This is a genomic window from Bradyrhizobium tropiciagri (assembly GCF_018130505.1).
Lineage (GTDB): Bacteria > Pseudomonadota > Alphaproteobacteria > Rhizobiales > Xanthobacteraceae > Bradyrhizobium > Bradyrhizobium tropiciagri_B.
Genome location: NZ_JAFCKH010000004.1, coordinates 221,830 through 337,172, shown reverse-complemented (window position 1 = coordinate 337,172; position 115,343 = coordinate 221,830). Strand labels below are relative to the sequence as shown.

Below are 115,343 nucleotides of genomic sequence, written 5' to 3'. Positions count from 1 at the left end.
AGAGTTTTCCGGTCAGCGACCGCGTCACGCCGAGGAACGCCTGCGGCGTCTCGACGGGTATTACGGATGCGTGCAGCGTCATGATCCCTACCAAATCAGGCAGGAATCGTAACGTTTCAACGACTCGCGGGCCAGTCCTAGCAGCCCAGCCGGGTGGCTATTTCCCCGAAATCCTTGGCGACGATGTCCCAGTCGCCCTTGGCCTCGAAATCGTATTTCTGCAGCGGGCCGTATTCGGTCGGGCGCGCCACGAAGGCGGTCTTCAGGCCCAGCTTCTGGGCGGCCTTGAGATCGTGGTTGTGTGCGGCGACCATCATCACCTGCTCCGGCGGCAGGCAGAGCAGCTTTGCGGCGCCGAGATAGGCTTCCGGATCGGGCTTGTAGTGCTCGAACAGCTCGGCCGACATCACGAGGTCCCACGGCAGGCCGGCGAACTTCGCCATGTTGGTAAGCAGCGCGACGTTGCCGTTCGACAGCGGCGAGATGATGTACTTCGTCTTCAGCCGGGTCAGGCCGGCGACGCTGTCCGGCCAGCCGTGAAGGCGATGCCAGCCGAGCGTCAGATGCTGCAGGTCGGCTTCGGTCAGTCCCTTGATGTCGAGCTGCGCGACCAGCTTGTCCAGCGAGCGGCGGTGCAGCACGTCGAGGATCACGTAGCCGTTCTGCGGGTTCTTGCGGACCTCGTCCATCGAGGCGGCATAGACCGCGCGCCAGCCGTCGACCAGCGCAGTCCAGTCGGCCTTGATGCCGCGCGTCTCACCCCATTTCGTGAAGTCGTTGATCAGGCTGGTACGCCAGTCGACGACGGTGCCGAACACGTCGAACACCAGTGCCTTGACTGCGGAAAGATCGGACATGCTCGGGCTCCCTTTTGTTGTTCTTGTTCTTGCACCGTCGTTCCGGGATGGTGCGCGAGCACCAGACCCGGAACCTCGAGGTTCCGGGTCGCATCTGCGATACGCCCGAAACGACACAGCCTTAGTCGAGGTGGAATTTCTCCAGCTGCCGGTGCTCGGCCTTGATGTAGCGCACGGTGCCGGTGACCGAGCGCATCACCACGGTCTCGGTCTCGATCACGTCCTTCTTGAACTTCACGCCCGACAGCAGCGAGCCGGTGGTGACGCCGGTGGCGGCGAACAGACAGTCGCCCTTGGCCATGTCCTCGATGCCGTAGATCATGTTCGGGTCGGTGACGCCCATCTTGTGGGCGCGCTCGCGCTTCTCCTCGCTGTCGAGGATCAGGCGGCACTGCATCTGGCCGCCGATGCAGCGCAGCGCAACTGCGGCCAGCACGCCTTCCGGCGCGCCGCCGGTGCCGATATACATGTCGACGCCGGTCTCATCGGGCTTGGCGCAGTGAATGACGCCGGCGACGTCGCCGTCGGTGATCAGCTGCACGGCCGCACCGGTCGAGCGCACGCTGTTGATGATGTCGGCATGGCGCGGACGGTCGAGCACCAGCACGTTGATGGCGGTGGGATCGACGCCCTTGGCCTTGGCAAGCCGGCGGACGTTGTCGGCCGGCGGCGCGTCGAGCTCGACCACGCCCTTGGCATAGCCCGGACCGATCGCGAGCTTTTGCATGTAGACGTCGGGCGCGTGCAGCAGCGTGCCGCCGTCGGCCATCGCCATGGTGGCGATCGAGCCCGGCATGTTCTTGGCGCACAGCGTGGTGCCTTCGAGCGGGTCGACCGCGATGTCGACCTTGGGGCCGGCATTGAGTCCGACCTTCTCGCCGATGAACAGCATCGGCGCCTCGTCGCGCTCGCCCTCGCCGATCACGATGGTGCCTTCGATCGGCAGCCTGTTGAGCTCGCGCCGCATCGCGTCGACCGCGGCCTTGTCGGCGGCCTTCTCCTGGCCGTGGCCGCGCAGCCGCGCGGCCGAAACCGCCGCGCGCTCCGTCACCCGCACGATTTCGAGCGTCAGGATGCGCTCGAGCAGCATCTGCGGCGGAACGGAAATATGGGTCGACATCGGCGTACTCCTTAGGCCTCTAGTTCTTCTCGATCCGGATCACCTGCGGCCGGCCGCTGATGACCTTATCGCGCTGCACTGCAGCCAGCGCGCGATGCACGGCATCCTCGCTGGTCGCATAGGTAATCAGAATGACCGGGACCGGTGAAGGTTTTTTGGCCGCACCGTTCACATCGACGCCATCCGGATGCCGCTGCACGATCGACTCCAGGGATATCTTCTGTTCCGCCAGGCGGGTGGCGATTGTTGCGGCAGTGCCTGCCAGATCGCGCGCCATCAGGCGGATATAATAGCCACCTTCATGGCGTTCCATCGGCGCCTTGCTGGTGTCGCGCAACCGTTCCACCGGACGGCCGAACGGATTGGCGCGGATGCCGCGGGCAATGTCGGCGATGTCGGCGACCACGGCCGAGGCCGTCGCGCCGCCGCCCGCGCCCGGGCCGACCAGCGTGATCGGCGGAATGCCCTCGCCGTCGATCGTCACGGCATTGGTGACGCCCATCACCTGTGCGATCGACGACGATTTCGGCACCATGGTCGGGTGCACGCGCTGCTCAATGCCCTTTGCCGTGCGTACGGCGACGCCGAGCAGCTTGACCCGGTAGCCGAGTTCGGCGGCGGCCTTGAGATCCTCCGGCGTGATCGAGGAGATGCCTTCGACATAAACAGCGCTTTCGGCGACCTTGGTGCCGAAGGCAAGGCTCGCCAGGATCGCGAGCTTCTGCGCGGTGTCGTGGCCGTCGACGTCGAACGACGGATCGGCTTCGGCATAGCCGAGGCGCTGGGCGTCCTTCAGGCAGGCTTCGAACGACAGCCCCTCCTGCTCCATCCGCGTCAGGACGTAATTGCAGGTGCCGTTGAGGATGCCGTAGATGCGGTTGACGCTGGTGCCGGCAAGGCCCTCACGCAGTGTCTTGATGACCGGGATCGCGGCACCGACCGCGGCCTCGAAATTCAATGCGCCGCCGTGCTTCTCGGCGGCCGCGGCCAGCCGCAGGCCGTGCTTGGCGATCAGCGCCTTGTTGGCGGTGACGACCGACTTGCCGGACTTCAGCGCGGTTTCGATCGCCGACAGCGCGGGCTCGCCGGCGCCGCCCATCAACTCCACGAAGCAGTCGATCTCGGGATGCTCGGCCAGCGCCTGCGGGCTCTTCGCCCATTCGACGCCGCGCAGATCGACGCCGCGCTTCTTGGCTTTCGAACGCGCCGTGACGGCAACAACGCGCACACCGCGGCCGGTGCGCTCGGTGAGCAGGCGTCCCTGCTCTTCGATGAGGCGGACAACGTCGGCACCGACGGTGCCGAGCCCCGCTATGCCCACTCTGAGGGGTGCAACCATGATATTCGGGAACCTGGAGGGATCAGCGTCGGTTGGCGAGAGGAACCACGTTGTGCAACGTTTCGATGCCGCTTTCAAGGAAGCGGCGCACGCCGCGCGCAGCCTGCCGGATGCGCTGCTCGTTCTCGACCATCGCGATACGGACATAGCCTTCGCCGTGCTCGCCGAAGGCAACGCCGGGCGACACCACGACGCCGGATTTCTCCACCATCAGGGTTGCGAACTGCATGCTGCCGACCGCCTCGAACGCCTTGGGTAGCGGCGCCCAGGCGAACATCGAGGCCTGCGGCGGCGGAATGTCCCAGCCGGCGCGGCCAAACGACTCGACCAGCGCATCGCGCCGCTTGCGGTAGGTATCGCGCATCTCGCGGATGCAGTCGTCGGGTCCGTTCAGTGCGGCGGTCGCGGCGACCTGCACCGGCGTGAAGGCGCCGTAGTCGAGATAGGATTTCACCCGCGCCAGCGCGGCGATGATGCGCTCATTGCCGACCGCAAAGCCCATGCGCCAGCCGGCCATCGAGAACGTCTTCGACATCGAGGTGAACTCGACGGTGACGTCGATCGCACCCGGCACCTGCAGCACCGACGGCGGCGGATTGTTCTCGTCGAAATAGACCTCGGCGTAGGCAAGATCGGACAGGATGAAGATGTCGTGCTTCTTCGCGAAGGCGACGAGATCCTTGTAGAAATCGAGGTCCGCGACATAGGCGGTCGGGTTCGACGGATAGCAGACGATCAGCGCGATCGGCTTCGGGATCGAATGGACGATCGCCCGCTCGACCGCCTCGAAGAATTGCGGCGTCGGCTCCGAGGGCACAGAACGGATCACGCCACCGGCCATCAGGAAGCCGAAAGCATGGATCGGGTAGCTCGGGTTCGGGCACAGCACGACATCGCCCGGCGCGGTGATCGCCTGGGCGACGTTGGCAAACCCCTCCTTCGAGCCGAGCGTGGCGACGACCTGGGTGTCCGGATTGAGCTTCACGCCGAAACGGCGCGCGTAATAGCCGGCCTGGGCCTTGCGCAGGCCGTTGATACCCCGCGAAGCGGAGTAGCGGTCGGTTCGCGGCTTGCCGAGGGTCTCCTTGAGCTTCTCGATCACATGCGGCGGGGTCGGCAGATCCGGGTTCCCCATGCCCATGTCGATGATGTCGGCCCCGGCGTTGCGCGCGGCCGCCTTGGCCTGGTTGACCTTCTCGAAGACGTAAGGCGGCAGACGGCGAATGCGGTAAAAATCTTCCATGGGACCCTTGCTCCGACAACCGGCATGCCAGAATCGACGACCCCTTGATCGGTTGTCGAAGCCGGGCTCGGCCTCATCCAGAAATCGCACTTAATCAACGGCTTAGAGCGAATTCAGGCGCACGATCTGAGGGCGACGGCCGGATATGCGGTTGAATTGACTTTCTTTTAGCACGGACGCTCCGGAGCGCCAGCGCCGATCGGCCTTTTCAGGCCCTACCTCCCGGGCGCGGCGGTCGCGGCAGCCACGTCGCCCGCCGCCGCGGCGTTCTGGGCCGCCGCCGTCGCCTGATGCTCCCGCGCCGCCTTGAGCTCGGCCTCGAGCTTGGCCTGATCGGAGGGCTTCATCGTCTGTTCGCTGCGATCGGGCGGAAGGTCGTGCACCGGCAGGTACCCGCTCGCATCCTTGGTCCGCGCCGGGGAATCGGCCGGCAAGGCATAATCGGCAATCGTGCTCGAACAGCCGCCGAGCGCCAGCATCGACACCAACAGCGCTGCGGCCGCAAGGCCGGTTATCATCCGATCGATCGGCATGGGCCGAGATGTCCCCAACAAGCTAGCGCGTACGTCGCACGTCGCCGACACGGGTCGCACTGGTACGAGCCTTGCAGCACCAAGGCTGCGTCAATTCCCGCCCTGACCGTTCAAACCATTGTCGCCCGAAACGATTAAAGCGTGAACAACAAATGCGACCCCTGAGGCCTCAATATGACGGAACAAAGATTTTTTATCGCAGTGCAACAGAACAAAACATTGAAATTTGACTGATTATCATTGCCGCACCGCGCGATGACGGCCCCCTAACGACACGATAATGTCCTCAGAATGAGCAACGTCAGTACTGAAACCCAAGCCGCCCCCAAATTCAACGCCGAAGCCTTCGCGATGAATATCGCGCGCGCCATGGAGAGCAGCGGCCAGGCGCTGGCCGCCTATCTCAAGCCGCGGCAGACCGGCGAGGTCCAGGACAAGCCCCCGAACGAGCTCGGCGAGGTCATCAAGACCTTCAGCGTGGTCGCCGAATACTGGCTGTCCGACAAGGAGCGCGCCTCCGAGTTGCAGATGCGGCTCGGCAAGGATTACCTCAATCTGTGGGGCGCCGCAGTGCGCCGCATGGCCGGCGAAGCCGACGCCGAGCCGGCGATCCAGCCGGCACCGCGCGACAAGCGCTTCCAGGATCCGGAGTGGAAGTCGAACCAGTTCTTCGACTTCATCCTGCAACTCTATCTGCTGACCTCGAAATGGGCGCAGGCGCTGGTCCGCGATGCCGAGGGCCTCGACCCGCACACCCGCAAGAAGGCCGAATTCTACGTGCAGCAGATCGCCAATGCGTTCGCGCCGTCGAATTTCGTGCTGACCAATCCGGAGGTGCTGCGCGCCACCGTCGAGAGCAACGGCGACAATCTCGTGCGCGGCATGAAGATGCTGGCGGAGGATATCGAGGCCGGTCACGGCACGCTGCGCATCCGCCAGTCCGATCCGACCAACCTGCAGGTCGGCGTCAACATGGCGACGACCCCCGGCAAGGTGATCTTCCAGAACGACCTGATGCAGCTGATCCAGTATTCGCCGTCAACGGAGAACGTGCTGCGCACGCCGCTGTTGATCGTGCCGCCCTGGATCAACAAGTTCTACATCCTCGATCTGCGGCCCGAGAAATCCTACGTCAAATGGTGCGTCGACCAGGGCATCACCGTGTTCGTGATCTCCTGGGTCAACCCGGACAAGGAGCTCGGCAAGAAGACCTGGGCCGACTACATGACCGAGGGCCCGCTCACGGCGATGGACGTGATCGAGAAGGCCACCGGCGAGATGAAGGTGCACACCGCAGGCTACTGCGTCGGCGGCACCCTGCTCGCCTCGACGCTGGCCTATCTCGCCGAGAAGCGCCGCCAGCGCGTGACCTCGGCGACGTTCTTCGCCGCGCAGGTCGACTTCACCCACGCCGGCGACCTTCTCGTGTTCGTCGACGAGGATCAGATCTCGGCGCTGGAGCGCGACATGCAGGCCTCGGGCGTGCTCGAGGGCAGCAAGATGGCGATGGCCTTCAACATGCTGCGCTCGAACGACCTGATCTGGTCCTATGTCGTGAACAATTATCTGAAGGGCCAGGCTCCCTCCGCCTTCGACCTGCTGCACTGGAATTCCGACGCCACGCGGATGCCGTCGTCGAACCACTCCTACTACTTGCGCAACTGCTATCTGGAGAACCGGCTGTCGACCGGCACCATGGTGCTCGACAACACGCTGCTCGATCTCTCCAAGGTCAAGGTCCCGGTCTACAACCTCGCCACCCGCGAGGATCACATCGCACCGGCGGAATCGGTACTGTACGGCTCGCAGTTCTTCGGCGGCCCGGTGAAATATGTGCTGTCCGGCTCCGGCCATATCGCCGGCGTGGTCAATCCACCCGCGTCGAACAAGTACCAGTACTGGACCAACGACAACATCAAGGACATCAAGCTGACCGACTGGCTCAAGGGTGCCGAGGAGCACAAGGGCTCGTGGTGGCCCGACTGGCGCGGCTGGCTGGAAGGCCACGATCCGGAGACGGTGCCGGCGCGCGCGGTCGGCTCGGCCGGGATGCCGCCGCTCGAGGAAGCGCCCGGCAGCTATGTCCGGGTCCGCGCGTAGCGAAAGGTCCTCCGCTCAGCTATAAACAGCCGGTCCCGGCGGTCGGGAATCGAAATCATTCGAGGGGGATGCGATGACGCGCGAACTGTTCTGGCTGTCGCTGACGGTGATCCTGACCGGGCTGTTGTGGGTCCCCTACATCATCAACCGCTGTCAGGTCCGCGGCCTCACCGGCGCCATGGGCAATCCCTCGCGCAACGACAAGCCGCACGCCGAATGGGCCAACCGGCTGATGTTCGCCCACGACAACGCGGTCGAGAACCTCGTGATCTTCGCGCCGCTGGTGTTGATCCTCAATGCCGCCGACTATTCGACCAAATGGACCGTGCTGGCCTGCGCGGTCTATTTCTGGGCCCGCGTCGCGCATCTGATCGTCTACACGCTCGGTCTTCCGGTGTTCCGCACGCTGGCCTTCACGATCGGCTTCCTTGCCCAGGCCGTGCTGGCGCTTGCGATCTTCAAGATTCTCTGATCACCCGTTCCCGCCCAAGGTGGCGTACTGGATCGCCCGGCAAGCCGGGCGATGAAGCGGTGGGAGGGGCGCACCGTCAAAATGACGAAAACAACCCCATGCAAAGTAGCCGGCGGCTGCCGGCCTTCGACACGGGCGACTTGACACGTCGGGCAACTCAGCCGTATTCTTCCATTATTCCGAATTCAGGCAACCACCCTCGCCCGGGCAGTCGCTCAGCCTTTGCGCACGACGATATGCAGCATCGTCGCAGGCGCCTCATCAAAACTCTTGATCTCGCTGGTATCGGACGAGACCTGCGTCCACGTCCCTGATGCGGCGTAGGTCGCGTCGAGCCAGTCCGCCGACGGGTAATTGTAGTAGCGGCCGATGCTGTCGCGGCCGTCGTCATGGCCGATCTTGAAGCTCGCGTAGAACAGGCCGCCGGGCTTCAGCGCGCGGTGGATGCGGGCGAGGATGCCGGCCAACTCGTCGCGTGGCACGTGCAGCAGACAGGCGCTGGCCCAGACGCCGTCATAGGCCTCGCGATCCTCGAGCTCGTCGAACCGCATCACCTCGACCGGGTGATCGATGCGGCGCGCCGCGATCTCGGCGAGTTCAGGCGAACCGTCGGTGGCGCGCAGCACAAAACCTTGTGCGAGCATCACCGCCGCATGATTGCCGGCGCCGCAGCCGAGTTCGAGGACGGCGCCGCCTCGCGGCAACAGGCCGAGGAAGGCCGTCAACCGGGTGGACGGTGCTTTCGCCCACCCGGCATAGGCCTCGGCATTGCGCCGATAGAATTGCAGCGTGGCGTCGTCCACGATGCACCGCGACGTCAGGCGTCGGCCAGCCCGAGCATCAGCCGCATGTTCTGCACGGCTGCGCCCGAGGCGCCCTTGCCGAGATTATCCAGCCGCGCGACCAGCACCGCCTGGCGATGCTTGTCGCTGGCGAAGACATAGAGCTCGAGCTGGTTGGTCTCGTTGAGCGCCTCCGGCTCGATCTTGCCGCCCTTGCCGGCTTCGTTCAGCGGCATCGCCGAGACGTATTTGCTGCCGGCATAGCGTTTCGCCAGCACGTCCTGAAGATCCGCGCCGGTGGGCTTGCCCGGCAACGCGTCGAGCTGCAACGGCACCGAGACCAGCATGCCCTGCCGGTAGTTGCCGACCGACGGAATGAAGATCGGCCGCCGCGTCAGGTGCGAGTAGAGCTGCATCTCCGGCACGTGCTTGTGCTCGAAGCCGAGGCCGTAAAGCTCGAAGGCCGGCGCCGAGCCGTCCTCGAAGCTTGCGATCATCGACTTGCCGCCGCCCGAATAGCCGCTCACCGCGTTGATCGTGACCGGATAGTCCTGCGGCAGCAGCCCGGCATCGACGATCGGCCGCAGCAGCGCGATGGCGCCGGTCGGATAGCAGCCCGGATTCGAGACCTTCGGCATGGTCCTGATCTTGTCGGCCTGGTCGGGCGCGAGCTCGGCGAAGCCGTAGGCCCAGTCCGGCGCGACGCGATAGGCGGTCGATGCGTCGAGCACCTTCGGCGCGGCGTTGCCCATCGTGTCGATGACAGCCACGGTCTCCTTCGCGGCATCGTCCGGCAGGCAGAGGATCACGAGATCCACCTCCTCCATCAGCGCGCGTTTCGCCGCGGGATCCTTCCGCTTGTCCTCGGCGATCTGCTTGACCGCGACGTCGCCGATCAGGCGCAGCCGCTCCTGGATGCCGAGCCCGGTCGTGCCGGAGGCGCCGTCGACGAACACGGTCTTGGTCGCGCCGCCCTTGGTGGCCGGCTTGTTGGTTTCGGTGAGGGTCATGGCACGCTCCTTTCGAGTTCGTTCGTAGTGATAGCAAAGACGTCCGGCCGCGCCTGCCGCATCAGATGCGCGATCACTTGCGCGCCGGCATCCGCCTGCGCCGCGAGGTGACCTGCGACCGCCGCAAAGTCGGTCTCGGATTTGTGCTGGTTCAGCTTGAAGCTGCCCTCCACCTCTTCCACCGTCATCTCGAGGCCCACGATCGCCTTCTTCATCGCATCCAGCCGCGGGGCTGTCATCTTGCCTGACGTCCACGGCTTCTTCGGCAGCAGCCGGCTCTCGAACTTGGCGCCCAACGCGTCGATCTGAACGGCGAGTTCCTCACCCGACATGGTCCGCACCGGTCCGGTCAGATGCACGGCCTGATAGAGCCAGGTCGGCACCTGGTCCGGCGACACGTACCAGTCGGCCGACACATAGGCATCCGCCCCGGTGACGGCCAGCAGCCACGGGTCGCCATCGGCCAGCTTTACCAGCGGATTGTGACGGGCGACATGAAACAGCGCTCGTGGCGTGCCGTCGGCGGCATAGCTCAGATAGAACGGCAGCGCCGAGGCGATCGGCTTGCCGCCGTCCCATGCGCAGGCGATGCCGAAACCGCGCGCTTCCGCGAAGCCGAGGCTTGCGGCGCGGTCAGGCTTGAAGACGGGTGGCGTATACATGGTTCTCGGGCTCCTGGGCGATGAAGGGAGCCGCCAGATCGAACCGCGTGTCTTTTTCGAGGGAAGAGCGCCGCGGGACAGGATCCGGCGGCAGGGGCGATGATCTAAACGCGAACAACCGCCCATACCGCGATGGTGCGGCGGCGGCGAGCAATGATGATGGTCGCGGCGTTGATCATGGGCGCGGCTATAAGGCCGCGCCCGCCTGACGTCAAGGTCCTGGTTCCGTCGTTCCGGGGTCGCGCTGTCGCGCGCCCCGGAATGACGGCTGGGTCAGATCGTCGGATTCCACGCCGCCGGCACGACGCGGTAGCCGTTGCCGTCCTTGACGATGTTGCCGACGCCCGGGAACGGATAGTGGAAGCCCTGCACCTGCAGCTTCTCCGCAACCAGCATGTCATAGACGCGGCGACGGGTCGCCTCCGCCACGGCGCCGTCCTGGTCGAAGAACGCGTGCCAGCCGGGATTGGTCGCGAACAGGTTCGGGTTGTTGGTGACGTCGGACTGGATGAAGACCTTCTCGGAGCCGGACGCCAGCACATAGGAGGTGTGGCCCGGCGTGTGGCCGACGGTCTCGACCGAGGTCAGGCCCGGTGCGATCTCCTTGCCCCACTCATACGGCGTGACCTTCTTCTTCAGGCCGGCATCGAAGATGTTGCGATTGTTCTTGAACAGGCCCTGCATGCGGCCGGCGGGCGCGCGGCTCATCTCGCCGTCGTCCATCCAGAATTTCCACTCGGTGGCCGGCACCAGCACCTCGGCGTTCGGGAACGCGGGCGTGCCGTCGGCAGTCAAGAGTCCGTTCACGTGGTCGCCATGGAAGTGCGAGATCACGACCATGTCGACGTTCTTCGGGTCGAACCCGGCCGCGACGAAATTGTCCGCGAACAGGCCGTTGGCGCCCTTGCTGCTGGCCTTCGCCAGCGCGCCGTTGCCGGTGTCGATCACGACCAGCTTGCCGCCGGTGTTGAGCACGAGCGGCGCGAAATAGATCGTCATCATGTCGCGCGGCATGAACGCCTTCTCCAGCGTCGCGTTCACGTCGTCCCGCTTCGCATTGGTGATGAAGGAGTCTTCCAGCTTGAAGACGTTCTTGCCGTCGGAGACCACGGTGACCTGGATGTCGCCGACCTTGTAGCGATAGAAGCTCGGCGCCTGCTTGTCGGCCATCGGCGCTGTCGCATTGGCAGAAACAGACGGCAACAATGGCGCGGCAGCGAGGCCAGCGGCGCCGGCAAGAGCGTGACGTCGTGTCAGTTCCATGTAAGTCCTCCCGGTGAGATGGTGACGGCGAACGACAGTTTTGTTGGGCGAGGTTCTAGCAACGTTTCGGTGCTGGCGCGATGACAGCGATGTTGCCCCGCTCACCCCGGCTAACCCCTGGGTTGTGACCTTATTCCAGGCCTCACGCCGCCCGCCAGATCCATTCGACGGCGTGCGCGAGGACGTCGCCGAACAGCAGCAGCACGGCCGACCAGACCAGCGCGGAGACGAAATTGGCGATCTGGAACGGCCAGTACGACATCTCGAAAATGCCGGCGGCGAGCGGCACCGAGGCGCGCAGCGGACCGAAGAAGCGGCCGATGAAGATGCTCGGCACGCCCCACTTCTTCACGAAGGCCTCGCCGCGCGGCAGGATCTCGGGATAGCGCGACAGCGGCCACATCTGCGCGACCTGCTCCTTGTAGCGATAGCCGAACCAGTAGGAGACCCAGTCGCCGAGCGCGGCACCGATGCCGCCGGCGATCCAGACCGGCCAGAAACTGATGCCGCTGACGCCGATCAGCGCGCCGATCGCGACCAGCGCGCCCCAGGCGGGGACCAACAGCGAGATGAAGGCGAGCGATTCACCGAACGCCAGCAGCATGACGATCGGCGCGGCCCAAGCCTGGTGATGGCGCACGAATTCAGCCAGGGCGTGCGCAAAATCTTCCATCTCGTCGAGTGCCTTCCGCTCCGTTGGCGTTCTGATTGAACCTTTCTACCGGCCCTTCGCCTAAGAACAGGTAAGCCAGCACATTGCGTGACATCAAGTCACAAAGGCGGGGGATCGATCGTGATTTCCCTTGGGGGGCCGTCAAGGCCCCTGCCGCTGCGGCTGGCGGACATCTCCCTCACAAGAAAAAGGATTCAATGGATGATCGGATCACTGATGATGTGCGTGAGCGTTGTCGTTCTGCTGTTCGGAATGCTCGCGGGCATCGCCATGGGTATCCAGCATGACTTCACACTCGGCCCGGCACATGCGCATCTCAATCTCGTCGGCGGCGTGCTGCTCTTCCTGTTCGGCCTGTACTACCGCCTCGTGCCCGCCGCCGGCAGCATGCTGCTGGCAAAGATCCAGGGCTCGCTGCACATCGCAGGCGGCATCCTGTTTCCGGTCGGGGTGGCGATGGTGCTGCTGAAAGGCCCCTCGCTGGAGGCTGCTGCGATCACCGGGGCGCTGATGGTGATCGTGGCCATGGCCCTGTTCGCGATCGTTGTATTCCGCACCTCGCGGGCGTAATTGACACTGCCTATCTGAAGGGGACGGCCGGGCCCTGCTGCCGTCGGCCGTCCCCATTGGCAGCCTATCCGTGGCATAGTCAAAGCAACCGATTCGCCGCGCCAGAACTGGCGCGCCACTTGAAGAACCATGTCCAAGCCTCAGAAATCAAACGCCAAATCTAAATCAGCCGACGATCTGTTCGGAACCCCGGAAGCCAAGGGCCGCGCACCGCTGAAGGTCGCCGCCCGGTCCGCAGGGGGCGCCGAGGACGGCTATACGGCGGCTGATATCGAGGTTCTGGAGGGTCTGGAACCGGTCCGCCGCCGGCCGGGCATGTATATCGGCGGTACCGACGAGAAGGCGCTGCACCATCTGTTCGCCGAGGTGATCGACAACTCGATGGACGAGGCGCTTGCCGGCCACGCCACTTTCATCGACGTGGAGCTCACCGGCGACGGCTTCCTCACCGTCACCGACAATGGCCGCGGCATTCCGATCGATCCGCATCCGAAATTCCCGAAGAAGTCGGCGCTCGAAGTCATCATGTGCACGCTGCATTCGGGCGGCAAGTTCGACTCCAAGGTCTATGAGACCTCGGGCGGCCTGCACGGCGTCGGCGTCTCCGTGGTCAACGCCCTCTCCTCGCGCCTCGAGGTCGAGGTGGCACGCAGCCAGAAGCTCTATCGCATGATCTTCGAGCGCGGCCATCCCAAGGGCAAGATCGAGGACCTCGGCAAGATCAACAACCGCCGCGGCACCCGCATCCGCTTCAAGCCGGACACCGACATCTTCGGCGCCAAGGCGGCGTTCAAGCCGCAGCGCCTGTTCAAGATGACGCGATCGAAGGCCTATCTGTTCGGCGGCGTCGAGATCCGTTGGCGCTGCGATCCGGAATTGCTGAAGGGCGTCGAGGATGTGCCGCCCGAGGCGACCTTCCATTTCCCCGGCGGCCTGAAGGACTATCTCGCCGCGGCGATCCACGCCGACACGCTGGTGCATCAGGATATCTTCTCCGGCAAGTCCGGACGCAGCGGCGCGCACGGCGCCTGCGAATGGGCGGTGGCCTGGACCGCCGATGCCGACGGATTCCTGTCGTCCTACACCAACACGGTGCCGACGCCGGACGGCGGCACGCATGAATCAGGCTTGCGCAGCGCGCTGCTGCGCGGCCTGAAGGACCATGCCGAGCGCGCTGGCCAGGGCAAGCGCGCGGCCTCCATCACTTCGGAAGACGTGATGGTCGGCGCCGCCGTGATGCTCTCGGTGTTCGTGCGCGAGCCCGAATTCCAGGGCCAGACCAAGGACCGCCTCGCCACCGCTGAAGCGCAGCGCATCGTCGAGCAGGCGATGAAGGATCCATTCGACCACTGGCTCTCGGGCAATCCGAACCAGGCCAACCGGCTGCTCGATTTCGTGATCGATCGCGCCGAGGAGCGGCTGCGCCGCCGCCAGGAAAAGGAAACCGCGCGCAAGACCGCCGGCAAGAAGCTGCGCCTCCCCGGCAAGCTCGCCGATTGCATCGACACCGGCACGACGAATTCAGAACTCTTCATTGTCGAAGGCGACTCGGCCGGCGGCAGCGCCAAGCAGGCGCGCGATCGCCAGAACCAGGCCGTGCTGCCGCTGCGCGGCAAGATCCTCAACGTCGCATCCGCGGGCAAGGACAAGCTGACCGCCAACGCACAGCTCTCCGATCTCGTGCAGGCGATCGGCTGCGGCACGCTCGCGCATTACCGCGAAGAGGATCTGCGCTATCAGCGCATCATCATCATGACCGACGCCGACGTCGACGGCGCGCATATCGCCTCGCTGCTGATCACGTTCTTCTACCGGCAGATGCCGCGGCTGATCGACGAAGGGCACCTCTACCTGGCCGTGCCGCCGCTCTACAAGCTCACGCACAACACCAAGTCGGTCTATGCCCGCGACGATCTGGACAAGGACCGTCTGCTGAAGAGCGAGTTCAACGCCAACGCCAAGGTCGAGGTGAACCGCTTCAAGGGCCTCGGCGAGATGAACCCGACGCAGCTCAAGGAAACCACCATGGATCCCGCCAAGCGGACCCTGCTGCGCGTGGTGCTGCTCGCCGACGACCGCGAGGGCACCGCCGATTCCGTCGAGCGGCTGATGGGCACCAAGGCCGAAGCGCGATTTGCGTTTATTTCTGACAAGGCCGAATTCGCCAGTGACGACCTGCTCGACGTCTAGGTCACTGGCCGACGTCACAACCGACTGATTCAGAATGATTTTTCGGCCGCCACCCGATCCGGGGGCGGCCGTTCTCTTTGCCGGTCCGGACAGCGTCGCCCACCTCGTTTTCGGCCGGTTGTGTCTCACCCGCAACAGCATTTCCGGCGGAACTGCGTATAGTCCCGAACATGAGTTTCGGGAATCGGCGGTGAACGCCCCCGTCAGCGACCCGCTGGAACGCTAAAGTCGAGGATTTGAAGATGAAGAAGATTTTGCTCGCTCTGACCGCGGTTGCTGCGATGACGGCATCGGCGTCGGCTGCCGACCTGGCCGCCCGCCCCTACACCAAGGCCCCCGCTCCGCTCCCGATGGCGCCGAGCTGGACCGGCTTCTACATCTTCGGCGGTGGCGGCGGCGGCATCTGGGATGCTGACACCGGCATCCAGTCGACCACCACGGGCCTGCCGATCCGCGGCTTCAACCAGCGCCAGGGTGGCGATGGCTGGTTCGGCACCGTCGGCGCCGGCTATGACTGGCAGACCGCCAACAGCTGGGTGATCGGCGTGTTCGCTGACGGCCAGTTCGGCAGCCTGAAGGGCACCATCCAGGACCAGGGCCTGGGCATCGCCGGCAACATCAAGAACGACTACAGCTGGGCCGCCGGTGCGCGCCTCGGCTATCTGGTTGCCCCGAACGTGCTGTCCTACGTCAACGCCGGTTACAGCAATTCGCACTGGAAGGGCACGACCCTGTTCGACACCGTCACCGCTCTCCCGGTCGGTGGCCACACCAACGGCTTCGACCGCAACGGCTGGTTCGTCGGCGGCGGCGTCGAGAACAACCTGAACATCTTCGGAATCAGCGCGCCGGGCTGGTTCATGAAGACCGAATATCGCGCGGCCTACTACGAGAACCGCAACATCTCCGAGCTGGTCGACGGCACCAACCTCTCGAACGGCCGCGACATCACCTTCAAGCCCTTCGTGCAGACCATCAGCACGTCGCTGGTCTACCGCTTCAACTGGAGCGGCCCGGTTGTCGCCAAGTACTGAGCGACCTACTGATTTCTGCTGATCTGGCAGACGAAAAGCCCCGGTTTCCCCGGGGCTTTTTTGTTGGCCGGATGCCGGCTGAAAGACCGCATCGTGTGCGGCCATCGGCTGCACGCGGGTCCGCCCCGCCCGATGCCGATCTGGTCACGGCGCCATTGATCGGGCAGTCTCGGCGCAGCCTCAAAACCACAGCGGATAACAACAATGAAGAACGGACTGTTTGATTTGTCGGGCAAGGTCGCCATCGTCACCGGCGGCAATGGCGGCATCGGGCTCGGCATGGCCCGCGGCCTCGCCGATGCCGGCGCTGCGATCGCCGTCGTCGGCCGCAACGAGACCAAGTCGAACGCGGCCGTCGAGGATCTCCGGCAGCGCGGCGTCAAGGCCATCGCCGTCAGGACCGACGTCACTGACACGGCAGCCGTCGACGCCATGATCGCGCGCGTCACCAGCGAGCTCGGCCGGATCGACATCCTCGTCAACAATGCGGGCATGAGCATCCGCAAGCCGCCGCACGAGCTCGAGCTCGACGAGTGGAGCAAGGTGATCGACACCAACCTGACCAGCGCGTTCGTCTGCTCGAAGGCGGCGTATCCGGCGCTGAACGCGTCCGGCGCCGGCAAGATCATCAACATCGGTTCGATGATGTCGATCTTCGGCGCGAGCTTCGCGGCGGCCTATGCGGCGAGCAAGGGCGGCATCGTGCAGTACACCCGCGCCTGCGCCAATGCCTGGGCACCGGACAACATCCAGGTCAACGCCATCCTGCCCGGCTGGATCGACACCGACCTGACGCGCGGCGCGCGCCAGCAGGTGTCCGGCCTGCACGAGCGCGTGCTGGCGCGGACGCCGGCGGCGCGTTGGGGCGCGATCGACGATTTTGCCGGGATCGCGGTGTTCCTGTCATCGCCGGCATCCGACTTCGTCACCGGCACAGCCATCCCGGTCGACGGCGGCTATTCGGTGATGGTCTGATCGACGCGGGATCATGATGCGATGACTTTCATCGCATCATGATCCAAAGCGCGGCGCGATCGGTCTGGAGCGCGATGAGTTTTGGTCGAATCGTCATCGCGCTCTGGCTCTTTGTTTGAGCATGATCTTTTCGGAAAACCGCTTCACACTTTTCCGGATCATGCTCTAGTGCGCGCCGAACATCGTCTTCACATACTCGATGCCGACGCCGAAGGCGCCGCCGTATTTCTTGGCGATGCTCGTGGTGACCTCGTAGGTCTCCTGACGCGCCCAATCGCGCTGCAATTCGGAGAGATAGCCGAGCGCCGTGATCGGGCGGGCACCGGCCTGGATCATGCGCTCGACGGCGCGCTCATGCGCCTCGGCCGAGCAGTCACCGCAGGCATCGGTCACGACATAGACCTCAAACCCCTGCTCCAGCGCCGACAGTACCGGCCCCATGCAGCAGACCGAGGTCCACAGGCCGCAGACGACCAGGCGATCCCTGCCGACGGCATTGATGCGACGGATCAGGTTCTCGTCCTCAAAGCCGTTCAACGTCGTGCGGTCGGTGACCTCCGCATCGGGAAACACCTCGGTGATTTCCTCGAACAGCGGTCCCGCAAAGGTATCCCGCGAGATCGTCGTGAGGATGGTAGGCACCTTGAAGCCCTTGGCCGTGTGCGCGAGGATCGCGACGTTGGTGCGCAGATTGGTGATGTCGATCGACTTGGTGTTGAACGCCATCTGCGACTGATGATCGATCAGGATCATGGTGTGATCCTGGGGGCTCAGAAGCGTTTTTGCCGGTTTGGCGATCGCCTTGATGCTCACGTCGGTTCCTTTCCAGAGCGCTGAAACTTCTTGATCTTGGGTAGCCGCTGCGCCGCCTTCAGGCGGACGGCCGCAGCGCGCAGCGGAGTTACGACGAAGCCTTGCATGGCGCGAGCAGCATTTGTGCCGAAGCATTTCCGCAAAACTGCAGCTGCCGCCGCAGATCACGTGCAGCGCGGATGCGCAGCGAACAGGCGACGGCTATTGCGTGCCCTGCGGCCGCTCGTCGGGCCGTCGTCCCTCGATCAGCGCGCGTTGCCGGGCGATCGCTTCCATGCAATGCGTCATGAACGCACTCACACGCGCCGACTTCCGGATATCCGGGTGGGTCAGGATCCAGAGTTCGTCGCTGATATCGGGCTCGATCGGTCCGATGCGCATGAGACCGGCGATGCCGTCTCCGTGCATGCAGGGCAGCAAGCCGATCCCGATTCCCGCCGCGATCGCGGTCGCCATCCCGGCAACGGAGTCGCTTCGGAACACGATCCGCTCGGCGGGTACGCGCTGCTCAACGAAGCCGTGCGCCTTCAGGCCGGACAGGTTCTTTCCGTAGGATAGCCAGCGGCGCTGATAGATCTCATCGAGCCGCGGCCGACCGTCCGCGAAATCGCTTTCGCGCCCGTAGGCGGCCCAGGCAATGGTGGCCGCCTTCCGGCCGAACAGATTGTCTGGCGGCGTGCCCGTCACGGCGCGGAACGCGATGTCGGTTTCCCCGCGGGCGAGATTGAGCAGGCAATTGCCGACGACCACGTCGATCGTCACGGACGGATTGGCGGACTGGAAGTCCGCAATGATGGGCGTGAGGAAATCCAGCATCAGCGCGTCGCTGGTCGTCACGCGCAACTCGCCGGCGTGGTCCTCGGCCTTGCCGGATACCCGTCGCGCCACGCTGACGACATCGAGCTCGACCCGCTCGGCGAGCGCGATCAGTTCGAGACCGGGAGCCGTCGGCGCATACCCGCTGCGCCGCCGGTCAAACAGCACGATGCCGAGGGCTTCCTCGACATGCTCGAGCCGGCGGGACACCGTCGATGTGTTGATGCCAAGCGCTGTCGCTGCAAGCGCGAGAGACCCGCTCTCACCAATCGCCTTGATGATGCGCAGATCGTCCCAAGACAGCTTGTCCAGGGGACCGGTCATGGTGATGTTTCGATCGCTGTGAAGTTTGCCACTACACCCACCTATCAAGATGTCGCAGATCCTTGTAGCCGGGCGCGGATCAATTATTCGCTGGTTGGCAGGCGTCCGATCGAAAAGCAAAAGCCCCGGACGATGCCGGGGCTTTGGTGATCGCGGCCGCGAGGAAGCTCAGTAGCGCGCGATGACCGGCGCGTCGAACTTGTAGTTCAGACGGACCACCGCCCACTGGATATCGCGCGGCTTGGCGTCGAACGTGTAGGTCCCGGCCGCGGTGCCGGCGAGCTGATAGGTGGCGCGCTCGAAGGCGGCGTAATTGTACTCGACGCCGACGGTCCAGTTGCGGGTGATGCCGTATTCCCAGCCGCCGCCGACGGTCCAGCCGCTGGCCCAGTGGGTCTGGCTGCCCGAGCCGGTCGACGGGTTGGCGACGTTGTCGACCACGGCGAGGCGGTTGTTCACGCCGGCATAGCCGCCCTTGATGTAGAGCAGGTTGTTGTTGATGGCGAGGCCGGCGCGGCCGACGATCGTCGCCATGAAGTTCGCACGCCAGCTGAACTGATCGTCGAGGCCGCCGAACAGCGTGTTGTTGAGGCGGCCGGAATTGTCGAGCCCGGAGAACGTGCCCTCGACGCCGAACACGAAATTGTTGGCCTGCCAGTTGTAGCCGATCTGGCCGCCGCCCATGAAGCCGGAGCCGCGCTGACGGAAGCCCTGGCCCGGCGCGAGGTCGCCGAACGCCGTGGTGTTGGCGCTGTTGACCCACTGCTCGTTGGTCCAGGCGCCGCCGAGATGGCCGCCGATATAGAAGCCGGACCAGTTGTAGAGCGACTCAACGTAGGCCGGTGCCTTGGTGTAGGGCCGCGCCCCGAGGTCGGCAGCCGACGCTGCCGTCGCGCCAAATGCGGTGGTGACGATCAACGCAGCAACGAATTTGGTCCGAAACATGATGGCACCCGAAGGTTGTCTCAAGGGTTGTCTGATGGGTGCCAGCTTTCCCAGACAGACCCTTACCAAAAGAAAACCGCAGCCGGCGGCTGCGCCGAATCCACGTTCGCCGATTTCGAATCCGGCGCGCCTGTTGCAGTCGCGCAACTTTTTTGGGCTAGCTTAACCCGATGTTATCCTTGACGAAATCCTGCGTCGCCATTCGGCCGTTCGATCAGCCTTGGGCCGGCGAATGGACATGCTCGGGGCGCACGCCGATGCCGACGAGATGCGCGGTCAGCCCTTGGAGCCAGGGCATCGCCGTGATCAGCCGGAGCGCGAACGGCACGCCCTGATTGCCCGATCTGAGCGCCGCGGTGATGATGTTGTTCTGCGCTACCACCTGCATGCGCTGCGTCACGCGCACCGGAAATTCGCGCCGACGCCTGACGGCATCGAGCTCGTCCTCCGACGGGCACCCCTGCACGAGCCTTGCCGCCAGGATGTTCGCGGTTGCGACCGCATCCTGCACCGCGAGGTTGACGCCGACACCGCCGATCGGCGACATCGCATGCGCCGCATCGCCGATGCACAGCAGCCCGGGGCGGCTCCAGCGCGACAGCCGGTTGATCGCCACCGTGAGCAGCTTGACGTCGTCGAAGCTCTTCACGTCGGCAATGCCGCCCTTCAGGATCGGCGCCAGCCGCAGCACGTCGTCGAGCAGCGCCGGCAGTCCCCTCGCCCTGACCGCCTCATACTGCCCCTTGGCGATCACATAGGCGCACTGCCAATAGTCGCCGCGGTCGAACGTCACCATCATCTTGCCGTTCTCGACCCGGGCAAACAGGTTCTCGGTCTCGTCGGGCCGCCGCCCGACGCGAAACCACAGCACGTCCATCGGCGCGCCGATCTCCTCGACCGCGAACCCGGCGCGCTCGCGAACAGTCGAATGGCGGCCGTCGCAGGCAATGGTGAGATCGGCCTCGATCTCGATCGGGCCGTCAGGCGTCGTCGCGCGAACGCCGGTCACGGTATCGCCGCGCCGGAGCAGATCGGTGGCCTCGGTGCTCATCAGCACCTTCAACGACGCGAAGCGCTTGCCGCTCTCGCGCAGGAAGTTGAGGAAGTCCCACTGCGGCATCATCGCGATGAACGGATATTTGACCTTGAGGCGGCTGAGGTCGGCGATCCGCACCGACCTGCCGGCGAAGATGCCGTCCATCTTCTGGATCTCCTGATGCGGCAGCTTCAGAAAGCCGTCGATCAGCCCGAGCTCATTCATCACCTGCAGCGTCGAGGGATGCACCGTGTCGCCGCGGAAATCGCGGAAGAAGTCGGCATGCTTCTCCAGCACCACGACGTCGATCCCGGCCCGTCCCAACAAATAGCCCAGCATCATGCCGGCCGGCCCGCCGCCGACAACGCAGCAGCGGACCTTCAACTTGCGCACGCCGGGCTGTTCGGGACTGCCTGCATCCATGGCGTCATCCTATCTCTGATCCGACAGGCCTAGCGCCGGAAGGTCTTGATCTCGGACACGCTGCCGTCGCGATACGTCAGCTCGACCGACACCGCCTTGGTCTGCGGCCCGAGCTTCATGTAGGGCTGCGCGTCGGACGGGATCGCGCTCGGATCGCGCGGGTTGCAGGCCGGCATCTTCAGCACCTTGTCGGGCACCGCACTATCGATGCCGATGCGCACCTCGCGGATCGCGCAGCGGTACGACATCAGATGCGTGTAGTAGACGAGCAGGCCGTTGAACTCGCGGAACGACAGCCAGCTCGTCGCCGTCATGTCGAGAATCTTGCGCTGGTCGCGGATCAGCGCGGCGTCGGGATCGAACCTGATCGGGAACGGCCCCTGCATCTCGCCCTGGGTATCGACATAGCGCAGCTCGATCGTACCGGCCGGCGCATCCGCCGGCAGCTCGATCGAGGGGTTGGGCATCCGCTTGCGGGTGCGCGGATCGAGCGTGTCGATGAATCCGGTCTCGCGGAAATCGCCGGCATCGCCCATCCGCCAGGAGATGCCGAGCGTCGGATCGGCGATCGAGAACACCACGGTCCAGCCGCCATTGTGCCGCGAGAAGCTGGCGATCGGCGCGTTGACGGAATCCTCCTTCGGCAGCTTCGGCACCGCCACCGGCGGCAACGCCGCGACCTGCTGCGGCGGCGCCGAGGGCTTGACCGCCTCGGCCTGCCCCTTCGCCGCGCCGCTCAGGAACACGTCGTCGACCATTTGGTCGAAATAGACCGGAATCTGCTTGTGCTTCACGCTCTCGGCGGCCTCGCTGACGAGGCGCCGCGTGCGCTGGGCGACCTGCACCAGGTTCTCGCCGGGCTGCAGCAGTTCCCTGGCAAAGGTCCGCGTGAATACCGAATTGGGATTGGCGTCGTCGTTCGACAGCCGGTCGAGCGCGGTCTGCCGCGGCCCTGCCGAGAACACCGAGAACACGCCTTCCGGCAGCTGCGTCATCGGCGCCAGCCCGCCGCCGCCGGCGACGGCGCGGGTGCCGGCGCGCTCGAACGGATTGTTGCGGCAGGCATCGAACACCAGGATCGAGGTCCGCGCCTTCTTGTTCTGGAGCCGCTCGACGATACGGTCGGCGAGCACCGAGGCGTCGCGCACCAGTTCCTCCTGCCCTTCGGTCGCGGCCGGAACGTCGGTCGGCAGCAGGAAGTTCTGGCCCATGATCTCGAAGCCGTGGCCGGCGTAGAAGAAGAACGCGGTGTCGCCGGGCTCGACCGAGCGGTCAAAGGCCAGCAGGGTCTCGGAGAACGCCTGGCGGTTCAGGTTCTCGGCCACCATGACAGAAAAGCCAAGCTGTTTCAGCGTGTCACCCATGGTACGGGCGTCGTTGACCGCCTTCTGCAGCTTCGGCACGTTCTTATAGTCATTGTTGCCGATGACAAGCGCAACGCGCTTTGCGGCCTGCGCCGGCCCGGCAAATGCCAACAGAGCGAGCACGACGCCGGCCAGTGCTGCAAGTCCCGAAAGCCGTCTCGTCATTCGCGCATCCGTCCGTGTCTCAAGCCGAGGGGCGCCCGCAGGGCCTGAACTGCAGTGTACGGATGCCTCAGGTCGGTTCAATGACCGCGCAGCATCTGCATGGGCCATCGTGTCACGTCTTCATGAGCGCCGAACGGGTCAGTTGGCTCCGGAGATACCAGCCTGCCCTGCGCGCACCTCCGAGGGAGAGGCGCCATACTGGCCGCGGAAACTGCGGTTGAAATACGGCTGGTTGCCGAACCCGACCTCGAGCGCAATGGCGCTGATCGGCAGATCGGCGAACCGCCGGTCGGTCAGCAGGCTGTAGGCCCGGGCCAGCCGCCGGCCGAGCACGTATTCGGTGAAGCTGGCGCCTTCGGCCTCGAACAGCCGCTGGACATAGCGAACGGGCAACCGATGACGAGCGGCGATCGCGCCCACCGAAATTTCCTCGCGGCCGATGGCCCGCTCGATATCTGCCTTGATCTCGCGCAGCCGCGCCGCGCGGCCGCCGCCGAGCCTGGCAGTCACGGTCGCATCACGCGTTGCACCAAGCGCGAGCGTGAGCAGTTCCTGCGCGTGCCGGACGGACGCGGCTTGCAGCTCCGATACGGCCGAAACGTCGGGATCTTCGAGGACACCGACATAGCGGGTCAACATCTGCAACGCAGGGTTCGCCGCCGGAATCACCCGGCCATACATCGCGTCGAGCCCCGGGACCGCCGACGCGATCATCGAACATGGCACCGACAGCGTCAGCACGCGGCACTCGCCGGGGGAGACGATGCTGACCAGCGGCTCGGCTCCCGTGCCAACGAACGCATCGCCGGTCTGCATGAACGCCTCGCGGCCGAGCTGCCGCGCTGCGAACGTGCCGGCCAGCGTGATCGTCACGAACAGATTGTCGCTGTCGACCTGGGATTTCCGGCGCGTGTAGGTCGCCTCGAACCGGCTGCCCTTCATGGTGATGAGACCCGGCAACTGCCGGATCACGACATCGGCCAGCAAATCGCTTTCGCCGGCCGGCTCGATGTCCTGCCTGCACATGGCCTTTCCGTAGACCTCGCACCAGGCTGCAAGGCGGTCCTTGCGGGCGTAGTCCACGGTGGAAAATCGCGTGACGGACGTCTCCGTCCGCGTTGAGCCTGCATTCGCAGGAAAGCCGTCCCCGGCCATCGACCTGCACCCCAGAGTTGCGCCTGAATTCATTAGTCGTCGAAAGTTCGCTTTGGTTCAAACCGAAAGGAAGCCGAAAATTGTCGCTCCAGGATTGCTCGCCCGTCGCCCCAGTGTAAGGCGCCGCGGGCGGGCCGGAGACCAAACGTCGAACGCGCATCGACACCCGGGGACGGCTCCGCGGATCGGGCGCGCCCTGACCGACGGAGCACCCCCATGGCCACCTATCGTCACTTCGAAGTCTATCCGAACGCTTCCACCATCCCTACCAGTTGGGAGCAACAGATGGGCTCGTCCTACTACAGCGCCAACGGCACCACCATCACCATCAAGAACAACGATAAGGACGGCAGCTACACATACCTGCACGGCTCGTTCAACGTCATCGGCAATACCATCTTGAGCGGCACGATCACGTCGTTCGATCACCGCGACTACCAGGGCAACCTTATCGAGGAGATCACGGGCGTCTCGCTCGATGTCAGTCAATTCCTGGCAGCGACGCCATCGGACAAGTTCGCCATGGCCCTGTCCGGCATGGACGATATGACCGGCTACGGCGGCATGGACTTTCTCAACGGCTATGGCGGCCAGGACCATATGGCAGGCGGGGACGGTTTCGACGTCTACTTCGTCGATTCCTTGTCGGACGTCGTGATCGAGAATCCGAATGAGGGTACTGACCGCGTTGAAACAAGCCTGTCCACCTACACGCTGGGATTAAACGTCGAGAACCTCCAGTTCAACGGCTCGGGCGCCCACACCGGTTACGGCAACAGCCTCGACAACGGCCTGTGGGGCGGCAGCGGTTCCGACAAGCTCTACGGACTGGGTGGCAATGATTACCTCGGCGGCGGAGACGGCGATACGCTCCTCGGCGGCAAAGGCAACGACTTCTACGAGGTGACCGGGAACGCTGAGGTCGACGAGAGCGTCAACGAGGGTATCGATACGGTCTCTACCGGCGTTGCCGGCTATACGCTCCGTGCCTTCGTCGAAAACCTCTCGGTTGAGAAATCCGGCGTCACAATGTCCGGCAACGGTCTCGACAATACGATCAAGGCAGAAGGCAATTTTCATGATCTGACGCTCTACGGGCTGGGCGGCAACGATCTGATGACCGCATCCGGCAGCAACAACACATTGATTGGCGGCGACGGCAACGACAAGCTCATCGTGAGCGGCACTGGCGACCAGTCAATGACGGGAGGCAGCGGTGACGATATCTTCGTCATCAACGGCTCCGGTCACTACGTCATCACCGATTTCACGGCTGGAGCCGGGCTGCACGACAAGATCGATCTTCAAGCCTTCAGGCCGGGCGGCTCGCTCGCCGGTCAGAACCCGTTGCAGAGCTTCTCCGACGTGCTCGCACACGCAATGCCGAGCGGCGCCGACACGGTGATCGACCTCGGCGGCGGCAATTCGCTGACGCTTCAGAACGTCCAGAAGTCTGCGCTCGCCGCCGATGACTTCATCTGGTCGCAGGCGACCCGGGATTTCAACGGCAACAATCACAGCGACTCGCTCTGGGTCAACGACAATGGCGCGGTGTCGACTTGGGACAATGGCCAGATCGGCGGAGCGCATATCCTTGCCTCGGCCGGCACGGTTGCCGGCGGCTGGCATATCGCCGGCACCGGCGATTTCGACGGCAACAACGAGGCCGACATTCTCTGGCACAATGACAACGGCTCGACGTCGATCTGGGATAACGGCCAGCTCGGAGGCGCGCATATCATTGCCTCCGCGGGCCAGGTCCCGAACAGCTGGCATATCGCCGGCACCGGCGACTTCGACGGCAACAACAAGACTGACATCCTCTGGGTCAACGACAACGGCTCGGTGTCGATCTGGGATGACGGCACGATCAGCGGCGCGCACGGCGTCGCCGACGCCGGCACCGTCGCCAACAATGGCTGGCACTTTGCCGGCACCGGGGATTTCGACGCCAACAACCACGACGATGTTCTCTGGGTCAACGACAATGGCGCGGTGTCGATCTGGGACAACGCCCTGCCCGGCAACGGCCACTTCATTGCCAGTGCCGGCACCGTCGGCTCCGGGTGGCACGTCGCCGGCGTCGGTAACTTCTACGGCGGGGACGCTGACGATATCCTCTGGCACAACGACAACGGAGCCGTGTCGATCTGGACTGACGGCAATCTTTTCGGGGCGCATTTCGTAGCCTCGGCCGGCACGGTCGACTCCAGCTGGCATATCGCCGGCGTTGGCGATTACGACGGCAACGGCCGCGACGACATCCTCTGGAACAAGGACAGCGGGACGGTGTCGGTCTGGGACAACGGCGACATCAATACCGCGCATGCCGTCGGTAGCGGCGTCGATGCGAGCTGGCATATCGTGTGAGCAACGGCCGGGCGGCCGCACCGCCGTCCGGCGCGTTAAATCCCCACCGTGCACCCTGCCCGGCGGTTCGGCGCAACGTCGAACCTGCGCGACTGATCGCGAAGACATTCGCTTCGGGTTCTGAACGAAAAGATTTCGAACAATTTGTCGTCCAGGGGTTGCTCGCTGTCGCTCCAGGGCAAGGTCCAGCCTCCGGCCAGAGACAAACCGTTTGAACGCGCATCGATTACCCCGGGGACGGCTCCGTGGATCGGGCGTGCCCTAGCCAACGGAGCATCCCATGGCCACCTATCGTCACTTCGAAGCTGTTCCCCCTTTGCAACCGGGCGAGTTGCCCGGCCTCCCGCCTGAGCCGTGGACGGATGTGATGGGCTCGAACTACACCGCACACGCCAGCTATATCCATATCGACAACAACGACGGCACCTTCACCATCGCGTACGGCTCATTCAACGTGGTCGGCAATACCGTCATGAGCGGCACGATCACATCGCTCGACCACCGGGGCACCGACGGCACCGTTTACGAGCAGATCACCGGCACCTCGATCAATGCCAATGCGTTTCTTGCGGCGGCGTCGGAAGCCAAACTCGCCCTCGCATTCACCGGTTCGGACGACCTGACCGGCTTTTCCGGCACCGATTTTCTCGATGGCTATGCCGGAGTAAATCAGCTGACCGGTGGGCTCGGCGACGATTACTACACTGTCCATTCCTTGACCGATCACGTCATCGAACTGCCGAACCAGGGATTGGACACGGTCCTTACGAATGTGACGAGCTATACTCTCGACGCAAATGTCGAGGGCCTGTCCTATACGGGTGGAGGATGGCAGACCGGCAAGGGCAACGGCCTCGACAACTGGTTCGAAGGAGATACCGTCCAAAACATTTCCTATGGTTACGGCGGCAATGACCACTTCATCGTTCGGGGCGGCTACAACACGTATTACGGCGGCACCGGTAACGACAGCTACGAGGTCCACGTCGGCGACAAGGTGATGGAGGGGCAGAACGAGGGCGTGGATACCGTCCTCGTTTTTGATCTACGGCCGGATTATGTTCTGCCGACCAACGTCGAAAATCTCGTCATTGCCGGGACCGGCACTGCGTCCGGCAACGAGTCGGACAACTGGATCCACACAAATGGCGGATCGGTCACGACGCTCTACGGCCTCGGCGGCAACGACCGGATCGAAGACGCATTGAACAACACCACGGCCAACGGCGGCGACGGCGACGATACGCTCGTCACCCGCGCCGACCACATCACGATGACGGGTGGAGCCGGCGACGACTACTTCGTCATCACCGATGTCGGCACTGAGGTCATCACCGATTTCACGGCCGGCGCGGGAGTGCACGACCGCATCGATCTCCAGGGTTTCAGGTCCTACGGGTCGCTCGTCAATGGACATTACTTCCACAATCTTGGGGACGTGCTTGCCCATGCGGTGCAGATCGGAGCCGACACCTTCATCGATCTCGGCGCCGGCAGTTCACTGACATTGCAGAACGTGCAGACATCCGCGCTGACGGCCGACGATTTCATCTGGTCGGACGCGAAGGGGGACTTCAACGGCGATGATCACAGCGACGCGTTGCTGATCAACAAGGATGGCCAGGCGTTGGTCTTCGACAACGGGTACGAAAACTACTCCCACGCGATCGCCAATCCCGGCACCATTGGCAGTGGTTGGCATTTTGCCAGTACGGGCGACTTCGACGGCAACGGTCAGAAGGACATCCTGTGGGTCAACGACAACGGCGCGGCCTCGATCTGGGACAATGGCCAGGTCGCCGGCGCCCACATCATCGCCAGCGCCGGCACCGTTCCCGGCAGCTGGCATCTTGCCGGCGCCGGTGACTTCGACGGCAATCACAAGAGCGACATCCTCTGGGTCAACGACAACGGCGCGGTGTCGGTCTGGGACAACGGCCAGATGGCCAACGCCCATATCGTCGCCCCGGCCGGCACCCTCGCGAACACCGGCTGGCACTTTGCCGGCACCGGCGACTTCGACGGCAACGGCCACAGCGACATCCTGTGGGTCAACGACAATGGTGCAGTGTCGGCCTGGGACAACGGCCAGCTCGGCAACGCCCACATCATCGCCTCTGCCGGCACTCTCGCAAACACCGGCTGGCATTTTGCCGGCACCGGCGATTTCGGCGGAAACGGCGCCGACGATATCCTCTGGCACAATGACAATGGTGCGGTGTCGATCTGGAATGACGGCGCGCTCGACCAGGCGCATATCATCGCTTCCGCGGGCAAAGTCCCCGCCAGCTGGAATATCGCCAGCGTCGGCGATTACGACGGCAACGGCCACGACGATATCCTCTGGCACAACGACAATGGATCGATGTCGATCTGGGACAACGCCAACATCGATACCGCACACCTCGTCGGCCTCGGCGTCGATGCGAATTGGCAAATCGTGTGAAGCAACGACCGGGCGGCCACGCGGGTCGCCCGACGTCTCAAATCTCCTCAGCGCGCCCTGCCCCGCAGTTCAGTGCAACGTCGAACCTGCACGACTGATCGAAGACATTCGCTTCGGACTCTGAACGAACGAGCTCCGAACAATTGTCGCTCCAGGGTTGCTCGCCGGTCGCGCCAGCGTAAGCCGCCACCGGCGGCCGGAGACAAACCTGTCGAGCACGCATCAGCACCTCGGGGACGGCTCCGCGGATTGGGTGCGTTGAACCGATGGAGCATCCCATGGCCAACTATAAGCACTACGAATCTTTTCCCGTTACTTACGAAGGCTACTCAATCACGCCGTGGCAATACGTGATGAGTGACGACTACAGCGCGCACGCCACCTATCTGACCATCGATAATACCGACGGCAGCTTCACCATCGCGTACGGCTCGTTCAACGTATACGGCAATACCGTATTGAGCGGCACGATCACATCGCTCGACCGTATGGGACTCGATGGCACCGTTACCGAAGCGATCACCGGCACCTCGATCAATGCCCAACAATTCCTGTCGGCGGCACCGCAAGACAAGCTCGCCACTGCGTTCACCGGATCAGACAATCTGCAGGGCTTTTCCGGTGACGATCTTCTCGACGGCTACGCCGGCGCGGACCATATGGTCGGCGGGCTTGGCAACGATACCTATTACGTCAATTCGTTGCTCGATACTGTGATCGAGCAACCGAATGAGGGATCCGACACTATCTTCACTACCCTTACCAGCTACACGCTAGACGTGAATTTCGAGAGGCTGTTCTTCACCGGTGGAGGATCGCATGCCGGCTACGGCAACGGCCTCGACAACGACCTCGAAGGCAGTACCGGCCGCGATACCCTCTACGGATACGCCGGCAACGACACTTTCCGCAGCGGAGGCGGCGGCGATCATTTTGTCGGCGGCACCGGAAACGACACCTACTTCGTTGACGTCGGCGATTCCGTGGCGGAGCGGCCGAACGAAGGCATCGACACCGTCGAGGTTTTTACGCCGCTCGCAAACTATGTTCTGCCTACCTACGTCGAAAATCTCGTCATCACCGGATCCGGCGCGGCGTACGGCAACGAGCTGGACAATTGGCTACGCTCGAATGGCGGATCGGTCACGACGTATTACGGCCTCGGCGGCAACGACCGGATCACCGACTTTGTCATCAACACAACGGAGAACGGTGGCGACGGTGACGACACGCTCGAAAGCCATGGCGACCATATCACGATGACGGGCGGGTCTGGTGACGATGTCTTCGTCATCGCCGGTGCCGGCAACGACGTCATCACCGACTTTACCCCCGGCGCGGGCGTGCACGACCGGATCGACCTCCAGGCGTTCAGGACCATCGGACATCTTCCCGGCGCAAATCCCTTTCACAATCTTGTGGACGTGTTTACCCACGCGACGCAGACTGGCGCCGACACCGTCATCGATCTCGGCGGCGGAAGTTCACTGACATTGCAGAACGTCCAGAAGTTCGCGTTGACGAGCGACGATTTCATCTGGTCCGATGCAGCGCGGGACTTCAACGGCGACGATCACAGCGACGCACTGCTGATCGGCAACGATGGCCAGGCGGTGGTCTGGGACAACGCGAACCCCGGCGGCGCTCACCAGATCGCCGGTGCCGGCACCATTGCCAATGGCTGGCATTTTGCCAGCACTGCCGACTTCGACGGCAACGGTCAGAAGGACATCCTGTGGGTCAATGACAACGGCGCGGTGTCGATCTGGGACAACGGCCAGGTCGCTAGCGCCCACATCATCGCCAGTGCCGGCACCGTTTCCAGCAGCTGGCATCTTGCCGGCACCGGTGACTTCGACGGCAACAACAAGGGCGACATCCTCTGGGTCAACGACAACGGCGCGGTGTCGATCTGGGACAACGGCCAGATGGCCAGCGCCCACATCGTTGCCCCCTCTGGCACCCTCGCGAACACCGGCTGGCATTTTGCCGGCACCGGCGACTTCGACGGCAACGGCCACAGCGACATTCTCTGGGTCAACGACAATGGCGCGGTGTCGGCCTGGGACAACGGCCAGCTCGGCAACGCCCACATCATCGCCCCTGCCGGCACCCTCGCAAACTCCGGCTGGCATTTTGCCGGTACCGGAGATTTCACCGGAAGCGGCGCTGACGATGTCCTCTGGCACAATGACAATGGTGCGGTGTCGATCTGGTATGCCGGCAGGCTCGACCAGGCGAATATCGTCGCCTCCGCGGGCAAAGTACCCACCGACTGGCACATCGCCGGCGTCGGCGATTACGACGGCAGCGGGACCGGCGATATCCTCTGGCATAACGACAATGGATCGGTGTCGGTCTGGGACAACGGCAATATTGCCTCCGCGCACATCGTCGGCTCCGGCGTCGATGCGAGCTGGCATATCGTGTGAAGCAACGACCGGGCGGCCACGCGGGTCGCCCGGTGTCTCAAATCTCCGCAGTGCGCCCTGCCCCGCAGCTCGATGCAAAAGCCGAACCTGCACACTGATCGCGAAGACATTCGCTTCGGATTCTGAACGAAAGAGTTCCGAACAATTGTCGCGCCAGGGTTGCTCGCCCGTCGCGCCAGCGTAAGGCGCCCCGGGCGGACCAGAGACCAAACGTCGAACGCGCATCGATACCCGGGGACGGCTCCGCGGATCGGGCGGGCCCTAACCGACGGAGCATCCCATGGCCACCTATCATCACTTCGAAGTCATGCCCGACCCCGGACCCTTCCTCTGGCCCTTGCCTTGGGCGGACTTGATGACGTCGAGCTACAGCGCGAGCAGCACGTCGATTACGATCACCAACACCGACGGCAGCTTCACCGTCGCGCACGGCTCGTTCTCCGTCGTCGGCAATACCGTGCAGAGCGGTACGATCACATCGCTCGACCACCGCGGCTTTAGCGGCACCATCTACGAAGAGATCACAAACACCTCGGTCGATGCCCACCAGTTCCTGACGACGGCGCCGGCGGACAGGATGTCCATCGTGTTCGCAGGGTCGGACGATCTGACCGGCTATGTACTCGACGACACACTCAATGGCTATGGCGGCGCGGACAATATGACCGGCGGGCTCGGTAACGACGACTACTACGTCGATTCCACGCTCGACACAGTGAACGAGCTTGCGCACGAGGGCATCGATACGATCACGACAGGTCTCGCCTCCTACCAACTCGGCGCAAATGTCGAGGGTCTGACCTTCACAGGTGGGTCGCAGCATACCGGTTTCGGCAATCAACTCGACAACGTCATGCGTGCCAGCGACGGCGGCGATCACTTTCTTGGCTTCGGCGGAAACGACACCTTCTATAGCGGCGGCGGCAGCGACACCTTTTTCGGTGGTACCGGCAACGACACCTACAACGTTGACGCTGGCGATGCCGTGCACGAGGACCCGAACGAGGGCCTCGACACCATCTACACGTCACAGCCGGTCTTTTTCATGCCCGGCGATGTCGAAAATCTCGTGATGACCGGGCTGGGTGGCCCGATCAGGAGTCCCGGGTCCGGTGGTGCCGGCGCCGGCAACGATCTGGACAATACGATCCGGACAAATGGCGTGACCGGAAAGGTGCTCTACGGCGAAGGCGGCAACGACTTGATGATCTCGATCGATAGCAACAACCAGCTTGTCGGCGACCAGGGTGACGATACGCTCGTCGCGCGGGGAGACAACACCGCGATGATCGGCGGAGATGGCGACGATCTATTCGCCATCAACTGGACCGGCAATCACCTGATTACCGACTTCTCCGCCGGCGCAGGCGTGCACGACAGGATCGATCTCCAGGCCTTCAGGGCCGGCGGTCTGTTCGCCGGCAAAACCCACTGCACAATTTTTCGGACGTGCTGACGCACGCGACGCAGATTGGCGCCGATACGGCGATAAACCTGGGCACCGGCAATTCCCTGACGCTGCAGAATGTCCAGAAGTCCGCACTGGCGGCCGACGATTTCATCTGGTCGGACGCGACGCGGGACTTCAACGGCGACGATCACAGCGATGTGCTCTGGTACAGCGACAGCGGCTCCGTGTCGGCCTGGGATAGCGGCCAGATCGGCAGTGGTCACCTTCTTGCCACGGGCTCGATCGCCAACACCTGGCACATTGCAGGGACCGGCGATTTCGACGGCAACGGCCAGCACGACATCCTCTGGCACAACGACGACGGCTCGGTGTCGATCTGGGATAACGGCAAGGCCAATACCGCGCATACCACGGGCTCAGCAGGGGTCGCCGCGGATGGCTGGCATATTGCCGGCACCGGCGACTTCGACGGCAACAACAGGGACGACATTCTCTGGGTCAACGACAACGGCGCGGTATCGATCTGGGACAACGGCCAGGTCGCCAACGCCCACATCATCGCCCCTGCCGGCACCCTTGCAAACACCGGATGGCATTTTGCCGGCACCGGCGATTTCGACGCCAACAACCACAGCGACATTCTCTGGGTCAACGATAATGGCAAGGTGTCGATCTGGGACAACGGCAAGCTCGGCAATGCTCACATCATTGCCGATGCCGGGACCATCACCCCTGACTGGCACTTCGCCGGAACGGGCGATTTCAGAGCATACGGCGCTGACGACATCCTTTGGCACAACGACAATGGCGCCATATCGATCTGGAATAGCGGTCAGCGGAATGGTGCCCATATCGCAGTCTCTGCCGGTGTAGTCCCCGACAGTTGGCATATCGCGGGCGTCGGCGATTACGACGGCAACGGCAGCGGCGATATCCTCTGGCACAACGACAACGGCTCGGTGTCGGTCTGGAACGGAGGCGACATCCATGCCGCACACATCGTCGCCGCCGGTGTCGATGCGAGCTGGCACATCGTGTAAGCAACGGCGGGCGGCCGCGCGATGCGGCGGCCGCCCGCGATCCTCAGCAAGAAACCAATCGGCCCTTCGCGCGCAGCCAAAAGTTGATGGCTCCGCCCCTTTCCTTCGCGCATCCGCGTGATAGTTTGAGGGCTTGGAAGTCCGCGCAAGGTCCCCCGTGTACACTTGGTCCACCGAACAAATCGATCCGCGCGATCGCTTTGACTATTGGCGCGAGGTGCGCGCCAAGGGCCTGTTCGGCGTCACCGCGGAACTCGAGCCCGAGCGGCGGCGGGATTTCTTCGGCAAATTCTCGCTGCGCAAGCTTGGTCAGGCCGGCCTGATCGAGATGCACGCATCGCCCTATCGCGTCGAGCGCCGCAACCGCGACATCGCCGACGCGCGGAGCGACAGTCTCTGCATCTATCAGCAGCTTGGCGGAGGCGGCTGGTTCAGCGGTATCAGACAGGGCGACTTTGCGGTTCGCAACGGCATGTTCGCCACCAGCTATGCGGACCTGCCGTACCGGACCGTGCCGCTCCAGGACGACGGCTTCCACCTGCGCATCCTCAAGATCCCGGCGGCTGATATCCCCGAACCGCGCCGCGGCAGGCTCGATGAGCTCGTGCCGAGGCCGGTGCAGGACGAGACCGCGCTTCGGCCGCTACTGGAATCCTGCTTCCGCGACCTGCTCGAGGGCGATGACACGTCTACGGCGACGGACGCCGCGCCGCTGATCACGGCGCTGGCCCACATCGCGCTCATCGAGCGCGGCGTGCTTCGTCCCGGCGGCCGGCTCGCGCAGCAGGCACTACGCACCGGCCGCCTGTCGCTGGCCCGCCGCCTGATCGACAAGCATCTCCTGAAGTCGGCGCTGTCGCCGTCCCTGATTGCCGACCTGCTCGGCATCTCGGTTCGTCACCTGCACATCCTGTTCGAGGCGGGAGAGATCAGCTTCTCCGCGACCGTCACCGCGCTCCGCCTCGAGCGAAGCCGCCGCCTGCTCCGCGAGCGGCCGGACTGGACGATCACCCAGATCGCCTTTGCCTGCGGCTTCGACAGCCTCGCGACGTTCTACCGGCTGTTCAATGCGGCCGAGCAGATGACGCCGGGCGATTATCGGGCCCGGCCGGCTTGAAACCCTCACGGCCCGGCCGGCGAGCCGGCCCGTGATCCCCTTCGCCGAATTCATCGGCGTGCGCGCAATGAGAAGACGCCCTGCGACCGCTGCGCCAAGACTGCGCCGGCGGCAGCGACGCGCGGGGCGGGCTCATGGCAAGATTCGGTGGACGAACCGGCGACAGGCAACTGACGGGCTGCGGCGCGTCGCCCGGTGCACCATGCGCCGATACCGGCAACGACTTGGTGCGCAATGCGTGCTGAGCGCGACCCGGATCCCGCGGTGCCGTCCACCACGCCTGGTTCACCGGCGGCCCCGGTGCGATTCGATCCGCGCACCGGACAGGATCAAACGCCGGCGTCCGCGGCGCCGCTGCGGGAGGCCTGCGCGGCCGACCTCAAGGAGGCGATGGAAGCCGACGACGCCGACAGAATTGCCGCCCTGCTCCGGGCCGTGTCGGACTTCGCGCTGATCGAGCGCGGCGTGCTCAAGCCGGGCAGCCGGCGCGCGCAGCAGGCGCTTCGCGTCGCCCGGCTGAGCCTCGCGCAGCGGCTGATCGCGCGCCATCTGTCGAAGCCGTCGCTGTCGCCGGCCATGGTCGCCGACCTGCTCGGCGTCTCGGTGCGATACCTGCACGTCCTGTTCGAAACGACCGGTACGAGCTTCTCGCAGACGGTCACCACGCAGCGCCTGCACGAAAGCCGCCGGCTGCTGCGCGAGAAGCCGCAGCGGCCGATCGCCGACATCGCCCTCGCCTGCGGCTTCGGAAGCCTCGCGACGTTCTACCGGATCTTCAGCGCATCCGAGGGCGTGACACCGGGCGAGTACCGGGCTGCTGGGCTCCAGGACTCGATCGCCGCTGAAATCAGGCTGCAAAACAGCGCGGTTGCCGTCGCCGGGACGCCGCCCGGAACGAGTCATTTGACCGTAAAATGACGGAAAAGACGCATATTTGGGCGAAAATATTAAGCTTTTTCGGCCATTTGGCCGGCTCAAAGATTGACTTTGCCGGTTTCCCGCCTATGTTCCGGCTGAACGCGGCACTCGGATCGAACCACGATTCGTCAGGCTTGCCGCCCGTCAGCGTCCTTTAGCAGCCCCCGAGCTTTTTTGAGAAGCGAGCCGTTTCGGGGCCGAACGCGACAGCCTTTTACTTTCGATCCCGAACGGCGGTATCGACCAGAGGCTCAATGTCCTTTTCCAATCTCGGCCTGTCCGACAAGGTTCTCACCGCAGTTGCGGGCGCAGGTTACACCACCCCCACCCCCATTCAGGAACAGGCGATCCCGCACGTTCTGGCCCGCCGCGACGTCCTCGGCATCGCCCAGACCGGTACCGGCAAGACCGCCGCCTTCGTGCTGCCGATGCTCACGATCCTCGAGAAGGGCCGCGCCCGGGCACGGATGCCGCGCACCCTGATCCTCGAGCCGACCCGCGAGCTCGCCGCCCAGGTGAAGGAAAACTTCGACAAATACGGCGCCGGCCAGAAGCTCAACGTCGCGCTCCTGATCGGCGGCGTCTCGTTCGGCGACCAGGACTCCAAGCTGACGCGCGGCGTCGACGTCCTGATCGCAACGCCCGGCCGCCTGCTCGACCACACCGAACGCGGCGGACTGCTGCTCACCGGCGTCGAGCTCCTGGTGATCGACGAAGCCGACCGCATGCTCGACATGGGCTTCATCCCCGACATCGAGCGCGTCTGCAAGCTGGTCCCCTTCACGCGGCAGACCCTGTTCTTCACCGCGACGATGCCGCCGGAAATCAGCCGCATCACCGAGCAATTCCTGCACAACCCGGCCAAGGTCGAAGTCTCCAAGCCAGCGACCACGGCGGTGACCGTGACCCAGGCCCAGGTGCCCGCCGGCCGCGAACCCCACGAGAAGCGCGAGATCCTGCGCCGCCTGCTGCGCGACGCCAAGGATCTCAACAACGCGATTATCTTCTGCAATCGCAAACGCGAAGTCGCGATCCTTCACAAATCGCTGCAGAAGCACGGCTTCAGCGTCGGAGCCCTCCATGGCGACATGGACCAGAGCGCGCGCATGGCCGCGCTGGATCAATTCCGCAAGGGCGAGCTGCCGCTGCTGGTCGCCTCCGACGTCGCCGCCCGCGGCCTCGATATCCCCGCCGTCAGCCACGTCTTCAATTTCGATGTGCCGCATCATCCCGATGACTACGTGCACCGTATCGGCCGCACCGGGCGCGCCGGTCGCACCGGCACCGCCATCTCGATCGTCACGCCGCTCGACAACAAGTCGATGGCTGCGATCGAAAAACTGATCGGCCAGCAGATTCCGCGCGCCGAGGGCGATTACACCGTGCACGGCGATGCGTCCGACGAGTCCGAGGCTCCGCGCCGGTCGCGCAGCCGCGATGGCTCGCGCGAGGGCAGAAGCGGTGGCCGCAGGCCGCGCCGCGAACGCGAGCCGCGCCAGGACCGCGAGCCCCGGCAAGAGCGCGAAGCACGCCAGGAACAGGAGCCGCGTCAGGAGCGCGAACCGCGTCAGGACCGCGAGCCCCGCAAGGAGCGTGAACCGCGCCATGGCCGCAACACAACGCCGCAGCCAGCCACCTCGCACGTGCCGTCGATCGGCCGGGCCGAGCCGCGGCGGCCGCAGCGCGAAGTCGACCACGAGCCAGCCGACCATTCGCACCTGCCCGCCTTCCTGCTACGGCCCGTGCGCGCACGCGCGTAACATCAGGAATTACCGACGGATTTCGCGGGGCAACAATTTGCCAGGCGAACCGTCGAAAGCGATCCAGTGAAAGCGGCGCCCGATTGGTATCATCGCGCGTCGCAAACTGTGATCACGGCCAGCGTCCCCGTAGTTCCACTGTTTACCTTGCCTTCATCCTCGTCCCGTACCTTCGCGCCGATAGTTTAGTTATTGCAGCTGGACGATAACCAGCAACCGCGCGCATTGGGGACGTAACAGTGGTCAAACTGCTGGACGAACACGAACGTACATTGGCCTTTGCCGAAGTCGCACTTGGCCAGATTCGTTCGCTTCGCCAGACCGCCATCCCCCGCAACTACGAAATCTGGTACGTCTACGCGACCGGCTACAACGCCGCGCTCAACAAGATCATCAACGAGACGCTGGCGCGCAGCGGCAAGCTGAGCGAATCCGATCTCGAGCAGATCTACGAAACCTACCTCTCACACATCAAGACGTCCGACCGCATCGACAAGGTCGGCGCCCGCGTGATCGGCGAGATCGATGCCGTCATGCGGCTGATCACCGATGCACTCGGCGTGTCCGCGACCTACGACGCGAGCCTTGCCGGCGCCAGCGACAAGCTCGCGACCGCCACGACCCGCGATCAGATCAAGACGATCGTCGAAAGCCTGGCCCGATCGACGCGCGACATGCGCGAGACCAACCAGGCGCTGGAGGACCGGCTCGCACTGTCGAAGTCAGAGATCAGCGAGTTGCAGCACAGCCTGGAAGCGATCCGCGCCGAGAGCCTGACTGATCCGCTCACCGGCCTCGGCAACCGCAAATATTTCGACCGCTCGATCGACCTGACCGTGCACAGCGCGCTGTTGAGCGGCGAGCCGCTGTCGCTCTTGATGTTCGACATCGATCACTTCAAGTCGTTCAACGACTCCTACGGCCATCTCACGGGCGACCAGGTGCTGCGGCTGGTGGCGCAGTCGCTGAAGCAGAACATCAAGGGCCAGGACATCACCGCACGCTACGGCGGCGAGGAGTTCGCGGTGGTGCTGCCCAACACCGCGCTGCGCCAGGCGCTGACGGTCGCCGACCACATCCGCCGCGCGGTGATGGCCAAGGAATTGAAGAAGAAGTCGACCGGCGAGATCCTCGGCCGCGTCACGATCTCGGTCGGCGTCTCCATGCTGAAGCCGACCGACGACACCGATTCCCTGATCGAGCGCGCCGACGCCTGCCTCTACGCCGCCAAGCGCGCCGGCCGCAACCGCGTGATCTGCGAGGCCGATCCGGAATACAGCGCCGAGGCGCAGACACGCGTCGCGTGATCTAGTCCCGTCTCTCCGCCGTCATTGCGAGCATCTTAGGGTGGGCAAAGGCGGAAAGCGCCGTGCCCACCATTCTAGCGCCGTCGAGTCGGGTGGGCACGCTTCGCTTTGCCCACCCTACGGTTCTTCTTCGCCGCAGGCTTCTTCGTGGTGGCCTTCGCGCCCGCAGGCTTCTTCGCAGGCCCCTCCACCTTGCGCGCCCCGGCCGCTTTCCGTGGCCGCTTGCGCAGTGCGGCGCGCTGGGCGGCGGCGAGTGCCGAACGCGCCCAGACCGCAAGCTCCTCAGAATCGTCGAACAAGCGCGCCGGCAACTGCCAGTACGAGTTGACCATCACCGTCTTCGATCGCGTCTGGTACTGGAACGGCTTGGAGCCCTCCGCCTCGAACTGCGGAATGGTCTGATCGTCGGCACGGAAATACAGCCCGGCCCGCAGGGCCAGCGCGAAATTGGTGCCGTCGGCGGAGATGCCGTAGCCGGAAAACATCCGGCGCAGCGTCACCGGGCCGAAATCGGCGAACAGGTCGGTCAGGAATTCGCGGTCCATCGACATCCCCCACCCTGCATCGTTCATCGCGGGGCTTGATTGATGCCCGGCTTTTTCCGCGTCATTGCGAGCGAAGCGAAGCAATCCATGGGCCCGCATATGCGGATGGATGGATTGCTTCGCTTCGCTCGCAATGACGGGGAGAGCAACGGATGCTCGCCCCTCGGAGGTCGTTTGCGGTGGACGTCTAAACCGTGGCCGGCTTGAGCTGCACCGACTCGCCGCAGCCGCAGGCGGAGACCTGGTTCGGGTTGTTGAACACGAACTGGGCCTGCATCTTGTCGGCCTTGTAGTCCATCTCGGTGCCGAGCAGGAACAGCACGGCCTTGGGGTCGACCAGGATCTTCACGCCCTTGTCCTCGACCACTTCGTCGGTCGGGCGGATCTCGTGGGCGTATTCGACCGTGTAGGACTGTCCGGCGCAGCCGCCGTTCTTGATGCCGACGCGCAGGCCGACGATCTCCGAATCGGCGCGCTGGGTCAGTTCCGTGATGCGGCCCGCGGCGGCATCGGTCAGTTTCATGACCTGCGGGCGCGGCCGCTTCGGCTTGGCGGAAGCAGCCTTAGCTGGATCGGGTGCAGCGTGTGTCATGTCACTCATGTGGTCAGTCCCGGCGGCAAATCAATTGCCGATCTTTGCTAGAGCCTAAGCCGTGTTCCCTAACGCATCACCACATATTCAGGACGAGGCGCGCCTCGTCCGACATGCGATCCGGCGACCAAGCCGGATCCCACACCAGGTTGACGTTGACGACGCCGACGCCGGGCACGCTCGCCACCGCGTTCTCGACCATCGTCGGCAATTCGCCGGCGGCCGGGCAGTTCGGCGTGGTCAGCGTCATCAGGATATCGACGGCGCGATCGTCCTTGAGGTCGACCTTGTAGATCAGGCCGAGCTCATAGATGTCGGCCGGAATTTCCGGGTCGAACACGGTCTTCAGCGCCGCGACAATCTCGCCGCTCAGACGCTCGGTCTCCTCCGCGGGCAGCGCCGAGGTGGTCTCCATGGAGGCCGGTTTGGCTTCGACAGTATCGGTCATGCGAACAAATCCCGCGCCTTGAGCAGCGCCTGCGCCAGATGGTCGACTTCTTCCCTGGTATTATACATCCCGAACGAGGCACGGCAGGTGGCCGTGACGTTGAACCGCTCTAAAAGCGGCATCACGCAATGGGTGCCGGCGCGCACCGCGATGCCCTGACGGTCGATCACGGTCGCGACGTCATGGGCATGGGCGCCCTTCATCTCGAACGAGATGATCGGGCCCTTGTTGCGGGCGGTGCCGATCAGCCGCAGCGAGTTGATCTCGCGCAGCCGTTCCTGGGCATAGGTGACGAGATCGTGCTCGTGCGCGGCGATGCGCTCCTTGCCGATCGAATTGACGTAGTCGATCGCGGCGCCGAGCCCGATCGCCTCGACGATCGGCGGCGTGCCGGCCTCGAATTTGTGCGGCGGGTCGCCATAGGTGACCCAGTCCTGCGCGACCTCGCGGATCATCTCGCCGCCGCCATTGAACGGGCGCATCGCGACCAGGTGCTCGTGCTTGGCATAGAGCGCGCCGATGCCGGTCGGCCCGTACACCTTGTGGCCGGTGAAGGCGTAGAAATCGCAGTCGAGGTCCTGCACGTCGACCGGCAGATGCACCGCGCCCTGCGCGCCGTCGACCAGCACCGGAATGCCGCGGGCATGGGCGAGCCGGATCACTTCCTTGACCGGCACCATGGTGCCGAGCGCATTCGACATCTGGGTGATCGCAACGATCCGCGTGCGCGGCGTCAGGAGCTTCTCGAACTCCTCGATCAGGAAGTTGCCCTCGTCGTCGACCGGCGCCCATTTCAGCACCGCGCCCTGCCGTTCCCTCAGGAAGTGCCACGGCACGATGTTGGAGTGGTGCTCCATGATCGAGAGGACGATCTCGTCGCCCTCCTTGATGTTCGGGCCGCCGAACGACGACGCCACGAGGTTGATCGCCTCGGTGACGTTGCGCGTGAAGATGATCTCCTCGCTGCGGCGCGCATTGATGAATTGCGCCACCTTGCCGCGGGCGCCCTCATAAGCCTCCGTCGCCGCATTGGCGAGGTAATGCAGGCCGCGATGCACGTTGGCGTATTCGCTCTTGTAGGCGTCCGTCATGCGGCCGAGCACCGCATTCGGCTTCTGCGCCGAGGCGGCGTTGTCGAGATACACCAGCGGTTTGCCATAGACCTGCATGGCCAGCGCCGGAAAATCCTGCCGCACGCGGGCGACGTCGTAGGCTCCGTTGGAGACTGCCGGATGCGTGCTCATGCCCTCGCCTCCAGCCAGCGCCGCGCCGTCGCAATCGCGACCTCGCGCAGCGCATCACTTGCAATGGTTTCGATCGCCTCGCCGACGAAGGCCTGGATCAAGAGCGCCTGCGCTTCCTTCTCGGGCAGACCGCGGGCGCGCATGTAGAACAGCAGGCTCTCGTCGAGCGCGCCGGTGGTCGCGCCATGGCCGCAGGTGACGTCGTCGGCAAAGATCTCGAGCTCCGGCTTGTTGTCGGCCTCGGCATCGTCGGACAGCAGCAGCGCGCGGGTCATCATCTTGGCGTCGGTCTTCTGCGCGTCCGGACGGACGATGATGCGGCCCTGGAACACCGAATGGGCGCGGTCGTCGACCACGGCGCGGAAGATCTCGCGGCTGGCGCAGTTCGGCACCGCGTGGTCCATGAACAGCGTGGTGTCGGCGTGCTGCTTGCCGTTGATCAGGTTGACGCCGTTGGTCTCGACCTTGGAATGCTCGCCGGCGCACGCCACCGTCAGCTCATAGCGGCTGACATGGCCGCCGGTGGTCATTCCGAACGTGTTGAAATGCGCGTGTGCGCCGAGCGTCACGGTCGCCGAGGAAATATTGAAGGCGTCCACGGTGTCTTCGACGAAGCGGACGTGGTCGAGCCGCGCATTGTCGCCGATCGCGACGACCAGCCCGTCATGCGCCTGGTAGGCCTTGGCGCCCTCGGCGGCGAGGTAGCTCTCCACCAGCGTGGCGCCGGTATCGCGGCCGAGCCGCAGCAGCGAGCGCGTGAACATCGCAACCGGTGCCGCGCCGGACGCGACGTGGACGACGTGCAGCGGCTTGCCCAGCACCGTTCCGTTAGCGACCTCGATCACGACGCCGTCGGTCGCCATCGCGCTGTTCAGCGCGATCATCGGATTGGTTGTGTCCGACGTGAAGGCCTGCTCGGAGAGCGCGCCGTCGCCGCCATCGAGCACCTCGCGCAGCGCGCGGATGCTGAGGCCCTTCTCGAGCTTGCCGAGGTCGGAAAGATCAGGCGCGAACGCGCCATCGACCAGCACCAGCCGGACGGCATCGTCGATCCCATGTGCCTTGACGGCGGCCGCGGCGCGGCTCAGCGCAGCGACATCCGGCGCCGGCGCGAGCGGCAGCACCTCGCGCATCAGCACGCGCAGGTCGGTATATTTCCAATCCTCGATCCGGCGATGCGGCAGGCCTGCGCGTTCATAGGCTTCGAACGCCGCGCGGCGCTGATCGGCGATCTTTCCCTTGCCCGGCAGACGGTCGCGCACGACGGCGAAAGCATCGCCCAGCGCGCGCCCGGTCTCGGTCTTTGCAACTACGTTCATCTCAAAACCTGTCCAGGATCAGGCGGCGTCCTCGAACTGCGCGTAGCCGGACTCTTCCAGCTCCAGCGCCAGTTCCTTGCCGCCGCTCTTCACGACGCGGCCCTTCGACATCACGTGCACGACGTCGGGCACGATGTAGTTGAGCAGCCGCTGATAGTGGGTGATCACGACCATCGCGCGCTCCGGCGAGCGCAGCGCGTTGACGCCGTCGGCGGCGATCCGCAGCGCGTCGATGTCGAGGCCGGAATCCATCTCGTCGAGGATACAGACGGCCGGCTCGAACAGCGCCATCTGCAGGATCTCGTTGCGCTTCTTCTCGCCGCCGGAGAAGCCGACATTGACGCCGCGCTTCAGCATGTCCTGCGGGATGTTCAGCGATTTTGCCACTTCGCGGACCTTCTTCAGGAACGCCGGCGATGAAATCTCCTCTTCACCGCGCGCCTTGCGCTGCGCGTTGAGTGCCGCATGCAGGAAGTTCCAGGTGGTGACACCGGGAATCTCGACCGGATACTGGAACGCCAGGAACACGCCCCTCGCGGCGCGCTCGTTCGGCTCCATCTCCAGCAGGTCCTCGCCCTTGAACAGGATCTGTCCGCCGGTCACCTCATAGCCGGGCTTGCCGGCGATGACGTGCGACAGCGTCGACTTGCCGGAGCCGTTCGGCCCCATGATGGCATGCACCTGGCCCGGGTTCACGGTGAGCGACAGCCCGTGGAGGATCTCACGCTCCTCGACACGAACCTGCAGATCTTTCACTTCAAGCAGAGACATCAGATTTTTTCCTGAGCGTCATCCCGGCGCGCATTCGCAACCTTGCGGGATGGGATTTAACCGACCGAACCTTCGAGGCTGATCGAGATCAGCTTCTGCGCTTCCACCGCGAACTCCATCGGCAGTTGCTGCAGCACGTCCTTGACGAAACCGTTGACCACGAGGCCGACGGCTTCCTCCTGGCTGAGCCCGCGCTGGATGCAGTAGAACAGCACGTCCTCGGAGATCTTCGACGTCGTCGCTTCGTGCTCGAACGTCGCCGAGGAATTCTTGGCCTCGACATAGGGCACGGTGTGCGCACCGCACTTGTCGCCGATCAGCAGCGAATCGCAGGCCGTGTAGTTGCGCGCGCCGGTCGCCTTGCGATGGGCGCTGACGAGGCCGCGATAGGTGTTCTGCGACTTGCCGGCGGCGATGCCCTTGGAGATGATCCGGCTCGACGTGTTCTTGCCGAGATGGATCATCTTGGTGCCGCTATCGACCTGTTGGAAACCGTTCGAGATCGCGATCGAGTAGAACTCGCCGCTCGAATTGTCGCCGCGCAGGATGCAGCTCGGATACTTCCAGGTGATCGCCGAACCGGTCTCGACCTGGGTCCACGAGATCTTCGAGTTGCGGCCGCGGCAGTCGCCACGCTTGGTGACGAAATTGTAGATGCCGCCCTTGCCCTCGGAGTTGCCGGGGTACCAGTTCTGCACCGTCGAATACTTGATCTCGGCGTCATCGAGCGCGACCAGCTCGACCACCGCGGCGTGCAGCTGGTTCTCGTCGCGCTGCGGCGCGGTGCAGCCTTCCAGATAGGAGACGTAGGAGCCCTTGTCGGCGATGATCAGCGTGCGCTCGAACTGGCCGGTGTTGCGCTCGTTGATGCGGAAGTAGGTCGACAGCTCCATCGGGCAACGCACGCCCGGCGGCACGTAGACGAACGAGCCGTCGGAGAACACCGCCGAATTCAGCGTCGCGAAGTAGTTGTCCGAGGTCGGCACCACGGTGCCGAGATATTTCTGCACCAGTTCGGGATGCTCGCGGATCGCCTCCGAGATCGGCATGAAGATCACGCCGGCCTTCTTCAGCTCTGCCTTGAAGGTGGTCGCCACCGAAACCGAATCGAACACGGCGTCGACCGCGATCTTGCGGCTCGGCGTCTGCTCGCCGCCTGCCGGCGGCTCGACGCCCTCGAGGATAGCGACCTCGCGCAAGGGAATGCCGAGCTTCTCGTAGGTCTTGAGGATCACCGGATCGATCTCGTCGATCGACGACAGCGTCTTCTTCGGCTTCGGCGCCGCGTAGTAATAGAGATCCTGATAGTCGATCTTCGGATAGTTGACGCGCGCCCAGGTCGGCTCGGTCATGGTCAGCCAGCGGCGGAACGCCTCCAGGCGCCACTCCAGCATCCAGGCCGGCTCGTCCTTCTTGGCGGAGATGAAGCGGACGGTGTCTTCCGACAGCCCCTTCGGGGCCTTGTCGGACTCGATGACCGTCTCGAACCCATATCGATACTGGTCGACGTCGATGCGCCGGACGCGCTCGACCGTCTCTTGTACAGCAGGCATTCAATCCTCCGCTCGCGGTTTCAAGGACCGCGGTGGATCACAGTTCCGAAAGTCTCTTACGATGCTTTGAAGACGAAATCATCCGCTTAGAACAGTTCAAGCTGTGTTTCGTCGCTCTCTCTTAACTAGGGTATCGGCGAGCTTTCGCCAAGCCTTCAGCGTCAAATCCACGTCTGTTGCGGTGGTAGACCAGCCAAGACTGAGCCGCACCGCTCCCTGGGTCAGCTCTGAACGGTACCCCATTGCCTCCAACACATGAGACGGCTGGACCTTGCCCGACGAGCAGGCGGAACCCGAGGACACCGCCACCCCGGCGAGATCGAAGGCGATCACCGCGGTTTCAGCCTTCATCCCGGGCGCCGTGAAAAGAACGGTATTCGGCAACCGCTTAACCTCGTCCGAGAACACGACGAGCTCTGGCGTCTGCCTGAGCCCGTGCTCAAGGTGGTCCCGAAGCTCCCGCACCCGCGCCGCGTCCGTCTTCAGCGCCGCTATCGCCGCCTTCACGGCAGCCCCGAAACCGGCGATCCCTACGACGTTCTCCGTCCCGGCCCGGCGCCCGAGCTCCTGGCCACCGCCGCGCAACAGCGCCTCGAATCCCTCGACGCCCTCGGCCAGCACCAGCGCGCCGGCGCCTTTCGGCCCGCCGATCTTGTGCGCGGACAGCGTCACGACGTCGGCCCGCGTCGAGGCCAGATCGAACGGAATTTTCCCGAGCGCCTGGATGGCGTCGACATGCAACAGCCCGCCGGCCGCATGGACGATCTCGGCAATCTCGGCCACCGGCTGAATTGCGCCGGTCTCGTTGTTCGCCAGCATCGCCGACACCAGTGCCGGCGGGCCATCGGCCAGCACCGCGCCCAGATGCTGCAGATCGACCACGCCGCCGCGCGTGACATTAATTGTGCTGATCGCGTCCTGCGGAAACCGCCCACCGGCGAGCACCGAGGCGTGCTCGATCGCCGACACCACGAGCCGCGCAACCGGCCCGGTCGCGCCGCGACGGAGTTGCGGCGTGAGCGCGAGCGCGTTGGCTTCGGTGCCGCCGGACACGAACACGACATCCTGCGCGCGCGCGCCGACCGCAGCCGCCACCGCGCCGCGGGCATCCTCGACGAGCCGCCGCGCCTTGCGGCCCTCGCTGTGGACGGAGGACGGATTGCCGCTCAGCTCCCACGCCGCGGCCATCGCCGCCTTCGCCTCGGGGCGAAGCGGCGTGGTGGCGTTCCAGTCGAGATAGACGCGGTCGAACATGCCTACAATATTACCTACATCAGCTCCGGCGATTCGCGTCGCGAATAAGCGGCACGCTCCGAGGGTCTTATCGCAAGTGGGGATCGCGCCGTCGCGTGCAATCGCATGTCCACCGCGAGACCGGGCTGCCGCGGATGCTCAAGATGCTTGCTTTTTGCCCCTTGCCTCATGTTAGAAGCGGGCCTCAAAAGTTCACGGAAGCGTCGTCCGCGCGACCGCCACGACGCCGATCACCCCTTCGAGTGAGGCGCTTTGTCTGCCAGCAGCCGATGAAGTCAGCCCTATCCCGTTGATACGGTTGGACCAATCGAAGGATCAAGCAAGAGATCACGATGCCTGAAGTCATTTTCACCGGCCCTGCTGGCCGCCTCGAAGGCCGCTATCACCCGGCCAAGCAGAAGAACGCGCCGATCGCGATGATCCTGCATCCGCATCCGCAGTTTCACGGCACGATGAATCACCAGATCGTCTACCAGTGCTACTACGCGTTCGCGCATCGTGGCTTCTCGGTGCTGCGCTTCAACTTCCGCGGCGTCGGCCGCAGCCAGGGCTCCTTTGATCACGGCACCGGCGAATTGTCCGACGCGGCGAGCGCGCTCGACTGGGCGCAGGCGATCAATCCCGAGGCGCGCGCCTGCTGGGTTGCCGGCTTCTCGTTCGGCGCCTGGATCGGCATGCAGCTCTTGATGCGCCGCCCCGAGGTCGAGGGCTTCATCTCGATCGCGCCGCCCGCCAATCTCTACGACTTCTCGTTCCTCGCGCCCTGCCCGTCGTCGGGCCTGATCGTGCATGGCGACAAGGATGCTGTGGTGCCGGCCAAGGACGTCAATGCGCTGGTCGAGAAGCTGAAGACGCAGAAGGGCATCGTGATCGATCAGCAGGTCATCCCCGGCGCCAACCATTTCTTCGACGGCAAGCTCGAGCCGTTGATGGAGACGGTGACCGGCTATCTCGACATGCGCCTCGCCAACGTGCGGTAAGGTCGCGGCCGTAGCCTTGTAGCGGACGCCTTGTAGCCCGGATGGAGCGCAGCGAAATCCGGGACAGCTCTCACCTGCGGCAATAGCGGCCCCGGATTTCGCTTCGCTTCATCCGGGCTACGAAGCCCCGTCTATTCCGGCGCAAACTTCAGCGCGGCTATCCCCACCAGCACCAGCGCGATGCCGGCGACCTTCATCGGGTTCAGCGCCTCGTTGAACAACAGCACGCCCATCGTCAGCGTACCGACGGCGCCGATGCCGGTCCACACCGTGTAGGCGACGCCGACGCCGAGCACCTGCAGCGCGCGGCCGAGCAGGAACACGAAGGCGCCAAGCAGCACCAGCGAGACCAAGGTCCAGCCGAGCCGCGTATAGCCCTCGGCATATTTCATCGAGATCGCCCAGCCGACGTCGAGAAGGCCGGCGACCACGAGCGCGATCCAGGCAAGCGAATGCGACATGGTGGGTTACGCGGCGAGCTTCAGCATGTGCGCGCGGTGGCCGACCAGGAACGCGTGCAGCAGCGCCGGATAATCCGGCGACACCGCGCTGCGCACGCTCGGCCGCTGCGCCAGCGCGCTGCGCCAGGCACGCAGCTTCGGCGTATGCGTGAACACCGCAAGATCAGTCAGTTGGTCGAACAGGTCGAAATAGCGGAACACCGGCGCGAACACCGCATCGACCAGGCTGAAGCGCTCGCCGGCGAAGAACGGCCCTTCGCCCAGCGCCACCTCGACGCGCGCGAATTTCGCGACGACGGCCTTGCGCTTGCTCTCGAACGTCGCCGCATCGCTCGCGGTCTCGAGCCCCCAGAGATCGCCGAGGATCGCCGAGCCGAACTCCATCCAGGCACGATGCTCGGCACGAGCGAGCGCGTCCTGCGGATGCAGTCTGCCGCCGCCTTGCGTCTCCTCGATGTACTCGCAGATCACGTTGCTCTCGAACAGCGCGACCTCGCGGTCGTCATCGCCAGTCACGACCAGCACCGGCACCTTGCCGAGCGGCGAGATCTTCAAAAACCAGTCCGGCTTGTTGGCGAGATCGATATCGATCCGCTCGAACGGAACGCCCTTCTCGCGCAGCGCGATCACCGCGCGTTGCACATAGGGGCAGAGCTTGTGGCTGATCAGTTTCAGGACGGCCATGGCACGGGACCTCGCGTTCAATGCAGATGCATGAAATTAGATGCATCGGCATGGAACTGTCAAGGTAGATGCATTTGCATCTAAATCACGGTCGCGCGATGATGCCTCCGGTCATCGGCAGCGGCACGCCTGTCGTGGCGGGATAGCTGAGCGGCAGGCCCTTCAGGCCGCGCGCGGCGAGGAAGCCGAAGGCCTGGGCCTCGATCGCATCGGACGCCCAGCCCAGCGACTCGGCGGCGTCGACGGTCGCCGGCGCCAGCCGCTCGCGCAGCATCCGCAGCATCGTGAGGTTGGAGGCCCCGCCGCCGGCGACGATCCAGTTCCTCGGCCGTTTCGGCAGCAGCGGCACGATCCGGGCGATTGCCGCCGCGGTGAACGCGGTCAGTGTCGCCGCCCCGTCGGCCGGCGCCACGCCACCGAGCCTGAGCGAGGCAAAATCATTGCGGTCGAGCGATTTCGGCGGCGGCGCCGAGAAGAACGGCAGCTTCAAGGCTTGCGCGATCCAGGCCTCGTCGGGCCTGCCCTGGGCGGCGAAGCGGCCCTCGGTGTCGAACGGCTGATGCATCTCGCGATACATGAAGTCGTCGAGCAGCGCATTGCCGGGCCCGGTATCGCAGGCGATCAGCGTGTCGGCGCCGTCGATATAGGTGATGTTGGAGACGCCGCCGATATTGACCACGACGATCGGCCCCTCGCGGTTCAGCGACTGCGCCAGCGCACGGTGATAGACCGGGACGAACGGCGCGCCCTGCCCGCCGGCCTCGACGTCGGCGGCGCGGAAGTCATGCATGACGGGGATATGGATCGCCTTGGCGAGCGCGGCGGCATCGCCGATCTGCACAGTCATCCGGCGCTCCGGGCGGTGCAGCACGGTCTGGCCATGGAACCCGACGATGTCGACGTCCTGGCAGGAGATCCGGTGCTGGGCGATAAAGGCGGCCACTGCCTCGGCATGGGCGATGGTGACGACCTGCTCGGCCTGCCGCAGAATGCCCGGCCGGGCATCGCGCTGCGGCAGATTCACCGCCGCGATCAGCGCCTGCCGTAGCAGGCTCCGCTCTCCATCGGTATATGGCCGGTAGCCCGAGGGCCCGAACGACTTGATCTGGCGGCCGTCGGTCTCGATCAAGGCCACATCGACCCCGTCGAGCGAGGTACCGCTCATGAGACCGAGTGCCGTCAGCATCATCTTGGTAGCGCCCCAACCGGGAACCCCCGGCTTGTCTCAAATAACTACATCCTATAATGCCACAGCGCGTCCGGCAGCGGCAGCCTTAGCGCCAAGGTTCCGCAAATAGATGCAAAAACCGTAAAACAAGAATGATCTGAGTCGTAGACAAATGACCGCATTTAAATCGGATTTCCTGAACACTTTACAGGAACGCGGCTTCATCCACCAGTGCTCCGATTTCGAGGGCCTCGACGCGCTTGCCGCCAAGGGCGAGGCCATCGCCTATGTCGGCTATGACTGCACCGCGCCGTCGCTGCACATCGGCAACTTCCTCAGCATGATGATGCTGTACTGGCTGCAGCAGAGCGGCAACAAGCCGATCACGCTGATGGGCGGCGGCACCACCATGGTCGGCGACCCCTCCGGCAAGGACGAGACGCGCGCCATCCGCACCATCGCGGAGATCGAGGCCAACAAGACCTCGATCCGCGGCGTGTTCGCCAAAGTGCTGCGCTACGGCGACGGCCATTCCGACGCCATCATGCTCGACAACGCCGAGTGGCTGACGAAACTGAACTGGATCGAGATGCTGCGCGACATCGGCCGGCACTTCTCGGTCAACCGCATGCTGACGATGGACTCGGTGCGGCTCCGGCTCGAGCGCGAGCAGGAGATGAGCTTCATCGAGTTCAACTACATGGTCTGCCAGGCCTACGACTTCGTCGAGCTGTCGCGCCGTGCCGGCTGCCGGCTGCAGATGGGCGGCTCCGATCAGTGGGGCAATATCGTCAACGGCGTCGATCTCGGCCGGCGCATGGGCACGCCGCAACTGTTCGCGCTGACCACCCCGCTGCTCACTACCGCCTCCGGCGACAAGATGGGCAAGACCGCGAAGGGCGCGGTGTGGCTCAACGCCGACCAGTTCTCGCCGTACGATTTCTGGCAGTACTGGCGCAACGTGGAAGATGCCGACGTCGTCAAGTTCCTCAAGCTGTTCACGGTCATGCCGATGAGCGAGATCAACAAGCTTGCGGCGCTCGGCGGCAGCGAGATCAACGAGGCCAAGAAGGTGCTGGCGACGGAAGCCACCGCCCTGCTGCACGGCCGCGAGGCCGCCAACGAGGCGGCCGAGACCGCGCGCCGCACTTTTGAAGAAGGCGCGCTGGCAGAGACGTTGCCGACGGTCGAAATTCCGCGCGGCGAATTTGAAGCCGGCGTCGGCGTGCTCGCCGCCTTCGTCAAGGCCGAGCTCGTCGCTTCCAACGGCGAAGCCCGCCGCCAGATCAAGGGCGGCGGACTGCGCGTCAACGACGCCGCCGTGACCGACGAGAAGATGCAGCTGACTGCAGCCAATCTCACGCCGGAAGGCGTGGTGAAACTTTCGCTCGGCAAGAAGCGCCACGTCCTGCTCAAGCCCGCATAGGCGCATTCGCATTTGTCGGTTGTCGGGAGCGGCGAAAGCGCGCTCCCTGCAACCGATGGATCAGAACACGCCGCGGGATGAAACGCTTGCAACGCCGCACAAGGCGCGCACCGCGCTGAATGTGCTCGCGCTCTGCTTCGTGCTCTCGGTGCTCGGCCGCGGCCTCAGCGACAGCTTTACGGTGTTCCTGAAACCGATCTCGGAAAGCTTCGGCTGGGATCGCGCCTCGGTGGTGTCGGTCTATTCGCTGACCTGGCTCGCCGCCGGTCTCACCGCGCCGCTGGTCGGCCGCCTGTTCGACCGCTCGGGCCCGCGCGTGGTCTATTCGATCGGCCTGTCGCTGCTCGGCTGCGCGTTTCTCGTCGCCGCGCACGCGCAAGCGCTCTGGCAATTCCAGCTCAGTGTCGGCCTCTGCGTCGGTTTCGGCACCGCGCTGATCGGCAACGTCTCGAACTCGATCCTGCTCGGGCGCTGGTTCGGGCCGCGGCTGCCGACCGCGATGGCGGTGATGTATTCGGCGACCGGCGCGGGCCTGCTGTTGCTGTTGCCGTTGTCGCAGGTGCTGATCGACCGGATCGGCTGGCGCACCGCGTATCAGGCGTTCGGCATAACGGCACTGTGCCTGGTCGTGCCGCTGATGTTGCTGCCGTGGCGCCTGCTCGCCGGCGGCTCGCCGCACGTGGTCAGGAAGGCCGAGACGCTGGTCGACGAGGGCTGGACGCTGCTCCGCGCAATGCGCCATCACGCCTTCTGGGCGCTGTTCTCGACCTTCTTCTTCACGGCGATTGCGATGTACGCGCTCACCGCGCAGATCGTCGCCTATCTGATCGACGTCGGCTTCCCGCCGCTGCAGGCCGCGACCGCCTGGGGATTCTCCGGCGTCGCACTGTTCGTCGGCATGCTCGGCGTGTCCACGCTCGACGGCATCATCGGCCGCCGCCCGTCGGTGCTGTTCAGCTACGGCGTTTCGATCCTCGGCATCATCCTGCTCTGGCTGCTGCAATGGCATCCGAACTACTGGCTGCTGACCGGCTTCGTGATCTGCTTCGGCAGCATGATCGGCTCACGCGGCCCGCTGATCACAGCGACCGCGCTGAAGATTTTCCGCGGCGAGCGCGTCGGCACGATCTACGGCACGATCTCGATCGGCAGCGGGCTCGGTTCAGGGCTCGGCGCGTGGGGCGGCGGCCTGTTGCACGACTGGACCCACAGCTACAACCCGCTGATCGTGTTCGCGCTGGTCAATGTCGTGCTGGGAATGATCCCGTTTTTGGTGGTGCCAGCACTGCGGCGCTGACGTTCAGCGGCGCCGCGCCAGCCACACGGTGCGGCCGCCTGCATTGCTCCAGTCTTCGACCGCGTGAGCGATGACGTCGAAACCGATGCCGTCGAGCAACGTCGTGTACTCTTCGGGATCGAGGCTCGCATGATAGAGCGGATCGCCGCAATACTGCCCGATGCTTTCGCCGTGGCGCGGCCCGCTGTTGAACATCAGCACCGCAGACGGGCCGGCGTGGCGTGCGAACACGTCGAACATCCGGCGCTGGTCGTCCGCCGCGAGATGGAAAAAGCTGTCCCAGGCAAGCACGCCGTCGAATTGCCGCGACAGCCGCAGCGATCGCATGTCCGATAGCAAAAACTCGTGCTCGGGGAGCCGCTCGCGGCACAACGCAATGAAGGTCGGCGACGAGTCCACGCCGGTGACGCGAAGCCCGCGATCGGCCATATGCTTTGCGACCGGCGTGCCTGCGCCGCAGCCGAGATCGAGCACGGCGGCCACGCGCGGCAGGGCCGCGATGAAGCGATCATGCCACGGCCTGTCGTTCCAGCCCGCCGCACGCCGATCGGCGTCCCACGCCAGCGCGTGACGCTCATAATGATCGATGATCCCGTTGGCGTCGTCGTGCATGTCTCATCCTGCCTCGACCGGCATGCGATGGATCAACCCACGCCCTAATTATTGGCCGACGGCGACGGAAACTCGTTGGGACTGTACGGCTTGAAGTCGAAGATCTTGCGGCTCAACCCCGGCGCCAGCGCCGAGATCGGGTTGACGCGCAGCACCGGCGAGTTGGGCGTGCCGACCACTTCATAGGTGACGCCGATCAGGCCTTCGTCGCTGCCACCGCCGAGGAAGATGCCGAAGAACGGGATCTGGCCGAACACGTTGTTCAGCCCGTACATCGGAATGAAGGTGCCGCTCATCCGCACCTGGTTGGCGTTGTAGTCGATGCTGCCTTCGATGGTGGCGCCGATGCTGGGTCCCTTGACGACGCCCTTGCGGACCGTGAGCTGGCCGCTCTGGCGGATGAATTGAGCGCCGAGCGCCGAGAATGCGATGCCGTTCTGGGTGTTGACCGGTCCGCCCGCGACCGCGCGGTCGAGCTGGGTTTCGCCCTTCACCGAGAAATCCCCGATGTTGATGTAGCCCTCTTTCGGACTCGCGTCAGGCGTCGGCGGCTCCATCGCAAGCGTCAGCTGGCCGCCGGCAACCTTCGAATAGGTATCGATGAAGCGCAGGAACGCGCCGGCATCGGCGGTCTGCAGATAGATCATCTCGCGGCCCTGCTGGCGGCCGCGCATGTCGGCGGTCACCGGCGTATCGCGGCCGACCCTGCCGCTCAGCGTGAACGCCTTGAAGAAGCCGTTGCGTCGCGAGATCTTGGCATCGACGCTGCGCACCGCCTCGCCGTTGAATCCGGCCACCAGACCGAGCTTGACGTCGACGTCGAAATCGAGACCCTTGGCCTTGCTCTTGTCGGAGTCGCGGCCCGAGATCGCCGACTTCAGGAAGCTGCGCCCGTCGAACACGTCGCCGCGCATCGTCACCTTCAGCACACCGTCGGCGCCGCGATCGGCGCGCAGCGATGTCCGGTCGCCTTCCGAGGGCGCGTAGGTCGGGAAGTTCGCATTGACGAGGTCGCCGTTCTGATCGACCTCGAGCGAGCCCTTGATCGACACGCCGCCGCCATCGATCACGACATCCTCGAACCGCGTCGACTGGCCCTTCGGCACCACGTTGAACGTCGCCTTGCTCGACCTGCCCGACGCCTTGACCCAGCCGGGCAGGATGTTGTCGAGCTTGAGCGCGGTCAGATCGGCCTCGACGCCCATCTTGGTGGCATTGCCGTTGTCGCCGCCGGCGATCTTGCCGCTCAGCTTGACCGGGATCGAGCCCGACACGGCCGGACCGAGATCAAGCCCGAGCCGGGCACGGCTCGCATCGTCCAGCGTCGCCTGCAGCCGGACGTCGGCGTCGCCGTCGGTCTGCTTGCGGTAGTCGAGCGAGGCGGCCTGCCCGTTGATCTTGACGTCGCCCTTGACCTGGAAGCCGGCATTGTTGGCGGTCAGCTTCAGCGTATTGGCCTCGAGCTTCTGGTTCATCACCAGCTTGTCGACCGCGACGCCGGTCAGATCCGCCGCAACAGAATACATCGTGTCGGCCTTGGTCAGCTCGCCCTTCACCGGCATGCCGAGGTTGATCGTGGCCGTGACGTTGCCCTTGCTGGCATTGGGATCGATCGGCGGGCCGGAGAGATCGCTGAGCCGATCCGAAGCGAGGATCTCGGCGGCGGCCGGGACCGGACAATCGACCCTGAACCTGACCTTCGACGGCGACGGCTTCGGCGCCATGTCCGGCACCTCGAAGGTGAAATCCGACAGCGTGATCTTGCGGCCAGCCGGCGTGTCGGCGATGCCCTGCCCGATCGTCACGGTCGCAGTGCGGCCGGTCACCCGCGCCTTCAGGTCGGCGTCGTGCACCGCCGGCATCTGATCCACCGGACGCACAGTGACGCCTGACGCGACGATATTGACCGAGAGCCCGTCATCGGGGATCGGCGGTCCCTTGCGCGACAGATTATGCACCGGCGAGTTGACGCCGACGTCGATGCGCTGAAGCGTGCCACGGTCGATCCGCTCCAGCACCCATTCACGCACCTCCGGCACGATGATGATCGGCCAGATCCGCTTCAACGCGGACGCCGACATCGGCGTACCGGCGAAGCCGAGTTGCAGCCGCGGTTCGCCGGAATAGTCGATGGTGCCGGTACCGGCGACCCCGATCTCGCCGTTGGAGATGTCGGCCTGGGTCAGCAGCACGCGCTTGCGCTCGGTATCGAAGCGGAAGCGGATGCTGATGCGGTTGAAGATCAGCGGCGGGTCGGCCTTGTCGTTGCCCGCGAGCACGATGGTGCCGCCCGACAGGCCGGCCTGCCAGTCGGTGACGTTGTCGTTCGGCGGCTCGAGGTGACCGAGCAGCGTGATGCGGTTGGCGCCGGAGATGATCTTGATCGGCGCCAGCAACACGCGGCGACCGGCATCCCACTCCACGCTCATCTCGGCGGATTCGATCGGCATCGGATACGCGGGAGTATCAGTGTCGATGATGTTGCCGGCGCCCGCGGTGACCTTGCCGCGGAAGTAGGTCGGCAGGCCGTCGCGGCCGAGCTCGCCCTTCAATTCGCCCGACAGCGGCAGGTCGGCGGTGTAGGTCAGATCCTTGGTGCGCAGCGCCAGCAGGATGTTGCTGGTGGAGACCTTGTCGGCCTTGATGTCGACCGAGCGCACGCCGTCGACCTGCGGGCCGACCAGAATGCGCACCGACCACGGCTTGGCGCCTTCCTCGCCGAAGCTCAGCGCGACGCCGCCGCCGCTCGGGCGGCGCAGGCTGAGGCTGATATTCTCAAAGCTCCATTTGTTGCCGCGCTGCTGATCGTCGACGACGAGATTGCCGTTCTTCAGGCCGATCTCGTTGAGGTTCTGCCCGTCGAGGCCGGTCATGCTGAGGCTGTCAAGCCAGTCAAGCCCCGCCAGCAGGCCGTTCTGCGCCGTGTCGGCCGCGGCGGCGGCCGGCTCTGATGCAGCGGGCGGTTGCGACACGTCAGGCGCGGCAGGTGTTGCCGGCGCGGGCCGCGGGAATGTCGGCGGGATCCCCGCCTCGCGCTTGGAGGCGACGCCGGTCGCGAGCGGTTTTGCGGTGTCGCCGGTGGACACCGTCACATGGCCGTCCGGCGTGATGCGCACCGACAGTTCCGCATCCACCAGATTGAGACTCTCGGCGCGCAGCTGCCCCATCAGCAGCGCGGTTCCCGACAGCCGCACCTCGGCCTTCGGTGCGCTCGCCACGATGGCGTGGTCGCGATCGCGCACGATGATGTCGCGGATGCGCACCGCGACGCGGATGCGGCCGGCGCGCTCGATCTGGGTTCCACCGACCTCGACGGTATTGCCGTGGCCAATATTTTCCTCGATCGCGGCGGCAAGCCATGGCGTTGCGATGTCGAGATTGATCGGACCCGCGCCGAGCCGCCACCACAGCGCACCGAAGCATGTTGCGAAGATCACCACGAGCACCGCGAGCACCAATCCGATGCGCCGGATCCAGCGCTCGCCGTTCAGCCGGCGCTGTGCGCGAGTGCAGAAATCGGTGAAGCGATGCAGGTTGGTGTTGGAACGCGCCAGCAATTGCCGCGCACGGTCGCCCGCCGCCTCATCCTGCTCGTCCCACGCGGCCTGGTCTTCCCATTGCGAGAATTCAGCCCCGGCGCGCGGATGTGACCCCTGCGGCGACGTATTCCTTGCCATTGCCTCTCGGTGCTGGCGGTGAAGTTGATCGCCGCCACCGGGCCGCCCGTCGAGTTGTCTCGAGCGTTCCTGTGTCGGCATCGCTGCCAATCCTCGACTAGTAATGTTACTCGCTGATGGCCCCTCGAAAGGAACTAAAACAGCCAATCAAAACGCCAATTCAACGAAAGAACGGATAACGCGTCGAATTTCTTGTCACCATACTCCTTGGCCATCAAACTTGCCCAGCGAAGGGATGCGAATCCGCCTCGCCGCCGTTGAGACCGCAATACCCTAATGGTTGAGCTTCGGAAAGCGACGAAAGGAAGGCGTATGTCCAAGAAAACGCGCAAGAAATCCACCGATACAAAGGGAAAACGGGGCGCCGCCAAGCCTGCCCGCGCTGCAAGCGCCGCAGCGCGCAAATCCGCGACGAAAACCCGCACTGCGGCTGCGAAGGCCAAGGAGACGGTCAAGCCGAAGACCAAGGCCGCCGCGGCGGCCAAAGCCGCCCCCAAGGCCACCTCAAAGCCGTCAAAGCCGAAGCCGGCGGCCAAATCACCGGCAAAGTCGGCAGCGGCCAAGCTGGCCGAAGGCGCCCCCGCCCCCGCCTTCCACCTGCCGCGCGACGGCGGCAGCAGCGTGTCGCTGGCCGACTTCGCCGGCCGCAAGCTGGTGCTGTTCTTCTATCCCCGCGCCGATACGCCCGGCTGCACCAAGGAAGCGATCGATTTTACCCGGCTCAAGGGCGAGTTCGCCGATGCGGGGACCGAGGTGCTCGGCATCTCCGCCGACACGGTCAAGGCGCAGGAATCCTTCCGCAACAAGCACCAGTTGTCGGTGCCGCTGGTGTCGGACGAGACGCATGAGATGCTGGAGGCCTATGGGGCCTGGGGCGAAAAATCCATGTATGGCAGGATCTTCTTGGGAATTATTCGCACCACGGTTCTGCTCGATTCGGCCGGAAAGGTCGCCCGTGTCTGGCGCCACGTGAAGGTCGACGGCCATGCCGACGAGGTGCTGGCGGCCGCCCGGTCGCTCTGACTGCGGGTGTTCCGTTTCCTGAAAATTAACCATGCCGGGCTCAAATCGCCCCCGTAATTAAGCCGTACGGAGCTTGGTCCGACCGGCCGCGGGAGTACCGATGTGAGCCGGTCCGGTCACCACCATCACAAGCATCATTATCCGCACGATCATGGCCGGACGCCCTCGCGCCGTCCGGCCGGCCATCACGGCGCGCCCGGTGCCGTCGCTGCGGTGGCGACCTCCGGCGAAGGCTACACCATCGTTCACGCCGGCAAGCAGGTCCGTTTCGGGCCTGTTGTGTTCTGGATCGCGGTCGGCACGGTGGTCGTACTCGGTATGTGGTCGGCGGCGACCGCCACCTATTTCGCGTTCCGCGACGACGTCCTGACCCGGCTGATCGCCCGCCAGGCCGAGATGCAATATGCCTATGAGGATCGCATCTCCGAGCTGCGCGCCAAGGTCGACCGCACCACCAGCCGCCAGCTGCTCGACCAGGAGCAGTTCGACCAGAAGCTCGACCAGATCATGAAGCGCCAGACCACGCTGGAATCGCGGGCCACGGCGCTCGGCGCGATGCCGGACCTCGGCACGACGGGATCGATCAAGCCGCAGGGCCGCGCCGAAGCCGCCCCGGCCTCCGGAACGCCAAAGCCCTCCCCGATCAGCGACACCGTGATCTTCGTGGCGCCGCCGGACCGCGAGGCGCGACTGGAATCGCGTGCGCCGCTGATGGCCAAGGCGCAGCCGAACCAGTTCGCCAAGGCGCAAGGCGTCGACAACGTCCTCGTCCGGCTGCAGAGCTCGCTCGATACGGTCGAACGGCGCCAGCTGGCCGCGCTGTCCTCGGCCGAAGAGAGCATCGATTCGCGGCTGCGCCGGATGCGCGGCGTGATCTCGGACCTCGGCCTCAACATGGCCCAGCTCGAGGCCGCGACGCCTCGCGGCGGCATGGGCGGTCCCTTCGTGCCGGTGAAGCTCGCCGCCGACGCCGGTCCGTTCGAGCGCCAGCTCTATCGCATCAACATCAACCGCGCCCAGATGCAGCGGCTCAACCAGACGCTGGCGCTGGTGCCCTATCGCAAGCCCGTGGTCGGCGAGGTCGAGTTCACCAGCGGCTTCGGCGTGCGCACCGATCCGTTCCTTGGCCGCCCGGCGATGCACACCGGCCTCGATTTCCGCGCCGCGCAGGGCGATCCGGTCCGCGTCACCGCCAACGGCAAGGTGGTCTCCGCTGGCTGGGCCGGCGGTTACGGCCGCATGGTCGAGGTCGATCACGGCAACGGCCTGTCGACGCGCTACGGCCATCTCTCAGAGATCGGCGTCAAGGTCGGCGAGAGCGTGAAGATCGGCCAGGTGATCGGCGCGGTCGGCTCGACCGGCCGCTCCACCGGCCCGCATCTGCATTACGAAACCCGCATCGACGGCGAAGCGGTCGATCCGCAGAAGTTCCTGCGCGCCGGCGTGCGGCTCAGCGCGGGCTGAGATTTTCGAATCAGCGATGGGGCTGAATAGCGGCGGAGACGCATCGTCTGCGCCGATTTTGTCTGCGCGCTCAGCGGCGGCCGCCGCTAATTCGCGCCCGAAGGACCGAGAGACGCCGGCGAGCCGCGCAGCGGCCTGGCGCCGCTCGGACAAATCATGTCGCAAGAATGCGACGCTGCAACCCCATCCCAGCAGTCATCGCCCGGCTCGACCGGGCGATCCAGTACGCCGCGGCCTATCGACTCAGGCACGACCGTCACTGGAATACTGGATCACCCGCCTTCGCGGGTGATGACATCGTGCTAGTGGCAAGCAGTGCGAAACCAAACTTACTGTCGTCCCGCTACCGCGTCGCCTCGTGGCCGACCTCGCCGGTGATGACGTCGCCGAACAGCTCCCAAGCCTCGCCGTTGAACTTCATCAGCTGCATCTGTTCGATCGGGTAATAGTCGTCGGCCGAGGTGTTGACCATGATGCCCGGCAGCATCAGGTCGGAGTGAAAGTTCTTCAAACTCGCGGCCTGCTTCATCACATTGTCGCGGGTCAGCGTGTCGCCGCACTGCTTCAGCACCTGCACCATCGCTTCGGCCTGCACGTAGCCATAGATGTTGTTGGCGTTGGCCTTGTCGCCGTCGGGATAATACTTGTCCATGAAGGCGCGCCACTTGATGACGGCGGGATCCTTGTCCCAGGTCGGATCGGTCGGGTCCTTCAGATAGGCGGTCGAGATAATGCCCTTGGAGTATTCCAGGCCCGCCGGCTTCAGCACCGAGGCGACCGAGGTTGCGGTGTTGGCGAGGAAGAACTTCGGCTTCCAGCCGAGCTCGCCGACCTTGCGGATCGCCTGCGCCGAACCCTTCGGCGCGGCCCAAGAGAAGAAGATGTCGGCGCCGGAATCGTGCAGCGCGACGATCTGGGAATCGATCGAGGGATCCGAGACCTCATAGGATTTGTCGGCGATGATCATATTGGCCTTGTCGCCGAGCCCGTCCTTCAGGCCCTTGAACTGATCCTTGCCGGCATCGTCGTTCTGCCAGAACACCGCGATCTTGCTGTCGGGGAATTTGTCGCGGATGTACTTCGCGTAGATCCGCCCCTCGCTCTGGTAGTTGGGCTGAAAACCCATCGTCCACGGGAAGTTCTTCGGATCGCCGAACTTGGTGCCGCCGGAAGCGACGAACAATTGCGGCACCTTCTTGGCATTCATGTATTTCATGATCGCCGAGTTCGACGGCGTGCCGAGCGGCTGGAAGATCAGGAGCACCTCGTCGCTCTCGACCAGCTTGCGCGCCTGCTCGATCGCCTTCGGTGGCGAGTAGGCATCGTCGTAGCTGATGAAGTTGATCTTGCGGCCGCCGATGCCGCCCTGGTCGTTGACCATCCGGAAGAATGCCGCCTCGGTCTTGCCGATCACGCCGTAGGACGAGGCCGGACCGCTGTACGGCATGATGTTGCCGATCTTGATTTCGCCATCGGTTGCGCCGGGATCGTATTTCTTCTGCGCGAAGGCGGTGCCCGCCATCAGTGCGGCACTTGCGAACGCAGCCAGGGCGCCGATATATCCAAGTCGAGCCGGCATCGTTTTCTCCCGATTTTTGTCGTTGATTTGACGGCAAGTCTCGCAAGTCATGGATGTGCTGGCAAGCGCAGGGTTTTTCCGTTCCACGAAACGGCGTTGTTGCCTGGCGCTATTTGTGTTTGATGGGTCGATCTGGGGACTCACGACTAGAGGCGTTCTGATTGCTTAAGCCGGAAATCCGTATAGGTGCGCGCCATCCGCGACTTGCGGCCTGGGGCTATGAACTCACGCGCCGGCTCGGCGAGCGGTCGCTGGCGGGTCGCGGCCTGCACAAGGCGGATGGCGATGTCGCCAAGCGTACCATCGCCAAGGTCCGCGACAAGCTGCAGCGCGGCGAGACCGTCTACATCGCCGGCCTCGCCTGCCCCGGCACGCACAATACCGGCGTTGCGTTGGTCGAGGTCACCCAGAAGGACGGGCCGCGCCTGATCGTCAACAACGAGGAAGAGCGCTTCTCCGGCAACAAGCACACCAACGAGTTTCCGCAGCATGCGCTGGACGACATGCGGGCGGTGCTGCAAGGAATCGGCCGCGACGTCGGCGATATCGATGCCTTCGTCACGACGTGGGATTATCCCGCGCTGCTGGCGATGCTGATCCGCACCTCGCTCGAGGAAGCACCGGCCAGCCTCAAGCTGCTGCGCGCGCCGATCGCGCCGGCGATCAATCTGCGCCAGATGGATCAGGTGCGGCGGCTGTCGCGCAAGATCGCGCGGATGTACGGACTCGGCGAGCAGCTGCCGCTGATCTGCATGCCGCATCACGACAATCACGCCTGGTACTCATTCACCGCCTCGCCGTTCGCCGACAGCAATGGCAAGGTCGCGATCGCGGTGCTCGACGGCACCGGCGACGTCGGCTCGATCTCGCTCTACGTCGCCGAGAACGGCGAGATGAAGCAGCTCTATTGCAACGAGAGCCTGTTCGACTCGCTCGGCGCTTTCTACACCGTGATCTCGTCCAGCCAGGGCGGTTGGACCTGGCTCTCCAGCGAGGGCCGCTACATGGGCGCCGCGGCCTGGGGCGACATGAACCGCGCCACCAATCCGTATTATCCGCGCTTGAAGGAGATCTTGCAGCTCGGCCCAAACGGCACCGTCAATCTCAATCGCGCGATGGCCAATTGGTACGCCGATCCCGGCGACAATCCCTATCACCCGACGCTGGTCGAGATTCTCGGCCCGCCGCTGCGGCCAGACCAGCTCTGGAACCCGGACGCCGTTCTGCGTGTCGAGGACATCGAACACCGCCCCGACACCAAGGACCGGCTCGACAAGGCCGCGGCGACGCAACTGGTGTTCGAGGACGCGATGATCCATGTCATCGATCACCTGCTGCGCACGACCGGCACCGACCGCCTGGTGCTGACCGGCGGCGTCGCGCTGAACGCGCTCGGCAACATGCGCCTGCTCGAGCATTTCAACGAGGCCTGGTTCGAACGCGCGCAGCAGCGCAAGACACGGCTGCACATGTGGATCCCGCCGGTGCCCGGCGATCCCGGCGTGCCGATCGGTGCCGCCTGGCTATTCGCGCACATGGCCGGCGCCCCGCGCGGCGCGCCGCTGTCGCACGCCTTCTATTGCGGCCTGCCGCCGTCGCGGGCCGACATCACCGCGGCGCTGCAGATCGATGACGTCGCTTCGCAAGAGATCGGCAATGTCGCGACACCCGAGGGCCGCGATGCGATCGCCGACCTGATGGCGCATGCGGTGGCGCAAGGCGGCGTGATCGCGATCTACCAGGGCGCTGCGGAAACCGGCCCGCGCGCGCTCGGGCATCGCTCGATCCTCGCCAATCCCTGCGATCCGCATGTGCGCGAGCGGCTCAACGAGCGCGTCAAGTATCGCGAGGCGATCCGTCCGCTGGCGCCGATGGCGACGCTGCAATCCGCGCGCGACTATTTCGAGCTCGAGGACGGCGCCTCCGACGGCGACTACAACGCCTATAACTACATGGTGCTGACGGCGCACTCGAAGCCGCAGGCGCGCGACAAGATCCCGGCGGTGGTGCATGCCGACGGCACCGGCCGCATCCAGATCGTGCGCGAGGCCGACGATCCCCTCACCTATGCCTATCTGAAGGCCCTCGGCCGCCGCATCGGCGTCGAGATGTCGGTCAACACCTCGTTCAATGTCGCAGGCCCCATCGCGCAAACGCCGGCGCAGGCGATGGACACGCTGCGCCGTTCCAAGGGCCTCGACGCCGTGGTGCTGGTCGCCGACGACGGCACCGCCTACGCCGCCTGGCACGGCGGCGAGCGCGACAGCGGACGTTTCACCGGCTGGTATGCGGCGTGGAAGCAGGCGCGCGGCTGAACCAGGCCAGCACGCGCCCGTCGATCACGAGCAGCGCGCTTGATATCACCAGCGCCCCTAACACTTCGCGCAACGCGATCGGCTCGCCGAGCACGAAGGTGCCGAGCAGCATCGCGGTGACGGGAATGAGCAAGGTCACCAGCATCACATTGGTCGCGCCCGAGCGCTGCAGGATCTTGAAGAACACGATGTAGGCCAGCGCGGTCGACAACGCCGCCAATCCGAGCACCGCGAGCCACGTCGTCATGTGCGGCATCGGCAACAGCCAGGGCCGCTCGACGATGGCGGCGACCGGGGCCATCATCGCGGCGGAAGCCATCATCTGGAACGCCGCCGTTCCGAGCGGCGGCACGTGGACCGGCAACCGCCGCCCGACCAGCGCCGAGATGCCGTAGCTGAGGGCGCCGGCGAGGCACAGCAGGATGCCGATGCCCTGCCGGCTCTCGAAACCGAGCGCATCGCCATGCAGGATCGCAACCCCGATCACGCCGACGACCACGCCCGCGACGCGGCGCGCCTGCAACCGCTCCTCACCGGCGATCGCCATCACCACCACGGCAAACAGCGGGGTCGTCGCGTTGAGGATCGAGGCCAGCCCGCTGGAGATGTAGGTCTGCCCGAACACGATCAACGAGAACGGCAGCACGTTGTTGAACAGTCCGATCGCGACGAACGGCGCCCATCCCGACCAGCCCTGAGGGAATTCGATCCTGCGCGCCCGCAGCAGCGGCAGCAGCATGATCGTGCCAAGCGCAACGCGCAGCAGCACCAGGGTCAGCGGCGGCAGCTCGCGCAGGATCACGCCGTTGAAGAAGAACGAGCCGCCCCACAGTACCGACAGAACGCCGAGCAGCGCCCAATCGCGAGGGTCGATCCTGTTGTCGGCGGAAGGCATGTCCGGCTCTCAGCTGCCCTGAAGCACATGACTAGCCGCCTGCCGCCGATATTCCCACCCGATTTCCGGGACGCGCCGGGCGATTACTTCGGCCGCGACACGATCTCGATCATCTGGCCTTCGTCGGCGTCGGGCGCATGCGCCTTCGCCTTGTCGTAGGCGGTGAGCGCGGCGCGGCTGACCGGCACGCCCGGCAGCAGCGTCTCAGCGAGCCGGACGGCATACTCGGCGTCCTTGTGGCGCAGCGCAGCGGTGAAGGAGGCGCCGGCGAAATTGCGATCGATCATCCGCCGGCTGTGGCGGATCACCTGCGGGCTCGCCACCGCACCGGTCGCGAGCGCCTCGGCAACCAGCTGCATGTCGAGCCCGGCCTGCTCCGCGATCGCAACACCCTCGGCGAGGCTTGCGATCTGCACCGCACCCATGAGGTTGTTGATCAGCTTGAACACGGTGCCGGTGCCGACCGCGCCGAAATGTCGGATCGTGCTGCCGATCGGCGCCAGATACGGCTGCGCGCGTTCGAGATCGGCGGGATCGGCGCCCACCAGCAGCGTCAGCTTTCCCGCAGCCGCCGCCTCCGGCAGGCCGGTGACGGGGCAATCGATGTAGATCAGCCCGCGGCCGCGCAGCTCCTGCGCCATCGCAAGCGCATGCTGGTACGACACCGTCGAGCATTCGATCGCGAGCGTGCCCGCCTTCATGGTGGCCGCCGCGCCGTCCTTGGTCAGCCAGACCGCGCGCGAGGCCTCATCGTCGGCGACCATGGTCACGACGGCATCGGCGTCGATCGCGGCGTCCTCCGGCGAGGTTGCCCATTGCGCGCCGCGCGCGATCAGGTCCGCGGCCTTGGCCTTGCTCCGATTCCACACCGTGACGGTGAAGCCGGCATCGAGGTAACGGCCCGCCATCCCGTGGCCCATCCGTCCCAAACCGATGAAGGCCACGCGCGTCATGGGCTAATCCACATCCTCAACCGAACCCGGTCCGGTGCCGAACGCACGCTGCGCCAGGGTCGCGGCCATGAACTCGTCGAGATCCCCATCGAGCACGCCCGACGTGTCGGAAGTCTGCACGCCGGTGCGCAGGTCCTTCACCATCTGATAGGGCTGCAGCACGTAGGAGCGGATCTGGTGGCCCCAGCCGATATCGGTCTTGGCGGCCTGATCGGCAGCGGCCTGCTCCTCGCGCTTCTTCAGCTCGATCTCGTACAGCCGCGCGCGCAGCATGTCCCAGGCCTGCGCCCGGTTCTTGTGCTGCGAGCGGCCGGCCTGACAGACCACCGCCACGCCGGTCGGAATGTGCGTCAGCCGCACCGCGGATTCGGTCTTGTTGACGTGCTGGCCGCCGGCACCGCCCGAACGCATAGTGTCGGTGCGGACGTCGGACTCCTTGATGTCGATCTTGATCGAGTCGTCGATGACCGGAAAGATCTGCACCGACGAGAACGAGGTGTGGCGCCGCGCGTTGGAATCGAACGGCGAGATGCGCACCAGGCGATGCACCCCGGCCTCGGTCTTCAGCCAGCCATAGGCGTTGTGACCGGAAATCTGGATGGTGGCGGACTTGATGCCGGCTTCGTCGCCCTGGGACTCTTCGAGATACTCGATCTTGAAGCCGTGGTTTTCCGCCCAGCGCGTGTACATGCGCAGCAGCATCTGCGCCCAGTCCTGGCTCTCGGTGCCGCCGGCGCCGGCATGGACTTCGAGATAGGAATCGAACTTGTCGGCCTCGCCCGAGAGCAGCGCCTCGAGCTCGCGCCGGGCGACTTCCTTCTTCAGGTCCTTGAGCGCCTTCTCGGCATCGGTGACCACGGCCGCATCGTTCTCGGCCTCGCCGAGCTCGATCATGCCGATCTGGTCCTCGAGCTCGCGCTCGACCTTGCCGATGCCCGATAGCGCGTCCTCCAGCGAGGTGCGCTCCTGCATCAGCCGTTGGGCTTTCTGGGGATCGTTCCAGAGATTGGAATCTTCAGCGAGCTTGTTCAGCTCAGCGAGGCGTGCCGTCGATTGTTCGACGTCAAAGATGCCTCCTCAGCAGCCCGACTGACTGCTTGATCTCTTCGACAAGGCGTTCGATTTCCGCGCGCATGATCTTTCAGGCGTTGGCAAAACAGGTTGCGAGGGATGTAGCGAGCGGCGCGGCAAAGCGCAATCGGCTTGGCCGCGCTGTCCCGATCATTTGACGGCCTGGCCGCCTCTAATAAAGACCGAACGGCCGCAGGAACGAGCCGCTGTCAGGCTGCTGGCTCTGCGACTGCGACGGCTGTGGCGCGCGGCCCTCGGCGTCGGCAACCGGGACGCTCGGCGTGTATTCCGGCGGCGCGGTTCCGGGCTTGAAGGCCTCCAGGATGGTGTTGCCGCCGCCGCCCGGACCGGCCCGGACGCCGCTCTTGGCGTCGACGCGGATCAGCTTGATGCCCGCGGGAACCTTGAACGGGGTCGGCGGCTTGTCGGCGAGCGCCAGCTTCATGAAATCGCGGGCGATCGGCGCCGCGGTGCGACCCGCCTGCGCGGTGCGGCCGAGGCTGCGCGGCTTGTCGTAGCCTAGGTAGAGGCCGACCACGAGATCAGGCGAGAAGCCGACGAACCAGAGATCCTTTGCATCGTTGGTGGTGCCGGTCTTGCCCGCGAGCGGCTTGCCGACGTCGCGCATGACAGTCGCCGTGCCGCGTTGGACCACGCCTTCCATCATCGATGTGATCTGGTAGGCCGTCATCGGATCGAGCACCTGCTCGCGGCGGTCGATCAGTTGCGGCTCGGATTGGTTCTTCCATCCGCCGGGCGCGTCGCAGCCGCGGCACTCGCGGGCGTCGTGCTTGTAGATGGTGTGGCCATAACGGTCCTGGATGCGGTCGATCAGCGTCGGCTTCACGCGGCGCCCGCCATTGGCGAACATCGAATAGGCCGTGACCATCCGCATGACCGTGGTTTCGCCGGCGCCGAGCGCGTACGACAGATAGTTCGGCAATTCGTCATAGACGCCGAAGCGCTTGGCGTATTCGCCGATCAGCGGCATGCCGACGTCCTGGGCGAGCCGCACCGTCACGGTGTTCAGCGAATGCGTCAGCGCGTTGCGCAGGCTGGTCGGTCCGTAATACTTGCCGGTCGAGAAGTTCTCCGGACGCCACACCCCGGCGCCCTGCCCCTGGTCGATTTCGATGGGGCCGTCGACCACGATGCTCGACGGCGTGTAGCCGTTGTCGAGCGCCGAGGCGTAGACGATCGGCTTGAACGAGGAGCCCGGCTGCCGGTAGGCCTGCGTGGCGCGGTTGAACTGGCTCTGGTCGAACGAGAAGCCGCCGACCATCGCGAGCACGCGGCCGGTCCATGGATCCATCGCGATCATCGCGCCGGAGATTTCGGGCAGTTGCCGCAGCCGGTACTGGCCCTCGACCGCGGTGCCTTCCTTGGTCACCAGCGGATCGGCATAGATCACGTCGCCCGGCTGCAGCACCTGCGAGACGGCGGTCGGCGTCTTGCCCTTGCTCCTGGCCCAGCGCACGCCCTCTATCGTGATGATGCCGGTCTGCCGCTCCTTGCTGACGGCGCCGCCGAGTTCGCGGCCGGGCTGGAAGCCGATCCGCGCCGACTGATCGCCGCTCTCGAGTACCACAGCCAATCGCCACGGCGTGACGTCCGAGAGCGATTTGACCTCGGCGAGCTTGACGCCCCAGTCGCCGGACACGTCGAGCTTCTGCATCGCGCCGCGCCAGCCCTGGGCTTCGTCATAGTTGACGAGACCGGCCGCCATGGTCTTGCGCGCCATCACCTGGATCTTCGGATCGAGCGTGGTACGCACCGACAGGCCGCCTTCATACAGCTTCTTCTCGCCGTAGCGCTCGAAGATGTCGCGGCGGACTTCCTCGGCGAAATATTCGCCGGCGAAGGTGTGCGCGCCGTTCGAGCGGTTGGTGACGGAGAGCGGTTCCTTGCGCGCCTTGTCGGCGTCGGCCTGCTTGATCCAGCCGTTCTCCAGCAGGCGATCGATCACGTAGTTGCGGCGCTCGATCGCGCGGTCGTGGTTGCGCACCGGATGCAGCGCCGCCGGCGCCTTCGGCAGGGCCGCCAGATAGGATGCTTCCGCGATCGTCAGCTCGTTGACCGACTTGTCGAAATAAACCAGCGACGCCGCCGCGATGCCGTAGGCACCGAGGCCGAGATAGATCTCGTTGAGATAGAGCTCGAGGATGCGGTCCTTGGAATACGCCCGCTCGATGCGCATCGCCAGCAGCGCTTCCTTGATCTTGCGGCTGAACGACACCTCGTTGGTCAGCAGGAAGTTCTTGGCGACCTGCTGGGTGATCGTCGATGCGCCCTGAGGCCGGCGATTCGAGCCGTAGTTCTGTGCATACAGCATCGCGGCGCGCGCCATGCCCTGATAGTCGATGCCGCCATGCTCGTAGAAATTCTTGTCCTCGGCGGCGAGGAAGGCGTTGATCACGAGCTTGGGCACCGCCTGGATCGGTAGATAGAGCCGGCGCTCCTTGGCGTATTCGCCGAGCAGCGAACCGTCGACCGCGTGGACGCGGGTCATCACCGGCGGCTCGTAATCCTGAAGCTGCGAATAGTCCGGCAGGTCCTTGGAGAAATGCCAGATCCCGCCGGCGACGGCGGCGACACCGACCAGGAACAAGACGGTCCCGGCAGCGAACAAGAATCCCAAGAACCGCACGAGCAGGCGCATAATCGACGTTCCGTTCCTACCCCTTCGGCGCCCGATGTTCAGAAGCGCCAGTCCAATGAATGCCTCTCACGCGACGAAGCTTGGGACTCAAAGCGGGCGCGCCAACGCGCAGTGCCCAATATACACGAGCCGCCGGACAAATACGGGCTCGCCTCCGCGAGCGCTGCGGTCTGTTGTCTATAGCGTTGCGGCTGTGGCCAAACTAGGGCTTCCCGGCCACGGTCGGGGCTTTTCAGCAAAGCAATTTCATTTGGCTGGCCCGACAGTTGCCAGCCGCTTGGCGAAGAACGCATCGATCGCCTGGGCCATCGAGCCGACGGTCTTGTTGCGCCAGCTCTCCGAGACGAGGTGTTCGAGGTCGCCCTTGTTGGAGACGTAGCCGAGTTCGACCAGGACCGATGGCACGTCCGGCGCCTTGAGCACCCGGAAACCGGCCGACTTCAGCGGATTCTTGTGCATCCTGACCGTGGACTTCATCTCGGTCATCAGCATGCGGGCGAAGCGGTTGGAGAAGGTCTTGGTCTCCCGCTGCGCGAGGTCGATCAGGATGTCGGCAACCTCGGTCGGCTCGTCGCCCAGATTGACGCCGCCGATCGCGTCGGCCTTGTTTTCCGCGTCTGCCAGCCGCTCGGCCTCGGCGTCCGAGGCCTTGTCCGACAGCGTGTAGATGGTGGCGCCCTGGGCATCGCCCTCGCGCCGCGGCAGGGCGTCGGCGTGGATCGAGACGAACAGCGCCGCCGCTTGGGTGCGCGCCACCTTCACCCGGTCGTTGAGGGGGATGAAGGTATCGTCGGTCCGGGTCATGACCACGCGGTATTTACCCGATTTCTCGATCCGGTCGCGCAGCGCGAGGCCGAATTCCAGCACCAGGGTTTTCTCCGTGGCGCCGCCGGACTGGGTGCCGTTGTCGATGCCGCCGTGCCCGGGATCGATCACGATCAGCGGGCGCGGATCCGCCACGGCAATCGGCGGCAGCGCGGCCGAGGTCACCGGCGGGATCGTCGCGGTGCTGGTTTCGGCGATGGTCGGCTTCAATTCGGGCCGCTCCGACGGCGCCAGTGACTGCGTGAAGCTGGCGCGGTCGACCTCCTCGAGGTCGAGCACCAGCCGCGGCGGCTGGCCGTTGGCAGCGTCGAGCACATAGGAGTTGGCGATCTTGGCCGGCCCGGTCAGGTCGAACACGATGCGGGAACCGCCCGGCATCACGAGGCCATAGCGGAACGCCTTCACCAGCCCCCGTCCCGTTGCGCCGGTGCCGGCCGCGAGCTGGAAGTTGACTTGTGGGATGTCGACCACGACCCGGTACGGATCGGCCAGCGCGAAGGCGCGAAAATCGATCTTGCGGTCGAGGTCGAGGATGAATCGGGTCTGCTTGCCGTCGCCGGCGAGCCGCGCGCTGGACGCGACCGGGAAAGCCGGGGCGGCCGCCGGGGCGGCGGAACCGGCTTGCTCGCCTTGCGGCACCTCCGCCGCGCTGGGGACGCTCAGGTCAGCAAGCACCAATGCTGCGGCGCACAACAGTCCGCCAGCTAGCCAAACGCGGTGATTTGCACGATTCACCACCGATTCTGAGCCTCCCCAAGCCAGCCTCATACCGCATTAGAACCGCACGGTTAATCGCACCCTAATGACGCCGGTGCGAAAAGGATCGAGTGTTGCCGCCCCGCGACGCTTCCCTTGCACCCGGCGGTTAATCCACGTATGTACGGATTGCTGACGGCTAGTACTCCCGGTTGTGTCGCGTTCAGCCTCCCGGTGCAGCGGTGGAACCTTCGAAACTCGAAGTGACCATCGTGTTTTTCCGGTCCCTCCCCAGCCAGCGCTGCGCGCGGCTGACATGGAGTGGCGGATTCGAGCCCGAGCGGCGTCCGGTCCCAGGCACACTCTCGCCAGAGGACGGTTTGAGACACGGCATAACTGATTATCCGGCCTCTTGGGGCCTCGATATGCGATGGCCGGCAGGCGCTTTGGCGCTGGGCCGGGCTTTCAGCAAAAAGATACGGCGGTCTTCTCGCCGCCAACATGTTTAGACGGGCCGACGCTTAATGCGCCAGACTGTATTGCCGACGAGGATCTCCGAGACGATCGCGCTGACGCGAAGTGAAAGCTTCGCCCGTCGCGTCATCCCGGTGGGTTCCCACCCGGCTCGGCGCCTAGGGACGCGTTTTGGCCTTCCCCTCACCCCCGAATCAGGTGGACGGTCGCGTCAGCGGGCGGCGCAATTTGCGCGCGCCATGCACCGTGCCCGCCGCCGTCAAGAGCTCCAAAATGCCCAACAAGATGTTGATCGATGCCACCCACCCGGAAGAGACCCGGGTCGTTGTGGTCCGTGGCAATCGCGTCGAAGAATTTGATTTCGAGACCGCCCAGCGCAAACAACTGCGCGGTAATATCTACCTCGCCAAGGTGACGCGCGTAGAGCCGTCGTTGCAGGCCGCCTTCATCGAGTATGGCGGCAACCGGCACGGCTTCCTCGCCTTCAGCGAAATCCATCCCGATTATTACCAGATCCCGGTCGCCGACCGTCAGGCGCTGATCGAGGCCGAAGAGCGCGCCCATCGCGAGGCCGAGGAAGAGCAGGAAAACCGCGGCCACCGCCGCCGCTCGCGCCACCGCAACGCCCGCCGCCGCGGCCATGGCGAGCGCGTGCAGAGCGAGGTGGTCGAGGGCGCAGGCGAGCAGCCGGCGGCCGAACCGCGCGGCGATCACGAGGTTCCCGGCGACGCCGAGCACCACGACCACGGCGTGATGGCCCATGAAGGCCACGAACACGAAGGCCATGAGCACGAAGGCCATGAGCACGATGGTCACGAGCACGAGGCACATGACCACGAGCATGGCCATGATCACGACCATGACCACGTGCATTCCGACGATCACGCCCACGATCATCACGCCCATGATCATCATGCCTACGACCATCGGGCAGGTGACGACGTTGCTCAGCCGCACGACCATGAGCACGAGCACGACCATGCCCGAGAGGTGACTGCAGCGTCGGATGGCGAGCCACAGCGCGATCCCGTCGCCGCTGTGGTCGAGGCCTCCGCGGCCTCGGCAGCGCCTGATGCCGCCGACACCGTCGAGCTCAATCACGAACCCGAGCGGGCGCAGGCGGAACAGATCGAGGAAAATGCCGCGCACGCCGACGATGTTGCGCATCATGATCACGATCATGCCGACGAGGTCCACGCGGGCGGCGATGACCAGCCCATCGCCGAGTATGCCCTCTCCGAGCAGACTCACGCCGGGGATACGATCACGGCCGATGCAGCCGCGGGCGAAGAAGCCGATGATGACGAGGATGACGACGAGACCGAGGAAGAAGAGGTCGAATCCGTCGGCGGCGATGACGTGCTCGAGGAGGTTCCCGAGCGCTCGTTCCGTCCCCGCCGCCAGTACAAGATCCAGGAAGTCATCAAGCGCCGCCAGGTGATGCTGGTGCAGGTCGTCAAGGAAGAGCGCGGCAACAAGGGCGCCGCGCTGACCACCTATCTGTCGCTCGCCGGCCGCTACGCCGTGCTGATGCCCAACACCGCGCGCGGCGGCGGCATCAGCCGCAAGATCACCTCCGCCCAGGACCGCTCTCGCCTGAAGGAGGTCGTGCAGGACCTCGACGTGCCCGAGGGCATGGGCATCATCCTGCGCACCGCCGGCGCCTCCCGCAGCAAGCCCGAGATCAAGCGCGACTTCGAATACCTGATCCGGATGTGGGAGACGGTGCGCGACCTGACGCTGAAGTCGCAGGCGCCGACCCTGGTCTACGAGGAAGGCTCGCTGATCAAGCGCTCGCTGCGCGACCTCTACAACAAGGAGATCGACGAGATCCAGGTGGCGGGCGAAGCCGGCTACCGCGAGGCCCGCGACTTCATGAAGATGCTGATGCCGGCCAATGTGCGCGCGGTGAAGCAGTATCGTGAAGGCAGCCAGCCGCTGTTCTCGCGGATGGGCGTCGAGAGCCAGCTCGACGCGATGTTTTCGCCGACCGTGCAGTTGCGCTCCGGCGGCTACATCGTCATCAACCAGACCGAGGCGCTGGTCTCGATCGACGTCAACTCGGGCCGCGCCACGCGCGAGCACCACATCGAGGACACCGCGCTCAAGACCAACCTCGAAGCGGCGGAGGAAGTCGCAAGGCAGCTCCGCCTCCGCGACCTTGCCGGCCTGATCGTCATCGACTTCATCGACATGGACGAGAAGCGCAACAACCGTGCGGTCGAGCGCAAGCTGTCGGACTGCCTGCGCCAGGACCGCGCGCGGATCCAGGTCGGCCGTATCTCACATTTCGGCCTGCTGGAGATGTCGCGCCAGCGCATCCGCGCCAGCGTGCTGGAGAGCTCGACCGAGCCCTGCCCGCAATGCGGCGGAAGCGGTCACGTCCGCTCGGTCTCGTCGGTGGCGCTGCAGTTGCTGCGCGGCATCGAAGAAATTCTGATGAAGGGCGCGACCCACAATCTGGTGGTGCGCACCCGCACCGACGTCGCGCTCTACGTCCTCAACCACAAGCGCGGCCACCTGCGCGATCTCGAGGACTCCTTCAAGGTCGCGCTGTCGATCGTCGCCGATGCCACCGTGCACGGCACGCAGTCCTACATCATCGATCGCGGCGAGCAGGTGCATACGCTCGAGGCGGCGAAGGCGCTGCTGGCGGCCCAGGCGTCCGCCGCGCCGGCTCAGCCCGAGGAAGCCGACGACGAAGAAGAGGTGTTTGAATACGAGGCCGAGGTCGAGACCGACGAGACCGAGGGCCTTGCCGACGAGCAGGCTGCCGGTGAGGACGCCGGCACTGAGGGCGGCGAAGGCGATGGTCAGCGCCGCAAGCGGCGTCGCCGGCGCCGCGGCCGCGGCAGCAGCGGCGAAGCACGCGAAGGCACTCAGCCGCGCGAGGACGGCGACCTCATGCACGTCTTGCCGGAAGGCGCCGAAGCGGCGCCCGCCGAGGATGCCGAGGGCGAGGAGGACGGCGGCGACGAGCAGTCGGAATTTGCCCGCGGCGATCAGGCCGGCAACGGCGAGCGCCGCCCGCGCCGTCGCGGACGTCGCGGCGGCCGCCGCCGGCGCGGCACCGGCGGACCCGAGGAAGGTCTCGCCGGATCGATCGCCGATGAGCTGAGTCCGGCCGGCGAGCCGGAAGCCACTGAAGCGGTCGCCGATTTCGACGGCCAGTTCGAGCCTGCCCCGACGCTGGAGCAGCCCGAGCCGGTTGCGGCGTCGGACATGGAGCCGGTTGCGCCGGCGCATGTCGAAGCCGAGTTGCCCGCTGAAACCGCCGCCCCGTTCGAACCGGCCGCGACACCCGAGGCCGCCGCTGTGCCGGAGGAAGCCGCAGCCGAGCCGGATCGGGCCGCGCGGCGCCGGTCGACGGTGCGCGAGAAGGTCAGCTTCATGGCGAGCCCGCAGGCGGAGGCTCCGGCGCCTGCGCTGGTCGAGACCCCGGCGGAGGACCCGGTCGCTGCTGCAGCCGAGGCAGAGCCCGCGCCGGCCGCAACCGCCGAGGCTCCGGCCCGCAAGGGCTGGTGGTCGCGGCGTTTCGGCGGCGGCAACTAGCACCGATCACATAAGCAAACGCCCGGTTCGCAGCCGGGCGTTTTTCTTGAATCGTCGAATGTGCCTCGGATGCCGGCCCGAGGCAGCCCTGACGGGGAAGCAGCTCAATGCAAAGCGCGATCGTTCTTGGCGGCGGCATGGTGGGCGTCTCTACCGCCTTGCACCTGCAGCGCCGCGGCTGGTCGGTGACGCTGGTCGACCGCAAGGAGCCCGGCCGGGAGACCAGCTACGGCAACACCGGGATCATTCAGAGCGAGGCCGTGCGGCCCTATCCGATGCCGCGCGACTTCGCCACGCTGGCCCGGATCGCGCTGGGCCGCACCAACGACATCCGCTATCGCCTGGCTTCACTGCACCAGCATGCCGGTCCGCTGCTGCGCTACTGGTGGCACTCCGCGCCCGAGCGGCACCGCGCTGCCAGCGCCGCCTGGGCGGGTCTGATCACCCGAGCCGCAGCGGAGCACGACACGCTGATCCGTGAGGCCCATGCCGACAACCTGATCCGGCGCGCCGGATTTCGCATCCTGTACCGCGATCCGGCCGCGCTGGACCACGCGGTCGCAATCGCGGAAGAGAACCGCCGCGACCATGGCGTCCGGTTCCAGGTGTTGAGCGGCAACGAACTCGCGAGAGCCGAGCCTCTGCTGCGCGACGACCTGCCCGGCGCCATTCACTGGCTCGAGCCTTGGACCGTGTCGGACCCCGGCGGGCTGGTCTCGGCCTATGCCGGATTGTTTGAGCGCCTCGGCGGCACGATCCTCCGCGGCGACGCGGACACACTGCGCGAAACCTCGGCGGGCTGGTCGCTCGACCTCGCCAGCGGCCGGATCGAAGCCGCCAATGCGGTGGTTGCGCTCGGGCCCTGGTCTCCGCAATTGCTGCGCAGGTTCGGCTACCGGATCCCGCTGGTGCGCAAGCGCGGTTACCACATGCACTTCAGCGGCGGCCGCTCGCTCGATCTACCCCTGATCGATACCGCGAACGGCTACGGAATGGCGCCGATGGTGAAGGGAATCCGCATCACGACCGGCGCGGAGCTGACCGCCCCTGACGCGCCGGCGCGGCCAATTCAGCTCGGCCACGCAGAAGCCGCCGCGCGCGGACTGCTCGACATCGGCACGCGCGTCGAGCCCGAACCATGGTACGGCACTCGCCCCTGCATGCCCGACATGCTTCCGGTGCTCGGGCCCGTTCCGACCCATCGCGGCCTGTGGACGAATTTCGGCCACGGCCATCAGGGCCTGACGCTCGGCCCGGCCACGGCAAAACTGCTGGCCGAAATGATGAACGGCGAGGCTTCCTCGGTGGACGCCTCGCCGTATCGCATCGACAGGTTTTAGTTGCAGACTTGAACTAATCCGTCGTCAGCGCGGTCTCCATGTCGGTCGGATCGATCTGCTTGGCGAGATTGGCGTTGAGCTTGTCGCGGTCGAGCTCGCCCTCCCACCAGGCAACGATCACGCAGGCGACGCCGTTGCCGCACAGATTGGTCAGCGCGCGGCACTCGCTCATGAACTTGTCGATGCCGAGCACGATCGCCATGCCCGGTACCAGCCGCGGATCGACCACCGCGAGCGTCGCCGCCAGCGTGATGAAGCCCGCGCCGGTGATGCCGGACGCGCCCTTCGAGGTCAGCATCGCCACCACCAGGATCGTGAGCTGCTGGCTGAACGAGAGGTCGTAGCCGAGCGCCTGCGCGATGAACAGCGTCGCCAGCGTCATGTAGATGTTGGTGCCGTCGAGGTTGAACGAATAACCCGTGGGCACCACGAGGCCGACCACCGATTTCGAGCAGCCGAGCCGCTCCAGCTTCTCCATCAAGGACGGCAGCGCGCTCTCGGAGGACGAGGTGCCGAGCACGATCAGCAGCTCGTCCTTGATATAGGCGAGGAACTTGAAGATCGAGAACCCGGCCATCCGCGCGATGAAGCCGAGCACCACGAAGACGAACAACCCGGCGGTCAGATAGAACGTCGCGATCAGGCCGACCAGGTTGAGGATCGCGCCGGTGCCGAACTTGCCGATGGTGTAGGCCATCGCGCCGAACGCGCCGATCGGCGCCGCCCGCATCACGATCGAGATCACGCCGAACACGGCATGCGCGGCATCGTCGATGAACGAGCGGATGGTGTGGCCGCGTTCGCCGAGGCCCATGATGGCGAAGCCGAACAGCACCGAGAACAGCAGCACCTGCAGGATTTCGCCCTGCGCGAACGCGCCGACCACGGTGTCCGGGATGATGTGCAGGACGAAGTCGACGCTCTTCTGCGCCTCGGCCTGCTTGGCGTAGCCGGCGACCGCCTGCGCGTTCGCCGCCGCGTTGCCGAAGCCCGCGCCGGGCTTCACCAGATTGCCGACGATCAGTCCGATCACCAGCGCGAAGGTCGAGACCACCTCGAAATAGACCAGCGCCTTGACGCCGATGCGGCCGACCTTCTTGGCATCCTGGATATGCGCGATGCCCGATACCACGGTGCAGAAGATGATCGGCGCGATCACCATCTTGATCAGCTTGATGAAGCCGTCGCCGAGCGCCTTGATCCACTCGTTGGTGGCAAGGCTTGGCCACAGCCAGCCGACCAAAGCGCCGAGCACGATCGCGATCAGGACCTGGACATAGAGAACTTTATACCACGGCTTCGCGCCGGCAGCAGCCGGCGCGCTCGTGGCAACGGTCGTCGTTGCCATGTGTCACTCCCCCTCAGAAATGGCAATCACAGCCAAGATCAACTTGGCTGTGCGAGTCAAATGGAACTGTGTCGCCCCTGCCGCTTATCCGCGGCGATCCACCAGCCGCCGGGCGGCCGGCACCAGCGCGGCCGCCAGCGCATTCTTGACCAGGCTCGCGGCCACGAACGGCACGACGCCGACCAGCCAGGCCTTCTCGGCGCCAAGCCCGATGCCGAAAGCGAGCCAAACGAAACCCGCCACGAAGATGACGGCGTGGCCGATCGCCATCGCCACGAACAGCAGGCTCACGCTGCGGTCCCAGCCGCGTTCGGCGAGCCAGCCGGTGACGAGCGCGCCGGCAACGAAGCCGAACAGGTAGCCTGCGGTCGGCCCGAGCAGCGGCGCGAGGCCACCGACGGGACCGGCAAAAACCGGCATGCCGAGCGCGCCTTCGGCGAGATAGGCGATCATGGTCGCGCTACCAAGCCGCCAGCCGTAGGTGGCGCCGATCATCAGCACGGCGAGCGTCTGCAGCGTCATCGGCACGTAGGGCAGCGGCAGGTTCACTTTCGCTGACAGTGTCAACAATGCAGTTCCCAGCGCCACCAGCACGATGGCGCGGACGATGCCGGAATTCTGCCCGGCCTGCTCGGGCCACAGCACCGACGCAAGAGGAAAGTGCCGCGCGACGGCGGGCTGCGAAACCGATGGGACTGACAAGCTGGACTCCGGGGTAGCTGGAAGATGGCCGGCTATTTAAGCCAATGCGCGATCCGCGCAACCGCTTCCTGCATGTCGGCCGCCGAGCGCGCATAGGAGAAGCGGATGAAGGCGCGGCCGTGAATCGGATCGAAATCGACGCCGGGCGTCGCCGCAACATGCGCCTTCTCGAGCATTTCGCTGGCGAACGCGAAACTGTCCGACGTGAAGTCGGAGACGTCGGCATAGAGATAGAACGCGCCGTCGGCCGGTAAAAATTTCGTCAGCCCCGCCGTCGGCAGTCCCTCGATAAGGATGCGGCGGTTCTCCTGATAACCGCGCTTGATCGCTTCCATCTCCTCGCGGCCATCGAACGCAGCTTCGGCCGCGATCTGCGACAGCGTCGGCACCGAGATCGAAAGATTCTGCTGCAGCCGTTCGATCGGCCGCACCAGCACCTCGGGCACCACCATCCAGCCGACACGCCAGCCGGTCATGCAGAAGTATTTCGAGAACGAGTTGATCACCAGCGCCTGCGGCGACAGCTCGGCGGCGGTCACCGCCGGGAATGCGTAGTCGAGTCCGTGATAGATCTCGTCGGAAATGAAGCGGATGCCGGCACTGTCGGCGGCCGCCATCAGGCTCGACAGCGCCTCGCGCGACATCATGGTGCCGGTCGGGTTGGCCGGACTGCCGACCAAGACGCCCTTCAGCGGCGCCTTGCGATGCGCCGCGAGCAGCGCCTCGCCGGTCAGCGCATGACGGGTGTCGCCGGAGGTTTCGATCAGCACCGGCTCGCAGCCGAGCGCGGTCAGGATGTGCCGATACGGCGGATAGCCCGGCACGGTGACCGCCACGCGGTCGCCCGGCTCGAACATCGCGAGGAACGCCAGGATGAATCCGCCCGACGAGCCCGTGGTGACGATGATGCGCTCGGCATCGACCTCGCAGCCATACGTGTCGCGGTAATGCCGGGCGATGCGCGCGCGCAGCGGGGGAATCCCGAGCGCCGATGTGTAGTCGATCCGCCCGTCAAGCAGCGCCGCCTGGGCCGCCGCGATCGCCGGCTTCGGCGCCGGCGCGGCGGGCTGGCCGACCTCCATGTGGATGACATGGCCGCCGGCGGCCTCGATTCGGGCCGCCGCGGCCATCACGTCCATCACCATGAACGGCGGAACATCGCTCCGCCCGGATGCCGTCAAAAGGCTGCTAGCACGGTCTCTCAGTGTCGCTTCGCGCATGGAATTCTGCTATTGCACGGGCCGTTGCCGGATGGGTTCCCGCGATCGGGTACCGCCCCAGACTGGCCGCATTCGGTGGCTCCTTATAGCGCTTTCAGGCCAAGTGAATACCCGGTTCGCGTGACGAAAAACTGCAAAAACAACAGGCTGTGCCGCGCGCCGGGTCCGATCGGGGCCGCAGTCGGGCCTTGCCGCCGCGCGCCCAGCCATCGCCGATAGATCGCCTCATGCTGTTCCGTCACGCGCTTCGCGCCAAGATCGACAACGCCAAGATCTGCTACGCCAGGACGTGCAAGCTGTCCGCGTTCAAGCTGACCGCGCTCGTGACTGCGGTCGCACTCGCGGTCGGTCCGGTCACGACCGCCCGTGCGCAGCAAAAGGGGCCGCCGGTGCTGCGCGACACCGAGTCCGAGCAGCTGCTGCGTGAATATACGAGGCCGATCCTGCGCGCCGCGGGGCTCGAGAAGCAGAACATCCAGATCGTCATCATCAACGACGGCGCCTTCAACGCCTTCGTCGCCGACGGCCGCCGCATCTTCGTGAACTATGGCGCGCTGCTGCAATCGGAGACGCCGAACCAGATCATCGGCGTGCTGGCGCACGAAACCGGCCATCTCGCCGGCGGCCACCTCGCCAAGATGCGCGAGCGGCTGGCGCAGGCGCAGACCCAGATGATCATCGCGATGCTGCTCGGCGCCGGCGCGATAGCCGCGGGCGCACGCGGCGGCGCCGGCAACGGCCTCTCCAGCGCGGGCGCCGCGGCGATTTCCGCGCCGCAGTCGATGGTGATGCGCACCCTATTGTCCTATCAGCGCGCGCAGGAAGAGAACGCCGACCGTGCCGGGGTCAAGTTCCTGACCGCGACCGGACAGTCCCCGAAGGGCATGTACGAGACGTTCAAGCGCTTCAGCGACGAAGGCCTGTTCGCCGCACGCGGTGCCGACCCCTATCTGCAGTCGCACCCGATGCCGGTGGACCGCGTCGCCGCGCTGGAAGGGCTGGCGCGCTCGAGCCCGTATTGGGACAAGAAGGACGATCCGGCGCTGCAGCTTCGCCATGACATGATGCGCGCCAAGATCTCCGGCTTCATGGAGCGGCAGGACACCGTCTATCGCCGCTATCCGCTCTCCAACAACAGCCTGCCGGCGCGCTATGCGCGTGCCATCACGACCTACCTGCACGGCGATCTGCGGTCGGCGATCGCTCAGATCGACGGCCTGATCCAGGTGCAGCCGAACAACCCCTATTTCTACGAGCTGCGCGGCCAGGCACTGCTCGAAGGCGGCCGGCCGGCGGAGGCCATCGCCCCGCTGCGCAAGGCGGTGCAGCTCTCCGGCAATTCGCCGCTGATCGAGATGCTGCTCGGCCAGGCGCTGGTCGCATCCGACAACAAGGGCCTCAACGACGAGGCGATAAGCATCCTGCGCGCTGCGGTCGCGCGCGAGCCCGAGGCGCCGATCGGCTTCACCCAGCTCGCGATGGCCTATGGCCGCAAGGGCGACTACGCGCAGGCCGACCTCGCCTCGGCGCAGGCCGCCTATCTGCGCGGCGACACCAAGACCGCCCGCGACCTAGCGTCGCGTGCCAAGACGCGGTTCGCCATCGGCACGCCCGGCTGGGTCAAAGCTGACGACATTGTGAGCGCCAAGCCCATGCCGGGTCAGAAAAACAACTAGAAATAAACGCAAGTTCCATACAACGATCACCGCAACCGGCTCACTTTCCCGGCAGTCTTCCCGGGCATCTTTCGAGCCACGCCGAACAAGGATTTTGTCATGCCAGCGCTTCGCTTTCTTGCCCCTGTCCTGCTCGCGCTCGGCGTTTGCGCCGCGCCGCTTTCGGCATCCGCCCAGAGCTTCACCGACACCCAGCGCGGCGACATCGAGACCATCGTGCGCAACTACCTGATCGCGCATCCCGAGGTGCTCGAGGAGGCAATGAACGAGCTCAGCAAGCGGCAGGCCGCGGCCGAGGCCGAGAAGCATGAGCAGAGCGTCGCCAAGAATGCCGACACCATCTTCAATTCGCCGCGCGGCGTCACCGTCGGCAACAAGGACGGCGACGTCACCTTCGTCGAGTTCTTCGATTACAATTGCGGCTACTGCAAGCGCGCGATGACCGACATGCTCGAGCTGATGAAGGCCGACCCGAAGCTGAAGGTCGTGTTGAAGGAATTCCCGGTGCTGAGCCAGGGCTCGGTCGAGGCCGCGCAGGTTGCGGTCGCGGTGCGCATGCAGGATCCGACCGGCAAGAAGTATCTCGACTTCCACCAGAAGCTGCTCGGCGGCCGCGGTGCCGCCGACAAGGCGCGCGCGCTGGCCGTCGCCAAGGAAGTCGGCGTCGACATGGCCAAGCTCGAGAAGGACATGGCGAGCCCCGAGGTCAAGGCGACCATCGAGGAGAATTTCCGCCTCGCCGAATCCATGGGCATGAACGGCACGCCGAGCTACGTGATCGGCAAGCAGGTCGTGATCGGCGCGGTCGGCGTCGACAATCTCAAGGAGAAGATCGGCATCGCGCGCTGCGGCAAGGCGACCTGCTGATTGCCGTATCAACTACTCACGTCGCGCTTCAGGAGATCCGGCTGCCACGCAGCCGGATTTTTTGTTGCGCGCGTTCCGAACCACGTCCGCGCGAGCTGCAACAAAGGGCCATCGCCATCACGAAAGCTGCCCATGCTACGTCGCGCCCTACTCGCTGGACGGCAAGGCGCGCGGGTTGCAGCGGCTACATGGTCGCAACCATCTCGGCGGCACGATGTTCCCGAATCAGTGGACGCCGAAATACAGCCCGACCTATCTCGAGATCGAAGAATATTTCGGCGGCTTCAACTTTGGTGGGGGCAATGGCCAGCTCGATCTCGCGAGCCTGGAGTTCGATTGGGCCTGCGGCTGAAGCGGTTTCGCGTTCATCGCGCATTCACCAAACAAGCTGCGCGGAACCATAAATCGCGAGGAACATCGCGCACTTTCCTCCGTTGTCGGCGCGGGCAATGCAGACACGTGAGGAGGAATTCCATGACAAATCGCTTCCTGATTTCGGTCGCCGCGGCGGCTCTCATCGCCGGTGCAGGCTTTGCGAACGCGCAGGGCACCGGCGGCAAGGAATCACCGGGTGCCGGCGGCGGCGCGACGATGCAGCACAACGCGCCGTCGGGTGGCAGCATGCAGCGTGACTCGGACACCAACAAGAAGGGTTCCGAGCATTCGACGACCGGTCAGTCCCGTCCCGGCCAGAGTGAATCGGGCATGAAGTCGGAGTCCGACAAGTCCGGCGCCGCCTCCAAGGGTGCGCAGGACAGCACCCAGCATTCGAAGGGCATGAGCTCGGAGAATGAAGGAGCCAAGGGCTCCAAGGACATGAAGGCCGAAGGCCGCGACAAGAGCGGCAACATGAAGGCCGAGGAGCGCGATAAGTCCGGTAACATGAAGGCCGAGCAGCGCGACAAGAGCGGTGCCACGACCAACCAGAACGCCCAGACCAAGAGCGGGACGGACACCAACCGCGCGCAGACCAACGACACCAGCCGCACGCAGACCACGACCGGCAACGCGGCGACGTCGGCCACCGCGGCTCCGCCCGCGGAGAAGCGCACCGAGATCTCGACCGCGATCAGGTCGGAGAAGATCACTGAGGTCAACAACGTGAACTTCAACGTCTCGGTCGGCACGCGCGTCCCGGCCAGCGTCCACTTCTATCCGGTGCCGGAGCGCGTCGTTGCGATCTATCCGCAGTGGCGCGGCTACCAGGTGATCTTGGTCAAGGGTCGCTACGTGATCGTGCAGCCGGAGACCCATGAGATCGTCTACATCATCGAGGGCTAAACCGGCCTCGATGCGAGGGCGGCTTGATGCGCCCTCGCCGCAATGCGAACCCCGCCCCCGTTGGGCGGGGTTTTGCTGGGGCCGCCTCCCGGTTCCGGCAGTGGATGACCGGGCCGACCGGGCCCCCGAAGGCACAGGTCCGCAAAGTTTGGTTAATCAGCGTTTTCCGTAGGTTACGGCGCCTGTCTGACAGCCGGGACGAAGCTGTTGAAGACGTTCAGAACCAACCTAAAGGCTTCCCCTGACGCCGGTTGTTACCTATAACCCGGCCCACTTCACCTGCGCTGGAACCTGTGGAAATGGCTGCTGCCGGAACGATCTATGTCCTGAACGGGCCGAACCTGAACATGCTGGGGACGCGCGAGCCCGAGACCTACGGCCATGCCAACCTCGGCGACGTCGAGAAGTTGTGCGTGGACACCGCAAAGCAGTTCGGCCTCATCGCCGATTGCCGGCAGTCCAACCGCGAGGGCGAGCTGATCGACTTCATCCACGATGCCCACGCCAAGAAGGCGGTCGGCATCATCATCAACGCCGGCGGCTATTCCCATACCTCGATCGCGCTGCACGACGCGCTGGTCGCCGTGAAAATCCCGACCGTCGAGGTCCATATCAGCAATATCCACGCCCGGGAGAGCTTCCGGCACCACTCGTTCACTGCTAAAGCCGCGTTCGCGTCGCTTTGCGGTTTCGGCATCGATGGCTACCGCCTCGCGATCATCGGGCTCGCCACCAAGATCGGCGCCAAAGCAACGACTTAATCGCCAATCCTGACGTTCCCCGTCACCAGACAGAGATTCCGGATCATAGATCATGGCGCGCCAGCCAGACGATAAATCAGCCGCAAAAACCAAGGCGGACGTTAAGAGCGAGGGCACGAGCGACGACAGCGCGCTCATTCGCGAGCTCGCGCTGCTGCTCGCCGAGACCAACCTCACCGAGATCGAGATCGAGCGCGCCGGCCTGCGCGTCCGCGTCGCCCGCAACATCAGCATCGCCGCGTCCGTGCCCGCCGCCGCCGTTCAGGCGGTTGCGATGCCCGCCGTCGCGGCCGCGGCGACTGCGGCCGCTGCCACCGACTTCGCGAAACATCCGGGCGTCGTCCCCTCGCCGATGGTCGGCACCGCCTATTGGGCGCCGGAGCCGGGCGCGAAGCCGTTCATCGAGGTCGGCTCGAAGGTCACCGCCGGCCAGACGCTGCTGATCATCGAAGCGATGAAGACGATGAACCAGATCCCGTCACCGCGCGCAGGCACGGTGACCCAGCTCCTCGTCGAGGACGGCCAGCCCGTCGAGTTCGGCGAGCCGCTGGTCATTATCGAGTAGCATTTCGTCAACGTCAGGCGCTGCGATGTTCGACAAGATCCTCATAGCCAATCGCGGCGAGATCGCGCTTCGCGTCCTGCGGGCGTGCAAGGAGCTCGGCATCTCCACCGTCGCGGTGCACTCCACCGCCGACGCCGACGCGATGCATGTGCGGCTCGCCGACGAGAGCGTGTGCATCGGCCCGCCGCCGTCGAAGGATTCCTACCTCAACGTCCCCGCGCTGCTGGCGGCCTGCGAGATTACCGGCGCCGACGCCGTGCATCCCGGCTACGGCTTCCTGTCCGAGAACGCCCGCTTCGCCGAGATCCTCGCCGACCACAACCTCGATTTCATCGGCCCGAAGGCCGAGCACATCCGCCTGATGGGCGACAAGATCGAGGCCAAGAAGACCGCCAAGCGGCTCGGCATTCCCGTGGTGCCCGGCTCCGACGGCGCGGTGACGTCCGACGACGACGCGATGGCAATCGCCAAACAGATCGGCTTCCCGGTGCTGGTCAAGGCTGCGGCCGGCGGCGGCGGCCGCGGCATGAAGGTCGCCCACTCCGAGGCCGATCTGGCGCTGGCGCTGTCGACCGCGGCCAACGAGGCCAAGTCCGCGTTCGGCGACGCCTCGGTCTATCTGGAAAAATACCTGCAGAAGCCGCGCCACATCGAGATCCAGATTCTCGGCGACGGCCGCGGCGGCGCCATCCATCTCGGCGAGCGCGACTGCTCGCTGCAGCGCCGCCACCAGAAGGTCTGGGAAGAAGGCCCCTCGCCGGTGCTCGCCGCGGCCGCGCGCGCCAGGATCGGCGAGACCTGCGCCAAGGCGATGCGGGACATGAAGTATCTCGGCGTCGGCACCATCGAATTCCTCTACGAGGATGGCGAGTTCTATTTCATCGAGATGAACACCCGCATCCAGGTCGAGCATCCCGTCACCGAAAGCATCACCGATATCGATCTGGTGCTGGAGCAGATCCGGATCGCCGCCGGTGGCGAGCTGCCGGCGAAGCAGGACGAGATCGCGATCATCGGCCACGCCATCGAATGCCGCATCAATGCGGAGAACCCGCAGACCTTCCGGCCCTCGCCGGGACGGATCTCGCAATTCCACCCGCCGGGCGGCCTCGGGGTGCGGATCGATTCCGCCGTCTACCAGGGCTACGTGATTCCGCCCTATTACGATTCGCTGGTCGGCAAGTTGATCGTGCACGGCAAGACCCGCGGCGAATGCCTGATGCGGTTGCGCCGCGCGCTGGACGAGATGGTGGTCGACGGCATCGAGACGACGCTGCCGCTCTTCCGCGCGCTGGTCCGCGAGCCCGCCATCATCGACGGCGACTACCACATTCATTGGCTGGAGCAGTATCTGGCCGGGCAGACCGGCGACGCTCAGAAATAATCCCAGAAATAATTCCCACGTCCCGTGGAACCCAATCGCCGCTCAGGCGTATTATCGGGTTGATGATTTTCTGCGGGGACGGGTTGACCTCCATTCATTTGACGAGCCGATGCTGACGGCGATTTCACGACGCCGCACTGCACTGCAAATCCTGCTGCTGTCGGCGGGCTTCGTCGTGCTGGTCGCGGTCAGCGTGGCCTCCGTGCTGCTGGTCAACAAGGCGCGCGAGGACAACGCCCTCGTCGTGCACACGATCGAGGTCGAGAACCAGATTTCGAACCTGCTGCTCGAAGTCCGCCGCGCAGAGAGTGCCGCCCGCGCCTATCTCCTGACCCGCTGGCCGCGCTTTCTCGAGGAGCACGACGCGGCGGTGGCCAATGTCGCCCCCTATGTCGACCAGCTGGCACGGCTGACCGCCGACAATCCGCCGCAAGTTGCGAACATCGGCAAGCTGCGGACTGCCACGGCGGAACGGCTGGAGCAGTTTCGCCGCGAGATGGAATTTCTCAAGCAGAACGAACCCGACAATGCCACCGCGCTGGTGCGCGAGGCCGCGGCCAGCTCGTCCGATGCCAGCATCCGCGACGTCGCCGCGAGCATGCGTGCCGAAGAGGAACGTCTGTTCGCGCAGCGTACGCTCACCGCGGACAAGACCCAGGTGCTGGCCTCCTCGGTCACCATCGCGGGCTCCTGCATGGTGCTGGCGCTCGCCGGCTTCTCGATCTTCCTGCTACGGGGATCGTCGCGGGCGCGCGACGACGCCGAGGCGAAGCTGCGCGACGTCAACGTCACGCTCGAAACCACCGTGGACGAACGCACCGCCGACCTGCGCGAGGCCAACGAGGAGATCCAGCGCTTCGCCTATATCGTCAGCCACGATCTGCGTTCGCCGCTGGTCAACATCATGGGCTTCACCAGCGAGCTCGAGGAATTGCGCGGCGACATCTTCAAGCGCATCGCCAGCCTCAATCGCGCCGCCTCGCCGGCGCCGGCGATGCCGGATGACGCCACCGACACGGCGGAGCCCGAGCTGGAAGGCGCGGACAAGCAGCTCTCCGAGGACTTCAACGAGTCGCTCGGCTTCATCAAATCCTCGATCGCCAAGATGGACCGGCTGATCAGCGCGATCCTCAACCTCACGCGCGAGGGCCGCCGCGAGTTCAAGCCGGAGCGGATCGACATCCGCGAGCTGATCGAGGGCATCGTCAGGACAGTCGCGCATCAGGCGAGCGAAGCCAATGCCACCATCAACGTCGGCGTGTTGCCCGCCCTGGTCAGCGACCGCCTGGCGCTGGAGCAGATCTTTTCCAACCTGATCGACAATGCGCTGAAATACCTCAAGGACGGCGTCCCCGGCGAGATCTCGATCGGCGGCCGCACCAAGCTCGGCTTTGCGATTTTCGAGGTCGCGGACAACGGCCGCGGCATCGATCCGAAGGACCATCAGCGCATTTTCGACCTGTTTCGCCGCGCCGGAACCCAGGACAAGCCCGGCCAGGGCATCGGCCTTGCCCATGTCCGCGCACTTGTGCGCAGACTAGGCGGCACCATGTCGGTAGCTTCGGAACTTCACAACGGCAGCACCTTCACGATAACACTGCCTATCAAATGGACAGGCAAGCACCGGGATAAAGAGTCATGAGCGATCCAGTCACCATCATCATGATCGAGGACGATGAGGGCCATGCCCGCCTGATTGAGCGGAATATCCGGCGCTCGGGTGTCAACAATGCGATCGTTCCGTTCACCAACGGTACAGCGGCCGTGGACTATCTGTTCGGCAAAGATGGCACCGCCGCCGACCGCAAGGGCCAGGCGCTGCTCATCCTGCTCGACCTCAATCTGCCTGACATGACCGGCATCGATATTCTGAAGCGGGTCAAGGAAAACAAGTTCCTCAAGTCGACGCCGGTGGTCGTGCTGACCACGACCGACGACTCGCAGGAAATCAAGCGTTGCTACGAACTCGGCTGCAACGTCTACATCACCAAGCCGGTGAACTACGAAAGCTTCGCCAACGCCATTCGCCAGCTTGGCCTGTTCTTCTCCGTGATTCAGGTTCCGCCAGCTTTATGACCAGCGAGACGCCGACCCTGCTCTATATCGACGACGACGCGGCGCTGGCGCGCCTGGTCGAACGCAGGCTGACGCGCGCCGGCTTCAAGGTCGTGCACGCCGCCGACGGCCAGGACGGCCTCGATCGCCTTGCCCAGGGCGGCATCGACGTCATCGCGCTGGATCAGTACATGCCTGGCCTCGACGGGCTGGAGACGCTCGAGCTGATCATGAAGATCGCCGACGCGCCGCCGGTGGTGTTCGTCACGGCCTCGCAGGACTCGGCGATCGCGGTGACCGCGCTGAAGGCCGGCGCGGCCGACTATCTGGTCAAGGACGTCCGGGGCGAATTCATCCCCCTGCTCCAGGTCGCGGTCAACGGCGCGATCCGGCAGGCGGCGATCCAGAAGGCGCGCGACGAGGCCGAGGCCGAGGTGCATGCCTCGCGCGACCGCTATGCGGCGCTCGCCGCCGAGCGCGAGGTGCTGCTGCGCGAGGTCAATCACCGCGTCGGCAACTCGCTGCAGATCATCGCCTCGCTGCTGCATCTGCAGGCCAACTCCGCAAGCCAGGACGACGTCAAGGCGGCGCTGACCAACGCGATGGGCCGCGTCGCCGCGGTCGCGCAGGTGCACCGCCGGCTCTACACCTCGCACGACTTCAAGACGGTGATGCTCAACCAGTATCTCGAGGCGCTGCTCGAGGACCTGCGCCGCTCGGCCGAGGGCAACAAGATGTCGCGGCTGACGCTGCACGCCGACCCCATCGAGATCGACCCGGACCGCGCGGTCGCGATCGGCATCATCGTCAACGAGCTGGTCATGAACGCGGTGAAATACGCCTATCCTGACGGCGCGGGGCCGATCCATGTCGAGCTCAAGCCGCAGGGCGACGACGTCGTGCTGTCGATCAGCGATCAGGGCGTCGGCTTCGACGACAAGGCCAATCCGCGCGGCACCGGCATGGGCCAGCGCATCGTCACTGCGATGGCCGCCAAGCTCGACGCCAGCGTCGAGCGCGATCCGGCCCCCAAGGGCACCCGCTTCGTGGTGCGGTTTGCGCGCGTCAGCCCGGCGCTGGCGAAATCGAGCAGCGTCGCCGCCAAATAGCGCGCGATCGATCGCGGCGCATTCGATCGACTTGTCCGCTTCGCGTTAACCGCAGCGTTATCCTCTTCCGCAATCGGAACACCGCCCTCCCGGCCGGTTAAGAAACATCTGGACATCTTTCGCCATACTCCCGCCACCAGCTCTGGCAGAAGGCGGTCACGATGTTTGGGCGCAGGATCACGTTCGGAAAGAAGCAGTACAGCCTTGCCGAAGTCAGGGAGATGACGCATCCGACGCCGGATGACGATGGCGTCACGCGCGTCTTCCCGAAGGATATCTGGAACGATCCGAAGATCGGTTCGATGCTGCGCGAGCTCGGCTTCAACCCCGACGATCCGCGCAACATCAGGAAGACGGCAGACGACTACATCGCGATGTTCGCCGCGGCGCGAACCCGGCTCGAGCAGCGCGCCGAGGCATTCAACCGCGACAACACCGCCCGCTACGGCTACTGCCGCGCCGTCCCCTTCCTGGTGATCGACCACACGATCTGGGACGGCGAGCATGGCGCGTTCCTCTATGCATCGATGGACCTGATCGGCTTCGACGACTGGAACGTGCTGATGCTGGCGGCCGATGAGCGCACCAAGCAGCTGTGCGGCATCGCCGGCCATCCAGGAACGGTGCCTCCGGTCACCGAGACCGTCACCAACTGCATCACCGAATGGAAAGCGCGCCACGAGGCGTTGCTGGAATCCTTCGGCGTCACGGCGACCGGCGGCCAGGGCGGCATTTCGGGCGAGCAATATGAGGCGGAGAAGGACGCGCTGCGCCAGGAGATCATCGACAAGGTCGGCTGGATGAAGCCACGCATCATCGCCGAACTGCTGCGCATCCAGGGCTAGCGGCGGACTCTCTTCCGACAGCTTTCTCAATCGTGCTTATGGTGGCGGCGCTGTTTGCGATGCGGGCCGCAATCCCGGCACGGCGCGCCGAACACCACCTGCGACGGATAAGGCCGCGCCGAATGCTGCGGCGTCCAGCCGAACGGTCCTGCCGCACCAAATCCTGCGCTAAGCGGATCGGCGGCAAAATTGCCGGGGAAATAACCATTGGTGCGGAAATCGCGGGCGTCGTCCCTGCCGTCGAAAGCCCAGCCGCCGGTGCTGCCAAAGCGCAGCGGACGCTCCTGGGCCGATGCCGCGCCGGCGGAGAGCGCGATGGCGGCGCAGGCAATCATGGCTCCGATTGGCTTCATGTCGCGGTCCTCATGGCGGCAAGGTGCCCCAATCGCCCTTCCAGGCGATCAGGCGTCCCTTGCCGAATTGCAGATAGAGCGCATCGCTGCGCCTCGACAGGATGCTGCCCCTGACATTGGGCAGCGCGACCAGCAATTCATTGCCGCGCGTGCCGCGCACGTAATTCAGGGGGACGCCGAGCGACTGGCTGGCCTGATCGGCCGTCATGCCGAAGGCCAGCGGCACGCTGTTGGGCCGCTGCTGGGCGCGCGCGGCACCGAACGATGCACCAAGCGCGATGACGACGAGGCTGACCGTCAGGAGACGTTGCATCACCCACCTCATTGCAGCGCAGCCAATGTGCCGGCGGGAGTCCAGCCACCGCCGAGCGCCTGGAACAGGCTGCTCGCCGCCAGCAGCTTATTGAGCCGCACCGTGACCAGGTTGTTCTCGGCGGTGAACAGCGTCTGCTGGGCCTGCAGCACCGTGATGAGATTGACGGTGCCGCCGCGCAACTGCGTCTCCGCGACCTCGAACGCCTTGCGCGAGCTTGCCACCACATCGGACTGCAGGCGCTCCTGCAGCGTGAACTTCTGCAGCGCGATCAGCGCCTTCTCGACGTCGGCGAAGGCCGACAGCACCGACTTGCGATAGGTTTGCAGGAATTGCAGCTGCTGGCCCTTGGCGAGCTTGAGCTGGCTCTCCAGCTGGAAGCCGTCGAACAGCGGCTGCGTCAGCCCGGCCGACAGCGTGTAGTACCAGGCGCCCGGACCGAACAGCGAAGCCAGCGCCGCGCTCTGCGAGCCGTTGGTCGCTGTGAGCTGGATCTGCGGGAAGAACGCCGCGCGCGCCGCGTCGACGCTGAAATTGGACGACGTCAGCTGCGCCTCGGCCTGGCGGATGTCGGGCCGCTGGTAGAGCAATTCCGACGGCAGACCCGGCGTGACGCGCGGCACCGCGATCTGCGTCGTGCTGCCACCGCGCACGGTGAAATTGGCCGGTGCGCGCGCCACCAGCAGCGCGAGCGCCGCGATGTTCTGCGCCACCGTCACCTCCAGCGGCGGGATCGCCGCGCGCTGGGTCGCCACCAGCGCCTCCTGCTGCGACAGGTCGAGCTGCGAGGCGGTGCCGCCGGCGAATTGCGATTTGATCAGCGCGAGGATGCGTTCGGCCGCCGCCAGATTGCGGCGCGTGACCTTGATCTGGTCCTGCGCCGCCAGCACCTGGAAATAGGTGTTGGCGACGGTCGCCATCGTGCTCAGCGCGACAACCTCGCGATTGTAGCGGGCGGCGGTGGCGCTCTCCTCGGACGCCGCCAGCGTCGCGCGGTTCTTGCCCCAGAAATCCAGGATGTAGCTCGCGGTCAGTCCCACGTTGAACTGCGAGAACGTCCCGCCGACGCTCGTGCCGCTCGCCGCCCCCGCGCCCTGGCGCTCGGCATTCGCCGCCCCTGAGAGCGACGGCAGCAGCGCGGCGCCGGAGATGCCGACATTGGCGTCGGCCTGCGCGATCTGGGCGATCGCGACCGCGATGTCGAGATTGTAGAGCTGCGCGGATTCCATCAGCCCGGTCAGCTCCGCGGAGCGGAAGCCGCGCCACCAGGCGAGCGCCGGAACCGCCGCGTCGGCGTCACCCTTCCCAGCGGTCCGATAGCTCGCCGGCACTTCGAGATTGAGCTCGGGGCGCTCCGCGCCGGGGATGCAGCCGGACAGGCCGAGGCCGACGAGCATCACGAGCGTCGGCCGCCGGCCCAGACTGAGCGCGGCCGTCAGCGGCTTCCGCAACACTCGAACTCTTCGCAACGCTGCAACTGGCATTTACCCGCCCGGTTGAAGTGGAGACCCCGCCGCCCGCACGGCGCCACCGCGACGCGCGCGCTGGGCCCACAGGCGGAACCGGTCGAGATAGAGATAGATGACCGGCGTCGTATAGAGCGTCAGCACCTGGCTCAGGATCAGGCCGCCGACAATGGCGATGCCGAGCGGCTGGCGCAACTCGCCGCCGTCGCCCATGCCGATCGCGAGCGGCACGGCGCCGAGCAGCGCGGCCATCGTCGTCATCATGATCGGGCGGAAGCGCAGCAGGCACGCCTCCCTGATCGCCTCGAGCGGCTCCAGCCCGCGCCTGCGTTCCGCCTCGAGCGCAAAGTCGATCATCATGATCGCATTCTTCTTCACGATGCCGATCAGCAGGATGACGCCGATCAGCGCCATGATACTGAACTCGGTCTTGAATGCCATCAGCGCCAGCAAGGCGCCCACACCCGCCGAGGGCAGTGTGGACAAGATCGTCAGCGGATGCACGAAGCTCTCATAGAGCACGCCGAGCACGATGTAGATCGTCACCACCGCCGCCAGGATCAGGAACGGCTGGTTGCTGAGCGAATCCTGGAACGCCCTGGCGGTGCCCTGGAAGGTGCCGCGGATGGTGGCAGGAACGCCGATCCGGTTCATGGTGGCCTCGATGCCGGCCACTGCGGTGCTCAGCGAGACGTTCGGCGGCAAGTTGAACGAGATGGTGCTGGCGACCAGCAGCCCCTGGTGATTGACCCCGAGCGGGGTCGCGCCCTGCTTGAAACTCGCCACCGTCGACAGCGGGATCATGGTCTCGCTCGATGTGCTGACCGCCGATCCGGTCGAGGCGACGCCCTTGCCGGTCGCGCCGATCGAGTTGGTGGCCTGGTTGCGCGCCGCCTCGACATTGGCCGAACTGGCCGCGCTGGAGGTGCCCGGCGCCACCACCGTGCCCGCCACCGCATTGCTCGACTGCGAGCCGCCGACCGAAGCGCCTGAGGTGCTGATATAGACGTCCTTCAGCGTCTCCGGATTCTGCCAGTAGCGCGGCGCGACCTCCATGATGACGTGGTACTGGTTGCGCGCGACATAGATCGTCGAGACCTGGCGCTGGCCGAACGCATCATAGAGCGTGTTGTCGATCTGGCTGACGGTGATGCCGAGCTGGGCCGCGGCATCGCGGTCGATCACGAGATCGGATTCCAGACCCTTGTTCTGCTGATCGCTGTTGACGTCGGAGAGGTTGGGATCACGCTGCAGGGCAGCCGCGATCTTCGGCGTCCACTCGTTGAGCTCCTCCAGCGTCGAGCCCTGCAAGGTGTATTGATATTGAGCGTTGGACTGCCGGCCGCCGACCCGGATGTCCTGCACCGCCTGCAGGAACAGGCTGGCGCCGGGCACCACGGCCATCTCCCGCCGTAGCCGGGCGATCACCCGGTCGGCGCTGATCTTGCGCTGGTCGAGCGGCCGCAGCGAGACGAACACGAAGCCGGAATTGGTCTGCCCACCGCCGGTGAATCCAACCGCCGTCTCCACCGCCGGATCGCGTTTGATGATGCCGACGAACTGCGCGAGCTTCTGCTGCATCAGCTGGAACGAGACGCTCTGATCGGCCTGGATCGAGCCGACCAGCCGCCCGGTGTCCTGCTGCGGGAAGAAGCCCTTCGGGATCACGCTGTAGAGATAGAAGTTGAGGCCGAACACGGCGGCGAGGATCACCATCACCGAGACCGGGTGCTGCAACGCCGCGGTCAGCGTCCTACGGTAGAAATTCAGCATCGCCTCGAAGAAGTGCTCGCTCGCCCAATAGAGCCGGCCGTGGCCCTGCCCGGTCTCGCCCTTGAGCAGCACGGCGCACATCATCGGGGTCGTGGCCAGCGACACCGCGAGCGAGATCAGGATCGAGATCGAGATCGTCATCGCGAATTCGCGGAACAGCCGGCCGACGATGCCGGCCATCAGCAGGATCGGGATGAACACCGCGATCAGGGAGACGCTCATCGACAGCACGGTGAAGCCGACCTCGTTGGCGCCCTTGAGCGCGGCCTGCAGCGGGCTCAGCCCCTCCTCGATGTAGCGGGTGACGTTCTCCAGCACCACGATGGCGTCGTCGACCACGAACCCGGTCGCGACCGTCAGCGCCATCAGCGACAGATTGTCGAGGCTGTAGCCCATCAGGTACATCGCCCCGAAGGTCGCCACCAGCGACACCGAGACCGCGACCACCGGAATGAACGTGGCGCGAAGGTTCCGCAGGAACGCGAACACCACGATGATCACCAGCAGCACTGCGAGGACGAGGGTCCGTTCCACGTCGCGCAGCGAGGTGCGGATGGTGATCGAGCGGTCGACCGCGAGCCCGATGTCGATCGCCGGCGACACCGAGGCGCGGAGCTGCGGCAGCAGCCCCTTCACCAGATCCACGGTCGAGATGATGTTCGCGTTCGGTTGCCGGTAGAGGATGATCAGCACCGCCGGCTTGCCGTTGGCGAGCCCGGCATTGCGCAGGTTCTCGACCGAATCCGTCACCTCGCCGACGTCGGAGAGGTGGACTGGCGCGCCGTTACGGTAGGCCACGACCAGCGATTTGTAGTCGGCGGCCTTGTTGGCCTGGTCGTTGGCGTAGATCTGGTAGCGCTGTTCGCCGACGTCGATGCCGCCCTTCGGGCTATGGGCATTGGCGTTCGACAGCGCGGCGCGGACGTCTTCGAGGCCGATGCCGTATTTGTAGAGCGCCTGCGGGGTGAGATCGACGCGCACCGCCGGCAGCGAGCTGCCGCCGACCACAACCTCGCCGATGCCATCGACCTGCGACAGCTTCTGCGCCAGCACCGTGGAAGCCGCATCATACAGATCGCCCCGCGTCAGCGTGTCCGACGTCAGGGTCAGGATCAGGATCGGCGCATCGGCCGGGTTGACCTTGCGGTAGGTCGGATTGCTGCGCAGGCTGGTCGGCAGGTCGGCCCGCGCCGCGTTGATCGCGGCCTGCACGTCACGCGCCGCGCCGTTGATGTCGCGGTTCAGCCCGAACTGCAGCGTGATGCGGGTCTGGCCGACCGAGCTCGACGACGTCATCTCGGTGACGTCGGCGATCTGGCCGAGATGCCGCTCCAGCGGGCTTGCCACCGTGGTCGCGACATCCTGCGGGCTGGCGCCGGGCAGCGTCGCCTGCACCGATATGGTCGGGAAATCCACCTGCGGCAGCGGCGACACCGGCAGCTTGAAGAACGCCACGACGCCGGCCGCGGCAAGCCCCAGCGTCAACAGCGTGGTGGCGACCGGCCGGCGGATGAAGGGCGTCGACGGCTCCATGGCTCAGCGCGACCCGCTCGTCTCGCCGACCTCGCCCCCTCGCCCGGCAAAGCGTACCGCGAGACGATCGAACCAGAGATAGATCACCGGGGTCGTGAACAGCGTCAGCAACTGGCTCACCAAGAGGCCGCCGACGATGGAGATGCCTAGCGGATGCCGCAGCTCGGAGCCGGCGCCGGTGCCGAGCATCAGCGGCAGCGCGCCGAGCACGGCGGCCATCGTCGTCATGATGATCGGGCGGAAGCGCAGCAGGCAGGCCTGGTAGATCGCCTCGCGCGGCGGCTTGCCCTCATTGCGTTCGGCATCGAGCGCGAAGTCGATCATCATGATCGCGTTCTTCTTGACGATGCCGATCAAGAGGATGATGCCGATGATCGCGACGATGGTAAGATCCTGCTTCGCCAGCATCAGCGCCAGCAGCGCGCCGATGCCGGCCGACGGCAGCGTCGAGAGAATGGTCAGGGGATGGATGAAGCTCTCGTAGAGCACGCCGAGCACGATATAGACCGTGATGATCGCGGCGAGGATCAGGAACAGCTGGTTTGTGAGCGAGGACTGGAACGCCAGCGCCGCGCCCTGGAAACTGGTGATGATGCCGAGCGGCTGATTGATGTCGAGCTGGGCCTGCTTGATCGCGGTCACGGCTTCGCCGAGCGAGGCGCCCGGCGCCAGGTTGAACGAGACGGTGGCCGACGGAAACTGGCCGAGATGCGAGACCTGCAGCGGCGCGGTCTCGATCCGCATCTTCGCCATCACCGAGAGCGGCACCGGCGTCGTGCCGACCGATGACGGCAGATAGATCGAGGACAGCGAGTCCAGCGACTTCTGCAGCGACGGATCGGCCTCCAGGATCACGCGGTACTGGTTCGAATTCGTGAAGATAGTCGAGACGATACGCTGGCCGTAGGAGTCGTACAGCGCGTTGTCGATCGTCGCTGGCGTGATGCCGAACCGCGCGGCCTGGTCGCGGTCGATGTCGACGAACACCGACAGCCCCTTCGCCGAGATGTCGCTCGAGACATCGCTGAGCAGATGCGATTCACGCAATTTGTCGACCAGCTTCGGGGTCCACTCCGCAAGCTCGTTCGGATCGGCGTCCTGCAGGATGAACTGGTACTGCGTCCGGCTCACCGTGCCCTCGATGGTCAGGTCCTGGACCGGCTGCATGTAGAGCGTGATGCCGGTGAGGTGCCCGGTGCTCGCCTTGATCCGCTCCATGACGGTCGCGATATCCGACTTGCGCTGCTCGTGCGGCTTCAAATTGATCAGGATGCGGCCGCTGTTCAGCGTCGTGTTGGTGCCGTCGACGCCAATGAAGGACGACAGGCTCTGCACCTCCGGGTCTTTCAGGATCGCGCTCGCCAGCTGCTGCTGGCGTTCGGCCATCGCGGCATAGGACACCGACTGCGGCGCCTCCGAGATCGCCTGGATCACGCCGGTGTCCTGCACCGGAAAGAAGCCCTTGGGGATCAGGATATAGAGCCACGCCGTGAGGCCGAAGGTCGCGAGCGCAATCAGCAGCACCAGCGGCTGACGATCGAGCACCCAGTTGAGCATGCGGCCGTAGATCGCGATGACCTGGTCGAAGCCTTCCCGGCTCAGCCGCTGCAGCGCGTTCTCGCGCGCCGTGCCTTCCGGCTTCAAGAGCTTGGCGCAGGCCATCGGCACCAGCGTCAGCGACACCACCGCCGAGATCAGGATGGTGACCGACAGCGTGATGGCGAATTCGCGGAACAGGCGGCCGACGACGTCGCCCATGAACAAGAGCGGAATCAGCACCGCGATCAGCGACACCGTCAGCGAGATGATGGTGAAGCCGATCTGCTCGGAGCCGCGCAGCGCCGCGTCCAGCGGCGAGTAGCCTTCCTCGATATAGCGCGAGATGTTCTCGATCACGACGATGGCGTCGTCGACCACGAACCCGGTCGCGATGGTCAGCGCCATCAGCGACAGATTGTTCAGGCTGAAGCCGAACAAATACATCGCCCCGAGCGTACCGACCAGCGACAGCGGCACCGACAGGCTCGGGATCAGGGTGGCGCGGGTCGAGCGCAGGAACACGAAGATCACAAGCACGACCAGGATCACCGCGAGCGTCAGCTCGTACTCGACGTCGCGCACCGAGGCGCGGATCGTCACGGTCCGGTCGGTCAGGATGTTGAGGTCGATCGCGGCCGGCAGCGTCGCCTGCAGCTGCGGCAGCAGGTCCTTGATGCCCTGCACCACTGAGATGACGTTGGCGCCGGGCTGGCGCTGGATGTTGAGGATGATCGCCGGCGTCTCGTTCATCCAGGCGCCGAGCTTGTCGTTCTGCGCGCCGTCGACGACGGTGCCGACGTCGCTGAGGCGGACCGGCGAGCCGTTCTTGTAGGCGATGATCAGCGAGCGGTAGTCGCTGGCGTTGCGGATCTGGTCGTTGGCATTGATCGTGTAGGCGCGCATCGCGCCGTCGAAATTGCCCTTCGGCGTATTGACGTTGGCGTTGCCGAGCGTGGTGCGGAGATCGTCGATGTTGAGGCCGTAGGCGGCGAGCTTGCGGATATCGGCCTGGATGCGCACCGCGGGCCGCTGGCCGCCGCTGATGCTGACGAGGCCGACGCCGGGCAGCTGCGAGATCTTCTGCGCCAGCCGCGTGTCGACGAAATCCTGCACCTGCGTCAGCGGCATCGTCTTCGAGGTCAGGCCGAGGGTCAGGATCGGCGCGTCGGCCGGATTGACCTTGGCGTAGATCGGCGGCGCCGGCAGGTCGGACGGCAGCAGATTGCCGGCGGCGTTGATCGCGGCCTGCACCTCCTGCTCGGCGACGTCGAGCGAGATCGACAGGCCGAATTGCAGCGTGATCACCGAGGAGCCCGCCGAGCTCACCGAGCTCATCTGGTTGAGGTTCGGCATCTGGCCGAACTGCACCTCGAGCGGCGCCGTCACCGACGACGTCATCACGTCCGGGCTCGCGCCGGGATAGAAGGTCTGCACCTGGATGGTCGGATAGTCGACCTCCGGCAGCGCCGCGACGGGCAGGAACCGGAACGCCAGCATGCCCGACAGCATGATGGCGATCATGAACAGGGTCGTCGCCACCGGCCGCAGGATGAATGGCCGCGACGGGTTCATTGCTTCGGCCCGTCCCCGTGCTTTTGGTGAGCGCCCGCCTTGTCGCGATCAGCGCCCTTCTCCGCCTTGGCTGCCCCGTTCCCGGTTCCCTTGTCCTTGGCCGCACCGGCGGCATTGGCCGCATCGGCGGGATTGCGCACCACCACCTTGGCGCCCTCGCGCAGCTTGTCGGCGCCGTCGATCACGATGCGGTCGCCGGGCGCAAGTCCCGAGATCACCTCGACGCGGTCGCCTTCGGTGACGCCGAGCTTCACCGGCCGCACCGAGACGGTGCTGTCGGCATTGACGAGATAGACGAATGTGCCGGGCACGCCGCGCTGCACGCCCGCGGTCGGCATCGTCGTGACGTCCTTGTGGGTGTCGAGCAGCAGGCGGATGTTGACGAACTGGTTCGGATAGAGCGTGCGCTTGTCGTTCTCGAACTGCGCGCGCAGCTTGATCGTGCCGGTGGTCGGATCGATCTGGCTGTCGAAGGTCTGCAGCGATCCCTCGGCGAGCTTGTTGATGCCGCTGCGGTCATACGCCGCGGTCGGCAGCACCGCGCCTTCCCGCAGCCGTTTCGCCACCGCCTGCAGATTGTCCTCCGGCAGCGTGAACAGCACGCTGATCGGCTCGAGCTGCGTGATGACGACGATGCCGTTGGAATCGGACGGCGTGACGTAATTGCCGAGATCCACCTGGCGCAATCCGACGCGGCCGTTGATCGGCGACACGATGCGGCAATAGGCCAGATTCACCTCGGCGGATTTCACCGTGCCGCGGTCGGCCTCGACCGTGCCCTGATACTGCGCGACCAGCGCGATCTGGGTGTCCAGCGTCTGGTGCGGCACCGCGTTCTGCTTGGCGAGGCCCTCGTAGCGGGCGAGGTCGACCTGCGCGCCCTTCAGCTGGGCTTCGTCGCGCGCGAGTTGGCCCCTGGCCTGCGCCAGCGTCGCCTCATAGGGACGCGGATCGATCTGGGCGATGAGGTCGCCCTGCTTGACCTCGTCGCCTTCCTTGAAATCGATCTTCTGCAGATAGCCGCTGATCTGGCTCTTGATCGTCACCGTCGCGAGCGACGTCACGGTGCCGAGCGCGTTCAGCGTAACGCCGATGTCGCCCTTGCCGACGGTCTCGGGCACGATCGACATCGGTGCGCTGTTGCGCCCGCCGCCGGCCAGCTGCGGCGCGCCTTGCTGCCGCGTCCACCAGACCACGCCGGCGAGCAGCAGCAGGACGATCAACGTCGTGACGATGGTTCGACCGCGCGACGTTTGCCCGCTCTGTTCAGGCGCGATGATCGGATCTCTTACCTGCTGGTCCATAACTTGCCCACGAGGAACACGGAGGAGCTCGCGCGGCCCTGTATATCCCAAGTCTCCGCGCGCGCCACACTGGAACGCGCATTTTGATCGCTTCCGTTCGACAAAGCGCGTTAACAATAGGAAAGGATGGTGGCTGCGCCGCGACCGATCAATGGTTCACGGTGGAGTGTTGTTGAGTTTATCCGCCCACCTGTAACCAGGGCAACACAATCAGCAACAGACCGGCAAAGTAGATCACGCCAAAGATCAGCCCGAATTTCCAGAAGTCGCCTTTGCCGATGTAGCCGCTGCCGTAATACATCGGCGCCGGTCCCGTGGCGTAAGGCGAGATCACGCCCATCAGCCCGAGCGAATAGACGCAGAGCAGCATCAGCGTATCGATCGGCAGGCCGGGAATGCTGGAGCCGACCGCGAGCACTACCGGCAGCACGGCGGCGGTATGCGAGGTGATGCTCGAGAAGAAATAGTGGATCCAGAAGAAGAACGACGCGAGCAGGATCATGCCGATCAGCGGCGAGGTCCCGGTGAGCGGTTTCGCATAGCCTTCGGCCACCCATTTGATGAAGCCGATCTCGTTCAGGCCCGACGACAGCGTCAGCAGCGAGGTGAAGTAGAAGAACACCTCCCACGCGCTCTTCTCGGCGACGATGTCCTCGAACGCGATCACGCCGGTCACGAGCATCAGCGAGATCACCACGAACACCACAGTGGTGGCGTTGATGAAGTTGGAGCCGAGCAGCGGCAGGCTGATGTTGGGATTGGAGCCGCAGATCCAGAAGAACATCGCCAGCAGCACCAGCCCCGCCATGATCCATTCGTGACGCGACGGCGGTCCCATCTTGGCGAGTTCGTCCTTGCTCCAGGCCACGATCTCCGGGCTCTCCTTGATCTCGGGCCGGCAGACGGCGTAGCTGAGCAGCGGCACCATGATCAGCAGCAGGATGCCGAGCGGTGCGAAACCGATGAACCATTGCGACCAGCTGATCTCGACATTGACGAGCCGCTTGGCGATCGAGAGCGCGGCGGCGTTCGGCGCCAGCGCGGTCAGGAACATCGAGCTGGTCACCGCCGTCGTCGCGAACGCGGTCCACATCACGAAGGTGCCGATCTTGCCCGCGGTCGGACCGGGCTCGGAGCCATAGATGCGCGGAATGTTGCTGACGATCGGATAGACCGTGCCGCCGCTGCGCGCGGTGTTCGACGGCGTCGCCGGTGCCAGCACGAGATCGGAGAACGCCACCGCATAGCCGAGCCCGATGGTGCGGCGGCCGAGCGCCTTCACCAGCAGCAGCGCGAGGCGGCGGCCGAGCCCGCTCTTGCGATAGCCGATCGAGAACACGAAGGCGCCGACGATCAGCCACACCGTGCTCTCGGAAAAGCCGGCGAGCATCCAGCGCAGCGACTTGGACGGATCATGCTCGACATAGCCACTGATGCCGGCGACGGTGAGGCCGATGATGCCGACCGCGCCGACCGGCATCGATTCGAGGATCAGGCCGCAGATGACCGCGGCGAACACCGCAAAATAGTGCCACTGATTGGCGTTCAATCCCGCCGGCACCGGGATCAGATAGATCACGAGCCAGACTGCCAGCGGCGCAAACGTCCTCCATGACAGCTTCATGCAGCGTCCCCCTCTTCCGTCTTGATTGTCCAGCGCGCCATCGCCGTGTCCGGGTGCGGCCATCTTTTCGTTGCAATCTAGCACGGTTGCAGCCTCACACGACAAGCGGCGATCCGGCGGCACGCCATGTGGAGGAACCGGCCATCCCGTCAACACCGCGCGACTGTCTCGCGGCGGCCCATCGCGCGGCGGCCCACGGTTTGCTATTCTCCCCCCATGACGTCACGCGACTCCGCCTCCTCCGAGATCACGCCCGAGGTGCTGCTGCGCGCCTATGCCTGCGGTATCTTCCCGATGGCGGAGAGCGCCGACGATCCGACCCTGTTCTGGGTCGAGCCGGAATTGCGCGGCGTGATTCCGCTCGACGGCTTTCGCGTCGCCTCGCGCCTCGCGCGCACCGTGCGCTCGGACGTGTTCACCGTCACGGTCGATACCGCGTTCAAGGCCGTCATCGCCGGCTGCGCGGCGCCGCAGCCGGGCCGCGACGACACCTGGATCAACAAGCGGATCCGCGATCTCTATGTCGGCCTGCACGCGCTCGGCTATTGCCACAGCGTCGAGGTCTGGCAGGACGGCGATCTGGTCGGCGGCCTCTACGGCGTCAGCCTCGGCCGCGCCTATTTCGGCGAGAGCATGTTCCACACCGCGCGCGATGCCTCGAAGGTCGCGCTGGTGCATCTGGTGGCGCGCCTGATCGCCGGCGGCTTCGAACTGCTCGACACGCAATACGTCACCGAGCATCTCAAGACGTTCGGCGCGGTCGAAATCCCGCGCCGCCGTTACCGCGCCCTGCTCGACAAGGCGATCACCGGCATGCCGGCGGAGTTCGACAGGCTCGATGCGACCAGGCCGGTGACAGGCGCGGAAGCGCTCGCGATCATCGCCGAGAGAGGTTGATATTAGCGGTTTCCCGTAGCCCGGATGGAGCGAAGCGCAATCCGGAGCAGTCCATCCGCGGAGAGCCCTTCCCCGGATTACGCTTCGCTCCATCCGGGCTACGCAGTCTTCTCCGAACGCGCGATCAGTTCCCGAACAATCCGCCGAACAAACCGCCCGGCCGCTGTTGCGGCGGCGGAGGTGGCGGCGGCTGCTGCTGGAACTGCGGCTGCGGGGGCGGCGCCGGACGCGGCGCGGCCTGCTTCGGCGCGGCGCGCTTCTGGGCCGGCGGCGGCGGTGGCGCCGGCGGCGTCACCTGCTTGGCCGGATCGGGCGCCGCGGTGACGATGGTCTGGTCCGGCATTTTGCAGTCGGTCAGCCAGATGTCGTAGATCGGATGCTCGACACCGTGCAGGCCGGGGCTCGCCGCAAACATCCAGCCCGAGAAGATCCGCTTCACCTCGCCCTGCAGCGTGATCTCGTCGACCTCCACGAACGCGTCGGTGTTGGCGGCTTCGGTCGAGGGCCGCGTGTAGCAGGCATCGGTCTTCACGCGCAGCGCGCCGAACTGCACGGTCTCGCCGATGTCCTCGTCGAAATTGATGATGCGTCCGGTGATCTTGTCGAGGCCGGAGAAGCTCGCCTTCTTGTTGGTGATCTTGGTCGACGGCGGCTCCTGCACCACCTCGTCGCCGGGCTGCAACGCGGCGGGCTGCTGCGGCGTGCCTTGCGGTGCTCCCTGCGGTGCGCCTTGCGGCGGCGCTCCCTGCGGCGTGCCACGGGGCTGACGCTGGCCCGGCGGCAGGCCCGGCGTCGGGTTCACGCCGGGAGGTGCCGCCGCGACGCCGGGACCGCCGGGTTGAGGCGGCTGCACGGCGATGCCGGGCTGGGTACCCTGGGGCGCGACGGTGGTGCCGGGCGGCGGCGCCAGCGGCTGCGACTGCACGCTGCCGGGCGGCGGCACACCCTGGCCGGGCGGCAGCCGGCTCGGCGGCGGCAGCAGACGGCCGCGCGGCAGCTCCGGCACTTCCTCGTCGTCATCGCTGGGCGGCGCCACCTGCCCGCCACGCGGGATCGAACCCGGCGGACGCGGCGCGGGATCGGAGAAAATCGTTCCGATCTGCGCGCGCGCAGGCGGCGCAAGCGAGACGGTTGAGGCGGCCACCAGGGCCGCTATGCCAGTCAGGGCAAGGTTTCGAAACATCTCGCGCGGCTTCAAGAGGCGATTCGGGCTCGCGACAGTGTAGCTTGATATCGGCCGCTCGCAGGCCCACCGGTTAACACGCCGAATGCGGCGGCGAAAGGGCGGTTTCCGGCCCGTCCCCGGCCACTGGTCAGGCTCCGGAACACGTGGAATAGTCCGAGCCGATCCCGCGCGCAGCCTAGCTTGCGAAAATGAGGAAGAATCCGGCGCCCAACCTGATCAGCAGAGGAAACCCAACATGCCCGATCGGATCAGGCTCGACGGCCGGGTCGCCGTCGTCACCGGCGCGGCCGGTGTCATCGGCACCGCCACGCTCCATCTGCTCGCCGAGCGCGGTGCGCGAATTGTCGCAGTCGACCGCCGCGAGGCCGACCTGAAATCCGCGATCAAGGACCTGCCCGCCTCGGCCGAGGCGCTGGCGCTGACCGCCGACGTCACCAATGAGGACGAGGTGAAGGAGTACGTCCGCGCCGCCGTCGACCGGTTCGGGACCATCGACGCGTTCTACAACAACGCCGGCATCGAGGGCGACATCAAGCCGATCCCCGACTACCCGCTGGAGAGCTTCCGCCGGGTGCTCGACGTCAACGTCGTCGGCGTCTTCCTCGGCATGAAATACGTGCTGCCTGTCATGCTGAAGCAGAACAAGGGCAGCATCATCAACACCGCCTCAATCGCTGGCCTGATGGGATCGCCGATGATCGCGGTCTACAGCGCCAGCAAGCACGCGGTGATCGGGCTCACCAAGAGCGCGGCCTGGGAATGCACCGGCACCGGCGTGCGCATCAACTGCGTCTGTCCCGGCATGATCGACAGCCGGATGCTGAGCACGATCCTGCAAGGCCGCAGCGGCGGCAACGCGCCGCCGCCGGTCGAGAAGATCGTCGACCGCATCCCGGCGCGCCGGCTCGGCCTCGCAAGCGAGGTTGCGTCTATCGTCGCCTTCCTCGCCTCGGATGAAGCGAGCTACGTGTCCGGCTCCGCCTACACCGTCGATGGCGGACGCACCGCTGCGTAAGGTCTCACCACTGTCATTCCGGGATGGTGCGTAGCACCAGACCCGGAATCTCGAGATTCCGGGTTCGATGCTTCGCATCGCCCCGGAATGACGTCATCAGGTTTCATCCACAAGGTTTTCGTTCATGCCCGTCGTTCTCGATCCCGATGCCGCCGCCGTCTACAAGGCGTTCAAGGAAGCCGGCCGCCCCGCCTATGAAACGCTGACCGCGCCGGAAGCGCGCGAGTACTACCGGGCTGCCCGTGTCGTCAGCAATCCCGAGCCGCCCGCGCTCGAATCCAGCAAGCCGATCGCGATCCCGGCGCCACACGGCAGCATCCCGGCGCGCATCTATACGCCGAAGACCTTGCGCAAGAACGACGGTCTGGCGCCCTGCCTCGTGTTCCTGCACGGCGGCGGCTGGGTGATCGGCGACCTCGATACCCATGAGGTCGTCTGCCAGAAGCTCGCGCATGAGGGCGAACTGATTGTGATCTCCGTCGACTACCGCCTGGCACCGGAGCACCGCTTCCCCGCCGCGGTCGACGATTCCATCACGGCAACGCAATGGGTCGCCGCCCATGCGCGCGAACTCGGCATCGATGCCGCGCGTATCGTCGTCGGCGGCGACAGCGCCGGCGGCAACCTCGCGACCGTCGTTGCGCTTGCCGCGCGCGACAGCGGCTTGAAGCTGGCCGGGCAGCTCCTGATCTACCCCGCGACCGAATTGGCCCGCACGCACGCCTCGCATCGCGAGCCGGAGACCAGCGTCCTCTTGACCCATACGGTGATCCCCTGGTTCGCCGCGCATTATCTCGGCGATGCAGATAGCACCGACTGGCGCGCCTCCCCCGCGCGCGCGAAGAGCCTCGCCGGCTTGCCGCCCGCTTATGTGTTGACCGCCGGCGCCGATCCCTTGCGCGACGAAGGCGATGAATACGCCAAATTGCTCGGCGATGCCGGCGTGGCCGTGACCTACCGCCACTTCCCGGGCCAGTTCCACGGCTTCTTCACCATGGGCAAGCTGCTCAACCAGGCCAATGTCGCGGTCACCGAAATCAGCGGCTGGCTGAAGACACTCGACTAACGCGCGTTGCCCGCGCATGGCATGCCGCATTCTCGATTGCGGCGATTGTCCGTCTTGCGGTCGACGCCCGCGTTGCGATAGGCCGGGACGCGCGCCCAGCGCGTCCCGCGGCCCGAGCCTTCGAGACCACCTTGTTCACGCCCATTGCCGTCTACGGCATCCCGCTTGATTTCATCCTGTTCGGACTGACGCTGATCGGCGTCGCCGTGCTCCATCATCACACCCTGCCGGTGGCACTGAGCGGACTTGCGGCCATCGTCGCCTACAAGCTGCTGTTCGCGGGCTTTGCGAAATTCGGCACCGGGCTGCCCGGCCTGATCCACCACATGGAGCATGAGTGGGTCACGCTCGCGAACCTGTTCCTGCTGCTGATGGGATTTGCGCTGCTGTCCCGCCATTTCGAGGACAGCCGCGTTCCCGACGAGATGCCGGCGCTGCTGCCCGATGACTGGAAGGGCGGCGTGATGCTGCTCGCGATCGTGTTCGTGCTGTCCGCGTTCCTCGATAACATCGCCGCGGCGCTGATCGGCGGCACCGTCGCGCGTCACGTGTTCCGCGGCCGCGTCCATATCGGCTATCTCGCCGCGATCGTCGCGGCATCGAACGCCGGCGGCTCCGGCAGCGTGGTCGGCGACACGACGACGACCATGATGTGGATCGACGGCGTCAGCCCGCTCTCGGTCGTTGAGGCCTATGTCGCGGCAGCGGTGGCGATGCTGGTGTTCGCGGTACCGGCCTCGCTGCAACAGCACCGTTTTTCGCCGATCGTGAAGGATGCACCGTCCGGCCTGACGATCGACTGGCCCCGCGTCGCGATCGTGGCCGTGATCCTGCTCGCAGCGCTGACGGCCAACATCACCGCCAACCTCAAATTCCCCGCGCTGCTCGATGCCCTGCCCGTGCTCGGCCTCGCGGTCTGGGCCGCGATCCTCGTCACCGCCCTGCTGCGGCGGCCGGACTGGTCGGTGATGCCGGAAACCTTCAAGGGCACGCTGTTCCTGCTCGCGCTGGTGACGGCGGCCTCGATGATGCCGGTGGAGAAGCTGCCCGCCGCATCCTGGCAGACCGCGCTCGGGCTCGGCTTCGTGTCGGCGGTGTTCGACAACATCCCGCTGACCGCGCTGGCGCTCAAGCAAGGCGGCTATGATTGGGGCTTTCTCGCCTACACGGTCGGCTTCGGCGGATCGATGATCTGGTTCGGCTCATCCGCCGGGGTTGCGATCTCCAACATGTACCCTGAGGCCAAGTCGGTGGGGCGCTGGGTCACCCAGGGCTGGCCGATCGCCGCGGCCTATGTCGCCGGATTCTTCGTGATGCTCGCCGTGCTCGGCTGGCATCCCGACGCGCCGCATTAACCCGCCCTCGCCGCGCGGCGCAGCGACTGCGGCGGCTGGCCGAAGGCGCGGATGAAGGCGCGACGCATCCGCTCGGGATCGCGGAAGCCGGTGAGCTCGGCGACGCGCTCGATCGGCTCGCCCGAAGACTGCACGCGCTGCCGCGCCACTTCGGTGCGCAGCCGCTCCACCGCCTTCGACGGCGTGGTGCCCGTCTCCGCAATGAACGCGCGGGTAAAATGCCGCGAGCTCATGCCGGCCTTGTCGGCGAGATCCTCGACCGTCAGCGGCGCCTCGAGATGCTCGCGCGCCCAGGCCAGCAGCGGCCCGAAGCGTCCGTTCGGCGTCTTCAACTCCAGCAGCGAGGAGAATTGCGACTGCCCGCCGCTGCGCCGGTGATAGAGCACGAGCTGCCGCGCCGTCTGCTGCGCGATCTCGTCGCCGTAGTCCTCGGTGATCATCGCGAGCGCGAGGTCGATGCCGGCGGTGATGCCGGCCGAGCTCCAGATATTGCCGTCGCGGACGAAGATCTGGTCGGGCTCGAGCTTGATCTTCGGATAGGTCTTCACGAAATGCGGCGTACGCTGCCAATGCGTGGTGGCGCGGCGGCCGTCGAGCAGCCCCGCCTCGGCGAGCACATAGGCGCCCGAGCAGACGCTGGCGACGCGGATGCCGCGGTCCGCCATCCGACGCACGAACGACAGCGTGACCGGACAGGTCGCCGGCCCGCCCACGCCGTTGCCGCCGGCGATGATCAGCGTCGTGATCGCGGCCGACGGCTTGAAGCCGCGCGCGAGCATCTCGACGCCGGACGAGCTGCGCACCGGCCCGGCCTTCATCGCGATCGTCTTGATGTCGGGTGCGGTGCCGGCGAAGCGCGCGGCGATCTCGAACGCGGCGATCGGGCCCGACGCATCGAGCAGCTGGAAGTCGGGAAAGATCAGGATGCCGATCATCGCCAAATCCCCGTCAACGGAGCTATGTCCTTAAATGAGGGAAATACGCCATTTTGGACAGAAAGCCATCATGACATCGTGCCGCCGTCAAGTGAAAACTGGAGGCTGCCGATGACCGAACCACTGCAGATTGGATTGCTCGTCTTCCCGAAGGTGACCCAGCTCGACTTCACCGGTCCGCTGCAGGTGTTCACCGCGGTTCCCGGTGCCAAGGTGCATCTGATCTGGAAGCGCATCGAACCGGTGCCGACCGATTCCGTCATGGTGCTGACGCCGACCATGACGTTCGACGAGTGTCCGCAACTCGACGTGATCTGCGTGCCCGGCGGCGCCGGCGCCAACGACATGGTCACCGACGAGGAGATGCTTGCCTTCCTGCGCAAGCAGGGCACCGGTGCAAAGTACATCACCTCGGTCTGCACCGGCTCCCTGGTGCTCGGCGCGGCGGGTCTGCTCAAGGGTTATCGCGCCACCACGCATTGGAGCGCGATCGACTTCCTTGCCGACTTCGGTGCGATCCCGACCAAGACGCGCGTCTGCGTCGATCGCAACCGCTTCACGGGCGGCGGCGTCACCGCGGGAATCGATTTCGCGCTGACGCTGGTTTCCGAACTCGTCGACCGCAAGGCCGCCGAAGCGATCCAGCTCGGCATCGAATACAACCCCGCGCCGCCGTTCAATTCCGGCTCGCCGGATACCGCGCCGGCCGAGATCCTCGAGATGGTGAAGGCGCGGATCGCGCCGTCGCAGGTGCGACGCACCGAACAGATGGAACGCGCGGCTGCGCGACTGTCCTGACACGCTTCATCTCCGCAAAAGAAAAAGGCCGCCCGGTCTCCCAGGCGGCCCTTCCTGTCTCACGGTGGCCTCACATTTGCGGGCGATTTCAGGATGTCTGCACCGGGGGCCTATCTCCCGGCCGCATCCTACTCGGAAGCCGCTGCTCATCGGGACAGTCGCGACCTGGAGCCCGATCCGACGCGATGGTCTCCCATCTCCGTAAGATGTCCCTATTGAGCCGCGATCCCGCGGAACGTGCAAGTGGGGATAGCTCGCCCTTGCCGTGTTGTCCCCGCTGTTACCGTTGTTCACAGGCACGCGAGCGCTGTCGCAGCCACGCGTGCGTTGCACGCGCAGCCGCACGGGCGTTCTGCAGCGATGTCCGATGGAATTAGTGGCTGGGCGTCCAGGCCTGGTAGTCGCCGGTCGCCTTGGGACGGCGGCCGCTCGCCAGCGTCGAGCCGGACGGACGGTAGGCCTGCGCGGTGCCGGTCAGGTTCGGCAGATGCGGCTTCTCCCACTCGCGCGGCGCGTATTTCTGCTCGGTCGGCGGCTCGTCGGTGGTGTGGTGCATCCAGCCGTGCCAGCCTGCCGGAATCCGCGAGGCCTCGGCATAGCCGTTGTAGACCACCCAGCGGCGCTCGAAATGCAAGGTCGGGTCGATTTCCCCGCCCTTGGTGCGATAGTAGCGGTTGCCCTGCTCGTCCTGGCCGACCAGCTCGCCATAGCGCGAGGTCCACAATTGCGTGCCGAAGGTCTGGCCGTTCCACCAGGTGAAGAATTTGAGCAGGAATTGTTTCATGCGCGGGTGGCCGTGGGTTCGAACAGTTGGGCTCTGATGCCACCTCAATCCGCAAATGTCCAGCCGCCCGCCCGGGCCACCCGGATACCCCTGCGCTGGCGACCAATTGCCGCGCCGGATGGCCGGCCCGTTCACCAGCCATACATGCGCCACCTGACAAGCAAACATGACGCACAATCAATGTGCGTTACGGAACGTCTGCCCCCAGAAACGGTTAGACATTCTCCGTTCTTATGGAGTCGAAAATGATCAATCTGAAGGTGTTGAGCACCGCTGCGGCCCTGGCGCTTGCGCTGCCCTTGGTGCTGCCGACCGCTTCTCTTGCCCAAGGCCCGGGCCTGCAGAGGATGGGCGGTGGCGGTGGTGGCGGCGGCGCAGTCGCCCGCGGTGGCGGAGGCGGAGCGCATTTCGGCGGCGGTGGCGGCGGAATGCGCGCTGGCGCTGTGGGTGCCGGAGCCGGTGCCGGCGCATACATGCGCCCCGGCGTCCCGCGGACCGCCATCGGTGGCGGCGCGGTCGCTGGCGGCGGTGGTCACTGGGCTGGCCGCCCCGGCTGGAACGGCGGCGGCGGCCGTTGGCATGGCGGGGGCTATGGCTATCGTGGCGGCGGCTACTGGCCCGGCGCAGTCGCCGGAGCGGTGGTCGGCGGCGCCCTGGCCTCAGGCGCGTACTATGGCTCGGGGTATTACGGCTACGGCCCGGGCTACTATGACGACAGCTACGGCTATTACGATGAGCCGAGCGTGGCGGTTGAAGCCGTGCCGGCCGGCGGCGACGCGAGCTACTGCGCGCAACGCTACAAGTCCTACGATCCGGCTTCGGGCACCTATCTCGGCTATGACGGCCAGCGGCACCCTTGCCCGTGATCTCGGCCGGAACGTCCTGATTCGCGAAAGGGCGGCGCAAGCGCCGCCCTTTTCACGTGCGTAACGCTACCGCGACGGCGGCCAGTGTCACCAGCATCGCGGCGATGTCGCTGGCCGAGAGCGGCTCGCGCAGCATCGCTGCCGCCGCGAGCACGCCGACCACCGGCACCAGCAAGGTGCCGATCGATGCGGTCGCCGCCGGCAAGCGCTCCAGCGCTGCGAACCAGCAGACGTAGCAGAGGCAGAACTGGATCAGCATCATGTAGGTCATCGACGCCCAGCCGAGCGAAGACAGCGCGGCGAGCTGAGGCTGCTCGATCAGCACGCCGGCGATCGCGATCGGTACGCAGCCGATCGCCAGCTGCCAGGCGGCGAGCGACAACGGCGGCATCACCGCCAGCTTGAAGTGCTTGGTCAGCACGGTGCCGAGCCCGGTGCAGACGGCGCCCGCAAGCGCAAACAGAATGCCCGGCAGCTTGACGAGGCTCGCGTCGAGACCGCCGCCGCCGATCAGCGCGGCGATCCCGGCAAGCGCCACCGCCAGCGCCAGCGCGCGGGGCAGCGAGACGCGTTCGCCGAGCACCGGCCATGCCATCAGCGCAACCCACACGGGTATCGAAATCCCGAGCACGGCCGCCTCGCTGGCGCGCAGCCAGATCAACGCCATTCCCATGCACGCGACCCAGCCGCCGATCGAAAGCGTCGACACCACGGCGAGCCGCAACCTTATGCCGCGCGGCACCGTTAGCCTCTGTCCGCGCGCGAGCGCCACCAAACCGAGTGCAATTGCGCCGATTACGCCGCACAGCCCGCGCGAGGCGAGCGGCGGCCACTCCGTGAGGAGGAATTTCATGATCGGGAAATTGAGTCCCCAACCGGTCGAAGCGACGACGAGGAATGCGAGGCCGAGCGATGAAGGCGGCGCGCGGCCGGCGGTGGGAACTGAAGTCATGGTCTTGTCGTGAAGGGGCTGGACAAATGCCGGTGATGTGTCAGGGCTAGCTGGAAATCAGCTTGGCAGCAAACTGCTTATGCACGCTATGATACAGACTTTCGAACTCGGTTCCGCCTTAATTGCCGAACGGCCAAGCGAGTCGCCGGCACGCGAGGCCTAGGAGAAGAGGATGCCATTCGTGCCGCGCGTTCTCGTGGTCGACGACGACCCGATGGTATGTGTCGCCATCGAGGTCTGCCTGCAGCGCCAGGGCTTCGAGGTCACCGTCGCCGATGGCGGTGAGTCCGGCATGCGCGCGCTCGATCAGGCGACATTCGACGTGATGCTTGTCGATGTCTTCATGCCGCACATGCGTGGCTTCGAGGCGATCCGCGTATTCCACGAACGCGCCCCCGACATTCCCGTGATCGCGATGTCCGGCTATGCCTTCGCCAATGCCGACCGCGCGCCGGATTTCCTGCGCATGACCATCGAGCTCGGCGCGTCCGCCTGTCTGCGCAAGCCGTTCACGCCGCAGGCGTTGATCGCCGCGGTCAACGAATGTATTGCGAAATCTGCTCCGTCCGCGCGTCTTTCAAAATAGTTGTTCGTGCCAATCGTCGATGGCTTCCCAGCGTCTCATTCTCGGCAGTGGCCTGGCGATCCTTCTCGCCATCAGCGCGGCATCGATCGGGCTGGATGTCAAATCGCGCGATGAGATTGAGTCGGTCGAGCGCACGCTCGGCATCCTCAAGCGGGTCTCGGACATGCGGCCGATGCTGCGCGGCGCCGAGAGCGCGGCGCGCGGCTATGCGCTGACCGGCGATCAATCCTTTGCAAACGAGTACCGCGAGCAGAGCGCCGCCCTCACCTCGGCCTTCGACGGCCTGATCGCGGCGGTGAAGAGCGACCCCGGCGAATCGGGCCTGCTCGCGGACGCCCGAGCCCAGGTCGACCGCGGCATCGCGCTCGGCGCCGAATTGATCCGGCTGCGCAATGCCGGCGACACCGCTGCCATCGCGGCGCTGATTTCGGGCGGCGAGAGCCGTGCGGTGACGGAGAAGATCGGTACCGCACTGGAGCGGCTCGTCACCGAGGAGCGCCGGCTGCTGGCGGTCCGCACCGGGCAGTCCAAGTCCAACGGGCGGATGTTGCTGGCGATCGACCTCGCCGGCGTCGTGCTGATCCTGCTGCTGGCGACCGTGCTGACACTGGCGACTCGACGCTCGCGCCGCCAGCTGCAGGAATCGCTGACCGCGACGCAGGCCACCAACCTGTCGCTCGAGGCCAAGGTGGCCGAGCGCACCAAGGATCTCGGCGCCGCGCTCGAGGAGCTCCGCCGCTCCACCTCGGTGATGGAAACCACCTTCCGCAGCATGGCGGAAGCGGTGCTGGTGATCGACACCGCGGGCACGGTGCTGCTCTCCAACCCGGCCGCTCAAAAGACGCTGCGCTACAAGCCCGGCATGTCGGTGCAGCAATTGCGCTCGCTCAGCAACGTGTTCCAGGCCGACGGCTCCACGCCGATGGCGGCCGACGACATGCCGTCGGCACACGCGCTGCGCGGCGAGGAGTTTGACGGCCTCGAATTCGTCGCCCGACCGGTGCGCGGCGCGCCGCAGATCCACCTCGTGGTGTCGGGCCGGCCGCTACGCGATGCCGAAGGCAACATCACCGGCGCTGCGCTGATCTATCACGACATCACCGCCTCGCGCGACACCGAGCACCAGCTGCAGCAGGCGCAGAAGCTCGACGCGATCGGCAAGCTGACCGGCGGCGTCGCGCACGACTTCAACAACATGCTGACGGTCATCACCGGCACCACCGAGACGCTGGTCGACAGCCTGCGCGATCGCCCGCAGCTCGCCAAGACCGCCGAGCTGATCGATGGCGCCGCCGAGCGCTGCCGCGAGCTGATCCAGCATCTGCTCGCCTTCGCCCGCCGCCAGCCGCTGGAGCCGTGTATCGTCGACGTCAACGACACGGTATCCGATATCGCCAAGCTGCTGCGTCCGACGCTCGGCGAGCAGATCGAGATCAATTCGGCGCTCTCGCCCGACGTCGCCAAGCTGCATATCGACCCGTCGCAGCTGTCGAACTCGCTGCTCAATATGGCGATCAACGCCCGCGACGCGATGCCCGGCGGCGGCAAGCTGCTGTTCGAGACCAGCAATGTCGTGCTCGACGAGGCCTATGCGGCGACCAATCTCGACATCCCGCCCGGCCGCTATGTGCTGATCGCGGTCAGCGACACCGGCACCGGCATGTCGCAGGCGGTGCAGGACAAGGTGTTCGACCCGTTCTTCACCACCAAGGAGGTCGGCAAGGGCACCGGCCTCGGCATGAGCATGGTCTACGGCTTCGTCAAGCAGTCCGGCGGCCACATCAAGATCTACAGCGAGCAAGGCCACGGCACCACGATCAAACTCTATCTGCCGCCGGCCCGCGGCCAGGTCGAGGTTGAGGCGCCGCCACCGCCGCCGGCGCCGCGCGGCAGCGAGACGATCCTGGTCGTGGAGGACGATCCGCTGGTCCGCAACTACGTCACCGCGCAGCTTACCAGCCTCGGCTACCAGTCGGTCGCGGTTGCCGACGGTCGTGCCGCGCTGGCGCTGCTCGACAAGGGCGACAAGTTCGACCTGTTGTTCACCGACGTCATCATGCCCGGCGGCCTGAACGGCCGCCAGCTCGCCGACGAGGTCGCCAAGCGGCGGCCCGGCATGAAGGTGCTCTACACCTCCGGCTACACCGAGAACGCGATCGTGCATCACGGCCGGCTCGACGAGGGCGTGCTGCTGCTCGCAAAACCCTATCGCAAGGCGCAGCTCGCCAGCATGCTGCAGCAGGCGCTCGGAAGGTGATGGGGTAGCGGCTTCCTTCACCTCTCCCCGCTCTTTGCGGGGAGAGGTCGGATCGCATCTGCGATGCGATCCGGGTGAGGGGCGAGGCACATTGCTCGCCAAATCGCAGAGTGCTCGCCGGATAGAAGCCCCTCACCCCGCCCCTCTCCCCGTAAGAACGGGGAGAGGGAGAAGAGTCTTACCTTGTCGCCAGCACGACGCCGGCGAGCGTGAACAGCAGCGCCGCGATCTGCACCGGGCCGAGCGGCTCGTGCAGCGCGATCGCCGAGGCCACGACGCCGATCACCGGCACCGCCATGGTGCCGATCGCGGCCACCGAGGCCGGCAGGCGCGCCAGCGCGGCGAACCACGAGACATAGGCGATGCAGAACTGGATCACGGTGGAATAGACCAGCAGCCACCAGCCGACCGTCGTCACGCGGTCGAGATGCGTGGTCTCGACCAGGAATCCTACGATCGTGATCGGCACGCAGCCGAGCCCGATCTGCCAGGCCGCGGCCGGGATCGGCGGCAGCAGCACCGGATATTTCTTCGCCAGCACGGTGCCGAGCGCAAAGCCGAAGGCGCCGCACAGCGCCATGATGCTGCCGGGCAGCTTCGCCTCGCTCGCGGAGATGCCGTTGCCGCCCATGATCGCGGCGAGCCCGGCAAACGCCATCACCAGCGCGATCGTCCGCAGCACCGTCGGCCGCTCGCCGAGCACCGGCCAGGCCAGCAGCGAGGCCCACACCGGCATGGTGTAGGCGATCAGCGCCGCCTCGCTCGCCGGCAGCCAGAGCAGCGCCAGCCCCATCAGCACCATCCAGCCGGTGACGTTGAGCAGCGCATAGAGCATGAGCCGCGGCCACAGCCGCGCTTCGACCTTCAGGCTCTGCGCGCGGATCAGCGCCAGCACCGCCAGCAGCGCAGCGCCGATCACCCCGGTGGTGCCGCGCAGGGTCAGCGGCGGCAGCTCGCCGAGCAGGAATTTGGTCACCGGCCAGTTGAAGCCCCAGCCCACCGAGGTGATGGCGAGGAACATCAGGCCGGCGGGCGCCATGCGCGCCTGCGCTGTGGGTTTCGAATCTGTCATGGGACCCGGCGGGGTGGTGAATCGGCGGCACCTTGCCCGCGATTTCGTCGCCCGACCATCACGGCGCTGACATGCCTGCCCCGTACTTTGCCCGTAGGCCTACGTGAGTCCCGAAAGCGCAATCCGTAGCCGGGAAAAAATCCTTTGCCTGTGAACAGCGGGGCGAAGAGATGATCCACAGCCGCGCGAAGATTTTTTGGCTTGGGAATCCCTGAGGACTCACCGATACTTGGCTCGATCACAGGCGCGGCACCGGCCCCTGTTATCCCCCTCTGTCCACCATATTTAGTGTTTGATTCAGAAACTCGTACTAGTTCTTGACGGGCGTCACGGACTTGGCCTAGCTTTCAGCCTGTTCGGCGCGAGTGTGTTTGGGTCCCGCCGGTCGCTCCCTCAAGGGTTCCAAAATGACCACTCCGCCAGGCCTTCGGGCCGCGGGTGCAGGGCTTTTCTGCCCTGAATTTTGGCCGCGTGCGGGGCGCCAGAACGGGCCGGCAAGGCCCGCACATCAGGGGCCGGATACCGGCCCGGATGATGGGTACGCGTGAAGCGTTGGGGCGTTGAATGCGTGAATCTGGGACGGCCCGATTCGTCGGGGTCCGAACCCGGGCGTGCCGCCCGCGGGGGCCGGTGAAACCGGAACCTCGCGGACGAGAGAAACAGGCCGGATCCACCGGCTGAGCTGCGGATGACGGGAGGCGTGAAGCGTGTCCCGGAGTTCGCGAAGGAATAACATCCCGGC

At 65.5% G+C, this 115,343-nt stretch carries 94 protein-coding genes (1 of these 94 running past the window's edge); 42 read left to right on the top strand and 52 right to left on the bottom strand.

The window, feature by feature from the left end; genetic code table 11:
* The 6 genes from recJ to JQ633_RS12230 all read right to left on the bottom strand — a co-directional run.
* A protein-coding gene (gene recJ, locus JQ633_RS12255; protein ID WP_211985273.1) for a single-stranded-DNA-specific exonuclease RecJ crosses the window boundary here: on the bottom strand, positions 1 to 82 show its 5' portion. Its footprint begins 1,760 nt before the window's first position; 82 of the gene's 1,842 nt are visible here — the first part of the coding sequence; its start codon is at positions 80 to 82; its stop codon lies off the left edge, out of view.
* A 55-nt stretch (positions 83 to 137) separates the two neighbouring features.
* Positions 138 to 857 (bottom strand): haloacid dehalogenase type II, encoded by a 720-nt coding sequence (locus tag JQ633_RS12250; RefSeq protein ID WP_211985272.1) that lies wholly within the window; start codon positions 855 to 857, stop codon positions 138 to 140.
* A 121-nt stretch (positions 858 to 978) separates the two neighbouring features.
* Entirely contained in the window at positions 979 to 1,977 is a 999-nt protein-coding gene (gene glpX, locus JQ633_RS12245) for a class II fructose-bisphosphatase (RefSeq protein ID WP_211985271.1), read from the bottom strand.
* A 19-nt stretch (positions 1,978 to 1,996) separates the two neighbouring features.
* Complete coding sequence (locus JQ633_RS12240; RefSeq protein WP_211985270.1) at positions 1,997 to 3,316, bottom strand: homoserine dehydrogenase; 1,320 nt, start codon at positions 3,314 to 3,316, stop codon at positions 1,997 to 1,999.
* A 22-nt stretch (positions 3,317 to 3,338) separates the two neighbouring features.
* A complete protein-coding gene (locus JQ633_RS12235) occupies positions 3,339 to 4,559 on the bottom strand; it encodes an LL-diaminopimelate aminotransferase (protein ID WP_211985269.1) in 1,221 nt (406 codons plus the stop codon).
* Between the two features lie 215 nt (positions 4,560 to 4,774).
* Positions 4,775 to 5,092 (bottom strand): hypothetical protein, encoded by a 318-nt coding sequence (locus JQ633_RS12230; RefSeq protein ID WP_211985268.1) that lies wholly within the window; start codon positions 5,090 to 5,092, stop codon positions 4,775 to 4,777.
* A 291-nt stretch (positions 5,093 to 5,383) separates the two neighbouring features.
* On the opposite strand from JQ633_RS12230, the gene JQ633_RS12225 reads away from it, so the two are divergent.
* On the top strand, positions 5,384 to 7,192 hold the full coding sequence (locus JQ633_RS12225) for a PHA/PHB synthase family protein (RefSeq protein ID WP_211985267.1): 1,809 nt from the start codon (positions 5,384 to 5,386) through the stop codon (positions 7,190 to 7,192).
* 73 nt (positions 7,193 to 7,265) lie between these two features.
* Positions 7,266 to 7,664, top strand: coding sequence for an MAPEG family protein (locus JQ633_RS12220; protein WP_211985266.1), 399 nt, complete (start codon positions 7,266 to 7,268; stop codon positions 7,662 to 7,664).
* Between the two features lie 215 nt (positions 7,665 to 7,879).
* Here JQ633_RS12220 and JQ633_RS12215 read toward each other — a convergent pair whose 3' ends face one another.
* The 5 genes from JQ633_RS12215 to JQ633_RS12195 all read right to left on the bottom strand — a co-directional run bounded on the left by JQ633_RS12215 (position 7,880) and on the right by JQ633_RS12195 (position 12,054).
* A complete protein-coding gene (locus tag JQ633_RS12215; RefSeq protein ID WP_211985265.1) occupies positions 7,880 to 8,467 on the bottom strand; it encodes a class I SAM-dependent methyltransferase in 588 nt (195 codons plus the stop codon).
* Positions 8,468 to 8,481: 14 nt separating this feature from the next.
* Positions 8,482 to 9,456: an N-acetyl-gamma-glutamyl-phosphate reductase gene (gene argC, locus JQ633_RS12210; RefSeq protein WP_211985264.1), complete on the bottom strand. Its 975-nt coding sequence runs from the start codon at positions 9,454 to 9,456 to the stop codon at positions 8,482 to 8,484.
* The gene (locus tag JQ633_RS12205; RefSeq protein WP_211985263.1) at positions 9,453 to 10,118 is read right to left on the bottom strand and encodes an FMN-binding negative transcriptional regulator; all 666 of its coding nucleotides are present in this window, start codon (positions 10,116 to 10,118) and stop codon (positions 9,453 to 9,455) included. Before JQ633_RS12205 ends, argC begins: the two co-directional genes overlap by 4 nt.
* A 273-nt stretch (positions 10,119 to 10,391) precedes the next feature.
* Complete coding sequence (locus JQ633_RS12200; protein ID WP_211985262.1) at positions 10,392 to 11,381, bottom strand: MBL fold metallo-hydrolase; 990 nt, start codon at positions 11,379 to 11,381, stop codon at positions 10,392 to 10,394.
* 142 nt (positions 11,382 to 11,523) lie between these two features.
* A complete protein-coding gene (locus JQ633_RS12195; RefSeq protein WP_211985261.1) occupies positions 11,524 to 12,054 on the bottom strand; it encodes a DedA family protein in 531 nt (176 codons plus the stop codon).
* Positions 12,055 to 12,255: 201 nt separating this feature from the next.
* Here JQ633_RS12195 and JQ633_RS12190 point away from each other — a divergent pair, with 201 nt between their 5' ends.
* The 4 genes from JQ633_RS12190 to JQ633_RS12175 all read left to right on the top strand — a co-directional run bounded on the left by JQ633_RS12190 (position 12,256) and on the right by JQ633_RS12175 (position 16,823).
* Positions 12,256 to 12,624 (top strand): hypothetical protein, encoded by a 369-nt coding sequence (locus JQ633_RS12190; protein WP_211985260.1) that lies wholly within the window; start codon positions 12,256 to 12,258, stop codon positions 12,622 to 12,624.
* A 129-nt stretch (positions 12,625 to 12,753) separates the two neighbouring features.
* A complete protein-coding gene (parE, locus tag JQ633_RS12185; protein ID WP_211985259.1) occupies positions 12,754 to 14,814 on the top strand; it encodes a DNA topoisomerase IV subunit B in 2,061 nt (686 codons plus the stop codon).
* A gap of 242 nt (positions 14,815 to 15,056) precedes the next feature.
* The gene (locus tag JQ633_RS12180) at positions 15,057 to 15,848 is read left to right on the top strand and encodes an outer membrane protein (RefSeq protein WP_211985258.1); all 792 of its coding nucleotides are present in this window, start codon (positions 15,057 to 15,059) and stop codon (positions 15,846 to 15,848) included.
* 204 nt (positions 15,849 to 16,052) lie between these two features.
* Entirely contained in the window at positions 16,053 to 16,823 is a 771-nt protein-coding gene (locus tag JQ633_RS12175) for an SDR family NAD(P)-dependent oxidoreductase (protein WP_211985257.1), read from the top strand.
* Between the two features lie 165 nt (positions 16,824 to 16,988).
* On the opposite strand, the gene JQ633_RS12170 is transcribed toward JQ633_RS12175, so the two are convergent.
* The 6 genes from JQ633_RS12170 to JQ633_RS12145 all read right to left on the bottom strand — a co-directional run bounded on the left by JQ633_RS12170 (position 16,989) and on the right by JQ633_RS12145 (position 23,792).
* A complete protein-coding gene (locus JQ633_RS12170) occupies positions 16,989 to 17,636 on the bottom strand; it encodes a hydrolase (RefSeq protein ID WP_433995646.1) in 648 nt (215 codons plus the stop codon).
* A 201-nt stretch (positions 17,637 to 17,837) separates the two neighbouring features.
* Positions 17,838 to 18,896 (bottom strand): LysR family transcriptional regulator, encoded by a 1,059-nt coding sequence (locus JQ633_RS12165; protein ID WP_211985256.1) that lies wholly within the window; start codon positions 18,894 to 18,896, stop codon positions 17,838 to 17,840.
* A gap of 48 nt (positions 18,897 to 18,944) precedes the next feature.
* The gene (locus JQ633_RS12160; RefSeq protein WP_211985255.1) at positions 18,945 to 19,721 is read right to left on the bottom strand and encodes an outer membrane protein; all 777 of its coding nucleotides are present in this window, start codon (positions 19,719 to 19,721) and stop codon (positions 18,945 to 18,947) included.
* A 214-nt stretch (positions 19,722 to 19,935) separates the two neighbouring features.
* Positions 19,936 to 21,180 (bottom strand): FAD-dependent oxidoreductase, encoded by a 1,245-nt coding sequence (locus tag JQ633_RS12155; protein ID WP_211985254.1) that lies wholly within the window; start codon positions 21,178 to 21,180, stop codon positions 19,936 to 19,938.
* Positions 21,181 to 21,209: 29 nt separating this feature from the next.
* On the bottom strand, positions 21,210 to 22,709 hold the full coding sequence (locus JQ633_RS12150; protein ID WP_211985253.1) for a caspase family protein: 1,500 nt from the start codon (positions 22,707 to 22,709) through the stop codon (positions 21,210 to 21,212).
* A 138-nt stretch (positions 22,710 to 22,847) separates the two neighbouring features.
* Entirely contained in the window at positions 22,848 to 23,792 is a 945-nt protein-coding gene (locus tag JQ633_RS12145) for an AraC family transcriptional regulator (protein ID WP_211985252.1), read from the bottom strand.
* A 288-nt stretch (positions 23,793 to 24,080) separates the two neighbouring features.
* Between JQ633_RS12145 and JQ633_RS35430 the strand changes: the two genes are divergently transcribed.
* The 9 genes from JQ633_RS35430 (at position 24,081) to JQ633_RS12100 (ending at position 38,665) form a co-directional block, all read left to right on the top strand.
* Positions 24,081 to 26,234, top strand: a complete 2,154-nt coding sequence (locus tag JQ633_RS35430) for a hypothetical protein (RefSeq protein ID WP_211985251.1) — start codon at positions 24,081 to 24,083, stop codon at positions 26,232 to 26,234.
* 280 nt (positions 26,235 to 26,514) lie between these two features.
* Entirely contained in the window at positions 26,515 to 28,680 is a 2,166-nt protein-coding gene (locus JQ633_RS12135) for an FG-GAP-like repeat-containing protein (protein ID WP_211985250.1), read from the top strand.
* A gap of 278 nt (positions 28,681 to 28,958) precedes the next feature.
* Complete coding sequence (locus JQ633_RS12130) at positions 28,959 to 31,112, top strand: FG-GAP-like repeat-containing protein (protein WP_211985249.1); 2,154 nt, start codon at positions 28,959 to 28,961, stop codon at positions 31,110 to 31,112.
* Between the two features lie 280 nt (positions 31,113 to 31,392).
* The gene (locus tag JQ633_RS12125) at positions 31,393 to 32,568 is read left to right on the top strand and encodes a calcium-binding protein (protein ID WP_211985248.1); all 1,176 of its coding nucleotides are present in this window, start codon (positions 31,393 to 31,395) and stop codon (positions 32,566 to 32,568) included.
* The gene (locus tag JQ633_RS12120; protein ID WP_211985247.1) at positions 32,562 to 33,563 is read left to right on the top strand and encodes an FG-GAP repeat domain-containing protein; all 1,002 of its coding nucleotides are present in this window, start codon (positions 32,562 to 32,564) and stop codon (positions 33,561 to 33,563) included. Before JQ633_RS12125 ends, JQ633_RS12120 begins: the two co-directional genes overlap by 7 nt.
* A 157-nt stretch (positions 33,564 to 33,720) precedes the next feature.
* Positions 33,721 to 34,680, top strand: coding sequence for a helix-turn-helix domain-containing protein (locus tag JQ633_RS12115; RefSeq protein WP_211985246.1), 960 nt, complete (start codon positions 33,721 to 33,723; stop codon positions 34,678 to 34,680).
* Between the two features lie 300 nt (positions 34,681 to 34,980).
* Complete coding sequence (locus JQ633_RS12110) at positions 34,981 to 35,598, top strand: helix-turn-helix transcriptional regulator (protein WP_349631554.1); 618 nt, start codon at positions 34,981 to 34,983, stop codon at positions 35,596 to 35,598.
* A 254-nt stretch (positions 35,599 to 35,852) separates the two neighbouring features.
* The gene (locus tag JQ633_RS12105) at positions 35,853 to 37,358 is read left to right on the top strand and encodes a DEAD/DEAH box helicase (RefSeq protein ID WP_211985244.1); all 1,506 of its coding nucleotides are present in this window, start codon (positions 35,853 to 35,855) and stop codon (positions 37,356 to 37,358) included.
* 239 nt (positions 37,359 to 37,597) lie between these two features.
* Positions 37,598 to 38,665, top strand: a complete 1,068-nt coding sequence (locus JQ633_RS12100; RefSeq protein WP_211985243.1) for a GGDEF domain-containing protein — start codon at positions 37,598 to 37,600, stop codon at positions 38,663 to 38,665.
* 74 nt (positions 38,666 to 38,739) lie between these two features.
* Here JQ633_RS12100 and JQ633_RS12095 read toward each other — a convergent pair whose 3' ends face one another.
* The 8 genes from JQ633_RS12095 to JQ633_RS12060 form a co-directional block, all read right to left on the bottom strand.
* Positions 38,740 to 39,210: a TfoX/Sxy family protein gene (locus tag JQ633_RS12095; RefSeq protein WP_211985242.1), complete on the bottom strand. Its 471-nt coding sequence runs from the start codon at positions 39,208 to 39,210 to the stop codon at positions 38,740 to 38,742.
* Positions 39,211 to 39,397: 187 nt separating this feature from the next.
* Positions 39,398 to 39,811 carry a HesB/IscA family protein gene (locus JQ633_RS12090; protein WP_211985241.1) on the bottom strand — a complete coding sequence of 138 codons (414 nt, stop codon included), beginning with the start codon at positions 39,809 to 39,811 and terminating at the stop codon, positions 39,398 to 39,400.
* 67 nt (positions 39,812 to 39,878) lie between these two features.
* Complete coding sequence (locus tag JQ633_RS12085; RefSeq protein WP_211985240.1) at positions 39,879 to 40,250, bottom strand: SUF system Fe-S cluster assembly protein; 372 nt, start codon at positions 40,248 to 40,250, stop codon at positions 39,879 to 39,881.
* Positions 40,247 to 41,494, bottom strand: coding sequence for a cysteine desulfurase (locus tag JQ633_RS12080; RefSeq protein ID WP_211985239.1), 1,248 nt, complete (start codon positions 41,492 to 41,494; stop codon positions 40,247 to 40,249). The genes JQ633_RS12085 and JQ633_RS12080 overlap by 4 nt, the downstream gene beginning before the upstream one ends.
* Positions 41,491 to 42,813: a Fe-S cluster assembly protein SufD gene (sufD, locus tag JQ633_RS12075; protein WP_211985238.1), complete on the bottom strand. Its 1,323-nt coding sequence runs from the start codon at positions 42,811 to 42,813 to the stop codon at positions 41,491 to 41,493. The genes JQ633_RS12080 and sufD overlap by 4 nt, the downstream gene beginning before the upstream one ends.
* Before the next feature lie 18 nt (positions 42,814 to 42,831).
* A complete protein-coding gene (gene sufC, locus JQ633_RS12070; protein WP_211985237.1) occupies positions 42,832 to 43,584 on the bottom strand; it encodes a Fe-S cluster assembly ATPase SufC in 753 nt (250 codons plus the stop codon).
* A gap of 56 nt (positions 43,585 to 43,640) precedes the next feature.
* Positions 43,641 to 45,137: a Fe-S cluster assembly protein SufB gene (gene sufB, locus JQ633_RS12065; protein ID WP_211985236.1), complete on the bottom strand. Its 1,497-nt coding sequence runs from the start codon at positions 45,135 to 45,137 to the stop codon at positions 43,641 to 43,643.
* 96 nt (positions 45,138 to 45,233) lie between these two features.
* Entirely contained in the window at positions 45,234 to 46,391 is a 1,158-nt protein-coding gene (locus tag JQ633_RS12060) for a cysteine desulfurase family protein (RefSeq protein WP_211985235.1), read from the bottom strand.
* 332 nt (positions 46,392 to 46,723) lie between these two features.
* On the opposite strand from JQ633_RS12060, the gene JQ633_RS12055 reads away from it, so the two are divergent.
* Entirely contained in the window at positions 46,724 to 47,371 is a 648-nt protein-coding gene (locus tag JQ633_RS12055) for an alpha/beta hydrolase (protein ID WP_211985234.1), read from the top strand.
* Positions 47,372 to 47,502: 131 nt separating this feature from the next.
* Here JQ633_RS12055 and JQ633_RS12050 read toward each other — a convergent pair whose 3' ends face one another.
* The 3 genes from JQ633_RS12050 to JQ633_RS12040 all read right to left on the bottom strand — a co-directional run bounded on the left by JQ633_RS12050 (position 47,503) and on the right by JQ633_RS12040 (position 49,705).
* Positions 47,503 to 47,832, bottom strand: a complete 330-nt coding sequence (locus JQ633_RS12050; protein WP_211985233.1) for a DMT family transporter — start codon at positions 47,830 to 47,832, stop codon at positions 47,503 to 47,505.
* A 6-nt stretch (positions 47,833 to 47,838) separates the two neighbouring features.
* Positions 47,839 to 48,516, bottom strand: coding sequence for a glutathione S-transferase family protein (locus tag JQ633_RS12045; RefSeq protein ID WP_211985232.1), 678 nt, complete (start codon positions 48,514 to 48,516; stop codon positions 47,839 to 47,841).
* Between the two features lie 85 nt (positions 48,517 to 48,601).
* The gene (locus tag JQ633_RS12040) at positions 48,602 to 49,705 is read right to left on the bottom strand and encodes an anhydro-N-acetylmuramic acid kinase (protein WP_211985231.1); all 1,104 of its coding nucleotides are present in this window, start codon (positions 49,703 to 49,705) and stop codon (positions 48,602 to 48,604) included.
* 151 nt (positions 49,706 to 49,856) lie between these two features.
* On the opposite strand from JQ633_RS12040, the gene tyrS reads away from it, so the two are divergent.
* Positions 49,857 to 51,110 (top strand): tyrosine--tRNA ligase, encoded by a 1,254-nt coding sequence (tyrS, locus tag JQ633_RS12035; protein ID WP_211985230.1) that lies wholly within the window; start codon positions 49,857 to 49,859, stop codon positions 51,108 to 51,110.
* Positions 51,111 to 51,165: 55 nt separating this feature from the next.
* Complete coding sequence (locus tag JQ633_RS12030; RefSeq protein ID WP_211985229.1) at positions 51,166 to 52,407, top strand: MFS transporter; 1,242 nt, start codon at positions 51,166 to 51,168, stop codon at positions 52,405 to 52,407.
* A gap of 3 nt (positions 52,408 to 52,410) precedes the next feature.
* On the opposite strand, the gene JQ633_RS12025 is transcribed toward JQ633_RS12030, so the two are convergent.
* Positions 52,411 to 53,019, bottom strand: coding sequence for a class I SAM-dependent DNA methyltransferase (locus tag JQ633_RS12025; protein ID WP_211985228.1), 609 nt, complete (start codon positions 53,017 to 53,019; stop codon positions 52,411 to 52,413).
* Between the two features lie 44 nt (positions 53,020 to 53,063).
* On the bottom strand, positions 53,064 to 56,777 hold the full coding sequence (locus JQ633_RS12020; RefSeq protein ID WP_211985227.1) for a YhdP family protein: 3,714 nt from the start codon (positions 56,775 to 56,777) through the stop codon (positions 53,064 to 53,066).
* A 231-nt stretch (positions 56,778 to 57,008) separates the two neighbouring features.
* On the opposite strand from JQ633_RS12020, the gene JQ633_RS12015 reads away from it, so the two are divergent.
* Together JQ633_RS12015 and JQ633_RS12010 are read left to right on the top strand one after the other, a co-directional pair.
* Positions 57,009 to 57,719, top strand: coding sequence for a peroxiredoxin (locus JQ633_RS12015; RefSeq protein WP_211985226.1), 711 nt, complete (start codon positions 57,009 to 57,011; stop codon positions 57,717 to 57,719).
* A gap of 102 nt (positions 57,720 to 57,821) precedes the next feature.
* Entirely contained in the window at positions 57,822 to 59,183 is a 1,362-nt protein-coding gene (locus JQ633_RS12010) for a M23 family metallopeptidase (protein WP_211985225.1), read from the top strand.
* A 343-nt stretch (positions 59,184 to 59,526) separates the two neighbouring features.
* Here JQ633_RS12010 and JQ633_RS12005 read toward each other — a convergent pair whose 3' ends face one another.
* On the bottom strand, positions 59,527 to 60,762 hold the full coding sequence (locus JQ633_RS12005; RefSeq protein ID WP_211985224.1) for an ABC transporter substrate-binding protein: 1,236 nt from the start codon (positions 60,760 to 60,762) through the stop codon (positions 59,527 to 59,529).
* Positions 60,763 to 60,923: 161 nt separating this feature from the next.
* On the opposite strand from JQ633_RS12005, the gene JQ633_RS12000 reads away from it, so the two are divergent.
* Positions 60,924 to 63,077 (top strand): carbamoyltransferase C-terminal domain-containing protein, encoded by a 2,154-nt coding sequence (locus tag JQ633_RS12000; protein ID WP_211985223.1) that lies wholly within the window; start codon positions 60,924 to 60,926, stop codon positions 63,075 to 63,077.
* Here JQ633_RS12000 and JQ633_RS11995 read toward each other — a convergent pair.
* From JQ633_RS11995 to JQ633_RS35585, 6 genes are all read right to left on the bottom strand, one after another.
* Positions 63,037 to 63,972 (bottom strand): DMT family transporter, encoded by a 936-nt coding sequence (locus tag JQ633_RS11995; protein ID WP_211985222.1) that lies wholly within the window; start codon positions 63,970 to 63,972, stop codon positions 63,037 to 63,039. The two genes, JQ633_RS12000 and JQ633_RS11995, sit on opposite strands and share 41 nt — an antisense overlap.
* Before the next feature lie 83 nt (positions 63,973 to 64,055).
* On the bottom strand, positions 64,056 to 64,925 hold the full coding sequence (locus tag JQ633_RS11990; protein ID WP_211985221.1) for an NAD(P)-dependent oxidoreductase: 870 nt from the start codon (positions 64,923 to 64,925) through the stop codon (positions 64,056 to 64,058).
* Positions 64,926 to 64,928: 3 nt separating this feature from the next.
* Positions 64,929 to 66,060, bottom strand: a protein-coding gene (prfB, locus tag JQ633_RS11985) for a peptide chain release factor 2 (protein WP_211985220.1) whose coding sequence is annotated in 2 segments (ribosomal slippage) — positions 64,929 to 65,990 and positions 65,992 to 66,060 — 1,131 coding nt in all. Because the reading frame shifts where the segments join, the coding sequence is not laid out codon by codon here.
* Between the two features lie 108 nt (positions 66,061 to 66,168).
* Positions 66,169 to 68,655: a penicillin-binding protein 1A gene (locus JQ633_RS11980; protein ID WP_211985219.1), complete on the bottom strand. Its 2,487-nt coding sequence runs from the start codon at positions 68,653 to 68,655 to the stop codon at positions 66,169 to 66,171.
* A gap of 246 nt (positions 68,656 to 68,901) precedes the next feature.
* Complete coding sequence (locus tag JQ633_RS11975; protein ID WP_211985218.1) at positions 68,902 to 70,218, bottom strand: N-acetylmuramoyl-L-alanine amidase; 1,317 nt, start codon at positions 70,216 to 70,218, stop codon at positions 68,902 to 68,904.
* A 615-nt stretch (positions 70,219 to 70,833) separates the two neighbouring features.
* On the bottom strand, positions 70,834 to 71,901 hold the full coding sequence (locus JQ633_RS35585; protein ID WP_433995645.1) for a hypothetical protein: 1,068 nt from the start codon (positions 71,899 to 71,901) through the stop codon (positions 70,834 to 70,836).
* 108 nt (positions 71,902 to 72,009) lie between these two features.
* Between JQ633_RS35585 and JQ633_RS11970 the strand changes: the two genes are divergently transcribed.
* A complete protein-coding gene (locus tag JQ633_RS11970) occupies positions 72,010 to 74,202 on the top strand; it encodes an Rne/Rng family ribonuclease (RefSeq protein WP_433995644.1) in 2,193 nt (730 codons plus the stop codon).
* 107 nt (positions 74,203 to 74,309) lie between these two features.
* Entirely contained in the window at positions 74,310 to 75,542 is a 1,233-nt protein-coding gene (locus tag JQ633_RS11965) for an NAD(P)/FAD-dependent oxidoreductase (RefSeq protein WP_211985216.1), read from the top strand.
* A 13-nt stretch (positions 75,543 to 75,555) separates the two neighbouring features.
* On the opposite strand, the gene JQ633_RS11960 is transcribed toward JQ633_RS11965, so the two are convergent.
* The 3 genes from JQ633_RS11960 to JQ633_RS11950 form a co-directional block, all read right to left on the bottom strand.
* Complete coding sequence (locus tag JQ633_RS11960) at positions 75,556 to 76,890, bottom strand: dicarboxylate/amino acid:cation symporter (protein ID WP_211985215.1); 1,335 nt, start codon at positions 76,888 to 76,890, stop codon at positions 75,556 to 75,558.
* Positions 76,891 to 76,974: 84 nt separating this feature from the next.
* On the bottom strand, positions 76,975 to 77,535 hold the full coding sequence (locus JQ633_RS11955) for a biotin transporter BioY (RefSeq protein ID WP_433995650.1): 561 nt from the start codon (positions 77,533 to 77,535) through the stop codon (positions 76,975 to 76,977).
* A gap of 89 nt (positions 77,536 to 77,624) precedes the next feature.
* A complete protein-coding gene (locus JQ633_RS11950) occupies positions 77,625 to 78,812 on the bottom strand; it encodes a pyridoxal phosphate-dependent aminotransferase (RefSeq protein ID WP_211985214.1) in 1,188 nt (395 codons plus the stop codon).
* 227 nt (positions 78,813 to 79,039) lie between these two features.
* Between JQ633_RS11950 and JQ633_RS11945 the strand changes: the two genes are divergently transcribed.
* The 11 genes from JQ633_RS11945 (at position 79,040) to JQ633_RS11895 (ending at position 89,355) form a co-directional block, all read left to right on the top strand.
* On the top strand, positions 79,040 to 80,488 hold the full coding sequence (locus tag JQ633_RS11945) for a M48 family metalloprotease (RefSeq protein WP_249159217.1): 1,449 nt from the start codon (positions 79,040 to 79,042) through the stop codon (positions 80,486 to 80,488).
* Positions 80,489 to 80,587: 99 nt separating this feature from the next.
* Positions 80,588 to 81,355, top strand: coding sequence for a DsbA family protein (locus JQ633_RS11940; RefSeq protein ID WP_211985213.1), 768 nt, complete (start codon positions 80,588 to 80,590; stop codon positions 81,353 to 81,355).
* Positions 81,356 to 81,419: 64 nt separating this feature from the next.
* Positions 81,420 to 81,707, top strand: coding sequence for a hypothetical protein (locus tag JQ633_RS11935; RefSeq protein ID WP_211985212.1), 288 nt, complete (start codon positions 81,420 to 81,422; stop codon positions 81,705 to 81,707).
* Between the two features lie 122 nt (positions 81,708 to 81,829).
* Complete coding sequence (locus JQ633_RS11930) at positions 81,830 to 82,636, top strand: DUF1236 domain-containing protein (RefSeq protein WP_211985211.1); 807 nt, start codon at positions 81,830 to 81,832, stop codon at positions 82,634 to 82,636.
* A 299-nt stretch (positions 82,637 to 82,935) separates the two neighbouring features.
* Positions 82,936 to 83,397 carry a type II 3-dehydroquinate dehydratase gene (gene aroQ, locus JQ633_RS11925; RefSeq protein WP_211985210.1) on the top strand — a complete coding sequence of 154 codons (462 nt, stop codon included), beginning with the start codon at positions 82,936 to 82,938 and terminating at the stop codon, positions 83,395 to 83,397.
* 52 nt (positions 83,398 to 83,449) lie between these two features.
* Positions 83,450 to 83,962 carry an acetyl-CoA carboxylase biotin carboxyl carrier protein gene (gene accB, locus JQ633_RS11920; RefSeq protein WP_211985209.1) on the top strand — a complete coding sequence of 171 codons (513 nt, stop codon included), beginning with the start codon at positions 83,450 to 83,452 and terminating at the stop codon, positions 83,960 to 83,962.
* 25 nt (positions 83,963 to 83,987) lie between these two features.
* The gene (gene accC, locus JQ633_RS11915; RefSeq protein ID WP_211985208.1) at positions 83,988 to 85,346 is read left to right on the top strand and encodes an acetyl-CoA carboxylase biotin carboxylase subunit; all 1,359 of its coding nucleotides are present in this window, start codon (positions 83,988 to 83,990) and stop codon (positions 85,344 to 85,346) included.
* Positions 85,347 to 85,455: 109 nt separating this feature from the next.
* On the top strand, positions 85,456 to 86,988 hold the full coding sequence (locus tag JQ633_RS11910; RefSeq protein WP_211985207.1) for a sensor histidine kinase: 1,533 nt from the start codon (positions 85,456 to 85,458) through the stop codon (positions 86,986 to 86,988).
* Positions 86,985 to 87,422 (top strand): response regulator, encoded by a 438-nt coding sequence (locus JQ633_RS11905; RefSeq protein ID WP_211985206.1) that lies wholly within the window; start codon positions 86,985 to 86,987, stop codon positions 87,420 to 87,422. The genes JQ633_RS11910 and JQ633_RS11905 overlap by 4 nt, the downstream gene beginning before the upstream one ends.
* Positions 87,419 to 88,510 (top strand): sensor histidine kinase, encoded by a 1,092-nt coding sequence (locus tag JQ633_RS11900; RefSeq protein ID WP_211985205.1) that lies wholly within the window; start codon positions 87,419 to 87,421, stop codon positions 88,508 to 88,510. The genes JQ633_RS11905 and JQ633_RS11900 overlap by 4 nt, the downstream gene beginning before the upstream one ends.
* 161 nt (positions 88,511 to 88,671) lie before the next feature.
* Positions 88,672 to 89,355 carry a hypothetical protein gene (locus tag JQ633_RS11895; RefSeq protein ID WP_211985204.1) on the top strand — a complete coding sequence of 228 codons (684 nt, stop codon included), beginning with the start codon at positions 88,672 to 88,674 and terminating at the stop codon, positions 89,353 to 89,355.
* Positions 89,356 to 89,381: 26 nt separating this feature from the next.
* Here the strand turns inward: JQ633_RS11895 and JQ633_RS11890 are convergent, their stop codons facing one another.
* The 7 genes from JQ633_RS11890 to JQ633_RS11860 form a co-directional block, all read right to left on the bottom strand.
* Positions 89,382 to 89,708, bottom strand: coding sequence for a BA14K family protein (locus tag JQ633_RS11890; protein ID WP_211985203.1), 327 nt, complete (start codon positions 89,706 to 89,708; stop codon positions 89,382 to 89,384).
* 10 nt (positions 89,709 to 89,718) lie between these two features.
* Entirely contained in the window at positions 89,719 to 90,021 is a 303-nt protein-coding gene (locus tag JQ633_RS11885; RefSeq protein WP_211985202.1) for a hypothetical protein, read from the bottom strand.
* Positions 90,022 to 90,029: 8 nt separating this feature from the next.
* On the bottom strand, positions 90,030 to 91,418 hold the full coding sequence (locus JQ633_RS11880) for an efflux transporter outer membrane subunit (RefSeq protein WP_249159273.1): 1,389 nt from the start codon (positions 91,416 to 91,418) through the stop codon (positions 90,030 to 90,032).
* A gap of 87 nt (positions 91,419 to 91,505) precedes the next feature.
* The gene (locus tag JQ633_RS11875; RefSeq protein WP_211985200.1) at positions 91,506 to 94,793 is read right to left on the bottom strand and encodes an efflux RND transporter permease subunit; all 3,288 of its coding nucleotides are present in this window, start codon (positions 94,791 to 94,793) and stop codon (positions 91,506 to 91,508) included.
* A 3-nt stretch (positions 94,794 to 94,796) separates the two neighbouring features.
* Complete coding sequence (locus JQ633_RS11870) at positions 94,797 to 97,904, bottom strand: MdtB/MuxB family multidrug efflux RND transporter permease subunit (protein ID WP_211985199.1); 3,108 nt, start codon at positions 97,902 to 97,904, stop codon at positions 94,797 to 94,799.
* On the bottom strand, positions 97,901 to 99,208 hold the full coding sequence (locus tag JQ633_RS11865) for an MdtA/MuxA family multidrug efflux RND transporter periplasmic adaptor subunit (protein WP_211985198.1): 1,308 nt from the start codon (positions 99,206 to 99,208) through the stop codon (positions 97,901 to 97,903). Before JQ633_RS11865 ends, JQ633_RS11870 begins: the two co-directional genes overlap by 4 nt.
* Positions 99,209 to 99,386: 178 nt before the next feature.
* On the bottom strand, positions 99,387 to 100,832 hold the full coding sequence (locus JQ633_RS11860) for a DASS family sodium-coupled anion symporter (protein ID WP_211985197.1): 1,446 nt from the start codon (positions 100,830 to 100,832) through the stop codon (positions 99,387 to 99,389).
* Between the two features lie 216 nt (positions 100,833 to 101,048).
* Here JQ633_RS11860 and aat point away from each other — a divergent pair, with 216 nt between their 5' ends.
* Positions 101,049 to 101,729, top strand: coding sequence for a leucyl/phenylalanyl-tRNA--protein transferase (gene aat / locus JQ633_RS11855; RefSeq protein WP_211985196.1), 681 nt, complete (start codon positions 101,049 to 101,051; stop codon positions 101,727 to 101,729).
* Between the two features lie 124 nt (positions 101,730 to 101,853).
* On the opposite strand, the gene JQ633_RS11850 is transcribed toward aat, so the two are convergent.
* Positions 101,854 to 102,912: a DUF2155 domain-containing protein gene (locus JQ633_RS11850; RefSeq protein WP_211985195.1), complete on the bottom strand. Its 1,059-nt coding sequence runs from the start codon at positions 102,910 to 102,912 to the stop codon at positions 101,854 to 101,856.
* 238 nt (positions 102,913 to 103,150) lie between these two features.
* Between JQ633_RS11850 and JQ633_RS11845 the strand changes: the two genes are divergently transcribed.
* From JQ633_RS11845 to JQ633_RS11835, 3 genes are all read left to right on the top strand, one after another.
* Positions 103,151 to 103,930 carry an SDR family NAD(P)-dependent oxidoreductase gene (locus JQ633_RS11845; RefSeq protein WP_211985194.1) on the top strand — a complete coding sequence of 260 codons (780 nt, stop codon included), beginning with the start codon at positions 103,151 to 103,153 and terminating at the stop codon, positions 103,928 to 103,930.
* A gap of 124 nt (positions 103,931 to 104,054) precedes the next feature.
* Complete coding sequence (locus JQ633_RS11840) at positions 104,055 to 104,996, top strand: alpha/beta hydrolase (protein ID WP_211985193.1); 942 nt, start codon at positions 104,055 to 104,057, stop codon at positions 104,994 to 104,996.
* Positions 104,997 to 105,127: 131 nt separating this feature from the next.
* On the top strand, positions 105,128 to 106,351 hold the full coding sequence (locus JQ633_RS11835) for an SLC13 family permease (RefSeq protein ID WP_211985192.1): 1,224 nt from the start codon (positions 105,128 to 105,130) through the stop codon (positions 106,349 to 106,351).
* On the opposite strand, the gene JQ633_RS11830 is transcribed toward JQ633_RS11835, so the two are convergent.
* Positions 106,348 to 107,286, bottom strand: a complete 939-nt coding sequence (locus JQ633_RS11830; RefSeq protein WP_211985191.1) for a GlxA family transcriptional regulator — start codon at positions 107,284 to 107,286, stop codon at positions 106,348 to 106,350. The two genes, JQ633_RS11835 and JQ633_RS11830, sit on opposite strands and share 4 nt — an antisense overlap.
* A 111-nt stretch (positions 107,287 to 107,397) precedes the next feature.
* On the opposite strand from JQ633_RS11830, the gene JQ633_RS11825 reads away from it, so the two are divergent.
* On the top strand, positions 107,398 to 108,084 hold the full coding sequence (locus JQ633_RS11825; protein WP_211985190.1) for a DJ-1/PfpI family protein: 687 nt from the start codon (positions 107,398 to 107,400) through the stop codon (positions 108,082 to 108,084).
* A gap of 373 nt (positions 108,085 to 108,457) precedes the next feature.
* On the opposite strand, the gene JQ633_RS11820 is transcribed toward JQ633_RS11825, so the two are convergent.
* Positions 108,458 to 108,868, bottom strand: a complete 411-nt coding sequence (locus JQ633_RS11820) for an NADH:ubiquinone oxidoreductase subunit NDUFA12 (RefSeq protein WP_211985189.1) — start codon at positions 108,866 to 108,868, stop codon at positions 108,458 to 108,460.
* 245 nt (positions 108,869 to 109,113) lie between these two features.
* Between JQ633_RS11820 and JQ633_RS11815 the strand changes: the two genes are divergently transcribed.
* The gene (locus JQ633_RS11815; protein WP_211985188.1) at positions 109,114 to 109,734 is read left to right on the top strand and encodes a BA14K family protein; all 621 of its coding nucleotides are present in this window, start codon (positions 109,114 to 109,116) and stop codon (positions 109,732 to 109,734) included.
* 52 nt (positions 109,735 to 109,786) lie between these two features.
* Here JQ633_RS11815 and JQ633_RS11810 read toward each other — a convergent pair whose 3' ends face one another.
* Positions 109,787 to 110,686, bottom strand: a complete 900-nt coding sequence (locus JQ633_RS11810; protein ID WP_211985187.1) for a DMT family transporter — start codon at positions 110,684 to 110,686, stop codon at positions 109,787 to 109,789.
* 181 nt (positions 110,687 to 110,867) lie between these two features.
* Between JQ633_RS11810 and JQ633_RS11805 the strand changes: the two genes are divergently transcribed.
* Both JQ633_RS11805 and JQ633_RS11800 read left to right on the top strand, forming a co-directional pair.
* The gene (locus JQ633_RS11805; protein WP_211985542.1) at positions 110,868 to 111,272 is read left to right on the top strand and encodes a response regulator; all 405 of its coding nucleotides are present in this window, start codon (positions 110,868 to 110,870) and stop codon (positions 111,270 to 111,272) included.
* A 19-nt stretch (positions 111,273 to 111,291) separates the two neighbouring features.
* Positions 111,292 to 113,529 carry a CHASE3 domain-containing protein gene (locus JQ633_RS11800; RefSeq protein WP_211985186.1) on the top strand — a complete coding sequence of 746 codons (2,238 nt, stop codon included), beginning with the start codon at positions 111,292 to 111,294 and terminating at the stop codon, positions 113,527 to 113,529.
* A gap of 178 nt (positions 113,530 to 113,707) precedes the next feature.
* On the opposite strand, the gene JQ633_RS11795 is transcribed toward JQ633_RS11800, so the two are convergent.
* Positions 113,708 to 114,601, bottom strand: coding sequence for a DMT family transporter (locus JQ633_RS11795; protein ID WP_211985185.1), 894 nt, complete (start codon positions 114,599 to 114,601; stop codon positions 113,708 to 113,710).
* Positions 114,602 to 115,343: the final 742 nt, after the last annotated feature.

Excerpts from the sequence above, each read along its gene's own strand:
- JQ633_RS12250 (WP_211985272.1), bottom strand. The coding sequence starts at position 857 with ATGTCCGATCTTTCCGCAGTCAAGGCACTGGTGTTCGACGTGTTCGGC.
- glpX (WP_211985271.1), bottom strand. The coding sequence starts at position 1,977 with ATGTCGACCCATATTTCCGTTCCGCCGCAGATGCTGCTCGAGCGCATC.
- JQ633_RS12240 (WP_211985270.1), bottom strand. The coding sequence starts at position 3,316 with ATGGTTGCACCCCTCAGAGTGGGCATAGCGGGGCTCGGCACCGTCGGT.
- JQ633_RS12235 (WP_211985269.1), bottom strand. The coding sequence starts at position 4,559 with ATGGAAGATTTTTACCGCATTCGCCGTCTGCCGCCTTACGTCTTCGAG.
- JQ633_RS12230 (WP_211985268.1), bottom strand. The coding sequence starts at position 5,092 with ATGCCGATCGATCGGATGATAACCGGCCTTGCGGCCGCAGCGCTGTTG.
- JQ633_RS12225 (WP_211985267.1), top strand. The coding sequence starts at position 5,384 with ATGAGCAACGTCAGTACTGAAACCCAAGCCGCCCCCAAATTCAACGCC.
- JQ633_RS12220 (WP_211985266.1), top strand. The coding sequence starts at position 7,266 with ATGACGCGCGAACTGTTCTGGCTGTCGCTGACGGTGATCCTGACCGGG.
- argC (WP_211985264.1), bottom strand. The coding sequence starts at position 9,456 with ATGACCCTCACCGAAACCAACAAGCCGGCCACCAAGGGCGGCGCGACC.
- JQ633_RS12205 (WP_211985263.1), bottom strand. The coding sequence starts at position 10,118 with ATGTATACGCCACCCGTCTTCAAGCCTGACCGCGCCGCAAGCCTCGGC.
- JQ633_RS12200 (WP_211985262.1), bottom strand. The coding sequence starts at position 11,381 with ATGGAACTGACACGACGTCACGCTCTTGCCGGCGCCGCTGGCCTCGCT.
- JQ633_RS12195 (WP_211985261.1), bottom strand. The coding sequence starts at position 12,054 with ATGGAAGATTTTGCGCACGCCCTGGCTGAATTCGTGCGCCATCACCAG.
- JQ633_RS12190 (WP_211985260.1), top strand. The coding sequence starts at position 12,256 with ATGATCGGATCACTGATGATGTGCGTGAGCGTTGTCGTTCTGCTGTTC.
- parE (WP_211985259.1), top strand. The coding sequence starts at position 12,754 with ATGTCCAAGCCTCAGAAATCAAACGCCAAATCTAAATCAGCCGACGAT.
- JQ633_RS12180 (WP_211985258.1), top strand. The coding sequence starts at position 15,057 with ATGAAGAAGATTTTGCTCGCTCTGACCGCGGTTGCTGCGATGACGGCA.
- JQ633_RS12175 (WP_211985257.1), top strand. The coding sequence starts at position 16,053 with ATGAAGAACGGACTGTTTGATTTGTCGGGCAAGGTCGCCATCGTCACC.
- JQ633_RS12160 (WP_211985255.1), bottom strand. The coding sequence starts at position 19,721 with ATGTTTCGGACCAAATTCGTTGCTGCGTTGATCGTCACCACCGCATTT.
- JQ633_RS12155 (WP_211985254.1), bottom strand. The coding sequence starts at position 21,180 with ATGGATGCAGGCAGTCCCGAACAGCCCGGCGTGCGCAAGTTGAAGGTC.
- JQ633_RS12150 (WP_211985253.1), bottom strand. The coding sequence starts at position 22,709 with ATGACGAGACGGCTTTCGGGACTTGCAGCACTGGCCGGCGTCGTGCTC.
- JQ633_RS35430 (WP_211985251.1), top strand. The coding sequence starts at position 24,081 with ATGGCCACCTATCGTCACTTCGAAGTCTATCCGAACGCTTCCACCATC.
- JQ633_RS12135 (WP_211985250.1), top strand. The coding sequence starts at position 26,515 with ATGGCCACCTATCGTCACTTCGAAGCTGTTCCCCCTTTGCAACCGGGC.
- JQ633_RS12130 (WP_211985249.1), top strand. The coding sequence starts at position 28,959 with ATGGCCAACTATAAGCACTACGAATCTTTTCCCGTTACTTACGAAGGC.
- JQ633_RS12125 (WP_211985248.1), top strand. The coding sequence starts at position 31,393 with ATGGCCACCTATCATCACTTCGAAGTCATGCCCGACCCCGGACCCTTC.
- JQ633_RS12105 (WP_211985244.1), top strand. The coding sequence starts at position 35,853 with ATGTCCTTTTCCAATCTCGGCCTGTCCGACAAGGTTCTCACCGCAGTT.
- JQ633_RS12095 (WP_211985242.1), bottom strand. The coding sequence starts at position 39,210 with ATGGACCGCGAATTCCTGACCGACCTGTTCGCCGATTTCGGCCCGGTG.
- JQ633_RS12090 (WP_211985241.1), bottom strand. The coding sequence starts at position 39,811 with ATGAGTGACATGACACACGCTGCACCCGATCCAGCTAAGGCTGCTTCC.
- JQ633_RS12085 (WP_211985240.1), bottom strand. The coding sequence starts at position 40,250 with ATGACCGATACTGTCGAAGCCAAACCGGCCTCCATGGAGACCACCTCG.
- JQ633_RS12080 (WP_211985239.1), bottom strand. The coding sequence starts at position 41,494 with ATGAGCACGCATCCGGCAGTCTCCAACGGAGCCTACGACGTCGCCCGC.
- sufD (WP_211985238.1), bottom strand. The coding sequence starts at position 42,813 with ATGAACGTAGTTGCAAAGACCGAGACCGGGCGCGCGCTGGGCGATGCT.
- sufC (WP_211985237.1), bottom strand. The coding sequence starts at position 43,584 with ATGTCTCTGCTTGAAGTGAAAGATCTGCAGGTTCGTGTCGAGGAGCGT.
- sufB (WP_211985236.1), bottom strand. The coding sequence starts at position 45,137 with ATGCCTGCTGTACAAGAGACGGTCGAGCGCGTCCGGCGCATCGACGTC.
- JQ633_RS12060 (WP_211985235.1), bottom strand. The coding sequence starts at position 46,391 with ATGTTCGACCGCGTCTATCTCGACTGGAACGCCACCACGCCGCTTCGC.
- JQ633_RS12055 (WP_211985234.1), top strand. The coding sequence starts at position 46,724 with ATGCCTGAAGTCATTTTCACCGGCCCTGCTGGCCGCCTCGAAGGCCGC.
- JQ633_RS12050 (WP_211985233.1), bottom strand. The coding sequence starts at position 47,832 with ATGTCGCATTCGCTTGCCTGGATCGCGCTCGTGGTCGCCGGCCTTCTC.
- JQ633_RS12045 (WP_211985232.1), bottom strand. The coding sequence starts at position 48,516 with ATGGCCGTCCTGAAACTGATCAGCCACAAGCTCTGCCCCTATGTGCAA.
- JQ633_RS12040 (WP_211985231.1), bottom strand. The coding sequence starts at position 49,705 with ATGATGCTGACGGCACTCGGTCTCATGAGCGGTACCTCGCTCGACGGG.
- tyrS (WP_211985230.1), top strand. The coding sequence starts at position 49,857 with ATGACCGCATTTAAATCGGATTTCCTGAACACTTTACAGGAACGCGGC.
- JQ633_RS12030 (WP_211985229.1), top strand. The coding sequence starts at position 51,166 with ATGGATCAGAACACGCCGCGGGATGAAACGCTTGCAACGCCGCACAAG.
- JQ633_RS12025 (WP_211985228.1), bottom strand. The coding sequence starts at position 53,019 with ATGCACGACGACGCCAACGGGATCATCGATCATTATGAGCGTCACGCG.
- JQ633_RS12020 (WP_211985227.1), bottom strand. The coding sequence starts at position 56,777 with ATGCCGACACAGGAACGCTCGAGACAACTCGACGGGCGGCCCGGTGGC.
- JQ633_RS12015 (WP_211985226.1), top strand. The coding sequence starts at position 57,009 with ATGTCCAAGAAAACGCGCAAGAAATCCACCGATACAAAGGGAAAACGG.
- JQ633_RS12005 (WP_211985224.1), bottom strand. The coding sequence starts at position 60,762 with ATGCCGGCTCGACTTGGATATATCGGCGCCCTGGCTGCGTTCGCAAGT.
- JQ633_RS11995 (WP_211985222.1), bottom strand. The coding sequence starts at position 63,972 with ATGCCTTCCGCCGACAACAGGATCGACCCTCGCGATTGGGCGCTGCTC.
- JQ633_RS11990 (WP_211985221.1), bottom strand. The coding sequence starts at position 64,925 with ATGACGCGCGTGGCCTTCATCGGTTTGGGACGGATGGGCCACGGGATG.
- JQ633_RS11980 (WP_211985219.1), bottom strand. The coding sequence starts at position 68,655 with ATGCGCCTGCTCGTGCGGTTCTTGGGATTCTTGTTCGCTGCCGGGACC.
- JQ633_RS11965 (WP_211985216.1), top strand. The coding sequence starts at position 74,310 with ATGCAAAGCGCGATCGTTCTTGGCGGCGGCATGGTGGGCGTCTCTACC.
- JQ633_RS11960 (WP_211985215.1), bottom strand. The coding sequence starts at position 76,890 with ATGGCAACGACGACCGTTGCCACGAGCGCGCCGGCTGCTGCCGGCGCG.
- JQ633_RS11950 (WP_211985214.1), bottom strand. The coding sequence starts at position 78,812 with ATGCGCGAAGCGACACTGAGAGACCGTGCTAGCAGCCTTTTGACGGCA.
- JQ633_RS11945 (WP_249159217.1), top strand. The coding sequence starts at position 79,040 with ATGCTGTTCCGTCACGCGCTTCGCGCCAAGATCGACAACGCCAAGATC.
- JQ633_RS11940 (WP_211985213.1), top strand. The coding sequence starts at position 80,588 with ATGCCAGCGCTTCGCTTTCTTGCCCCTGTCCTGCTCGCGCTCGGCGTT.
- JQ633_RS11930 (WP_211985211.1), top strand. The coding sequence starts at position 81,830 with ATGACAAATCGCTTCCTGATTTCGGTCGCCGCGGCGGCTCTCATCGCC.
- aroQ (WP_211985210.1), top strand. The coding sequence starts at position 82,936 with ATGGCTGCTGCCGGAACGATCTATGTCCTGAACGGGCCGAACCTGAAC.
- accB (WP_211985209.1), top strand. The coding sequence starts at position 83,450 with ATGGCGCGCCAGCCAGACGATAAATCAGCCGCAAAAACCAAGGCGGAC.
- accC (WP_211985208.1), top strand. The coding sequence starts at position 83,988 with ATGTTCGACAAGATCCTCATAGCCAATCGCGGCGAGATCGCGCTTCGC.
- JQ633_RS11910 (WP_211985207.1), top strand. The coding sequence starts at position 85,456 with ATGCTGACGGCGATTTCACGACGCCGCACTGCACTGCAAATCCTGCTG.
- JQ633_RS11905 (WP_211985206.1), top strand. The coding sequence starts at position 86,985 with ATGAGCGATCCAGTCACCATCATCATGATCGAGGACGATGAGGGCCAT.
- JQ633_RS11900 (WP_211985205.1), top strand. The coding sequence starts at position 87,419 with ATGACCAGCGAGACGCCGACCCTGCTCTATATCGACGACGACGCGGCG.
- JQ633_RS11895 (WP_211985204.1), top strand. The coding sequence starts at position 88,672 with ATGTTTGGGCGCAGGATCACGTTCGGAAAGAAGCAGTACAGCCTTGCC.
- JQ633_RS11890 (WP_211985203.1), bottom strand. The coding sequence starts at position 89,708 with ATGAAGCCAATCGGAGCCATGATTGCCTGCGCCGCCATCGCGCTCTCC.
- JQ633_RS11885 (WP_211985202.1), bottom strand. The coding sequence starts at position 90,021 with ATGCAACGTCTCCTGACGGTCAGCCTCGTCGTCATCGCGCTTGGTGCA.
- JQ633_RS11880 (WP_249159273.1), bottom strand. The coding sequence starts at position 91,418 with ATGCTCGTCGGCCTCGGCCTGTCCGGCTGCATCCCCGGCGCGGAGCGC.
- JQ633_RS11875 (WP_211985200.1), bottom strand. The coding sequence starts at position 94,793 with ATGGAGCCGTCGACGCCCTTCATCCGCCGGCCGGTCGCCACCACGCTG.
- JQ633_RS11870 (WP_211985199.1), bottom strand. The coding sequence starts at position 97,904 with ATGAACCCGTCGCGGCCATTCATCCTGCGGCCGGTGGCGACGACCCTG.
- JQ633_RS11865 (WP_211985198.1), bottom strand. The coding sequence starts at position 99,208 with ATGGACCAGCAGGTAAGAGATCCGATCATCGCGCCTGAACAGAGCGGG.
- JQ633_RS11860 (WP_211985197.1), bottom strand. The coding sequence starts at position 100,832 with ATGAAGCTGTCATGGAGGACGTTTGCGCCGCTGGCAGTCTGGCTCGTG.
- aat (WP_211985196.1), top strand. The coding sequence starts at position 101,049 with ATGACGTCACGCGACTCCGCCTCCTCCGAGATCACGCCCGAGGTGCTG.
- JQ633_RS11850 (WP_211985195.1), bottom strand. The coding sequence starts at position 102,912 with ATGTTTCGAAACCTTGCCCTGACTGGCATAGCGGCCCTGGTGGCCGCC.
- JQ633_RS11845 (WP_211985194.1), top strand. The coding sequence starts at position 103,151 with ATGCCCGATCGGATCAGGCTCGACGGCCGGGTCGCCGTCGTCACCGGC.
- JQ633_RS11840 (WP_211985193.1), top strand. The coding sequence starts at position 104,055 with ATGCCCGTCGTTCTCGATCCCGATGCCGCCGCCGTCTACAAGGCGTTC.
- JQ633_RS11830 (WP_211985191.1), bottom strand. The coding sequence starts at position 107,286 with ATGATCGGCATCCTGATCTTTCCCGACTTCCAGCTGCTCGATGCGTCG.
- JQ633_RS11825 (WP_211985190.1), top strand. The coding sequence starts at position 107,398 with ATGACCGAACCACTGCAGATTGGATTGCTCGTCTTCCCGAAGGTGACC.
- JQ633_RS11820 (WP_211985189.1), bottom strand. The coding sequence starts at position 108,868 with ATGAAACAATTCCTGCTCAAATTCTTCACCTGGTGGAACGGCCAGACC.
- JQ633_RS11815 (WP_211985188.1), top strand. The coding sequence starts at position 109,114 with ATGATCAATCTGAAGGTGTTGAGCACCGCTGCGGCCCTGGCGCTTGCG.
- JQ633_RS11810 (WP_211985187.1), bottom strand. The coding sequence starts at position 110,686 with ATGACTTCAGTTCCCACCGCCGGCCGCGCGCCGCCTTCATCGCTCGGC.
- JQ633_RS11800 (WP_211985186.1), top strand. The coding sequence starts at position 111,292 with ATGGCTTCCCAGCGTCTCATTCTCGGCAGTGGCCTGGCGATCCTTCTC.
- JQ633_RS11795 (WP_211985185.1), bottom strand. The coding sequence starts at position 114,601 with ATGACAGATTCGAAACCCACAGCGCAGGCGCGCATGGCGCCCGCCGGC.